A 115343-nucleotide genomic window follows, 5' to 3' on the forward strand; every position below is an offset into this window, starting at 1 on the left:
CATGATCACGACTTCTTCGCGGTCACGAACTATGGTCACAAAAGGCAGAAATCGACAGTCCCGCGCCTCAATGGTTTGAGGAGCGAATTGAAAAGGCTTTCCTGATTTGACATCCGCCAGCCAGACGACCGTATCTTTTAATCCGCCTCCCCCTGCCACTTCGAATTCCTTCAGGATGCGCCAGCCGGTGCCAGTGGAGATCCGGCCGCAATACACTGGATCGGGAAACGTGATCAGATTGAATCCTTTGGGAATCGGCTTGCCGTCGGTGATCGACACCTTTCCGGTGATAGTTCCCCCGTCCCCGACCGGCATCTCCTCATAGGCAGACGCCAATGCGCCGGTACCGAAGACGATCAAACACCACGTAAGTACGACCAATGCGCTTCTCATTCCATCCTCCTTACAACACGTACGATAAATATCCGAATAAAGACTATTTCGCCATGGTACCAAAAGCTTCCTCAAAGCAAAAGGGGGAAGCCTGACGGCTTCCCCCTTCCTGCTATCCACGACTCCGCATCCGCGGAGTTTGTCAGAAACTATTTTGCAGCAACTGGGATAACGTGCGCTGCTTCTTCCAACGACGCGCTCTTCATTCCGGCACCGGCTCCGGAGAGCGGCAACAACCGCTGATCGCCTGACGGCAATACACGGAGGTAGCCCCATTGCCCGGACTGAGAATACGGCAATCGCTGGTTGCTGTACACATAGTCGCCCGGCAACCGATAGGGTCCACCGGCCGACGACACAAAGGCATCCAGCACTTCCGAGCCGGAGAATTCGACCACGCTGATTTGATCGGCTCCGCGCATGAACGGCTCGATCGGCCATTCGTGCTTCTCAACGCTGAACATGCCGTTCTGCTCGTTATTGGCTCCGATCACGTGGATCCGCACGGGATCACCCGCATGCGTCTCGATGATGGGCGTCGCCGGATCTTCAGGCTTATCGGCCTTACAAGGCTGGAAGACTTTGCCCAGCGAGCATCCCTGCTCTTCACGATACTTGTAGGGTTCTGACCGATAATTGACGCCGGTCAAACCCGCCACGTTTTGTACATAGGGCATGAAGCTTGTGCCGATGATGTTGTCTTCGTCCTGGAAGAACAACGCCACGTCCCGATAGTTGGCCCGGGTTTCGTTCCCCGGCACCGACCGATCGATGATGACGTCGGCGGCCCATGCATTCTTATTGGTCAAATCGGCACCCGTTTTCGGATCCCGATACTTTGAACCCTTCGGACCGACAACAACCGCACCGAACAATCCATTCCGCGGGTTGGTCATGACGTTGCCCCAGTCCCACACCAGTGACGTGGTCTCGCCGTTGAACGGATCCGCATAATATGTGTAGGTCCGTTCGGCTCCCGGTGCGATCGTCTGGTCACCAGGGTTATTGCCGATGTTGGCGCCCATTGAATCCTTCGGATCGAACGCCAATCCGATGGCCGAGAAAGACGCCTTGCTCTCTTTCATTTTATTTTTCAGATTCACCTTCACGCAATCGCCGGTATTGACGCGCAGCGTGAGCGGCATGGGCTGTGATCCGCCTGAAACCTTGGCCACGTCCTCTTCCAGAGCGTAAACCTTGGCTTCCGGATTTGTGATCTGTATCTTGCGCTCGAAGTCCACTTCAATGGCTTCAGGCGCCTTCGAATTGAACGTCATGGCAGGATAATCCATCGCTACCACGTTGAAGCTCTTTACCGGAGCATCCGCCGGACAGACCGGCAAGGCCTTCGGAATCTCACCCTTGACGGAGAAACCAGCCGGCAGTTTCTTCAAATCCGACTGTTCCTTGTCGTAGACCCGAATGATGCCCCAGCCGCCTTCTGAAAATTTCGAAGACCGGCCATTGAAGTGGATGTAGTCTCCGGCTAAATGCCGAGGCCCCCCCGCTTCAGGCACCACGAGATCGTACCGCTCGGCGATTCCGATATGGATCGAGTTTTTCCGGTTGGCATCTGGCGCATACCGCTCGGACCAGAACGTATGACCGGCCAATGTCCAGGTCATGGTTTCATTCATCAGCGTGTGCAACAGACGGAATACCATCGTGTCCCCGGTATACGCTCTCAAGAGCGGCGTATACGGATCGCCGTGTATCTGGCTGTTGAAGGCCTGCGACACATCCGGATTGGTCGCCAACCGTTGGGCGATTGGTCCGGCCCTAAAATTCAGACCGCTGCCCGTGGTATGGGTTCCGCCGTTCAGGAACGGCATCGGGGTCATATACAACTTCTCCGGCATCATGAACGAGACAGTCTTGCCCGCCTCGAGCGCCACCTCAACCGGTTGACCGGGTGGATTTCCCGCCGTGACGATATTGACGGTGTGCGGCACGGTATCGTGCACCTGAACCATCAATTCACGGAAGCTGTTATTGACTCCATGCCCCACAGGCTCATTGGTATGAATGTCCGCGATCGGACCGCTCCACACGAGCTTCCCGGTCTTCGGATCGTGATACGTTGATCCGACTGGCTCGGCAATGAACGTACCGAATCCGCCGTGCGGCCATGTGGTGGCGCCAAATGCATGGTCATGCCAGAACACGGTTCCCACGTCGGCATCGACCCAGAACCGTTGACGAACGAACTCGACCGTCACGATATCGTTAGCCGGGTGATCGTTCTTCAACTTGTTGGCCAGGGTCAGCGTATTTCCGCTGATAGCCTTGATGCGGGATATTTCGTTGCCCTTCACGTTGTCGGCACCTACGAGAATCAGAGTGCCCACGTGATACTGCTTGGCGTTTTTCACCGTGAGGCTGGTCGCGCCCTTCTTGGCAGGGGCCGTCAACGCGGTGTTCATCGGGACCGGAAGTCCCTTCTTGTTCTTCTTGTCCAGCATCGTGAACGGCCGGACCGACTGCTCGTACGAGAAGCCGGTGATCACACCGTCGGATGCCTGGTTGTCGAACTGGAGGAAATGCCAGTGGGTGTTGATCTTGGATGACTGGAAGTTCGTGTAGTCATCGTCATCCCACTCGCTGGTCAGAGTCCAATCGACACAATCATAGATATTGCCGCGAACGACCAACGGATACTTGAGGTCGTCGTTGGCCCGGATTGCTGCTTCCTCCTCATGGAGAACATAGATCAGGCCGTTCGGGTCGACCACCGGGGGTTCCTTACCCTGGGCCTTGGCAATCTTGATCGGCAGCTTGATGAAATGGACGTTATAATTCTTCCGTCCTGCATTGACCGGGCAAAGACTCCAGTTTCCCTGTTCACCAGGCTTTGCCTGATCGACGCTCTCTTCACCGTTCTCGTCACGACGAATCATTTCCAGCCACGGCGCGCCGACGTGGTTTGGTGAGAACATCACCCGCTTCCCGAAGTGCGGAGTTAAGTGCGGCCACGCGACTTTTCCGGTCAGCGGTTCGAACATGATCGGGTGCCGCTTGCCCGGATGTGAAGACTTATACTTGGGATTGTCGATTGTGCTCTCAGGTTCACTCAATGCCACAGTGCCCTTCCAGGCCCAATCCAGCACAGTCGCGTCATAAGAGACAATCTGTCCCTTCTCATCGTCCTTGTGTCCTGGCTTACCCATAGTCGGAAGTTGCATCTCGACCCAATCCTTAATGCTGATCACGGCCGGATTGCTCTTCCAATTGCTCTTTCCCTTTTCCACGATCTTAAACTGCGTACCGAACCAGTCGACCGTCTGTCCAATCAATTTATCTGACGAGATCGGGGTCTTGATGCGGCCCTTGCGATCCGGTAATTCCCGCAGATCCGGCATCACATCGTTCCGCATATCACCCTGTTGCAGCGTGTTGTATACGCGCCAGTATCCCCACATTCCCGCCACGTAATGGTGCGCGACGTGACAGTGGAAGAGAAAGTCGCCGGCGAGTTGCTGACACAAACCGGATCCACATTCCGTTTCGAGATCGAGGGCTTCGGATGGACCGATGACTTCGACGTCGACACGGTCGGTTTTCGCGCGGATGACCGGATACTTGACCGGGCCGTTGGCGCTGGTGGCCCAAAGATTCATGTCATCGATTGCCCGTGGGCTCCGCGGCCACCGGATCGTGCCGCCATGTGGATGGTGACTGTGGAAAACTTCTGACCCGCCGTGGACGAGACGGAACTTGGCGGGATCGCCCATGTAAGAACGTGGAATGGTCGGGGACGGATCGCCGAAGGTATAGGAGCTGTAGCCCATCGACTCGTCTTCGAAACCGAAGTATTCGTGCTGCACGTGCATGTTATTGATGCCAAACGGTTCGCTACGATAATTGATCGCCCGACCGCCCGGCCGATATGCGTCCGTTAAAGGGTCGCGCTGAGGCAGGAAGTCACCCTTCTTATTGAGCGGACGGAACGCTTCGTCACCGACTTCATGGTAGATGAGCACAAACTCGCGGAAATCCGGACCAGTCCCGTTCTTAATGATCGTCTGCCAGCCGCTCGAGGCCGGAGCGGGATCACCGGCTCCCAGCGGTTCGAGATAGCTGGAACCGCGCGGTTCGACGACAAACGCTCCGAAAAGCCCCATAACGGTCAATTCGCGGTCGTTGGCAAACGTGTGAAACTGACGGACCCCTTCCTGAGTCGACGGATGAATGTACCACTCGAATTCACCCGCTTTATCCTTGGCGACAATGGTGTCTGGATTCGTCGTCGTAGCCGACGCTCCCGACGCGCTCACCACCATAGAGGACCCATGGATATGAAGGCTGACATCTTCTCCGCCTTCGAGCTTGTTACTGAGCTTGATCTTCACGCAGTCGCCCTGGTTCCCACGGATCACGAGGGGCTGAATCCACTGGGCCTGCACACCGGGCAGAACCGCGCCCGGATCGTGCCCCTCTTTGTCACGTCCATCCTTATTTTTCGTTTCTTCCTCGCGGACCTTGTCGAGATTCTCATCGAGGACGTACATGTAGCCGGGATAGAAGTCCAACCACTGATTGAGAGTGATTTCGACGTTGATCGCCGAGACGTTGTACTGCTTCACGGGGGCGGTGGCGGGACACTTGCCTCCGCCGTTCATGGCGACCGGCTCAACGCGGGGATCGGATACCAGCAACATGTCCTGTCCACCCGCTCCGTATTGATGCATCATAGAGGAGGTGTTGTACATGCCGGTGTTTACGCCCTGCACCTGCGGGTCATGAGCCATATGCTCCATGACGCGCTGATGATGCTGGTCCACCCTTGCCGCGCGGTCGGCGCGGCCTTCCATCGAATCCTCGACGATGGTTTGCCCCTTGAGCTGCTCCGCCCAAGCGGGGAGCTGCTGATTCAGCGCGACGTGGGACGATGGATCCTCGGCGGATGCGAGCGGAGCCCAGAGCAGGGCCGCAGCCGCTATTGCGCCGAGCATGGGGGTGTTACTCAAAACCCCTGATTTGTGACTCAACAACATGGACTGGCCTCCTTGGTGTTAATGACTACCTTTCGCTGAACTACTATGGAAGAATTCGATCAACTCCATTTCGACAATCTTCTTCGACAATCTTCGCGACAATCGTGACAGTATCGTTAGGAAATGCGAAAGATACTGAACTTGCTAACCTCTGTCAACCCCTGTGTTTTTTGGGAAAATTTCAAATCGGATCCGATATCTGTTCGCCATTTTCTCGAAATATCGCTGGGCCTTTTGCCCCATGCGCGAGTGATGACGACAATCGTAACGTTCTCTCGAACCGGCTGTTTATGAGATAATCCAACTATGCTCCTCAAGCGGTGGTTAGTCGGTGATCCCATCAAGACGGCGCAAGCCGCCGATGAACGACTCACGAAGACCCTAGCCCTCCCGGTTTTCTCATCGAATGCAATCTCCTCCGTAGCTTATGCAACCGAGGAAATTCTCCTCGTGCTGACACTCGCCGGTACCGCGGCGATTATCTGGTCTATCCCAGTCAGCCTCGCAATTCTGTTTCTAATTCTGGTCCTCACCATCTCGTATCGTCAGATCATCCATGAATATCCGGAGGGGGGCGGAGCCTATCTGGTAGCACGCACCAATCTTGGGGAAGTACCGGCTCTGGTCGCGGCTGCGGCACTCATGATCGATTATGTCCTCACCGTGGCGGTCAGTGTGGCGGCCGGGGTGGCGGCGCTGACGTCGGCGGTCCCCGATTTATTTCAGCACCGGGGAACCATGGGTCTCGTCGCGATCCTATTCATCGTGGTGATGAACTTGCGAGGTATGCGCGAGTCAGGAAAGTTTTTTGCTATTCCCACATATTTCGCGATCGGCATGTTGGGCGTCATGGTGGCGAGCGGTACAATTCTATCGCTATTAGCTCCGGACACTGACTCGGCGGCACGATCCCTCAGCGGGGCAGGCACGCACTTGGAGGGCCTGACGCTATTTCTCATCTTGCGCTCTTTCGCGGCTGGTTGCTCTGCCGTGACCGGCATGGAGGTCATTTCAAACGGAATCAAATCATTTCGGCATCCGGAATCTCGGAATGCCGCCGCTACCATGCTATGGATGTCCGCCATCCTTGCTTCGCTGTTCGCGGGAATCAGCTGGATGGCCTATCACTATGGCATTCTTCCAAAGGTAGACGAGACCGTCATGTCGCAATTGGCCCGCCTAACGTTTGGAACAGGCCTGACCTACTACATCGTCCAACTTGCCACGATGATGCTCCTGGTCCTGGCCGCCAATAGCGCGTTCGCGGGATTTCCACAATTGGCATCCATTCTGGCTCGGGACGGATTCATGCCTCATCAAATGGCCACCTTTGGTGACCGCCTTGTGTTTTCCAACGGCATCATCATCCTTGGCCTGTTCGCGGGCATGCTGCTCTTTCTCTTCGAAGGCGACACTCATGCCCTAATCCCCTTGTATGCCATCGGCGTGTTCGTCTCGTTTACCCTCTCTCAGGCCGGCATGGTCAAACGGTGGCTGGTCAAGAAGGGCCTGCGTTGGCGTTACAAATTGGCGGTGAACGGTGTCGGTGCGGTGACCACCGGCATCGCAACCGTCATCATCGCCAGCACGAAGTTTGTTCAAGGAGCTTGGATCGTATTTCTGTTGGTGGCGCTATTGATCTTCATGTTCAGAGGTATCCGATCCCACTACAAGGCCGTTTCCGAGCAGGTGTCCTTATCACGCGATAGCCGCCCTCCTCGTCCACGCCGAAACATCGTCATTATTCCCATCGGAGCCGTGAATCGGGCCGTGGTGCGGGCTGTCGATTACGCGCGGAGCCATGGAGGCGAGGTCAAGGCGGTCCTCATCGACGTCGACAAGGAAGAGACCGCGCTCGTCGAAATCAAATGGGCTCAATGGGGATGTGGCGTTCCGCTGATTGTGCTTCCCTCTCCCTATCGGTCGATCCTACGGGCGTTGTTGGGTTACATCGAAGAACAACGCCAGAAAGATCCCGAATGTTGGATTACCGTCGTGATCCCTGAAATCCTCCCCGCGCAATGGTGGCAAAACATCTTGCATAATCAACGTGCACTGATGCTCAAAGCCGCACTGTTATTCAAGGACCGGGTCGTCCTGACGGACGTTCCCTTCCATTTGACGAGGTGAACCGTGAACCAATCTCAAAACTCGGTCGGCCGGTCCCTTCGGCGGTTTCTTCCGTTCCTGGCCGGTCTGTCGGTAACGATCGGTCTGGCAGCACCGGTCTTTGCCTTCAAGATTTCCGAACCCCGGGAAGGTGCCGCGCTGAAATCCGGACAGACCGTCACCGCTCACGTAGATTTGGGCAACGACATCGGCATCGTGAAAGTCAGGTACTATTGGTATGGCGAACAGGATGACACTCTCGTGGAACAGGACGACGCGACCGCGACAGGATCAATTATCGCCCCGGTCGCTCTCGTCGGGAAATCCGATCACGACCCGGCATTCGGAGGCCCGCTCGCGGTACCGAAGGATGGGATCGGTCCGATGCGACTGCTGGCCGTGGCCGAAATATCCAGGGGACGGCTGGGGACGCGCTCCGTCTTCGACGAGATCGTCGTGAACGTGGAACCGCAAGGCGAGATGACCGCCATCGATTTCGAAACCGATAAACCCCTGCAGCTCGGGCGCTCGGGGCAATCCTCGGCGTTCGGGCACGTCGATTCGATGGGCAAGATTTTCGAGTTGCCGGTCGTTGCCGACTTTTCTGATGGAGTCACCAGGCGTATTAGCGCTCCATCGACCGGCACATCCTATCAATCGTCCAACGAGAATGTGCTGAAGATCGTTGGCGGAGGTATGCTTCAAATCGTCGGCAATGGGAAAACCACTCTTACGGTTTCAAATCGCGGCCGACAATCTCAGCTGGATGTTGATGTCAACGTGAATGAGGAACCGAACGAACCGCCGGTCGCCGATGCCGGCTCGAATAAGACGGTCAAGGCCGGCACAAAAGTAAAACTCAACGGTCTCAAGAGTCACGACGCCGAAGGTGAGGCGCTCTACTACGCATGGAGCCAGGTGCGTGGCAGTAAAGTGCCCCTGCTCGACGTCAACGGACCCGAAGCAACGTTTCAGGCCCCTCAGGTATCAGAGGCACGCATCTATCGGTTCAAACTCCGCGTTACCGATAAGAAGGGTGCGGACTCGATGCCGGCATTTGTCGAGGTGACCGTCGAACCCTAATTCACGATTGCAAACACAGTGGTGAATTTTCCCCAATTGATCGATCAGAGAACTTCTCCCGGTTAGCCTGAAATCTACACACTGTGCAGGTGGGACAGCCCATAATTTCTACGCGCCGCTCGGAGCGCCTTGACGTGTCGGCGAAACGCGGGACCAAACCTCGAAGCCATCACCTGTTCGCGGTGAGGGGCGATGCCACACTCCGCCTCGCCGATGGCATCTTCAAGTTGTCGGACCAGCCGTACCCCGGAGCCGGTAAGCCATTTCAGGCGGCGGCCAGCATACCGTAGATCTTCCAGGGAATACCGAACCGACTCGATCTCTTCCAGGCAACGGAAGCGCGCCCGAACCAAGTCGCTGGCAGTCAATCCGGCTTGTTTCCATCCCCTCCGTCCGCCATGGGTCATCGCCCACGACGAGAGCCGTTCAAACAGTATTGCTCCCATCGTGAAGGTGAACGCGGCGTGCAGAATGCCTCGAATCGGTCTGAGACTGCGACGCCAGGGCGAATAGAAGATCTGCTGATTCCGGTCTCCGCCGTACAGGACGTGTTTACGCAACAGCAGGTTGAGATGATGGTGGCTGTTTTCGTGAATCAGATCATCGATGAGATCGAGATTCCCGCGATGAAAACAATTGATGAACGAAAGACCCGGGCGGTGCCGATAGCTGAAACTCACGACTCCTCTGGCGTTGAGCGGAATGATGTGGGATGTCAGCAATTTCAGTAGACCATATCCTTCCGGCCAAGCCTTCTCAATCGTCTGCCACGCTCTCGTCACTCGGGCCCGCTGGTTCGGCGAGGTCGGCACAACCGACTGAGGCTCCCGGTTTTTTCCATACCGCAATGTCGAGCCCACCCGAGGAGTAGCTGAACGTCGACCGAGCTTCTGCTGTTTCCGCCTTGCCCAATGCCATTTGAGAATCGATCCCTCCATCGCGCAAAGGACATAACGCTTCGTTGCATGAAGAATGATTCCCTTGTGGTTGATCTCCAGCGATACTCGCGCCGATGGTCCAATGGATTTTCTCACTGCCGCCGGAGCGACAAATTCATCCCCGTCAATGCCGGTGGGAAAAATAAACGGCTCTTCGCCGCGTTCGAACTGTTGTTCGAGCGTCCCAACGAATTGATATGGCTTCTCCGATCGACCGCTCCAGGCAATGGCACGTTGCGGGTCAAGGAGGACCGCCTCTTGATTGAGTTCGCGCGCGAGCCGCATGCACAGCCATTCGAGTCTCGAGGCGAGTCCTGTTGCCTGTGCGCGTCCGTGCGGAAACAGCTCGTCAAGATAGCTGTTTTCGAAAAACTTCCCTTCACACTCGGCATAGCATTGCTCTGCGAATGACCGCCGGTCCCGTTCGCCGGTGAATTGCTGGAGCAAATCGATGAAGTACACAAGATCATTCATCGTCTCGATCCATCCCACCACCCTCCAGTGCGAATAGCACGTGTCGCTGAATCCCAACGCCACATACCGGAAGAGAGACGTCGGGACCTCATATCTCCGGGCATACCCGGAATAGCTCCTCTCAAGATCCCGGCAAAGATCCAGGAGAAGGGATTTCATCGATTGTTGGAACTCGTGACCAAGGCGAGTGACGAGCGAAGAGGCGCATAATTGGGTCATGCGGCGTCTTCCTGAACAGGTGTACCACTGTCTACAACCGTTAGGTGAGCTGCCAGCAAATCAGGAGGGTTTCTTCGGCATGTATCCGCGCGCATCCAGTCCGATTGCTTGAGCATGATCCTGAAAATGGCGAGCCAATGCGGCTCTGATCACCTGTTCGATCGGGGGCTTGGAACCGACCGAGACAGTAAAAGGGAGTTCATCCATCCACAGCACATGTCCTTCTTTATCGAGGAGATACAAGTGAAGCCTGCGGAGTTCCTCCGCTCGCCACCCCCAATCGCTCGGATGAGAGGGCAATTTCGTGACGCGTCCGAAGAGCACGGCATCGACCGCCATCTCGCGTGAGATATTTTGGGCGATCGTGGGGCGATTGGCTTCATCGTCCAGAGCCAGCACCGACTCTCGTACGTGCTTGGCACATGGGATCACTGTCAAGGTCGTATGATCTGAAATGACCTGGGTGAACCGCGAGGACATGTCAGCGTCACCGTCCACGGGAAGTATCGACAGGCGCCTCAACACTGGACCCGGGGCAATTGCCATTGATTCGTTCGATACCCATGTTCGCTCGAACGGCGCAAACCATACATGGCCTGTTCTCGTCGAATCGGCGCCAACAGCCGCCACCCACGCAGTGGCAAGACACCCGTACTGAGCCATACTCAACATCACGAAACAGGCATGCAACAGGACTTTCATAAGTTATCGATTCCGCTGGAATGGCAAACGCGACGCCACCCACCTCGCATACCCGACCGGGTTTGGAGTGTATTACGAAACCGGTCTGATGTTAAGGGGTACGTTACAGCGGTATAGGACTTCGGGATTCCTTCGAGAGGGTCGCTGGCGAAGTCTGACATTGCTAGGCAGAGAGCTTTTCGCACCGGGCGATGGGCCGGCCCGACGTTTCCATCCGCAAAAGGTGCCCTGCCCCCGCTCCCTGGATCATCCGGTGACGCTGGATGAGGGGATCGACAATGTTTCCACAGCTCACACATCGCCACCCCTTCATCCACATCGGAATACAGCTTTCCTGCATATCGATCAGATTGTCCGCAACCATCAGTCCTTCACATCTTGTGCAGTGCATACGGGATCCCCTCCTCTCCTCTAACCAAACGGAGACCGAGTGTTGAGCTATCTCGGTCGAATCAAACGGCCCAGCTGAAGAACCCTGAAGAGACCTAAGCAATGAAGATGCCAGCATTAACGCCCCACTTGCTTGCAGGATTTCCTAGCAAAATCGTACAGTGCCGACTCGGAGTTCTGTCAGAAAACAGACACTAGTGACCGTTTTGGTCTCATGGGACAAAAATGGTGTAGTCGTTTAGCTCCAGCTAAACCATCACGAATCGGCTAGTTACTCTTAGGCAATGCCAAATACTGGGTTATCGACCACAGAAATCTCGCATGTCCTCAAAGAAGTTGAGGATGCGGTCCTCCACGGGTGGATACAAAAATTCTCACAACCATCAACGCAAACGATCGTTCTCGACATTCGTCAGCCAGGCCGTACTTTGCGACTACTCCTTTGCTCAAAGACGGAACAGGCCAGGCTGCACTTGCTTTCCCGTCCTATATCGAATCCTCCGTCTCCCCCTTCCTTCTGTCAGTTTCTTCGCGCCCATATCCAGGGAGCGAGAATCGACCGGATTCAGCAAATAGCGCAAGACCGCATCGTCTGTCTTCGCCTATCTGCCAGGGAGGGATTGCGCACGCTGCTGTGTGAAATGACTGGACGCCGCAATGATATGTACGTCTTGGACGGTGCGGAGTGCATTCTGAGAGCTCTCAGTGGAGACAGAACTGTTCTCGGGCATGTATACGAGGCTCCGAAACTCGCCGAATCGACCATAAGGACACAGCGTGGCAGCAGATTCTCCGATCCTGATCCTGGCAGTCTTTCTCCATTTCCGATTTCAATGGCCATCGAACGCTACTACCAAGTCGAAAGCGATGCATGCGCGGTTGATGACGTAAAAGCCGCACGGGTGAAGGCGATAAAACAGAGCATCAAGAAGGAACGTCGGCGCATCGATGCCTGGGAGGGAGACCTTCTGAAAATGTCTGCCTATCAAGGCTATGCAAGATATGGCGAGCTCGTGAAGGCCAATCTCTCGTCTATTAGGAAGGGCATGGACCAGGTGACCCTCATTGACTATTTCGACCCCTCGATGCCGGAAATATCCATTCCTCTTGATGAGGCCATGTCGGCGCGGGGCAATATGGACGAGTACTTCAGGAAACATCGGAAATATGAGACTGCCGAACGGGAAATCCGGCCAAGAATCCAACGTGCACAACGCCTACTCGCCGACCTCCGCCGTGAACTCTCAGCGATTGAAGAGGGAACGTGGGCCGCCCCGTCATCCGATTTTGGTCGCCAGCCCAAACATGTCGCCAGTAGAACATTTAAGCAGAGGCGGGCCCAGTCGGAGCCGTTCCGGAGATTCATCTCAGCCGACGGACTGCCCATACTCGTCGGACGCAACGCCCGCGAAAACGATGATCTGACCTTCGGGCTGGCCAGAAGCGACGATCTCTGGCTGCACGCCCGAGGAATCCCTGGATCCCACGTCATAGTCCGGCTGGACAAGGGAAAGGATGTTCCGGCCGAAACACTGCAAGATGCCGCGACGCTGGCCCTGTGTTATAGCGACCTGAGGAAGAGCGGAAAAGGGGAGGTCATTTACACGAAACGGAAGTGGGTGAAGAAAGCGAAAGGCCAAGCCCCTGGTGCTGTGACGGTGACGCAGGAGCGGTCGCTGAATGTCAATTTGGATAAAGCCAGGCTTGAGGCATTGAAGTCACGAAACACTCAGATTCCGTGAATGCGTTCGGTGTGTTGCGACTTGCTCAAGACCCGGCTCGTCACGGATTGCCGATTTGTGATTCCGAGCGATAGTTGTTGAGTTTTAACCCACAGGCAGGCGCAACGATCCCGTCTCATAAGAAAAGGGCCTGCTATCATTTTTAAATAGCAGGCCCCAAACACCGCACTTACAACTCAATTACCAGCGATCGCGCTTTCCACCGCCTCCACTGCGGCCTCCGCCTCCGAATCCGCCACGACCTCCCCCGCCCCCACCGGAACGAGGCTCTTGAGGACGTGCTTCATTAACGGTTAACGTCCGGCCACCCATTTCAGATCCGTTCAGCGCGGTAATTGCCGTCTGGGCTTCAGAGTCCGAGGACATTTCCACGAAACCGAATCCTCGGGATTGCCCTGTGAACTTATCCGTAATGATCCGTGCCGACGCCACGCCGCCATGCGCCGCAAACAGATCGCTCAGTTGCTGTTCGGTCGCCGAATAGGGCAACCCACCGACGTAAATCTTCGAACCCATGTGGGGTTCCTCCTTATGAATGTTGACATTGTCTTGAACTCGAGTACGGGGAAGGAGCGGGCCGAAGACGCGAAGGGTGCGGCGGCTTAGGTCTGACTTCCGACGAAATTCCCGGGCAAGGCAACATCGATATTGCGAGTCTGCTTCTCTGGCACCGTTTCACCGCGAGACCCGTACGATGAAACGGTTCAACCCTAACATAGGGTCTAAGAGAATACAACTGACTACTCACCAATGCGTACGAGGGATCCCTGAACTTTGCAGTAGGCAAATGTCTTATAAAACCAGGCAATCATCGCCATCAGGAGTACGACGTTCAGCCCGCAAGCCCAGAGAAGATTGGTGACAGGGGCACCGGTTCCGCCCAGTACAGCCCTCATCCCTTCGAAGACATGGGCTGCCGGATTGAACCATGCCACCGTTTTCAGCCACTCCGGCAGAACTTCGAGCGGGTAGAAGACGCATGAGATCGGTTGAAACAGGAACACCATGCTCCAAGCCAGCACTTCGGCCTCCTGCCCGACCCGCATGATGAGCGAAGTGGTGAACACTCCTATCCCCCATCCCGTGACCACGAGATTCAGGACAAACGGAAGCAGCCACAACCCCATGACGAGCACATTGTAATCATAAAATAGCCATGCGCAAATCCCCATCACGAGCGAGACACACGTCACTTTGAAGACACTCATGGCGATTGTTGCAGAAAGGAATTCACCCGGAGTGAGAGGGCTGGCAAACAGGTTCATGAGATTTCTCGCCCACAACTCCTCCAGAAAAGAAATCGTAATACCCTGCTGCGCACGAAAGAGCATGTCCCATAAGATCAATGCCCCCAGAAAGAATGTGACAAATCCAGGTATTTGGGACTGATATTTAGCCAGATAAACGGTGATGAATCCCCAGATCACCAAATCGAGAAACGGCCAGTAAAAAATCTCCATGATTCTCGGCAAACTCCGGCGGTACAAATACAGATGACGGATGACCAACGCACCGACCCTATGCAGTTTCACGATGAGGCTCCGTGGTCGTGCCCATGTTCGCATCCTGAGCAGGCCTGATGTGCTCCGAGCAACTGCCCCATCAGCTGCCGCACCCCTGCATAGACATGCGATCCCATCCGTTGCCCGTCCGGAGCCAGACGGAGCGCCAATCCCCCCAGGATCCCAGGCATGACGGAGAGGCCGAAGCCGAATGCCATCCCGTAGCGAAGCCCATGACCCGCCATCCACATCAGCAACCACGCAATCGCTAACGGCAGAGTGAAGACCAGTGTACTGTTCATCACGACTCGCCAGCCGCAGCTCCCGCGCATCGCGCCCGTGGTGCTGATCGCAAGCCAGAAGGCGCCCCAGGCTGCGCTGAGAAGCAATCCCCCCTCCAACACTCCCAGCATGAATTCGAGCAATGGGCCTTGCATGGTTATCCCTATAGTTGTCGTGACTCTCTTGCCAGTGTCAGAAACACTTCCTCGAGGTCGGCTTGGCCAAAGCGCGCGACGATTTCCTGTGCGGTGCCCTCCGCCACGACTTTTCCACGCTGGAGAAACACAATACGGTCGGACATCTCCTCCATCTCGCGCATATTGTGGGACGTATAGAGGATGCTCAATCCTGCAGAACGCTGTTCCTCTTTGAGAAGAGCACGTATCTTGTGGGCAATATCGGGATCGAGGCTGGCCGTCGGCTCGTCCAGGAACAGCATCTTGGGACCGGTGAGAAACGCTTTGGCCAGCGTGAGTCGCGTCATCTGACCGGACGAGAGTTTCCTGGTGACCTTCCGCCTGAATTCGTCCATTTCCAATTTCTTAACCATGTCGTCGATCCGCCTATCCGCGTCCTGTACGCCGTACAAACGCGCGACGACTCGCAGATTTTCCTCCACGGTCAAGGCCATGGGCAACGAAATATAGGTCGACGAAAAATTGACTTGCTGGAGGATCTCTTCGCGGTGGCGTTCGAGATCCAGTCCGAACATGCGGATGGATCCAGACGTCGGCGTGATCACTCCCAGCAACATATGAATCGTCGTGGTTTTCCCCGCTCCGTTGGGACCGAGCAACCCGAGGATTTCACCGGGTTTGATCACGAACGAAATCCCATTGACGGCATGGAAATCGCCGAAGCGTTTGCAGAGATTGGAGACCTCGAGGACCGGGACTGGAGCCGTCACTGGTGCACTCACCTGGGTTAGAAGGACAGAAAATCCTTGATTTTGTCGGCTAAATGGCAACTCTCGCATTTTCGATCGATGACCTTGCCCGCATGTTCCGATCGACCATCATGGCAGCGAAAGCAATCGCTCAGAGCCCTGGTACGCAGATACGATCCGTCCGGGTGGTCGGGATACCAAGGCTTGGTATCGGCGGACACATGTCCGCGGGGGATGACGATCGGATAGCCTTTGATCGGCTGGTCATGGACGACTCCCGCATGACAGGTTGTACAGCCTTCGCCCTTTGCTCGGGTCCCGAACGCCTCCATGTGCTTGCGATGACTCATTACAAGACCGACATCCTTCACCGGTTGCGGAAGGTCTCGCGGGGACACTTCGGAGACTCGGAGGATAGCGCGGTGACAACCGATGCACATATCTGAATCGACCTTGGCCTGCAATTCATGCGGACTGGTTGGTGTGCCCAGCCAATAGATGGCTAAGTCTTTGGTCCCGGCCCAGGCCTTGTCGTGGAGCCACCCGCCAATTCCTGGCCGAACATGGCATGCCACACACGTCACGTCCTTGTGCGACGACTGTACCCAGCTTTCGTACGAAGGAGCGATCGTATGACAACTGGCGCAGAATTTCGGGTGATTGGTGAGGGGAACGGCGATGCTCCCCAACGCGACGGCGCCGGCGAGCAGGACCACCCCGATGGTCGTCCTAGACGTCCAGTTCATGCTCCGGACGTAAACGCCGAAGAGGATAGTGGTTCATAATCAGCGCGGCAACCCCCGAGACGTCGTTGAGATCGAATGCGGGAACGCCGAGATTCTGCGGTCTGTCGGACACGACGGCCAGCAACCCTTCCGCCGAAATTGGAATTTCTCCCACTTGTTCGCGCGCGATGACGATTTTGGGATAACCTTCGTGTTTCCAACCTTCCGCGACGATTAAATCGTACGAGCCGTCCAAAAACCGGTCGCGCACATCTTCGACCTTCATCTGGTCCGAGACATCCGCAAACATCGCCATGCTCCCCTTGGACAAGATGACGACGGCACTGGCACCCGCCTGTTTATGACGCCAACTGTCTTTCCCTTCGGTATCAAGATCGAACCCGTGCCCGGCATGTTTCACCGTCGCGACTTTGTACCCGGCTCGGACAAGTTCAGGAATAACACGTTCGATGAATGTCGTTTTGCCGCTGTTCGATTTCCCGACGAAGCATACGATCGGCACAGTCATGAGGCGCGAGTCCCTTTTAGCAACAAGACATCCGGTGAGGGCCTGAAGGATGGACCTCCGCGTGGGTCGTCCACGCATCACCGTTCAGCAATTGCACGTTCACCGTATCGCCGGGATTCAGACGTTCCACTTCTACCGGCACATCGATCAGGCAGTTGGCCTTGACCATTGATGTCAACATGCCCGAACCCTGATCGCCCGTCGTCCTCACCTTGAACGCACCGTCTTCTCTTGTCAGCACTCCGCGAAGAAAGTGTCGGCGATCCCTACGCTTGGAAAATTTCTCCTGGAAGACCGCTTGGACGATGGGCCGGCCATAGCTCGGCAGACCGCTCATCTTGAGCATAGCCGGACGGACGAGTTGTTCGAACGTCACCATCGAAGACACGGGATTGCCGGGAAGCCCAAACGCCAGCTTGCCCTGGATCTTTCCGAACGCCAGCGGCTGCCCCGGTTTGATGGCCAACTTCCAGAAGTTCATGTCCGCTCCCAGATCGCGGAAGACGCTCTTCGTAAAATCGTAATCACCCATCGAGACACCGCCGGACAGCACTACGATATCGGCCGACAACCCGTGGGAGATCTTTTCCTTCAATGCGGCAGGGGTATCCCGTGCAATGCCGAGCAACAGTGGAATACCGCCGGCGTCCTGCACGGCCGCGGCGATGCCATAGCTGTTCGAATTGATGATTTTCTCCTCGCTGAATCGCTCGTCCAAATCCGCCAGTTCGTCTCCCGTGGACAGGATCGCGACGCGCGGCCGCTGATATGCAAAGATAAACGACTTGGCTAAAATCGCCAGCATGCCCGCTTCACCAGGGCGGATCTTCGTGCCCCTTTCGATGATCCGTTCACCTTTCTTCACGTCTTCACCTTGCGGGCGGATATTGGAGCCTCTCGCTTCTGGTTTGAATACACGGACCGATTCCGCCGTATGCTCCGTGTCTTCCACCTTCAGTACGGTGTCGGCGCCTTTTGGAATTGGCGCACCCGTCATGATCCGTATCGCCTGCCCGGGGCCGACTGATTTCGTCGCCAGCTTTCCTGCCGGCACGTCTTCGATAACTGCCAACGTCACCGGCTTCTGAATGGAGTGCTCTTGTCTGATGTCGTCCCACCGCACGGCGAATCCGTCCATGGCACTGTTATCCCAGGGAGGATTGTCCCGCTCGACCACGATATCTTCGCCCAGCACGCGACCTAAAGCGTCGAGAATGGAAATTTTTTCGACCCCCAACATCGGCGTGGCATCGAGCACGATTTTCTGCGCGTCCTCGAGTCGCGTCAGTCCCTGGTTTACGTCATGCGCGTTCATGGCATTCCCATCAGTGATGGTGTCTCGGTGCGACATTTACGAGTGATCCGCTCTTCTTGCAGAACGTTTCAACTTTGTTGGCGATCTCGTGATAGGACTCGGCCGTCGGCGTATCCGAGTAGAACATGGCAAACGGCTCACCGGCATCGGATTGCGTCACGACATCGGGATCGAGCGGGATTCTCCCGAGGAACGGTACGCCCATATCGTGGGCGGAGGCTTCTCCACCGCCTTTTCGAAACACCTCGACATGCTTGTGACAATGGGGACATTCCAGACCGCTCATGTTCTCGACGATGCCAATGATCGGCACCTCGCTGTCCTTACAGAACGTGACTGATTTGCGCGAGTCCAGCAGCGCGACTTCCTGGGGCGTGGTCACGATCACCGCGCCGCTAACCTGGCCGAGCAGATCGATCGTGGTCACCGACTCATTGCCCGTGCCTGGCGGAAGATCGATCAACAGGAAATTCAAATCCTGCCATTCGACTCCTCCCAGCAACTGATTGATGAACTCATACTTGTAGGCATCCCGCCAAATGATAGGATCGTCGGGATTCTGAAGCAAAAAAGACATCGAGGCAATTTTCAGATTGTACGCCTGGAACGGGATGATCCCGCCGGACGTGCTGATCTTGAGCTTCTGCCCCTCCGCGCCCACCATCTTGGGAATGTTCGGCCCGTGAATGTCCATATCGCAGATGCCTACGTGCCACCCCTTGAGCGCAAGACTCACGGCGATGTTCGTGGTGCAGGTGCTCTTGCCCACGCCCCCCTTGTTGCTCATGATCAGCACTTTGTACTCGATCCGCTCCATCCGCTTCGCCACAAGCCAGCGACTGTGCCCTTCCTTGTCCTTCTGGCACGATTCATTTTCGTCGCAGATCGCGCAGGCCCACATATAGGTACAGGCGTCGCTGTCACCGGAGGTCGGAGTGTGAATGATATTCAATTCGCGAGGCATAGTGGTACTACCCTTTCTTCGCTGCCGCCGCCGATCGTGGCTCTAGCGACGTGGACTCCCGGTCGGTACACCCACATAATCGCCCCCGGATGACCCAGACATGGCCGGAGACATCGCTTTGGGTCCACCAGCCGCGGCAGCGGACGGCGCGACAGCCGTCACAGGCTCATCGGCCTTTTTCTTGTTGAAAAATCCTGCACTGACAATGCCGACTTCATAGAAGATATACATCGGCAACGCCATCAAACATTGGTTAAACGGGTCCGGGGTGGGAGTCAGGATGGCCGCCACAATGAAGGATCCCAACAACGCCCATTTACGATACCGTTTCAAAAACGGTGCGTCCACCCATCCCAACTTGGCCATCAGCGTGATGGCAAGCGGGACCTCGAAAATGAAACCGAATACCATCAAGAACCACAGCGCAAAACCGACATATTGCGCGATCGACAGTTGAGGAATGAATCCGGCATTTACGCCGTACGACACAAGAAAGTTCAAGGCAAACGGCAGGACGAAGAAAAATGAAAATCCGACTCCGGCATAAAATGCCAGGGCGCTGAGAATGACGAAAGGTCCGACGAAACGACGTTCCTGCGCGTGCAGTCCGGGCACCACGAATTGCCAGATTTCGATAAGGATGTAGGGAGTGGCGATCACGATCGCAAATAGACCCGCCACTTTGACGTTTTGCCACAGCGCCTCAGCAGGAGCCAGAAAGACGAACGGCACGGTTGGAAGGTCCGTGGGCACCCACGACAGAGACCCGGGCACGAACATATTCTGAAGCGGAATTCGAATCCACTTCACGAGCGTGTCGGCATAAAAAAACGTGCCGACGAAGACCAGGGCGGTGACAATCACCGTGCGGGTCAACCGGGCCTGGAGCTCGACGAGATGCTCCATGACCGGCATTTTTTTGTCTTCCAGTGGCTTAAAGATCGTATCCTGAAGCCACTGGTTGATTGAATTCAAACCGTCCGACATAGAAGAACGCTATCCGCGACGGGAACCACCACCGGCCCGGTCAACGCCGCATGCCAGTGAGATCCGCCTCCGTGACTATTTCGGATTGACCGCGACGAACAGATTGTTCCCCTGCCGGCTGAGGAGGAGAACCGCCAGCTCCTCCTTCTTAATTTTGGTGGCGGCCTTTTGATAGTCGTCCAGATTCTTTACCACTTCATGATTCACTTCCTGGATAATGTCGCCGCGCTGGATGCCGGCAGCCTCGGCGGCCCCACCCGGTTCGACACCGGAGACGACGACTCCGGCGGTCTTCGCCGGGATATTGAGCTGGCCCATCACCGCGCTGTCCAACGGCTGAACTTTGAGAGAGGCGAGCACATTATCTGGCGGCTTGATCGTCTCTCCCTGTTCCTTGGAAGGCGCTGCCTCTTTTTTGGCAAGCATTTCATCGGACGGGCGTTCGGCAACCTTGATATTGAGCGTCTGTTCTTTGCCGTCGCGCAAGATTTTGACCTGCGCGTCTTTACCGACGACGGTCCGGGCGACCAGATTTCGTAACTGGCTGACGTTCTGCACCTCTTTTCCGTTGAACGCGACGACGACATCACCGCGTTTCACACCAGCCGCGAAGGACGGACCGTTCTCATTCACATCGCTGATCAGCACGCCCTTGCGCTGCTCGGGCAATTTGAACGATTTGGCCAGAGCGGGCGTAATCTCCTGGATCGCCACCCCCATCCATCCCCGTACCACTTTGCCGGTCTTCTGCAGGCTGTCGACGATATCCAAGGCGATGCTGCTGGGAATCGCGAATCCAATTCCCTCCGAGCCGCCGGTGCGCGAAAAAATGGCTGTATTGATGCCGATCAAATCCCCGTTCATGTTGACCAGCGCTCCCCCCGAGTTACCGGGATTAATCGCAGCATCGGTCTGGATGAAATCTTCATAATCGGCGATCCCGACATTCCCTCGTCCGAGCGCACTGATAATGCCGAGGGTCACCGTCGAACTCAAACCAAAAGGACTTCCAATCGCCAAGACCAGATCACCGACCTGCAATTTGTCATATTCAGCCCACTTAACGGATGGAAGATCCTTGGCATCGATTTTCACGACCGCCAGGTCGGTTTTCGGGTCGGTACCCACAACCTTGGCGGAAAATTCTCTCCGGTCACTCAAGGTCACCGTAATTTGGGTCGCCCCTTCGACGACGTGGTTATTGGTCACGATGAACCCGTTCGCATCGAGAATGACTCCGGATCCTGCGCTTTGATCAGGGCGTCCATGTGGACCAGGCGGCATCGGAGGAGGAGTAGGCAATTCGCCGCCACCGGGAGGTTCGTCACCACCGCCCCCAGGAGGTCCACCGAACGGCCCCGGGGGAAGCGGCCTTCTGCCGCGCCCACCCTCTCCACCGCCGGTAACGGCAATATTGACCACCGCCGGCGTGACTTTTTTCACAATGTCCGAAAACCCCTGCGCCATGGCAGGCGGGACCCCCGCGGCGAGCGCGTCCGGCCAGACAGGAAGTAGGCTGAGTAGAAATATGATCGCAAGAAGACTCGTACAGACCTTGCTCCACTTCACCATGGCCAGATTCCTCCAGAATGTTAAAGACGATCTCAAGATGAATTCGTATTCTACACTATCCTTTTCGATGCCTTCAAAGACAAATAGACCCTCCGGCTTCGCACGGAGACGCAGCCTGCGACACATGACGCATTGGGAAACAGGGCCTAGGAACGGCTTCGCTGCGCCGCTGTGGCTTCCTCCAGTTCCGAGAGCCATGAATGCTGGAGTTTGGAAGCCAGCCGTTTCTCGGCCTGCTCGAAAGATACAACCCGCAGGGTGTTGGGCGCTCCTTCATAGGTCGGGGGCCAGATGCGCCGTTCGGGGTCTTGGGGCCGCAGGTAGACGACCGGATACCATTGATTGATATCGGGAGCGGTCGGCCGATCAAGGGTCGCCCATCCCCTGCCTTCCGCCTGCAGGAGTGTCTTGTTGTCTTTCAAATCCAAAAGAGCCAGTTCCAACAATGACCAGTTGTCACGCCGGTACCCCGGTTGAGCGTGTGTCGTCCAACCCAAAAATACCGTGACCGGATATTCCTGCTCGGTGCTGGACACGACCACGACCACAAGATACTCGAGTCGTCGTTGCCGCGCGAGATCGGTAAACTGCTGCCAATCGCCGTTCGGCTGCGGTCGAATGTGATCGGCCGGTACGATTTCCTTGATCATCACCGGAAGAGCGCGTTCGATGTCCTGTTTGAGATTTTCCCCCAGTCGGACCAACGCTTCATCTGGCAAGTTTGGCGCAGCCCCCGCCTCAGAAGTATCAGACACCAATACGAGCCCGGCCTGAATGGGCCGTGGTTCGACGTTCAATAGAGATTCGGCTCCGCTTGCCCGATCCGAAGAAACGTAGTCGCCTATTCGCGTTGGGGGGACGTCTGAGGCGCAGGAAACGAGTAGACTGAACCCGCCGAGAATGCCTATCGTTCGAAGCAAGTGGCGCATCACTCACCTCCCTGTTGAGGGCGCTGACGCACGAATCTCATTTTGATGTTGACACCCACAGATATACGTTCGCTCCCCCCATGTTGTGCTGTCAAGCCTGACCGCGGCCTCTTGTAATCCTTCAGTGGGTCCGTTACGGTACGACCTCGGATCGACCGCACGGCCCAGAGGTTTTGGGCCCAACCAAAGAAGGTGGCTTGAGATGGTGTCCAAGCACCAGTCGACGTTCAAGAGCCTTTCGGTCATCGTCCCCGCCCACAATGAAGCCGCGAGAATTGGGCCTTATCTTGATCGGATCACGAACTACCTCAACGCTCAAGGCCGTTGGTACGAATTGGTGGTCGTCGATGATGGAAGCCGCGATGCGACCGCATCGATCGTGCGGGGCTTTGCTGCGAACCGCCCGGAGGTCAAATTACTCCGCCTTGCCACAAGAAAAGGAAAGGGCGCGGCCGTTCGGCGGGGAATGCAAGCGGCGACCGGTTCGTTGAAACTCTTCACCGATGCAGACGGCGCCACCCCCATTGATGAACTGAGCCGGCTGGAACACGCGATCGAACAGGGAGCGGATCTCGCGATCGGCTCCCGCGCACTTGCCTCCCGCTCGCAGGAGTTTCGAGTTCAGGCTAAACTCTACCGGACCTGGCTAGGAGGACTCTTCAACTTCGCGGTACATCAATTGGGCATTGCCGGAATCAGCGACACCCAATGCGGATTCAAATTGTTCCGCCAGAAGGCGGCGGAGGATTTGTTTTCGGTCGCCACCATCAATGGCTATGGATTCGACCTCGAAGTGTTGTACATCGCCCAACGGCGCCCGTACCGGATTGCCGAAGTTCCCGTCAATTGGTGCGATCAACCAGGTTCAAAAGTGCGCGTGATACGGGACGGGGCGGCCATGCTTCGAGAACTGCTGCTCATCAAGCACAACTATGATACGGGACGATACGAGGCAGGCTTATCTTCGGCCGATTTTTCGCGGGCCCAATCGACAGAGCGTGAAGTGTCATTTAATAAGTAACCGGCATCCTTACCTCCGACAGCAGCGAATAGATCGAAACCTTCTCGTCTTCATACATTTTCTTCCATTCGGGCTCGCGTGCTAATGCCGCATCCAAAAGGGTGTCGCGTCGAACCACTGCCCAATCGACGGCATATTTGTCCAGCACCGCCAATCCGGCGGTCGTACCTGCCGTGAGCGCCATGTAATCTTCAAAGATCCTGCGCTTCCCCACATGCCAGGCCGGCATCCGCCCATCGATGAAAATCTTTTCGTTCGGCAACCACCAGAGCAGAAACCCGCCATACTGATAATCGTTATAGAGACGTTGTCCCAGGTTTGCGCGGTGCGATTGAATCCAATCGACGGCTTCAATTGGGTAAGACGTTCGATGAAAAAATTGCTTCGGATACCGGCCCGATTCGACTACATGCCGGAGATGGTCCGGACCCAACCATAGGATGAACAGACCCGTCACCATGGTAACGGCCGCGATAGACCACCTATCACGTTGACGGTCGGCGATCACGAACGATCGCAGCTGTTGAAGACCGGCGGTAACCAACTCGGCGCAGAGTGAAAGACTCAGGAGAAGAAAGAGTGGGATATTCCGCATGTGCCGCCACGACAACATGAGAAATATGCCTAAAAGGAACCAGCGGACTGGTTCAACGCGGCGATACCACAAGAGCATCCCGGCAGTGAGACCGCCCAGATACCATACGAAACTCCGGCCCGCGACTGAATCGATTGCCGGTGGTTGCCATTCCTGTAAGGTCGCCAACATGAATTGGTCCGAGAGCGAGGACAATATTTCTTCGTACAGACGCCACCCATAAGGATTGATGAAGGTGACGAGAATGGAGATCCCTAGAACGATAGACAGCCGTATCAGGCTTGCCTTCGAAGGAACCGCTTCGTCCAGACGAACCGCCAATTTTGAGTTTCGAGTGACGATCCACCGCATGAAGGATGATGCGCCCGCGTAGAGCCCCAGGAGAAAGATCCCGGCAAGAAATCCACCGTGGAGATTACTCCATAGGAGAAACAAGCATGGGATCCCCCAGTAGGTGGATGCCTCGGACCAAGTTGAAAGCATCCGAAGCAGCAATGCGAGGCCGAGGAGGGAAATCAATTGAGTTCTGGCTCCCAAGTACGGCAGCGCGGTCCAGAGAGATAAGACGCAGGCCATATAACGGCCGGCAGGCAGACTTGCTGTGAGATCGGCCGCTAGCATCCATGCACCGGCGGTGACGGCTCCGAACAGGATAATGACCCCGAGACCCCCGCTGTGGTCGTACACAATGCCTATCAGGATGTCCGACAGCCATGCGTGCTCCACCCAGGGCCAGTCGGGCATGGTGTGCGAATAAGGATCGACCGGCGGCGGGAGGAATCCGCGGCTCATGAGATCCAACCCGGTGCGCAGATGCCAGCCGAAATCCGGCTCGGTCAACGGTTGCAGAACGAAATTCAGCACGATCACGCCGAGGAGGAGCAGCAGAGGAGTCGCCCGCAAAGAACGATCGGACGCTCCTTCGATCGCGGGCCGCTTCATCCGACGCGATGAACCAGAGGCCGTGAGGCCAGCAGATTGCCCATGACTAACCAGTCGACATCAGTGCGTAGGAAACAGCGAACCGCGTCCGCCGGCGTACAGACAATCGGCTCGTTGACATTGAATGAAGTGTTGAGGAGGACAGGAACTCCTGTGCGCCGGTCGAATGCTTCGAGAAGCGCCCGATATCGCGGATTCGACTCATCCACTGTTTGGACTCTTGCAGTCCCGTCCACGTGGAGGACTGCTGGAATCGACCCTTTGGCGGCTGCCAGGACCGGCGCAGTGAACGCCATAAATGGCGATGGACACGGAAGATCGAAAAATTCGTGAACCCGTTCCTTCAGCACGGAGGGCGCGAACGGACGAAATGGTTCACGAAGTTTGACCTTGGCATTGATCAGTGCCCTCATGTCCTCTCGGCGAGGATCCGCGAGCAGGCTTCGGTTTCCCAAAGCTCTCGGTCCCCATTCCATCCGGCCCTGAAACCAGCAGACCAGCCGCCCATTGGCAAGTTCACCGGCCACCTTGTCGAAGAGCATGTCGTCCGGAAGGTGCTCAATACAAAGACCGGCTCCTTCCAATTCGCGGCGGCATACGGCATCATCGTACTCGGGTCCCCAGGCTGCTGACTTCATGGGCGTGCGGTCGGCGTCCGCTCCGCGCCGGCTGCTCAACCATAGCGCCGCCCCAAGTGCAGCCCCGGAATCTCCCGCCGCGGGTGGAACATACACCTCACGAAATCCGGCTTCCCGGAATATCCGTGAATTCGCGACGCAGTTGTACGCCACGCCACCGACAAGACAAAGCCTGTCGTCGCGAGTCGAGGCCTTCAGGTGGCGCGCGAGATGCAACAACGTATTTTCAATGACCAGTTGTGCACTGGCTGCCATGTCGCGATGGCGCTGAGTCACATCTTCACCCGGTAACCTCGCGGGACCGAACAGATCGACGAACTGTCGGACAAAAATACGTTCTCGTGCGAGATGAAAATCCAATAGTCCCGTGTTGAGCTGAAACGCTCCGTCGGGCAAGAGCTTGAGCACTTCAGATCCGAGTTGCCGGGCAAAGAGAGGCTCGCCGTAAGCGGCCAGGCCCATCACAATATATTCGTCCTGGTCGGGCTTGAATCCCAGATAGGCAGTGATCGCGGCATAGAATTGTCCGAGCGAATGCGGCAGTCGTACCCGTTTGAGTATGTCAATGCGACGTGGACCAGCCCGAGCCAGCGTGGTCGTATGAGCCTCGGATGCACCGTCGGCCACGAGCACCGCGGAAGAATCGAACGGGGCGGTGAGCACGGCGCTGGCCGCATGGCAAATATGATGATCGAGAAAGACGGGAGCCGGACTGTGCGTGCCGTCGATCCGATTCGACAGCGTCCGCCGCAGAAGTGCGAGTTCCTTCCACTCGACGGACCGCTCGGCGCTCCTCTTTCCCTTCACCAGAAACAGTTGGGGAGACCGCAGCATGGAGCCGACGGCGAGACCCACCCGTCGGCCGATCTGCCAGAATTTCCACGGCACCGCCACAGCATCGAGGTCGCAAAGTCGCACGCCTGCCTGTTGCAAACAATACCGGATTGCTCCTACCGGCAAGGCGGTGACATGCTTGGTCCGTGCGAACCGCTCTTCTTCCGCCGCGGCAATGATCCGGCCGTTGTCCACCAGAGCCGCCGCTGCGTCACGCATGTTCGACAAACCCAAGACGACCATCCGCGGTAGGATAGAGGAGCCGGAATGCTCTGACAAGTTGCTTTCAGCCAGTGATTCCGGTACGGTTGGTGACCTTCCATGCTGACAGGCCGGTGTATCGTTCGGGCTAGAATCAGGACATCCTCTCCCTTTATGAATGCCTGGCGTCTCACGCTCATTCTCGGCGGGTTTGTCTGGTACGGCTGTGCAAGCCAGGTCGAGCTGCCCAATCTCGGGCCTCGTCTCTCCCAGACGGCTTCACTCGAATTATCCAAGTCATTGACTGAAGCGACAGTCGAATATGCCGATAATTGCGGCCATCTCCAAATTTTTGATATCGGCACCCCTCTGGAGGATGCCCTGGTCGAAACGGCGAACCGAACTTTCAAAACGGTGGTTTTGCCGGGATCCAGCGCAAAGCCTGACGTCATGGTACATGTCAAACTGGTCCAAAATTCGTTCGTTCTTCGAATGGACGGTCTGTATGACAGGGCACCGACGGAACTGCAACTCGGGGGTCTCGTCTCCTATACCGACCAGGCCGGCAATCTGATCGGGGAGCAAGACATCCAGGTGATGTGGAAGGACCGGGTCCGCATCGAACCCATGCAAAAGAATTGCGATTATGTGCTGGCTCCCTTCGTTCGGAACGCCGCCCGGGAATTTGCCCTCAGGTTTTCCGAAGGAGCCAGAAGCAAGCTCGACTCGGGGCGCGCACCAATCGCCCCGGGGCAGCTCGAAACCGTCAAGCCCACCGCGGCAACAGCCGCGGCAACGGGAGCGGTCGCGGCGACAGGCCTGGCTGCGACATCCGCATCGGCAATTTCGTTCAAAGCGACCCTGTTGGATGAAAATAGCAATCTGATCCTCGAAGGGGGTGAGCGGATTCGCGTGCGCGTCGATGTCGTCAATACAGGAGATCAGGAATTACAGCGCGCGGCCGCGACCATCAGCGGCACCCCGTCGCTCACTGCCCAGTTTCCAGCCACGACTCTGTCCGTGGGCCGGCTACAGCCAGGACAATCCCGGTCGCTCGAATTTGCCGCGACGCTTCCCCAATCCGTGCAGCCTCAGAAAGGTGAGATTCATGTCACGGTCGCAGACCCGGCCGTCCCATCGCCACCTTCTCAACTCCTTAGTTTGACGATTCAACCGACAGGCATGAAAACCGACGACGTGGACCATGTGCCCGCCGCGGCGGACGGATTCAGACGGCCTCAGACCTATCTGTTGTCGATCGGAGTCGGTTCCTATCGCGACCAACAGCTGTCCACGAGAAAATACGGCGCGTCCGATGCTGAAATGGTGGCCACCTATTTTCAGTCTTTAGGGGGCATACCTGCCTCAAACGTTCGTCTGCTCCAGGACTGGAAAGCATTGCGACCCGATATCGATGAAGCTTTGTTGGATTGGTTGCCAGGCCGTGTGACCAAGGATTCAGTCGTCCTGATCTATTTCGCCGGATCCGCCGCGGTCGGCCCGTCTGGTGATGTGTTCTTGATTCCCTACGACGGCAGTCTGTCTACCACGTCGAGAGCCTACCCATTGAAAGACCTCGAAGCCGCACTGGGCCGATTGAAAGCAAAGCAGACGATTTTATTTTTCGATGGAACGGTATTTCGGTTTGGATCTGAAACGAAAGGGAAACCCGCGGCGCCCCTCTGGCATCCACCCGGCAGCGGGACGACAAAGGTCATTGCAATCAATGGATTGGGGCGTGCGCTCGAAGACGAAAAACACCGACATGGGTTGTTTACGTATTATCTGTTGCGCGCGCTGAGGGGAGACTCCGATACGAACAGGGATGCCGAAGTCACACTTGGAGAAACTATCGCCTATGTCAGTCAAAAAGTGCTGTGGGCCTCGAAGACACAGTATAGCCAAGAACAGCGCCCAATCACGACTCCGCCCATGAAACCCACCGATACTGCCGGTGCACTGATATTGTCCAGACTGGCGGCCATCAAATCGGTCGAAACGCCTTGAGCGAATCTCGAGCCTACTCGGGAAGACAAAAAAATGGGGCAGGGAACTGACTTCCCTGCCCCATCACTCTGACCCGAGCAGTCTCAATTAGTCTGCGCTCTTGCAGAAGCTCCGCTCGTAGTTGATGATCGTCCAGGCTTCTTCTTCGTTGATCGCGGCAGGAATCAAGGAGACCATTCCGGTGCCCGCGCTGCCGTTCTTAATCACCCAGAACAGCTCACCGTCTTTCCGCTTCTTGTGGAACTTGCAGTTTGTGAAATCCCGAGGACTGGGATTCAGGATCGCGCCCGCAGGACCGTCGCCCTTTCCTTCCTTCCCGTGACAGTTGAAGCAGGTACCTTTTCCTTCGAACAGAGCCTTGCCCTTGGCAATGCTTTCCGGAGTCGATGCCACGGGGTTCTTCAGTGCCTTGGCATCCGCAATCTGATCAGCCGGCACACGGGGCTTCGTCGGATCTTTTTCTTCGGCTCCCACCACGGTGGCTGACAACATCAGCACGGCTGCGCTGATTCCCAACAACATAGAAAACTTTCCCATCAGAAATCCTCCTTTGTATTATGACCCCACTGCATATTCAGTGGCTCGCGCCGCCAACATATCGACAAAAAGGCAAAAAACCGTGGGGACTATAGCAATGGCGCTCTGGGAATGTCAAGCAATTCGACTGTGATTACGCTGTCTTGCGCGACAATTCGCGTAAGACGGCTTACCGCTCTGAGCTCCCTCACCTCCTCCCCGCACGACTCATGAATCAAGGGTTGTGCCATCTATGCTCAGATCTATCTGTTCGATATTTCATTCGGTTGCAGGACAGGCCTCATAATAGTCTTGCGTGATCTCTTGCGCCAGAGACATGTTTGGACCTCAGATCACGCCTCCGCGCCCCAGTGTCTGCTTGCCAAGAAGAATGAATGGGAAAGGAAAGAATCTTACAAGATCGACTGATGGAATAGCCGGGAGAATCTTCGAGCTTATCGCTTGAGGACGATATCGCGGGCCACTTTTCCGCTCGGACCGAATGACCTTTGCGGTTTACCGTTGAGCTCGGCCTTGACCCCTCCCGCATTGCCAAGCGTCAATAGGAATTGCTCTTGGCCTTTCCACTTCGCCTTTTCGCCGGGACGGAGCAAGGCCTCCTGTGGATTTCCCCCGTCAACCTGGATGACGATCCAGCTTAGCTCGGTTGCTTCGAGATCGAGCACCAGCTGATCGGCTGTTTCAACCGCCGGGCCCTCCAATGACAGACCTCCGAGCGGGCCGTCACCGCCGATTGGGGGAGGAGTAGGAGGAACGGAGGGGTTGATTGCCGGAGGGGATGTTGGAATCGGAGCCTGGACACGAGCCGATGTAGTTTCTGGCTTGACTGGCAAAATCGGCGCGTGGGTGTCCGGTGCTTTGGGTTTGGTCGAGGCCACGGAGGCTTCCTGTTCCTGCCGTGGCGGAGCGTCCGGTTGGCTGTCCCGGTTGGCACTGACCGGTGCCGGGCGTTTACTAGACGGAGTTGGGGTGTCTGTGCCGGAGCGATGCACCAAGAGGGAAGTCTGTTCACGACTCAGCAGGAATATCAGCGTCAGAATGGCGATGCCGATGGCAATCGCGACCGCTTTGCGATTGGCCTGACGCTTGCGCTCCTCTTGGACCTGCCGAACCTTCAGCCGCTCTCGCTCGTCCTGCTTTTCATAGAAGGCGCCGGCGGACTGCGTAAACCGGTGAATGGCGTCCTCTTCATCCAGCCCCAGCGATCGGGCATAGGATCTGACGAATCCCCGTGCAAAGACTTGATCCGGGAGCTTTGCAAAATTACCCTCTTCGAGCGCCTTCACGAAGTCGGACCGGATTCTCGTCTTGGAGGCGACCTCTTCGATGGTCAATCCCTTGGTCTCTCGTACCTGTCTGAAAAATTCTCCGATCGATTCCATGATGTGCTCAGGGTTTCAACTTGGCGAGGATGTCCTTCGCGGCCGACCCGAATTCTCCATTTTTGTCCATGATGGTGACTTTCGTCAGTGTTTCTCTCGCGCGACGTTCAAACCCCAATTTGTAATAGACGCGTCCAAGTTCCAGATTGGACATGACCGGAGGAACATTGGGCGGATTGACGACGAGCGCGTCCTCGAACGCTTCCATAGCCCCCTGTAAGTCGCCTTCGTGCGCCAAGGCTCTACCGAGATGAAACCGGGCGAGATCGGGGGTGGAATACAACGGATTGCTGAGGGCGGTTCGAAACGACGCAATCGCTTCCTTCCATCGATCCTGGCTGATGAGCACCTGGCCTAGATAGGCATGCGCTTCTGAATAATGTTCGTCGATCTTGATCGCTTCCCGGAATTCTTGCTCAGCCTGAGCCATCTTTCCCTGGGACGCCAGAATATGGCCGAGCCCGTACCGGGCCTCTTTGTTATCGGGATTCAATTGTACCGCCCGTTGAAACGATACGTATGCTTTCTGCCGGTCGGTATCTAAACTGGCGAGTCCCTCCTGATAATACCCCTTCGATCTTTGTCGCGATTCCTCCGAGGTCGCACAACCCGCGACCGAACCGGCGAGAAGAACGAATCCCGCCGCCACCGCCGTCGCGGAACGCAACACGAGCCCTCTGGACTCACCTTTGCTCAACGAATGTCCTCAAAGTGCGTCAACTGCTTGAACGCTCTGAAACGGTCCTGGATCTCTTTGTAATCTAGAGTTCGTAAACGGTCAAGACTAAAGGCTTCTACGGTAAACGATGCCATCACGCTTCCGAAGATGATCGCTTGTTTGAACCCCTCAACGGTCCGATTTCCCGTGGCAGCCAAATACCCGAGAAATCCGCCGGCAAAGGTATCCCCAGCCCCCGTGGGATCTCGGACATCCTCAAGAGGAAAGGCCGGGGCGCCGAATATCTGTTTCTCGTTGAACATCAAGACGCCGTATTCGCCCCGCTTGATGATGAGATGCTTGGGACCTCTCGACAAAACTTTCTGCGCAACTTTGACAAGGTTCGACTCGCCTCCGAGCGCGCGCGCTTCCCCGTCGTTGATGATCAGAATATCGACCTTTTCGAGAACCTTCCACAGGGCTTCCTGCTTGCCGTTGATCCAAAAGTTCATGGTATCGCATGCGACCAGCGGAGGCCGTGGCAGCTTTTGCAGCACGTCGAGTTGCAGTTCCGGATCGATGTTTCCCAGGAATAGCACGTCGGGATTTCGATACGCATCGGGAATTTTCGGCCGAAAGGTTTCGAAGACGTTGAGTTTCGTGTCGAGGGTATGTGCCTCGTTGAGCTGGTGAGTATATTCCCCTTTCCACCTGAACGTGGCGCCAGGACGACGTTCAAGGCCTGTCAGGTTGATCTTGCGACCCTCGAGAAACGCAAGGTGCTGTGACGGAAAGTCCTCTCCGACCACCGCGATGAGATTGACCTGCGTGAAATAACTGGCCGAGGTTGAAAAATATGTAGCCGACCCGCCGAGAACTTCCTCCACTTCACCGAACGGCGTTTTCACCGTATCCAACGCGACAGAACCGACGACAAGCAAGGTACCCATGAGATCACCGTTTTCCTTTCGAGGGTGTTGGAAGAACCCGATTGGTCAGCAATGCGAGCTTCGTTCGAAGCTTCGGCGGAATCATATTGGGAGCCGTCACAATGGCGTGCGCCAACGCCTCCTGGCAGGCGCAATGCTCGACGGCACCGACGGAACCGATCGCAGCCGCCACGAGACGCTTGGCCAGCGAGACATTACGATGCAGGACGTTGAGAATCGCTTCTACGGTCACCGGCTCTTCCGATTCATGCCAGCAATCGAAATCCGTCACCAACGCGACCGTGGCATAGCAAAGCTCGGCCTCCCTGGCGAGCTTCGCCTCCGGAAGGTTCGTCATCCCAATGACACTGACACCCCATTGACGGTACAAGCGAGATTCGGCTTTGGTGGAAAACTGCGGCCCCTCGATGCACAAGTATGTCCCACCATGATGAACCGTGGCCTCATTCGTTCGGGCAGCCGCGGCAAGAGAGGCGCTCATCGAGGAACAGACCGGCTCTGCGAACGCCACGTGCGCCACCGCACCTCCTTCAAAAAAGGTCGAGGCACGGCGCTTCGTGCAATCAATAAACTGATCCGGCAAAACGACATCGCCCGGTGCAATGGATTCCTTCATGCTTCCAACCGCGCTGACAGAAATGACCCGCCGCACACCGAGAGATTTCAAGGCATAGATATTGGCTCGGTAGTTGATTTCGGACGGATTGAATCGGTGCCCTCTGCCGTGCCGTGAAAGAAATGCCACCCGTATGCCATTCAATTCTCCCAGCACCACGGCATCTGACGGACTTCCGAATGGGGTCTTGAGGCGTATCTCCTGCACCGCCTTCAGTCCGTCAATGGCATAGAGACCGCTCCCTCCGATGATACCGATCTGAGCCCGCGGCGCGCTGACTCGGGCCACTTTCATGCTCATGCTGCGTTCCACCTTTCTCAGCGGAATACTGCTTACACTGAATGGCTCAGTCCGGCGAGGAATCGATCGATTCGATCGGTCACGCGGGCCGCCGTGGTTTCCGGCAGTTCGTGGTCCTCGATCATCAACCATTCGACTTCGGGTTCCTGTCGGAACCATGTCAATTGCCGCTTGGCAAATCGCCGCGTGTCGCGCTTGAACTGTCTGACCATTTCGTCATAGTCGTACTCTCCAGCCAGATAAGCCGCCACCTGCCTGTAGCCCAAACCTTTCATGGCGGCGCAGTCGCGCCTGTAGCCCTGTGCCAATAGCTGTTGCGTCTCTTGGACAAACCCGCATTCCAATTGTCGGTCGATGCGGTCTTCTATCCTGCGGTAGAGGGCACTGCGGCTTCGATCGAGACCAACAATCAACGTGCAATAGGGCCGCTCCCCGAACGCGTGGGTACCGTGAAATTCCGACATGCGCCGGCCGGACAACTCATAGACTTCGATCGCGCGAAGCACCTTCGAGGTGTCCCGGGGATGGAGTTTCGATGCGTACACTGGGTCAATCTCCGCAAGTCTCGCAAAGAAAGCATCTCCCCCCTGTTCGTCGGCCTGTCGAAGCAGTTCCGACCGAAGGTACGGATCCGAGGGAGGAGCTTCGCATAATCCCTGCAGCAAGACCCGGACGTATAACCCGGTCCCGCCGACGAGAAGAGGAAGACGGCCTTGGCCGTGAAGGTCCCGAATGCACTCCGCCGCCATTCGCCGGAAAACGCCGGCATTGAACGATTCATCCGGATTCACAAGATCGATTAACCGATGGATGACTCCCTGCCGCTCATGCGGTAGAGGCTTATCTGTGCCGATATCCATCCGGCGATAGACCTGACGGGAATCGGCCGTAAGAATCTCACTGTCATAATGCTTGGCCACTTCGAGGGCAACGGAACTCTTTCCGACCGCCGTCGGGCCGAGAATCACGACCAGCGGCTTCCGCCACCGTTGTTCATCAGACAATCGATACATTGGATGCAACGCTGGTGCCGTCACGACCATCCGACCCGTCCGAATAATTTATCCAACTCATCGGTCGAAAGGCGGAAGGCTGTGCGTCGACCATGCGGACAGGTCATGATGAGACCTTCGTCGATCCAGTCGAGAACCAATTGGCGAATCTCCGCAAGCGCCATAGTTCTGCCGGCTCGTATCGCACTATGACATGCGAGGGACGCCAGCACAGACTGTATGCGATGCTCCAATGAGGGAGTTCGGTTCCACTGCGCCAGATCGTCCATCAGATCCTGGACAAACGAGACGGCATCGATCTTCCCCACACCGACCGGAACAGACATGATGGCCATAGAACCGCTGCCGAACGGCTCAATGATCAGCCCCAATGATGCAAGATCCTCAAGATGGTTCCCCAGCAGGGCGTACTGTGCCACTGGCAGTTCGACGGGGTTGGGGATCAGCAATGGTTGCGCCTGAAGATCATGGTCCTGCCACTTTCGCCAGAGTCGTTGGAACAGCACGCGTTCATGCGCGGTGTGTTGATCGATGACCTGAAGTTCCTGGCCGACGTGCGCCACCAGATATCGCTGCAACATCTGGCCAAGGGGGACCACGGAAATCGTCGACGAATACGCCCCCCCTGGCTCGTGTGCGAACTCAAGCTGTTCGTCGCTGGAGGACATCCGGTCATATGTCCTCGGCGTCGCATCTTGCGGGCCGGTTTGAGGCTGGTTTGGGTCATGGCGTTGGTCGCATGGTTTCGATGTGATCGAAGCCGTTGGCGTCACCTCTGCCGCAACGCCGGCGTGTTGGGTTCCCTTGATGCTCGTCCGTTCAGGGCCTGCGAGCGCGTGGCGCAAGGCATGACGAATCAACCGATGCACCATGTCGGGTTGCGAAAAACGGACTTCGCGCTTGGCAGGATGAACATTCACATCGACGCAATCCGGCTCGATCTCAAGAAAGAGCACATAGGTAGGATTCAAACCTTTGGCAAGGAAGGCGCCATACCCTTCAGTCACCGCGTGAAACACGGTGGCATTCCGCACCGGCCGACGATTCACAAACACATCTTGAGGAAGCTTGGAGGACTTGGCCCGGACAGGGTCCACCGCGACGCCTGACACGGCATACCCTGGAATCCGACCCCGTACGTCGAATGTCCGATCGAGAAACAGATGCCGATAGACCTGCAGAATTCTATCTCTGTCCGATGCCACGGACGGATAATTGAGGACTTCTTGGCCATTATGCAGCAGACGAAGGTGCACGGCTGGTCGAGCCAAACCGGCTTGTTGGACCACCTGATTGATGTGGGAGAACTCGGTCGGGACGGATCTGAGGAATTTTTTCCTGACGGGCTGATTGTAGAACAGGTCGGCCACCTCGATCATCGTGCCCTTGACGGCGGGAGCATCCCGCACAGCATCCACAATCCCTCCGGTCAGCGTCATGAACGATCCGGCACTTTCCTGCTCTGTTCCTGTCGTGATCCGCACCTTGGAAATTGACGCAATGCTGGGCAGGGCTTCGCCACGAAAACCCATGGTCTCCACCGACACCAAATCTCGGTCCGATCGAAGCTTGCTGGTGGCATGACGCGCGAAGGCCAGAGGAAGGTCGCGCCTCCCGATCCCCTCGCCGTCATCCGTGACACGGATGACGGACATCCCTCCATCCTTCACATCCACAGTGATGACGAGGCTCCCCGCGTCCAGACTGTTTTCGATCAACTCTTTGACAACGGCGGCCGGCCGCTCGATCACTTCACCCGCCGCGATGCGGCTGATGACGTCATCGGGCAGAACATGAATCGAGGCGGAAGACTCCGCGGCAGGCATGCGCTAGGCTCCATTGGAGGAGGGCACGGACCGGATAGGCTGTACCCGAAACGCGCACGGCCTCATCTGATTTCAGCCAATTTATTCTTGGCGAGCTTGGCCTCATCGGATGTGGGAAATTCTTCGATCACGCGCTTGAGATTTTTCTTGGATTTAGCGAGGTCGCCAGTTTCTCCAGCAGCCAGTCCCAGCTTGAACAGCGATGCGGGCACCTTCTCATTTCCGGGATATTCAGTCGACACGTATTCAAAAGCCTGCATGGCCCTCGTATAGTCCTTTTGCTGATAATACGACTCCCCGAGCCAATAATGGGCGTTCGGAGTGAGCGACGTGCCGGGAAAATCTTTGACGAACCGTTGAAATCCCGTTACGGCCAGATCATATTTTCCGTTCAGATAATCGTTATAGGCCAGGTTGAATGCCGAGGTCGGCGTGATCGACGGAATCCCGGGCACCAATGCCGTGCTATCCATGGATCCTGACGACTTTTGTGACTTTGCCGGTTTTGGAGACTCAGACGGAATCGGATCGAGCTTCGGAGCACTGGAGAAGAGCGAGGATTCCTCCACCTTAGCTAGACGACTCTCCAGTTTTTGCAGACGCCCAGCCAGATCGTCTATCTTCGGGCGCATGGCATCCCCGTCCTTGATACGTTCAACCGAATCCAATCGTCGCTGCAGGGCCTCCAGTCGTTTTTGATCCTGATCCTGCGATTTCGATATCGTCGCCAGCTGGTCCCGCACCTCGACAAAATCCGCGTGCTTGGCGCACCCCGCAAGAACAGCCATCCCCAAGGTTACGACGGCGCAACCGACCAGCGAGGCGAGTGTATGCTTCACGGTTATCGCAACTCCTTTAACTGAGACAATTTGTCGTACGCTTTTCCTGCCTCCGGACTTTTAGGATAGAGCGTGACGACCTGTTTAAATGCGGAGGACGCCCGCTTCTTGTCCTTAAGCGCGAGATAGGCATAGCCCTTTTTCAAAATAGCCGCCGGAACCTTCTCGCTTTGCGGGTAGTCCATTTCAACGCGGTCATACGCGTCGATCGCCTGTTTGTAGTCTTTCTTGCCGTAGTGCGATTCTCCCAGCCAGTAGCGTGCATTCGGAGCCAACTCTGAGTTGGGATATTGGCCCAAGAAGGCCGTGAATCCCCGCCGCGCGCCTTCCAGATCTCCGTCTCGGAACGATCCCAGGAGACGCTCGTATTCGGTCCGGTCCGGTCGCTCCTGGGAACGAGCAGGCGCCGACCTCGACGCCTCCTGCGTCTCACCAGCCACAGAGCTCTTTTCCGAGGGATCTTGAGCGTGGTGGGTCGTCTGCTCGGGGACCAGCGAGGCGGTCATGTTGTCCCTGTCTGCTGGAACCGACGACTCCTGAGTCGAAGAGGCGGAGGAGGATTGGCTCGTCCCGGGGGAACGATGCGCCGGCTTGGTTGGCTGCTGATCGTGACCATTTTGTTGATCATGACCGTTCTGCTGAGCGTGACCGTTCTGCCCATTATGCTGCGACTGACCGTTCTTGCTGGCAGCCACCGCCGCTTGCGCATCTCGTGAAACCTGATCGAAGGCCTTGTTCAAGGACTCGACCCGACGATCTTGTTCATCCAGCCTAGCGCTGACCTTCTGCATGGAAGAAACCATGCTGGCATTCATGTCATTGACCTGCTCGTCAAAATGGGTAGCCAATTTCTGTGCCACGGCCGCCACGCTTTTATTCACCTCGTTGAGGTGGCCAGTCAGAGTTTTGGTGGTCTCATTAATATGTGCCGATGACGAGCGGGTGTCGCTTTCGAGTTTTGCCGCCAAGGCTTTGCTGTTCTGCTCTTCTTGGCCGACCTTATCCGCAAGCGTCGTCAGCGATTCTTTGAATCCGGTCAGAGATTGGTTGAATTGGGTGAACCGATTGGACAGTTGCTCCGTCCGCACCTGGTTGTCTGCGAGGGATTTGCGCTGTTCTTCGAATCTGGCATCGACGCTTTTGACAACCGCGCTGTTGGTTTTCTGAACCGCCTCAAGAATCTCCTTTCGAAGCGTTTCCATTTGTCGGTTGATCTCGTCAAGACGCGTGTTGACATCTCCCCTCAACCGGTCCCTATCCTCTTTGTTTTTGATATCCTGGGCGTTCAGACTCTCCCGGACTTGCGTATACCGGTTCAAGTTGTCGGCGTCCAATTTGCCTGCCAACTGTTCCAGTTTCTTCGTCTGCTGTTCCAGGACGGCTGACCGCTGTTTGAGATCATCCTGTCTATTCTGGAGGTCCTGCGCCTGATGTTGTGCCCGCTCGAGCTGATCACGCAGCTGCGGCAGTTCCTGCTCGCGCAATGCCGTAAGTTCCTGGCTCTGTCTCGCGCGGGTCTGCAGCAATTCGTCATTCGACTGCTTGATCTTTTGCTGAAGACTTCTCTCGGTTTGCTTGAGATCCGCTTGTTGAGCAACGCATCCCGACATAACCAGCGCCCACATCGCCCAGCCCGCTACCAGCATTACCCGAAGATCCAGTCGATCATGCATGGTCCACCATCCCTCTTCGGAACCTGCTTGCAGTGACTGACAGAAGAAACGGCATTTTGCAATCAAATCCTTATTTGCCTGTCCTTACCACAAGATGGCCGCGACGGTTTTGCTGATAGCACGCTTCCGCGTGATCGGAACAAAAGGGGCGCTCCTTCCCATACGACACCACGGACAATCGGTTGGCGGCCACTCCCAATTCGACGAGATAATTCCGCACGGCCTTGGCTCTCTTTTCGCCGAGGACAAGATTGTAGGCGGAGGTGCCTCGCTCATCGCAATGACCCTCCACTTTGATTGCGGCGCCCGGGTTCGACTTGAGCCAGTCAGCATTGCGTCCGAGTGCCTGACGGCCCTCTTCGCTGATCGTCCAACTGTCATAACTAAAATAGACGTCACGCAGGCCGGCGGCCGTTGACGCAGCCTGCTCCGCGCGAATTTCGTCCATCTGTCGGGTCACATCGGAAGGATCCGCCTTGGCCAGCATCGTCCCGCTTCCGGCTGACCCTCCTCCTGTTTCGTTTCCTCCTCCTCCTTCGGTTCCCCCTCCTCCAGCCGCGACAACCCGCTCCTCCGACGGATTCTTGTCCAGACCTTTTAAGCCGCCTCCACCGGACTGCATGCTGGTGTCGGGGAAGGTGCCGATTCCGGAGTGACTTCCGGCTGGACCGGAATCTGCCGATCCCATGGATCCGGAGCTTCCGAGGGTGGCGCCATCACCCAGGCTACCGCCTCCGGTCTTGCCCTGAGCAGACTGCGTATCCCCTCCGGATTGGACGGCCTTCTTGGAACATCCTGGAATAGCCATAAGGCCAACCGTGACGGCGAGCGCCGCAAATAATGTCATCCGGCTCTTTCCCATTGTGCGATCTCCTCTGTGATAGTTAGTCATCGGTGTTTCATTCTGTGTAAATTTAGTTTCACTCGCGCCATTTATGATGCGGGAGACCAAGACGGGGCGCTGTTATGCGTGCCTTCAAACGTCAGCCGCTCTGGGTTTTTCCCGTCTGCATCAACCATGAAAATATGGCTCTTCCCGTCCACCAGCGAGCTGAAAACAAGGTGCCGTCCGTCCGGCGACCACGATGGGGAATCATCAACCCCGCTTCCGGTAGTCAGTTGCACGCGTTTTTGCCCGTCCGGTGTGATGACGCACAGCTTATATTCCTTGCGGGGAGTGCGGCAGACATAGGCGATCCAATTTCCCCGAGGAGACCAAGCCGGGGCAGCATTATAGTCTCCTTCGAAGGTCAGCCGCCTGACATTCGACCCGTCTGAACTCATTAAAAACAGTTGTGGCCCTCCTCCACGGTCCGACACAAAAGCAATTTCTCTACCAGTGGGGGACCATGTCGGAGAAAGATCTCCCGATGGGTTGACGGTCAGCCTCATAATGGCTTTCGTCCGCGTGTCCAGACGATACACCTCGGAATTCCCCTCATGGCTCGAGGCAAACGCCAAAAAGTTTCCGTCCGGAGACAGGGCTGGTGTGATGTTCAACCCTCCATAGGACACCAGAGTCCATCGTTTGCCTGTGGCCAGCTCGATCATGTCGATGTCCTGCGTATTCCGGTCTCGATAGGCGGTGAACACCAGGAATCGTCGATCCGGCGACCAACGGGGCATGAGGTTCAGGAACCCGTCAGCTGTGAGCTGGCGCGCGTCGTATCCGTCATAATCCATGACGAACAATTCTCGTGACGACCCTTGCGCGGACACATAAGCGATTTTTGTTCTGGCAATACCGGGCTCGCCCGTGTAGCGGAAGACGAGTTCATCTGCGAACCGGTGGGCCATTAGTCTGGCGACCGAGGGAGACCCGGCATACCGCTTTCCTCCAACGATTTCATCGCTTCCGCTGTCGTAAACGAATCCCTCCATATTGATATCGCCGTCTTTCTCGCCATCTTTTGTGCCGGCTTTTCCCCAGACGAGCACTGAGACCCCGTTCTCCGCGGCCTGCTTGAAGACGGCCTTGGATCCATTCGCCGTCCCATTGCCGATATCGCGTGCTTTGATGCCTATGCTCGGGAGATCGATCAGGTCGAACACGAGCGACCGTTTGACGTCCTTTTTCAAGACCTCTTCGAGACGCCCTCCGAGCCAATCGGGCCCACCGCCGTTCTGGATGCCGACCACGCCCAGCGAAATCTTCTGGAAATCGGGTCGCGTTGCCTCAAGAAAGACATCGGCAGCCCCGGATTCCAAAATTCCGGCCAGGCCGGCCAACAACGACAGCACACCGCCTATCGCCCCAGCAAATTTCAATCTCGTCATCCAACGGCCTCCCCAACGCGAAATACCATTTCGACATCCTGATACGATTCCGTCATCTCCGCCGGAAAGGGGGGGAACACCCGAGGTTTCAACACGGCACGCTGACCTGCCATATCGAAATAATCGTTTCCCGAAGACTGCTGGATTCCAACATCCTTCACCGTCCCGTTGCGAAAGAACCGGAACTTGACCACTACATGGTAGCTACTGCCGCTGACATCGATCGGCGGCGGCTCCCACTGACTTTTGATAATGCTCTCGATCCTTGCCCAATAGGGATTCGTGCCGGAAGACCCGGAGGTCTTGATCGTCGTCTGCGGTTTGGTCACCGCCTGCGGAGCGGGGATTGCCGCCTCTTGCTTCAACGCGGGTTTGGCCTGAACGTCCTTGGGCGTTTCGATTCTCGTAGCGGGTTGGAACTGCTTTATTTTCTTGAGCTCGTCTTCAAGTTCACGGTCGAGTTCATCGCTGAGCGAGGCTTGTTGCGGCGCTTTGACGGACGGTTCAGGCGCAACATCGGGAATGCGCACGAGATCAGGAACCTTCACTTTCGATGGTACGTAGGGTTGAGGCCTGGCAACGGACTTCTGAGGAGTAAAATCTCCGATCTTGGGAGCATCAGGAGGAAGCTGAAGATCCCGCAAGATATCCTTCGCAATGCTTTGTCTGGCCGGCGGCGCCACAGGGACAGGATTGGGTACCGGAGGCGCCACAGGTGCAGCCGGAACAGGTTTGGGCTCGTGTCTGACCGGTTCAGGTGGCACCTGTGCAACCGGGACCTGCGGAACAGGAGGAGCCTGAGGGGCCGGCAGCGGCTGAGGAGTCGGGGGAGCTTGAGGAACCGGCGGAGCGACGATCGTCTTGGATGGGGACTGCCGCACAGGCTCTTGTTGTTTTTGCGGTACCGGTTTGGCCTCAACCTGTTTGACCGGAGTGGGAAAACTGACCAGCGACACTTCGACGGACGCCAGGGGGCGTTCCCCCTTTTGTGGCAATCGGATCCCTGCAGCAATGAGAAGGACGACCAGATGCAGCAGCAGTGAAACGACGAGCGTCCGTTTGAGCTTCGAGAGAAACCGGTCCTGTCCGTCCTGTTCGAACCAGAATCCCGACTGGACCTGGGCCTGTGCCGCCATGGGTCGTACCTACTTCCGCGTTAACTTTTCTTCGCAGGCGTGCCCGGAACAGGCGGAGCGACGACCCGTTCCGCTCCCACCGGGTCGGTCACCATACCGATTTTCTCGATTCCGGCTTTCTTCACGCCGTCCATGACCTGCACGACTGTGCCGTACGGGACGTCGCGGTCGGCGCGTAGGTACAGCGACACGTCGGGGTTTTCATGTTTCAAGCGCTTCAGTTTTGTTTCGAGTTGCGCGACACCGATAGGATCTTTATCCAGGTACAGCCGCTGGTCTTTCTCGATCGTCAGGACCATGCGCATTTCCGGCTTGATGGTATTGGTCGCCGACGTGGGAAGTTTAATGTCCATCCCGCGGTACAACATCGGCGCCGTCACCATGAAAATTACGAGCAGAACGAGCACGACGTCGACGAGCGGAACCACATTGATCTCTGCCATGAACCGCCGCTGCCGGGACTCGAACATCATCGCTGCGCCCCTACGGGCACGGGCTTCGCTTTCGGCGTCACGACCGGAACCGCTCCCATCAGCTCGATCGACACCGTATCGAGGCGGAAGGCCGTTCGACGGATCCGCGTGAGAAAATAATTGTAGGCGATCACAGCCGGAATCGCGGCAAACAAGCCGGCGGCCGTGGCGATCAATGCCTCGGCAACCCCGGGAGCCACCGCGGCGATGCTGGCGGTTCCCTGTGAGCCGATCTCTTTAAAGGCATCGATGATGCCCATGACGGTTCCCAGGAGGCCGACGAACGGGGTGATGTTTCCGGTCGTGGCCAGGAACGGCAGATAGGCTTCCAACCTCGACAACTGGCTTTGCGAAAGATGGGCTGCGGTGCGCTCAACGATATGCCGGTCCATAGCCCCAGAACCGGAGCCGTCCTGGCCCTCATTGCGCATACTCGACAACCGGTCCATCACTCCCTCGAATACAATGGCCGAAGGACTCGCCTCGACGTGACGGACCTGATGATGCAACTCGTTCAAGTCATGCGCCTTCGCGAGCAAACCCATGAAGTGACGATCGCCACGGTCCGCGGCTTTGAACGCCCGCCATTTGGAAAAGATAATTGCCCAGGAGATCACGGAAAATACGAACAGCACGAGCAGCACGATTTTCGACACGCCGCCCAATGACCCGAATGCGCCCGTCAATCCTGATTGAAACATCGACCTATACCCTTTCCCGGCGCCATGAGGTGTGGCGCCAGAGTCCGGAATCCTGCAATGCCGGGATGAGTGACGGTGGCAACGAGAGAAAATTGACCCTCTGCTGCCGGTACGACCCAGGGGCTGGAGCAGCCGATCGTGACCGAGAGGATATCGCTCTTCGTGTGCTCCTCCCTTTCGAACCCTAGGTTGAAGGGTTCACCTGCCACGCACATGGTCAGACAGAAAAAATGGCGGGGCCGACGGGATTTGAACCCGCGACCTCCAGATTGACAATCTGGCGTCCTAAACCAGGCTGAACGACGGCCCCACGTGACAATACGTATAGCGGAAGATCTGGCTGACAAGACTATTTGTAGCGGTTTGATCCAATTCTAAATTGGTGTTTTAGCATATTGCCGAATCCCTGCCTGACCTCAACCCGCTTCTCAGTTGGTAGGCGGAACAGGGATCGAACCTGTGACCTCTGCCTTGTAAGGGCAGCGCTCTTCCAACTGAGCTATCCGCCCGATTTTCCTAGAAAGCTTGGCGGATGCTACCAAGTCCGACTGCCCTTGTCAACCGATTCTCGCACTCTTCTTGCAGATTCCTCGCGAAGTTCTTTCTCAAGCTCTTCGAATGGTCTTCCTCGCTATCCGACGAGGGAAATAGGTCTCATGAACATGCTTCAGGCGTTCGCGTTCGACATGCGTATAAATTTGTGTCGTGGCGATATTCGCATGGCCCAGGAGTGCCTGGACTGAACGCAGGTCCGCTCCTCCTTCCAACATGTGGGTCGCAAACGAATGGCGGAGCATGTGTGGAGAAATTGAACCAGCGAAACCAGCCCGTTTCGCCCGCAGCCGCAGCATTTTCCAGAACGCCTGCCGAGTCAAGGGCGTGCCGCGACGTGAGACGAAAAGAAATCGTGACGATCGTCTCTTAAGCAACGACGGTCGTACCTGCTCGGTATACTGTTGCAGCAGCAGTCTCGCCGGTTCTCCCATCGGCACAACCCGCTGTTTGTTCCCCTTGCCGGTAACACGAAGGTATCCGACATCCACATTGACATCCGACCATTCGACGGAAATGAGTTCCGATACACGGAGTCCGGTTGCATACAATACTTCCATCATCGCCCTATCACGGTGATCTTCGAGTTGCGCGCGTGGCGGCAAATCAAGAATAGCCCCCACATCAGGCTGCGAGAGCGTCTTCGGCAACCGTAGCCCCCGAAATCCAGCGGCCAGTTCCACAGATGGATTATGATCAACGAGGTGTTCGCCACGAAGGTACCGAAACCAGCCCCTGACGGCCGAGAGACACCGTGCGGATGACACCTGTGCGAGCCCGGTTGATTGCAGTGAAGCCAAAAACCCCCGGAGGAGATCGGGGGTCACACGACCGATTGACACCACCTCGTTTTGCTGTAGGTAGCCCTGCAGTTTTTTCAGATCACGCCGATAGGCTGCGATGGTATGGTGTGACAATCCACCTTCGATGCGAAGGTGCTGCATATACCGATCGATCAGCGGATCGAACTGCATTGCACCGATCATAGCCAATCGCCTGGTCGATGACAAACACAGAGACCGTCTCCAACCTTGACACCCCATGGGGATTCCGATACTAGTCACAATCTACGTGGTGATCGAGCATCTCTAAAACACATGACTGCCTCCACATATCCCCCATCGCTCGCGTTCGGACGGCGCAGTCTATCCCCCCTTGTCTGCCTGCTTTTGTGTCTCTCATCGGTTCCCGATGTTGTTCTCGCAGCGGCACCGCCTTCCCGCCAGCAAACCGACAAGAGCGCACCCGCCAGCCATCCGGCACTGATTCAAGCCAAACGCCTCATCGACAAAGGTCAATCGGAAGAAGCCATCACGGTGTTGCGCCGCTTTCTGGAGACCGCTCCGAAGCCCGACCTGCTCGACGACACCTACTTGCTTCTGAGTGCGGCATTGTACGAAGCACAGCAGTATGGAGAAGCGTTGAAATACCTCCACACGCTCCAGGCGGAATTTCCAAATTCCGAAGTGTCCGATCGAGGGAAGCTCCTGCTCGCACGCACCCACGCAGCGATGGGCAATCCCGACCTGGCATTTCCAATCTTGACCGGCATCCGGACACTCTCGACCGATGAGAATTCCAAGCGGGACGCGGTGCATATCAGCGGCGAACTCTACATACAGAAGAAAGAGTACACGCGGGCCATCCAAGCCTGGTTGGACGAAATTTCGCTCGCATCCGAAGAACAAGCGGGAGAAATTCGGACGCGCATCAATGAGCTGCTGCGTGCCTCGTACGATATAAAAATGCTGGAACGGGTGAGAGACGCCTATCCGCGAAGCTATCCTGGCGACGTGGCGTCTGTCCGTCTGATCGAACTTCACGCCGGCCGCGGAGAAGATCACTATGCCGCCAGACAAATCCAGCAATTTCTTTCGCGCTACCCCTCGCATCCGTATGCGGCAAAAGCCGAAGAAATTCTTTCTTCGTTACAGGTTCGACTGAAGTCCCATCAATTTCTCATTGCCGCTGTGCTTCCTCACGGAGGCAAACTCGGGCCGTTTGCCTCGGACGTGCTCACCGGAGTCCAACTCGCCGTTGAGACGAACGGCTCGCTTCCCGGCGCACCGTCGATCGGACTGCTCGTGAAAGATTTCGAGTTTGACCGCCCTTCCTCCCTCGAGGATCTGACGGACCTGCTGAGCAACGATCAACCCATCGCGGTCATTGGACCGCTGCTGTCGAAAAATCTTCCCGTGTTGGCCGAACTGACCGAGCGGTCGCACATTCCGCTTCTGACGCCGACGGCGACGCTGCCAAATGTCCGAAGGCTTGGGAATTCGGTCTTCAGCACCGCCCTGACGTTTCAGTTGCAGGCAAGGCGAATCGCAACCTATGCGACGGGAGAACAGGGATACCGTCGATTTTGCATTCTGTACCCGGATACAGCCTATGGGCGTGAAATGGCCAACTCTTTCGCCCACGAAATCCGCCTCCACGACGGGGAAATCATTGCCGCCGAGTCCTATAAAGAAGGCGAGAGCGACATCAGCCAACAGCTCAAGCGCATGAAAGCGGAGGACCTCAAGAAATATGGCCTGGCCGTACCGGTTGACCCGGCGAAGCTCGGGGGCAAGACCACGAAGATGGACAAGAAAATTCTCTACACCCCGGGGTTCGACGCGGTCTTCATTCCGGGACGCGCCGCGGACGTCGGCCTGATTGCCGCCCAATTGAACTTCCACGACATGCGGGTGCCGTTCTTGGGAAGCAACGGATGGAATGCCCCCGATTTCGCCCGTACAGCAGACCAGTCGATCGACGGGTCAGTGTTTGTCGACGGGTTTTTCGCTGAGAGTCCTAATCCGAACGTGCAGGATTTCGTTGAACGCTACAAGAAGCGGTTTCAGACAAGCCCGACGCTCTTTGCCATGCAAGGGTACGATGCCGCCCGATTCGTCATCGAAGCGATTAGGAAAGGCGCATCGTCCGGCGAAGCCGTCCGTGACTTTTTGGTTTCGCAGACCGATCTTCCGGCCGTGGGCGGACCGGCTGCATTCCTTCCCGACGGCACGCTGAACCGCCCCTTGTTCCTTATCCAGGTCAAGCGCGGACACTTTACGCAGCTGGATTGAGACGGAATGAGAAAATGGTGGACAATGGAGACGTCTCTCGCCCGGTCGCGAACAGACGCGGGATGCGACAAGGAATGATTCAATGAACAGTGTGAACCAGATTCTCCACACGATTTCCTATATGGCTCTCCCGCTGCTCTTCGCGATAATCCTGCACGAGTACGCCCATGGTTGGATGGCTGATAAATGCGGTGACGACACCGCAAAGCGAGCCGGCCGGCTGACCATCAATCCCCTGGCCCATATCGATCCATTTGGCACGATCCTGATGCCGTTGTTGTGCCTCATTCTTCCAGGGAGCTTTTTACTCGGTTGGGCCAAACCAGTGCCAATTGAGCCGCGCAACATGGCACGTCCCCGCCGCGATATGGCGCTGGTGGCGGCAGCGGGGCCGGGCATGAACCTGCTGCTGGCGATCAGCAGCGCCATCCTGCTCGCGACTATCTTTACAATCGACCCTTCTCTTTCCATCCGCGATGCCGCCGGCTCCTCTGCATTCGACTCTGGTTCATTGTCGGCGATGGTATTGCTGCCCGTCGCCGTGATGGCGTTCTATTCTGTCTTGATCAACGTCTTTCTCTGTCTGTTCAATCTGATTCCGATCCCACCTCTTGATGGAGGCCGTATCCTGGTCAGTCTGCTGCCTCCCCAACCGGCCATGGCCCTGGCACGTCTCGAACCATACGGCATGCTGATTCTCATCGGCTTATTGGTGTTCGACAAAGAACTGCGGGTCATCCACACGATATCGAGCACGATGGCCACGGGGTTATCCGGCACGATTCTCTCGACCGCACTTGGATTCGGCGGCGGAGGAACGCAATGACCACTCCGCGTAAACGCGTGCTGAGCGGGATGCAGCCCAGTGGTCTCATGCATCTGGGCAACTATCTCGGCGCGCTGGAGAACTGGAAAACACTGCAGGATCAGCACGACTGTTATTTCTTTGTCGCGGACTGGCATGCCTTGTCCACGAACTATGCCGATACCAGCCGGATCCGAGAATTCGTCCGCGAGCTGTTGATCGACTGGCTGGCCGCCGGTATCGACCCCGATCGTTCGACGGTCTTCGTCCAATCACGCATCCCTGAACACGCGATCCTGCATTTGTTGTTGTCGATGATGGTTCCCGTGTCCTGGCTGGAGCGCAATCCGACCTACAAGGAGAAACAGGAAGAGATCAAAGAAAAAGATCTGGGCACGTACGGCTTCCTGGGATATCCCGTGTTGCAGGCGGCAGACATCCTTCTCTATAAACCGGACTTTGTCCCGGTGGGGAAAGATCAACTGCCCCACCTCGAACTGACGCGTGAGCTTGCCAGGCGGTTTCACGACATCTACAAGACCGCCGTTTTCCCGGAACCGAAGGAACACCTGACGAAGTTTCCAAAAGTCCTCGGAACCGACGGCCGAAAGATGAGCAAGAGCTATGGCAACACGATCAATCTGTCCGACCCGGAGCCGGTCGTTCGTCAAAAACTCAAGACCATGGTCACCGATCCCGCACGCGTCAGACGCACAGACCCGGGCAACCCGGATATCTGTCCGGTCTATGACTTTCACAAGATCTTTTCGCCGCTTCCGGTCATCGATCAAGTCAATCGCGAATGCCGCACCGCTGCGATCGGCTGTATCGACTGCAAAAAACTCGTTGCCGACAAAATCGTCGAGACGTTGTCCCCAATTTGGGAGGCTCGTGCCGAACTGACCCAACACCCCACGCGTCTCGACGACATCGTCCAGGAAGGCAGTCGCAAAGCCGGGGTCGTGGCCAAGGCCACGTTGCGGGATGTCACTGACGCGATGAAAATCTGACTCGGACACGATCGTGTCGCCGCCGCAACGGGGAGTGCGGTCCTATCAGGCAGATGGCAGAGATCCGACGAACGCGCAACAACCGGGGCACAAGGGCTTGGCTTCTGCTGATCGCCGTCATGATGCCGGTCAGCATCACGGAACTGCGGGCCGCCGATCCTCCCTGTGATATCTATCCGCCGGACAAACAAGCCCGCTGCGCCACTATCTGGAGGAGCCTCAACCAAGAAGACGGCCCGTCCATCGCTCAATTCGGTCTGGATCAGCAGAAACGCCGGGACGAGGGAAAAATCACCGCGGAGCAGCATCTGTCAGAAAACATGCGGTTCATCAAGCAGTCGACTGAAAAGCGCCTCGAGCGCCTCAGACAACGCATGACGAAGGAATAGAACGTTCACAGCTCTTCCTGTTGGGACTTTTCCAGAACTCGGCCGGCCGAATCGAGCAAATCCCTTCCGACGATGATCGGCGCCTTGAAATGGATCGCCAGCGCGATAGAGTCCGAAGACCGGCTGTCGAATACTTTCGTATCGCCTTTCATGGTGACGGTCAGTGCACCGTAATACGTCCCGGCTTTCAACGTGATGATGGTTTGCGTCACGGTCCCCCCGTATGCGTCGAGTATGGTGTGCACGAGGTCGTGCGTCAGCGGGCGGGACAGCTTTTCTCCATTCAAGGCGCCCTGGATCGACAAGGCCACCGTCACATCGACGAAGATCAGAATCGTCTTGCCCTCAGCCTGTAACAGGACGACGGGACCTTGGTCGGAAATGCGGACCTTCACATCGGAAATGACGACCGATTGAGGTGGGACAACGGGAAGATCGGAGGCCAAGGCAACCGGTACGACGATCACAAACACGCAGAGGGCGAACAGAATGACTCTGATCATGGGCACCTCCTGTACAAAACTCACGCGCGAATGAATTGATTGTCGAACTTTTCCCTACCGATCTCGGTTTCCGGGCCATGGCCAGGAATGACGACGGTATCCTCCTGCAAGGTGTACAGGCGTTCGCGGATAGAACGTTCAATGGCGTCAAAGTCGCCGCCCCACAAATCCGTCCGTCCGATGCTCCCGCGGAATAACGTATCGCCTGATAGCAAGAGCTTGCCGCCGGGAATATGAAAACTCATCGACCCGGGCGTGTGGCCGGGCGTGTGAATGGCTACGGCCGCCAACCCTCCCACCTCGATCTTTTCCTCGTCCTTCAGCCACTGATCGGGAGATGGAACGGGAACGTACGGCACGTTGAACATGCGGCATTGGATCTCGAGCATATTCCACAACTCGCGGTCGTCCTGGTGGAGACACAGAGCGGCTCCCGTCGCAGTCTTGATGTCCCCCGATGCGAGAAAGTGATCAAAGTGGGCGTGAGTATGGAGAACCAATTTCACCGTGAGCCCGAGGTCGCGAATCTCACGGAGGATCGTCTCCGCGGCACCGCCCGGATCGACCACGATCGCCTGCTTACTGACGGGGTCTCCGAGAATTGAACAGTTGCACCCAAGCGGAGGAACAGAGAATGTCTTGCGGATCATAGCTGGCATGGTTCTCTCCATCTCAAAGCAGGATATCCCGTGCGTCGCAAGAGGGTCAAACCGAAGTTTCTTCATGGACAAGTACGGGCGAAGCATGGATAATCGCCGACCAGACGGAGGCGAGCGGTGAACAACGGTGATGCGAACCGATTTCTGTGTGCGGCACTGGGTGGATTTCTCATGGCTACCATGCTCACCGGCTGTAAACCGGAAGAGTCTCCTTTGAAAGGGGAAAACGAAACCCTGCGGAAGCAGGTCGCGAGACAGGAATCGCTCGTCAGCTCTCTGCAGGACGGCAACAAGGTCATGCAGCAGCAGATCGACTTGCTCAATCAAGAGATCCGGGATGCCAAGAAAGCCGCGGAAAGTGCGAAGGCGGAAGCCAAATCCGCGGGAGACCAGCTCGAAATCCAATTGGTCCAGGCGCGAAAGCTTACGGCTGACATCAAACGAACCGCGGTCGAACAGGCCGCCCAGAATATTCAGGTCGAAACCAAAGGCGCGCAGGCGGAAGACATGCCGCGGCCGTTGAGCACAGTCGCCAAAGTCGTTGAGGAATCGCTTGCAAAAAACGGTTATTCGGTCCGTGTCAGCGTCAAGACCGATCAGAAAGCGGTGTATGTGACAGAGCGCAAGATTTCAAATCCCGTGTCCTTGGAAGTCGCCGGGTTCCGCAATCAATACGTCGTTGCGCTTCTCGCCATGCCGACCAGCGTGACTCGCCTGAGCGTCAAAGCAGAATTCGAAAAACTCGCGCAAGGAGGACGCATTCTGAGTGTCAGCACCGAGGAGACGGCAGAGATCGAGCGGCGCCTGATCGGAGAGGTCAGCAAAGCGCTGTCGGCGCCCAGCAAGACGTGATGCCGTACGTGTTCCCGTGCGTCACCGCAGCGGCACTCCTGACCCTGACTCTTGCCGTTCATCCGAATAGCCAGGCAGCATCCAAGCCGGCAGCAGAGCTCTCCCGCCACCTTCATGCGGTCGCCGCCCTCGAACAATCTTCGCCGCTCATCACCGTGCCCGCCGGACCGTTCGTACTCGGAAGCAAACGCATCGACGATGATCCATACGGCCTCTGGACACAGTTCGATGACACTGAACTGCCGCAGCAGCGGATCTGGCTCGACACCTTTACGATCGATCGTGATGAAGTCAGCTTGGGCGAGTATCTGTCGTTCCTGCAGCAGCAGCGGCGGCATCCACCCGACGAACTGCAGAAGCTGATCTGGCATGTCATCACAGTGCATTCGGTCTCGGACCTGACCCTCAGCCGCTGGCCGGCCCTGTACGTCTCCTGGTATGAGGCGAAGGATTTCTGTCAGGCCAAAGGCAAGCGTCTGCCGACGGAAGCTGAGTGGGAGAAGGCGGCACGCGGGGCCGACGGAAATCTCTTTCCCTGGGGAGAGTCGGCGCCAGACAACCGGCGCGCGATGTTCGGCCAACACCATGTTCATGAAATTCCCATCCTGGCGCCGGTCGATGCGCTCGATGACGGACAGAGCCCATACGGGCTCCATCATATGGCCGGCAATGTCGCCGAATGGGTCCAGGATTGGTTCGGGCTCGATTATTACGCGTATATCCCCGAGCGGAATCCGGCCGGTCCACCGAGCGGACGATACAAGGGAGTACGCGGAGGATCCTGGAAAAGCAAAATCATCATGCTCCGTACGGCGACACGCGGCGGATCGGCCCCCGACCAACGGGCGGCCACAGTGGGGTTCCGTTGCGCCATGTCGGCAACGCCATAGCGCGCGGCAATGGGAATGCTCTGCCCGAAATCAACGGTCGCTTGGCCTCCCCAAATTGCCATGATAGCCTGTCCCCGATCACACAGATCTTGCCCACTCGGGCATTCCAAACATGCTTCGAAAAATGTTTATCAGCGGTTTAGCGGTGTTCGCAGGATTAGCCGGCTGTTCCGGCACACCTCATCATCGGACACAATCCGTCACGGATCAGTCACCGGATTGTTGCGAGTCCAGGAAACCCGCTCCGAGCCGCGATGCCATTGTGAAAAGCGCCGCATATCTCGTCGGCTCGCGCTCCGTCGAAGTCAACGGTCGCCATATCGAATACGACTGCGCCGGCGTCACTCGAGCCGTCTTCCTCGAGCACGGCATCGATTTGTATGAGACCCCGAGCTCGGGCACGCGTGCCAACGGCGTGCAGCTGATCTACGACCACATCCAACAACATGGCAGGCTGCATTCCGGTCCGGCCGCCCTGCCCGGCGACCTCGTCTTCTTCGACAACACCTGGGACTTCAATCGCGACGGCAGAACGAATGACCCGTTGACCCACGTCGGCATCGTGGAAAAGCAGGACCGTGACGGGACGATGACATTCATCAGTCGAGTGGCAGGATCGGTAGAGCGGTACCGGATGAATCTCGGACTTCCCCACATCCACCGCAATGCCAAAGGGAAGGTACTCAATGACTATATCCGTCGCAGAGGCTCCGCCGATCCACCCCAAACGGCCTACCTAACGGGTGAACTATTTGCGGGATTCGGCGCCCGAACAGGCCTGTAGCCGCGCCGACGCCGGTGGGGTTCATGTGCGCGCTGAGTCCATTACCTTCTACGCTCGTGACTTTGGGAACTCACGATCATCCGCGAAAGGATGTGCCCTGACCAACGGTGAACCGGCGGAAATTCGTTGGCCTGCTACACTAGTCGCATGAGTTCACGTGCCAGACCCAGGGGTGTGATTCCAATCGACCCGAAGCGCCGCTTCGTGGTGACCATTCGGGAAAGCCTGGTCGGGTTGCACGGTGCATTGATTGTCGCCGAGCAGGCCACGTATGAAGCCGTCAATGGCCCCGTTGGCTCAGTGGAAACATTGCTGGACCTGCTGCAATACAATCCTTGGTTCACATGGCTTCACCCCATCTCGGATCTCCTCGTCAGAATCGATCATCTTCTGGAGGACGACGCCTTCGAGATCGCGGAAGAAAATGTGGACCACCTGATGCGGGAGATCCAGGATCTGCTCCGTCCCTCTGTTGAAGGAGACGGCTTCGAGCGCGCCTATTACGAGGCATTACAACGTGCACCGGACGCGGTCCTAGCCCATTTTCGTGTCAGGCAGATGCTTCCGGAGGCTGCATAGCCCCCCTCTTCCAGAAGCCAGCAATTTCGTACCGGCATACATTTGGCCAGGGTATTTAGTTAGAATGGCACATGACCTTCGGTCGCATCATTGTGGTTGTACTTGTCAAAATTTTCTTCTGGCATGCTGCTGCGTTCGGCGAAAGCGGTACCATTGTTCTGCATGGCAGCCCGCCCACCGGGGTAGGCAATGGCATCGGCTTAGACCGCTCGCGTTCACACTCTGTCGATTTGTCCGAGAACGCACCTCGGCTCCACGTCGATCCTCATGGTCCGTCGGCTGTTACCCCCTTTGGAAGCCCTCTGCCTCCCAATAATCTCACGCCACCTCCGGTTCTTCCGTTCAATCCGAATCGCGCACTGATGCCGCAAAGCTCCCTCCCTGACGCGCAGCCTCCCGCGCCGCCCCCGCGAACATTCTATGGTTCAAGTCCGCCGCGTTTTGTCCGATAATTATCTTGAACACAAGAACGCGTCCCGTAATAGGAACCAATTCGTCTGCAACCTGGTACAATAGCCCTATGACTACTTCTTCACAGTCTCTCTCGACCCGCCCAAGCGACATGCAGCGACAAGCATTGCTGGATGTTCGCCGTGGCCTGCTCGGCCTGCATAAAGCCCTGATTATGGCTGAACAGGTCACCTACGAACGGATCAATGGTCGGGTTGCCTCTACAGGACAATTGCTCCAACTCGTCTTAAACGATCCTTGGTTCACCTGGCTGCATCCTTTGTCCCAGCTGGTTATTCGGGTCGACGAGTTGCTGGATGGTGAATCCGAACCGATGTCCGAAGAGGTCGAAGCGCTCTTGTCTGAGATCCGGGCGCTGATTCGCCCTTCCGAAGAGGGAGATGGTTTCGAACGAAGTTATTATGAGGCGTTGCAGCGCGCCCCTGACGTGATTTTTGCCCACGTGGAAGTCAAGAAGCTCCTCAAAAAAGCCGCAGCCTGACCTGCGCCGCTCGCTCCGATCCGGTACGGATTATCTGCCAAGCGTCAGGGAGCCACTCGACCATCGATCGTTTCCCCGTTTGCATCGTCGTAGTACTTTTCCCGAAAAATCGGACACAATCCTTTGGTTTGGATCCTAGCCGTCACGTCTTTGATCATGCCACTGCTACCGCAGAGATACACCTCCAGATTCTTCACATCAGCCAATTCCTCAACCAACTGCGTCACACGGCCCGTCCGGCCTGTCCATTCCGCTTCAGGACGGGACAGAGTCGGCACAAATATCCCTTCAGGATCTCGCCGAATGAGCGAGGCCAATTCATCCACGTAATAAAGATCCCGTTGAGTTCGCAGCCCCCAGTACAGTCTCATCGGCCTCGGCCGCTCGCGCTCCGCGTTCAGGAGGATCATTGACCGAATCGGCGCTATACCGGTGCCGGTGGCGATAAATAACAACTCCCTGTCGGTGTCATCGCGCAAATAGAAGTTCCCAGCCGGACCCGCAAATGTTACAGAATCACCCTCGTTCAGCCTGAACAAATAATTCGATCCCGGTCCTCCCTGAACCAGGTTCAATAGAAGCGAAACGTTTTTCGCATCCGCCGGTGAGGAGGCGATCGAGTACGGCCGCGTGACGGGCCGGCCGATTCGTGAATCCGGCACCTCGAACGATATGAACTGTCCGGCCTTGAATGATATCGTCTCCGGATCAGTCAGATGAAAATCGATCTGCCGCACGTCATGCGTCAGCTGTGCCACATGCGCAACCTTCGCTGCGAATCGTTGGACAGGACTCATCGTTGTCCTTCTTTCTGAAAAAATCCCATTACGTTATGTCCGCGCGGGAAAGCCATCCTCGAATGCACGGTCGCTTCGATCCGGTTCGATTGTATGATACCGCATCGACGATCCGTCATGTCGTGAGCGCCCTGACGTCCTTCAACCACACTTTATGATCCCCGCCAAGGGTCGGATTTGAAGCAGGGAGGCTCCGATAGTCGCTAGGACGTGACCTTCACGAAAGACAAGGTTGGAGGTCAGGATATCTTGTCGCGACTGATTTCTCGTACGGAACATCAGCCGGTGCTCGGCTGTCAGGAGATCGGGCCAGCAAATCAGGGGTGAGTACACCTCGTGCCACCTACACAGACCGTGTCGAGGCGTGGAGAAATCACAGACCGCTCATCGTCCCACGTCGGTTCGGCTTTACGATCTCGCCCTCAATGGCATGATGGAAAAATCCAATAATCGCACATATCGGCATCACAGCCGTTCTTCATCCAGTTCGATGAGGTCGACCCAGGTCGCCACGGGAGGAAGCGTTTCCATCTGCGCGCCGCGCTTCCTAGCCACGTCCCTCATGCGTCCCTGGTATCTTTCGCGCGCGCCATCGTCTTTGGGGCCGGAAGACAGCAACGCGTGAGACCACTGCGCGACGTCCTGAGCTGTACGTGTACGACCATGGGCGTGGACCCATTCGAGGATCTCATGATCCGTACCCCCGGCCAATATCCGTTGTTCGAGCGCTGTCGCATCCAGCTGAAGAAAATCGATCAGATATTTGTCAAATCCAACCGTGATGTAGTTGTAATCCTGGATCTTGCCGGCATGACGCAGCCGCACTTTATCGATAAACCGTCCGAGATGCGCAATGCCGCCGAGCAGAACTTTGGGGCTGCGGGGATACTTGCCTTGTGTCATCGTGAGTGCCTCCATTGGTGAACCAGCGGCGCGCCTCGTGAAACGACCCGCACAGACCATGGTCATAAATGATAACCGCCAATTAAGGATGCAGGACATGCAGTCCGAGGACATCTTCAAATGGGTCATAATCGCGATCGTTATGGAGTAACGTGTGTCCTTCCCGAAGACAAAACGTCGCGATGAGACAATCGATCGTTCTGCGAACAGTGCGTCCCGCAGCGCGAAGCCGCCGATAGTTCAACGCTGTTTCCAGAGCTAATTGAACCGTTCCCGTTTCAAAAATCTCCAACTTGAGCAATTCCTCTCGAACGGTACCAAATTGACCCTCTGTTGCAGCTCCTTGGAGTACTTCACAGAGGATAAGATCGGTCAGACCGAGGCGTTCAATGGTCAGGTTGGCTTCAAGCCAGTCAGCATGAGGAGTATGCGTGCCGCGCAGGTAATCGATCCATATCGTAGTATCGACAATGATCACGAAGCAGCCTTAATGCGGCCTTCGCGCATAACACCGAGATCCTCTTCCCAGGCAACCTTTCCGCGTAAACGGCGAATGCCTTCTTGCCCCTTGACCTTGATGAGCAACCGAAGCCCCTCTTCAACCACAGCTTTCTTAGTTGAGAGTCCCGTTGCCTTCATCGCCTGCTTCATGAGGCCGTTGTCAATTACAATGTTAGTACGCATGGTCATGGTCCCTCTCCGAAGTAGAATGTGTATAGCATGACAAATAATACACATAGGATTTCATGTAAGCAAGACGCGGGGAATGTCTTTCGTTACGTCTCCGTCGCGCGGAAACAAATCGGCGGGTGCCGCAGGCAATAGGAAGACCGGAAGCGAAGCTGTGCAACCTACCGCCCGAAATGGACGACGTCAGCGATTAAGGGGTTTGAACTTCCAGGGCAGCTAGAGTTTCCCCATGCACGCAACACTTATACTTTATAGGAAGCAATCAGAGTTTCGCGCAACGAAAACGCTCACCCCGCCCGGCCCGCTCAGTGAGCTACGAAGTCCCAGAAACGAACGTGCGGCCGGGTCAGGTGCGGCGTTTGGTTCGGCCCCGATAGCCTGTTCACCTGCCGACGGAATAATGGCTGGTCTGGAATTAAAGATCCGTCACACAACCCGTCAGGTCCATCAGAAGGCACCGGACCCGGATGTCCTTCCATGCATCACCGCTCGCGCGGGATGCATTCTTGCGCTGGTTCTCGCAGAAGTCTTTGACCTCCCTTGCGAAATGTCGTGCCTCCGCGCGGTGGAACTTCTCTAACTTCGACACGTCTCGGGCCTTGCTGTATTCCTCCCGCACCTTCGAATCGGGGTGAAGGTACTTGTAGGCACCGCAATCGAGGTGTTCGAGAAGGAAGATGTCTTTGATATCGCGGTGCAGGAGGTTGATTGCGGCGGCCAGGTGGTCGAAGAAGACCGTTTTCCAGGGTAGCGCGGGCTCCTTTGTATCTGGTGTTGATGTCAGCAGTCGAGCACCCATCGCAGCCCCGGCAAAAATGGCTTGGTCATACCGGTTCTGCAGGTTCAATCTGTTCATGAAGCCGACGGTATTGTCCAGCAACCGCACATCCATGCACGAAAGGAGCAGGACCTGCTTCCGAGGCGGCTCATCGAAAACGGACTTTTGAACAGGAGCCCGAGCCATTGAAAACCTCCTTCGCCGAACGCCCCGGTTCAACGGCGGGGCGAGAATGTGTCCAGCGCGCCGTAGGCGCCTAATGCCGTCACGCACCTGCGGCGCGCCCGCTCTGAAGTCTCACGGTCCGCTGCAACCTGCGTGTCATACGGCGCCTCGATCATCTGGAAGAACCCATTATTGTCGAAAACCTGTACCCACTACTCCGCCTCCAGGCGCCCTTTCATGTCAGTGTATGCCGTTTCGATTAGCTTCATGAGAGCCGTGGCATCGACGTCACGTTCGGGCCTGAGTTTCACATGGCGCATGAACTTGCCTGTGCCTTCCAACAGGCCCATCGGATCGGCAATCTCGGCGCCACGAAAGAACCCGACATTGACGTGAGCTTTGAAGGCATTGACGTGAGCTTTGAAGGCATTGACGTGAGCTTTGAAGGCATTGACGTAGGCGAATGCCGCATCACCTACACACGCCGTCGGATGACCATCATGCAATAACTCTCGAACATCGTCGCCGCAGTCGCGCATGACCTCAAACCAGCGCTGCGCGATCGCCCCCAATTTACCCGAATGCTCACGCATCCAGACTTCGATAGCGAGATCTCGCTTGACCGAACTCGGGAACCGCAGAAGCTGGCTCACGGCGATTTCATTTTGACGGTGGGCCACAAAGCTGAAATCCCGAGTCTCCCGCTCTCCAGCACCGAATAATGTCCCCGTTCAGCGGCCTCACACTCAGCCCATGACGGCGCGCGGACGCGCCACCATTGAGTCGGAGTGCCGGCACGCCCGCGCGCCAGCACTTTATCGGTCCCGGACCGCTTCAACGGATTGTTATACGCCATTTCGAGGGAACAACATGTCAAGCAATTGAGATTGGTTCAGTCGTGGGCAGAAACGACTCAGAGGTACATTTCTGTAGCCCTCTCGCTGCTTCCTCTCACCTTCAGTATTGCGTCGACCAGGGACTACCGACTTTGCGCCTGCCGAGATATCCGGCATAGGACAGTCTGGGGTGCTTCCGAAGAAGCGGAAATGGGCAATCGAAAGATCGTGGAGATTGTGCGCTACCAGGATGACACATGACCCGGGCATGCTCGAACAGGACAGACAAACCGACACGTGCGGTGGGGTCTTTTCGGCATGAGTCTGCTTGAGTTGGATGTATCGCGCGCGAGCATCTAGCGCGAGAACGATGTCGAAGCCTGAGTCATCGACTTCGGAGTTCAGAATCTGAAGGCAGCTTAAAGGATCCCGCGCCCACTGCGCACCCGCGATTGCACCGATCATCGCATGGCGTAGCACGTTCTCCACGTAGCTAGATCGTTCGGCGAGAGCTTGGATCTGAGTGGTTCTAGCGGGAGCGTGTGTCATGGCGTCTAACGCTCTGCTTCACCGGCACGAAACCGGCAAGCGCAGCGCCGCCGGATGAGCGTCCGGTGCAAGCGGTTGTTGGGCTGCTTTACGGCTGGGTAACCCCAAGATCCTTGCAGATCTTCCGAGCCAAGCGATCGTTGATTTCATATGGCGTGGAATGGCACTTCGCTTGTTCTGAGATGGGTTATGCCACTACGAAAACTCCCGCCCTCCCCACAAGTGCGCAGCCATGGTTTGAAAGATGCCGCAGTAGATCGCGGCGTTTCATACCGCGATCGTGAGCTCTTCGTGGCCATTGCCCGCAGCCTCCTTCGCGTCGGCGTGGTTCATCCCAAGGCTTCGCTGAGGGTGACTCTTAGGGATCGGACAAGCTCATCACGGGTGCGCTCCTGGCAATTGACGCCCGGCACCTCTTCGATCCAGCCGATCCACCACTGACCGTCCTGCTTAACTACAGCTGTAGAAGTCTGGTTCATGGTGAAACCTCCTGAACGCATCGTACCGCGCTCACGAATTTGATCATCAAGCAGCCGAACAATGATTGGGCGATCGGCAGAAGACCCGGAGCCACGATTTGGTGCCCTCATAACACGCCACCGATCCTGCCGGATAGTACACCGGAATCGTTTTTGTCTCAATCGGTCGCGACCGGATGCCATGTACCATGGCTCTTATGCGGATCGGCGTAATACCACATTGAGTAGGTTCATCCCATCAGTGGACTTCGAACACACGGTCTTCGGTTGAGCACATGTGTGTAAATCATCGTCGTTTTCACGGCGCGATGGCCCCAACAACTCCTGAACCGTTCGAACGTCAGAGCCGTTTTCAAGCAGGTGTGTAGCAAAGGAATGCCGGAATGTGTGGCACATGCCCGCTTTGGAAATAAGAACGGGGACAGGCGCCGGCGAGGCCGGAGCCAGTCCCCTCTTACTTCACTGACTGCTTAGCGGATTTTCCGGACGGGAGGTACTTGTCGATGCTGGCGGTCATCTTGTGGCCTTTGCAATTGCCCGGACTATGAGCGCGAGGATGAGCCCATCGCCTCCCACTCCTCTATTCCGATCAGCCTCCTCGGCTTCAACGCTCCGCTCGTATATGCCACACGCATTGCATCTTCGAGCCACGCCAAACGTTGAGCCGGCGTCGCAGCCAAGGTCGCGGTGAGGAGATTTTGATCATTGGCATTCCAATCCGTTGAATGCGCAACGTTCTGAGAATCGCCGTAGCTGCCGGCCATATCAGTGATCTTCCTTCCGCCGTCGAATAGCTTCCAGCTGCTCAATGTCGACCAGATCTTGTGGCCTACCGGCTCGCCGTTTCAAGGTGATCAAGTCGTCGATCGACGCAATCCTGATCTTCGTCCTGTTCAACAAGACTTCCTGAGACCGGGACCACAATCCCTCGAAGGGGACTTCAAGTTTCAACAGCAAGCCTATCACCCGCATTGGATTCGTCGAGTCAACGAGCGAGAATGCCCGCATGTGCTTCTCGCGAAGCCATAGCTCTCGGGCGGCGGGATCGGCAAACTGCTCGGGCATGACCGGTACTTGAGGGCGAAATCCTTTCCCCACTAGAACCTGTATCATTTTCATCGCTTCTTGAGGCGCCAGATCAACAGCTAAATCCACGTCGGCAGTCAATCTGGCATAGCCGTGCAGTACCGTGGCAAGACCGCCGACGACGACATAGCGTACTCCTGCCACATTGAGTAACTCGAATATGGGCTCGAAGACCGACACGGCGTCATTCTAAACAACTGCGACACAATTAGCAGCCGCTCTCTGCTTTGGCAGATATCCTATACAACCCGTTCTCATCAGATCCTGTGCAGGTGACGCGGCAAACCTGGCGGGTCCGCCAACATGCGTTACTCCCCGCCTCCCAATGGGGGGGACGGAACGCCCAGCACGCGACTTGTGCCGAAGCGCGGGTCCAGTACATGCTGAGCGGATGCAGTCGTGCTTCACGACGGCGAGGACTGCCCGCAGTTCCATCCCGCGCAATATCGGATGGCAGAGGCGAGGCATTGTACGGTCAAGCTGAGACACCCGGAGCGTGCGGCGTTTCATCCTCGCTGCTCCCCGTTCTTGATTCCAGCCCATCTCATGTCCTGGACGGCACGAATGGCGAGATGGCTTAACCGTTCTTTGACGAGTCGGAGACCCGATTCACCGAGGAGGATCTTCAAGCGGTCTTAGCAAGTTTCAGCAGAGTCGACTTGGAACATTCGAGGACTTGAATCGCCTGCTGACGCGTGACCGTCGGAAAGTTCTGGAGAAGCTCACCGAGCGACAAACCGGCTTCAAGATTGGTAATCAATGCTTCAACAGGCACTCGTGTTCCCTTGAATGCCGGGGCGCCATTGGCAATGCCCTCCCCCTACGAGACCGACTTTTTCGCCGATTTACCCGCCTGAAGATATCGGTCGATCCCGCCGGCCATTTTTCTTCCTTCAGCAATGGCCCACACGATCAGCGAGGCGCCGCGTTTGGTGTCGCCGCCGGCAAAGACGCCGTCGAGGTTGGTCATGAAATTCCCGTCAACGGAAACGGCACCGCGGGCATCATACTTGAGGCCAAGATCGTCGAGCAGTCCGTTCTTCACCGGGCCGGTGAATCCCATAGCCAGCAGGACGAGATCAGCGTCCAGTACAAATTCGCTGTTCCCGACCGGAGTGAACTTTCCCCCCTCGAACTTGACCCGTCCGGCATGGAGCTTAGTGATATGGCCGTTGTGGCCGGTGAACTTTGAGGTGGAAACGCTCCATTGCCGGTCACATCCTTCTTCATGCGCATGCGACGTCCGCAACTGCATCGGCCACAGTGGCCACGGAGTGGAATCCGCACGTTGAGGCGGCGGTTCCGGGAGCAGCTCGAATTGATGCGCTTCCACGCAACCCTGCCGATGAGCGGTACCCAGGCAATCCGAGCCCGTGTCGCCGCCGCCGATGATGATCACGCGTTTGCCTTTGGCCGTAATCGGTTCCTCGGTGACGGGAATGCCGGCAGTGCGCTTGTTCTGTTGCGTCAGGTATTCCATCGCCAGGTGCACGCCCTTCAATTCGCGGCCGGGAATCGGGAGTTCACGGGCCTGTTCTGCCCCCATGGTGAGTCCGACCGCATCGAAACGCGTACGAAGTTGCTCGCCCGTGATGTCTTCGCCCGCCGTCACGCCGGTCTTGAATTCCACGCCCTCGGCCTTCATCTGTTCGAGCCGGCGGTCGATCACCCACTTTTCCATTTTAAAATCCGGGATGCCGTACCGGAGCAAGCCCCCAATGCGGTCGGCCTTTTCAAAGACCGTGACATTGTGGCCGGCGCGAGCCAGCTGTTGCGCAGCCGCCAGACCCGCCGGGCCGGAGCCGATGATCGCCACGGTTTTTCCCGTCTTCGTCACGGGGAGAATCGGCGCAATCAGGCCTTCATTGAAGCCGCGGTCCACGATATTCCATTCGATCACCCGAATAGAGACCGGGTCCTCGTTGATGCCGAGCACGCAAGCCCCTTCACAGGGTGCAGGACACAGACGGCCGGTAAATTCCGGGAAATTGTTGGTGGTGTGCAGCGCCTTGAGCGCATCCTTCCACCGACCGCGGTAGACAAGATCGTTCCATTCAGGAATCAGGTTGACAACGGGGCAACCAGTGCTGCCCTGGCAAAAAGGCACCCCGCAATCCATGCAGCGCGCGCCCTGTATCTTGAGCTTGTCCTCCGGGATGGGCTCATACATTTCCTTCCAATCGAGCACGCGCAGCTCGACCGGTTTGCGCTTTGGCCCTTCGCGGGCATATTTCATGAATCCTTTGGGATCACCCATCTTCCTCTAGTCCTAAGCCCTGAGTCCTAAATGCTGAAAGCAAGAGTGCAAGAGCCGACTGACGGGTAGGCGAAGTCTTTTCATCTCAGCACTCAGTACTGTTCTAGTGCACCGCGCCGGCCTTGCGCTTCCGCTCCTCGAGCACCCGCTTGTAATCGACCGGCATGACCTTGACGAATGTGGACAGCGTGGCGTCGAACGTATCCAAAATCTGTTTGGCCTTTCGGCTGCCGGTATACATGAAGTGTTTCGTAATCAGATCGTGCAACAGCTGCTTGTCTTCCTTCGAGACGACCCGCTCGAGTTCCACCATGCCGGTATTGCAGCGGCTCTGGAACCTGCCAAGATCGTCCAGCACGAAGGCGACTCCACCCGACATCCCCGCGGCGAAATTCCGCCCGGTGCGTCCCAGCACAGCCACCACGCCGCCGGTCATATATTCGCAGCCGTGATCTCCGGTGCCTTCGACGACCGCACGCGCGCCGCTGTTGCGAACGGCAAACCGCTCGCCGGCCATACCGTAAAAGTAGGCTTCTCCCTGCGTGGCGCCGTAGAGCGATGTGTTGCCGATCAAAATCGTCTCTTCGGGAGTGAAGAGGACGTCTTTGGGCGGATAGACGATGATCTTACCCCCGGATAGCCCTTTGCCGATGTAATCGTTGGACTCGCCTTCAAGCGTGAGGGTGATGCCCTTGGCAAGAAAGGCGCCGAACGATTGTCCGGCCGATCCGCGGAACGTGATCGAGATCGTATCCTCAGGCAACCCGTCCAGTCCGTATTTCTTGGCAATCCGGCTGGACAACACCGTGCCGGTTGTCCGGTTCACATTCTTGATCGGAAGCTCCAGCTTGATCTTTTCGCCCTTTTCAATAGCCTGCTGGCACAAGTCCACGAGTCGATTGTCGAGAATCTCTGTCAACCCATGGTCCTGTTTCTGAACGCAATAGCGTGGTATGTCGGCTGACACGTCCGGCATGCGAAGCAGAGGAGTCAGATCCAATCCCTTGGCCTTCCAGTGATCGACCGCCTTGGTAATCTTCAACTTATCGACGCGCCCGACCATCTCGTTGACGGTCCGGAACCCGAGCTTGGCCATCAATTGCCGCGCTTCCTCCGCGACGAAGAATAAATAGTTCACGATGTGTTCCGGTTTGCCTGCGAACTTCTTGCGCAGCTCAGGATCCTGCGTCGCGATCCCCACCGGACAAGTATTCAGATGGCACTTGCGCATCATGATACAGCCTTCGACGATCAACGGAGCCGTAGCAAAGCCGTATTCTTCGGCGCCGAGGAGCGTTGCGATGACCACGTCACGGCCCGTTTTCATCTGGCCATCGGTCTCGACTCTGATGCGTCCCCTCAGGTCGTTCAGGACAAGCGTCTGATGGGTTTCGGCCAGCCCAAGCTCCCATGGAATCCCCGCATACTTGATCGAAGACAGCGGTGAAGCGCCGGTTCCACCCGAATCGCCGCTGATAAGGACCTTGTCTGCATGGGCCTTGGCCACACCAGCCGCCACAGTTCCCACGCCCACTTCCGCCACCAGCTTTACCGAGACCCCGGCGTCGGGGTTGGAATTTTTCAGGTCAAAGATCAGTTGCGCCAGATCTTCGATGGAATAAATATCGTGATGCGGCGGCGGGGAAATCAACTGGACTCCCGGCGTCGCATAGCGGAGGCGAGCGATGTTGTCATCGACTTTGTGCCCCGGCAGCTGCCCTCCTTCACCAGGCTTTGCACCCTGTGCCATCTTGATCTGGAGTTCGCGTGCGTTCACAAGATAGTGGGCCGTCACGCCGAATCGAGCGGACGCGACCTGCTTGATGTAGCTGTTCTTAGAGTCCCCGTTCGCGAGCGGAATGAACCGTTCGGGGTCTTCTCCCCCTTCGCCCGTATTGCTCTTCCCATTGAGGCGGTTCATGGCCACGGCCAATGTCTCGTGGGCTTCCTTGCTGATGGAGCCGAACGACATGGCGCCTGTGTTGAAACGCTTGACGATGTCCTTGGCCGATTCGACCTCCTCCAGAGGAACCGGTTGCGCCGCAAATTTGAAATCCAGTAGTCCGCGCAGATTCGAGCGGCGCTGGCTTTCATCGTTCACCAGCTGCGCGAATTCGGCATAGGATTTGGCATCATTCGCACGACTGGCATGCTGCAAGCGATAGATCGTCTCCGGATTCCAGTTGTGGTGCTCGCTTTGGATCCGATAGTGGATCTCTCCGCCGAAGTCGAGTTGGAGAATCGCCGCCGGTTCATACGCGACTCGATGCCGGCGCAGGGTCTCCTCGCCGATCTCGCGGATCCCCACCCCTTCGACGCGCGACGGCGTGCCGGTGAAATACCGATCCACCAGTTCATGGTTCAACCCGATGGCCTCGAAGATCTGCGCTCCGCAATACGACTGCACGGTGGAGATTCCCATCTTGCTGAAGATTTTCAGCAGGCCCTTGTTGATCGCCTTGATGAATTTGCCTTCGGCTGTCTGGGCATCCAGACCCTCGGGCAGGTAGCTGTCGCGTTCCATGTCTACCAGTGTTTCGAACAGCAGATAGGGATTGATCGTCCCCGCCCCGTATCCGATGAGGCAAGCAAACTGATGGACGTCGCGCGGCTCTCCCGTCTCAAGAATCAACCCGACTTCGGTCCGCGTGCACTCCCGCACGAGGTGATGATGCACCGCAGAAATACCGAGCAAGCTGGGAATCGGCGCCCACTGCTCGTCGACGCCGCGATCGCTGAGGATCAGGAACTTATACCCTTCTTTGATGGCCTGTGAGGCTTCTTTGCACATATCGTCGACGGCTGCGCCAAGTCCATCAGGCCCCTCGGCAACGCGGAAAAGCATGCGGAGCGTCTTGCTCTTGAAATGCGGGTCTGAGATGCCCCGGATCTTCTGCAGGTCGGCGTTCGTGAGGATCGGCTGCTGCACCTTGATGCGCCGGCACGACTCGGGGGATTCATCCATGAGATTGGGCTTCGGTCCGATATTCGTCACGAGTGACATGACGAGTTGCTCTCGGATCGGGTCGATAGGCGGATTCGTCACCTGTGCAAACAATTGTTTGAAATATTTATAGAGCAATTGCGGGCGGTCCGACAGCACGGCCAGCGGCGTGTCGGTTCCCATCGACGAGATGGCCTCTTCTCCCGTCACGATCATCGGCGTGATGACCATCTTGAGTTCTTCGACCGTGTACCCGAATGCCTGTTGGCGCTGCCGGATCGTCGGATGATCGGGCTGCGGCACGTTGAGCGGCTCCGGGAGCTCGTCGAGCGAGACACCATACTGTGTGACCCAGCTGCGATACGGTTTGCGGCCGACGATGTCTGCCTTGATTTCTTCGTCGTCGATGATGCGGCCCTGCGCCGTATCCACCAGAAACATCCGGCCCGGCATGAGTCGGCCTTTCATCCGAATATTCTTGGGTTCTGAAGGTAACACGCCGGCCTCCGATGCGAGCACGACGACGCCGTCTGTCGTCACCTGATACCGGCACGGACGGAGACCATTCCGGTCCAGCGTGGCTCCGATCATTTTCCCATCGGTGAAACATACCGCAGCCGGTCCGTCCCACGGCTCCATCATCGCAGCATGGTATTGATAGAATCCTCGCCGATCCAAATCCATCTGGGCATTTGCGACCCAGGGCTCCGGAATCAGCATCATCATGGCATGCGGGAGCGACCGCCCTCCGAGCAGCAGAAACTCCAACGCATTGTCGAGGCAGGCCGAATCACTCTGCTGCTCGTAGACGATCGGGAACACCTTTCCCATATCCTTCCCGAACACCTCCGAATGCAGCCGCCCCTGACGGGCCTTCATCCAATTGACGTTGCCCTTCAGCGTATTGATTTCCCCGTTGTGACAGATATGACGGTAGGGGTGCGCCAGCGGCCAAGTCGGAAACGTGTTGGTGCTGAACCGCGAGTGGACGAGCGCCAAGGCGCTCACCATGCTGACGTCTTTGAGATCCTGGTAATACGCCGCCATCTGATGCGGAAGCAGGAGGCCCTTGTAGACGATCGTGTTCGCCGAGAGACTGGGAATGTAGCAATGTTCGCGGCCCTGAATCGCAGATTCGCGAATCGCTTTTTCAACCAGCTTGCGGATGACGTACAGCTTGCGTTCGAACTGCGCTTCATTCAAGACATCGCGGGCAATGAATACCTGCCGCATGAACGGTTCGGTCTTGCGCGCTTGTACGCCGATCGTGTCGCTCTTGACCGGCACATCGCGCCACCCGAGCAATCTCGCCCCTTCCTCCTTCACAACCTGTGCGATCAATGTTTCGCACTGCTTCCGGGAATCGGAATTCGGGGGAAGAAAGAGCTGGCCCACCCCATACTCGCCCGCTCCAGGAAGTTTGACGCCGGCATCCCCGGCAGCGCGCTTCAAAAACTCATGTGGAACCTGCAGCAAAATTCCAGCCCCATCGCCCGTACAGGGGTCACAACCTTGCGCCCCGCGATGCGTGAGGTTTTCCAACACTTGTAAACCCTGGCGGACGATGTCGTGAGACTTTTGTCCCTTGATATTGACGACAAATCCGACCCCGCACGAATCTTTCTCGTGTTGTGGGTCGTAAAGCCCTTGCTTCGGCGGAAGCCCCGGGATATTCATCATACGTATCTCGTGAGAAAGGCAGGTCTTTCCTGCTGGACAGAGGCCCGATCGAGAGGACCGGGAAACGCGGAACCAGTTCTCTTGCGGCGATATCCGTTTACGATTCGCGATTCACATTAATAGATGGCCGATTCCTCTGTCAAGCAGACTGGAGACCCGTCTGAACGCTCTTTCGTCGCCCCGATTCCCTTGACTTTGTTTCCTTTTCTGCCCTACCATCCGCCGCATGTCCCAAGGTCCTGTGATTGCGACAATTCACAGCATAGCCGATGTCTGGGACGCGTATCGCCTCGAGCTCGACGGCATTGATGATCGCGTCCGCAAGAACCTCGATTCCAGCGTCACCCTCGTCAACACCGTTGCCGCTCATATTCTCAACAGCGGCGGCAAGCGGATCCGCCCCCTGCTTTTGATGCTGAGTGCCCGCCTCTGCGGGTATACCGGATGGGAGCACCATCAGCTTGGCAGTCTGATCGAATTCATCCACACGGCTACCCTGCTTCATGACGATGTCGTCGATGACGCTGATATTAGAAGAGGCCGGCGAAGCGCCAGAAAAGTTTGGGGAAATCAGATCAGTATCCTGGTCGGCGACTACCTGTATTCCAAAGCGATGTGTCAGGTGGTCGAGTTCCGCAGCCAGGGCATCAATGAAGTATTGGCCGAAGCGTGCAAGAAAATGGCGGAGGGAGAAGTCCTCCAGCTCTATTACAACGGCAACCCCGCCATGCCGGAGATCGATTACATCAAGATCGTCGAACACAAAACGGCGGGACTGATCGCAGCCTCGTGCCGCATGGGCGCCATACTCGCCAACGCATCCGAGGCCCAGCAAGATGCCCTCTTCCGATTCGGTCAGAATCTCGGTATCGCCTTCCAGGTCGCCGATGACACGCTGGACTATACCGCCAACGGCACGAATCTCGGGAAAACGCTCGGTCAGGATCTGCGCCAGGGAAAGGCGACGCTTCCATTGCTGCATCTCCTGCATCATTGCTCGGAAACCGATCGCCAGATGATCAAGGATCGAATGGAGACCAGAACTCTGACCGAACAGGATCTGGCCAGATTGATTCATCTGATGGAAGATTACGGATCCATCGCCTATGCGCTCAACCGAGCATCGACCTATGTCGCTGCGGCGAAACGGGATCTTTCGTTGTTCGAAGACAGCACGGCCAAACGAGCCCTCTCGGTGGCCGCGGATTACATGGTCACCCGCGACCGGTAACCGGTCCCCTCGCGGTCCCACGAAGTATCGTGGTGGGACGGGCAACGCGCAGGAGGAACGGCCCAACCCCTCGGACCGTCGTCCATTCATTTATCGACATCCTCATTGTAAGGAGAAGGATCACGTATGGCACAGATCATCCCGTTTCGCGGTACGCTTTACGATCCGGCCACGGTCGGCTCGGTCCGTGATGTCGTCGCTCCCCCATACGACATCATCGATGCCGCCGGCCAGAAGGCATTGCACGACCGCCATCCCCACAACATCATCCGTTTGGAACTGGGCATCGATCAACCGGGAGACGGACCGGCTCAGAACCGTTACACCCGTGCCGCCGAGACATTGCGCGCGTGGTTGAAGAACGGGGCGTTGAAACGGGACCAGCAGCCGGCTTTGTACTACCACACCATCGAATACAGGCCGCCGTCGACGAAGCCCGGCACGCCGAAGAAGGTCCTTCGCGGATTTCTGGTGACCACGAAGCTGGAATCTCTCGACTCCGGACACATCTACCCTCACGAAAACACCCGCGCCGCAGCCAAGACTGACCGGCTGAACCTCTTGGAAGCCTGCAAATCGAACTTCAGTCCGATCTGGCTGCTGTATTCCGATCCGCAGAATCATATCCTCGGATTGCTCGAAACAGCGGTGAAGGGAACGGCCGCGCGCATCGACTTTACGGACGATCAGGATTGCCGTCAGCGGCTCTGGGCCGTGACCGACGAACGGACCGTGAGCCAGATCGTCGAAACCATGAGGAGCAAACCCCTCTTCATTGCAGACGGACACCACCGGTATGAAACAGCCCTGAACTATCAACGGGGGCGCCGGCAACAGGATGGGCCATCGGACGATCTAAAACCCTATGACGGCGTGCTCATGCTGCTGGCCCCGCTCGAAGATCCCGGACTGACCGTCCTTCCCACCCATCGCGTGACGACGACACGGCTGCCTCCATCCCAGCAGATGCTCGCCAGGCTTGCCGACCAATTCGACATCAAGGACTACCCGTTTACTCCGGCTACCCGGACGGCGACGCGAAGTCGGTTCATTTCCGATTTACGCACGGGTGGACAACACGCTCCGACATTCGGACTCGCGGTGCGGGGCGAAGACCGGTACAGGATCCTCACGCTCAAGGCCCCACACCGGCCAAATCCACAGGCGTCTCCCCGCGCCAGGCTGGACGTGTCATTGCTGCAACAACTCATCGTGCCGGCGCTCTGTCCCACACAGCAAGAACAGGAAGCGATCGTCTATACCAAGGATGACGACGAAGCACTCGATTGGGCGGAACACGGAACGGGGACGGCGGCGTTGTTGCTCAACGCGACCAAAGTCAGCGAGGTGCAGGCCGTGGCGACAGCCGGCGAGCGGATGCCTCACAAATCGACATATTTTTATCCGAAACCACTGACAGGCCTCGTCATCAACGTCATGGAGTGATCGTTCTGCGGAATTCGGGCGGCCGGACGGCACGGAAAGGACACACGCATGAAGGCGAAAATCCTCATCGTCGACGACGATCCCGACATTGCCATGATGCTGGAGGACCGCCTGCAATCCTGTGACTACGGTACCGTGACCGCGCGTGACGGCGTTCAGGCCTTGGAACTAGTAGAGCAGGAAGCGCCGCATCTTATGCTGCTCGACCTCGATATGCCGCGGATGACCGGGCTCGAAGTCCTCAAACGCCTGCCGAAAGTCAGACCCGCCGAAGATCTACCGGTCATCGTGATGACGGCGCACGGTTCGATCGAAGCCGCCGTCGAAGCCATGAAGGACGGCGCCCATGACTTTCTGACCAAGCCGCTGGACAAAGATCATCTCCTGCTGGTCATCGGCAAGGCGCTGGAACGGGATTCATTGAAACGGCAGGTCGCCTGCCTGCGCTCAGAAGTCGACAGCCGTTACACGTCGATCATCGGCAACAGTCCCAATTTTCGCCTCGTCATGGAAGCGGCGCAGCGTGCCGCCAAGTCGGACGTGGGAGTCCTGCTCCTCGGAGAGAGTGGAACCGGCAAGGAGCTGTTTGCGCGTTCGATTCACCAGTGGAGCCCTCGCCATGCGCATCCGCTCGTCGTCATTAATTGTGTCGCCCTGACGGAAACCCTTTTAGAGAACGAACTGTTCGGGCACGAGCGTGGAGCGTTCACCGGCGCGGACCGGCTGCAAAAAGGCAAGCTGGAAATGGCGGACGGCGGCACCGTCTTTCTCGATGAGATCGGCGACATGTCCCTCCCGTTGCAAGCCAAGCTGCTGCGCGTGCTCCAAGACAGAGAATTTCATCGTGTGGGCGGCACGCGGCTGGTTTCGGTCGATATCCGGGTCATCGCCGCCACCAATAAAGACCTGAAACAGGCCGTGAAAGCCGGCCAATTCCGTGAGGACCTGTTCTTCCGGTTGAACGTCATCAACCTCACGCTGCCGCCACTCAGAGACCGCCAGGAGGATATCCAATCCCTGGCTCGGTTTTTCTTGAACCGGCATGCCAAAGAAGCGAAGCGTCCGGGCATGATGTTCAGCCACGAGGCGATGGATGCGATGTTGTGCCATACGTGGCCGGGCAACATCCGCGAACTCGACAACGTCATCGCCCGCGCGGTGATCCTGAGTCAATCCGAAATCATCGAACCCGTCATGCTGTCGCTCGACAACACGAGCAGCGACTCACGGCACGAGCCTCTCACCTATATTTCCCTTCCGTATCACCGGTCCATGGAAGAGCACAGTCGGCATATTATCGGTCAGGCGCTCAAACATGCTTCGGGCAACCAGACCAAAGCCGCCGAACGGCTCCAGCTCCAACGCACATACCTGGCGCGCCTGATCAGACAGCAGAAAATGAGACAGGAAGAGGTCTAACCCTACTGGTGGGATGCCGCGAGGGCGCGGGCAGACAGGTGAATCAATCCGTTGGCGACATCATGCTCCGCCTGGGCATAGCGCTCCGGCGTACCGATGTCGGACCAGTACCCCGCATGATCGTACCCCATGACCGCATCGCCTCGTTGAACAGCCGCGACATAGGCATCGATGATAGAGGAGGGTTTGCCCTTGGGAACCTCTCGCAGAAGACGGGGATGCACGATGTGGACGCCGGCAAACATGCGGGGTTGCGTATCCAACGGTTCGGGCCGCCCGCGTCCCGTGATACGGACCACACGCCGTCCGTCGTCAACCTCCACCATGCCCCAGGTCGCCGCATCGGGATCGGGCCGCAATACCATCGTCGCCGCGGCTCGCCGGTCACGGTGGAAGGCGCAGAGCGCGTCCAGATCGATCTCCACCAACGTGTCGCCATTCATCACCAGCACCGGCTCTCCTGAAAAGTTCTGCTCCACTTGCTTGATCGCGCCGCCGGTCCCAAGAATGACCGGCTCATGCGAATAGAGCAGCCGCAACCCGAATTTCGAGCCGTTGCCGAGCGCCTGCTCGATCATCGGACTGAGATAATGGAGATTGATCACCACGTCATGGAATCCGTGCCGCTTGAGGAGCAGGAGATTCCAGACGATCAGCGGTGTTCCGCCTACCGGAAGAAGGGGTTTCGGGATCGTATTCGTCAGCGGTCTCAGGCGAGTCCCCAATCCCGCGGCGAGGATCATGGCTTTCACAACATCAGTGTTGACGGCCTACGACGAAACTGTGCCTACCGGCAGTTTCCGAACGTCGACCCTCTCCTCCCAGTCGATTCACCGCAGCTCCGGCACGTACGCGCTCATGAGCGTGCGTAACGCACCGAGTTCCGGATACTTCAATAAATTACGTTTGACGTATCCGAGCGTTCTCGGAATGTCGGCGAGAAATTTTGGATTCCCCTTGATCCGGTCGATGTAGACGAATCGACCGGCCGCTTTTAAGTTTCGCTGGATGCTGGTGAAATCGAAGACTCGGCGAAAGGTGTCCCGATTCGCCCGGGTCCGTTGCCATTCATCCATGTGGTCGAGATAGTAGGCGAGCAACCGGTCGATAAGCGCTTCATCGAGTGCAATATAGGCGTCTCGGAGCAAAGACGCAAGATCATAACTGGCGGGACCCATCAACGCATCCTGAAAATCGATGATCCCCAGCCGGTCGCCGCCGACCATGAGGTTCCTCGAATGGTAGTCCCGATGAACGAAGACGCGGGGCTCTCCCGCCAACAGTTCCGATATCTTTTGAAATTCGTCGCGCAACGCGCGGCGGTCGTCGGGCCCTACCGGTTGACCATGCCGGGCTTCGATTCCGTATTCCACAAAATGATCGAACTCCCACATGAGGAGCGGCACGTCGAAATGTCGGTGAAATGCAAGGATCCCGGGATGGGCAGGCGCACTGGCCTTGAGCTGAATCCGCACGAGCCCGTCGATCGCTTGACGGTATCGCAACTCCAATTCGTCCGGTCGCGACGCCCGGCAGGCTTCGAACAGCGTGAGGTCTCCCAAATCCTCCAGATACAGCAGACCGGCCGCCTGGTCATAGTGGTACAGCGCGGGAACGGCCACGCCGGCGTTGAGAAGGTGACGATGGATATTCAGGAACGGAAGCTCGTTCACGGCGTGGGAGCCGCTCACCGCTTCTTCGGATTGCTTGAACGCTTCCGGCTCGGCCAACTGCATGAGAATCACCGACCGAGCGGGCGAGGCGTCCAGCTCGATACGGAAATACCGGCGATTGGACGCATCTCCGGCGAGCGGGATCAAATTCCTGAAGGTGGCGTTGAACGGAAGCTTCGAACCGACGGCGTCTGACACGTGCGCCGGATCGGGCCGCGCGAGCGCCGGAGTCGGCGCAACCGGATCAGTCGTGGCCATACGCGGCGCATTATACTGAGCGGTCATGGGCTTGTCACGAAAGCATCCGACATCATCGCGTGGTGATCTGACTCCAACCGACTGCGCCGATCGCTGCGCCGAATGTATCTGCGATCCAGTCGACCACGCTGACCTCGCGCAACGGCACGAAGCTCTGATGAATTTCATCCGTGATGCCGTATGCCGAAGCCGCAACGATCGCCAACGTGACTGCGCGACTGGCGGCCGCGGGTCCAGCGGCCCACCGCAATGCCCGATAGGCAAGCACCGCGAGGATGGCATATTCGACGAAGTGCAACACTTTGTCGCTGAGTTGCTTGAACATGAAGTCCGGCAGCTGCTCTTCCGGATGCGATTGAGACGACAGATAGAAAATCACGCCGGCATAGACGATCAGCGGCGCCCAGTAGCGCCACACGTGATGTAGAGAAGTCGCGTTCGTCGTAAAACCGGCGGTCTCCATATTTCTCCTTCGTTGCAAGCTCCCTACCCCTATGACATACTCTTTTTCGGTTCGCAAATGACTTTCCACTCTTGAGCATGAAGACCGCCTACGTCTGCTTCTTCTGGCACATGCATCAGCCGTATTACACCGATCCCGTCTCGGGTTCGGCCAGTATGCCCTGGGTGCGCCTGCACGCCACGAAAGCCTACTTTGATATGGCGCACCGGCTCGAGCAATTCCCTTTGGTCAAGGCCACCTTCAACTTCACCCCATCCCTGTTGCTTCAGCTTCAGGAAATCGGAGAAGGAATCGTCCGCGATCTCTTCCTGGAGCACACCGAAAAACCCGCCGCTGAGCTGCGGGCCGGAGAAAAAGCGTTCCTGTTGAAACATTTCTTTTCGGCGAACTGGCAGACGATGGTCCATCCGTTTCCCCGCTATCGCGAATTGTTGGAAAAACGCGGGGCTGATGGATCTGTCCTGAGTCTGGAGCGCGGCGCCCGCCTGTTCACCGCACAGGACTTTCTCGATCTGCAGGTCTGGTTCAATCTCGCATGGTTCGGCTACGGATCGGTCCACCGTTATCCAAGGCTCGCATACTTTCGCGCCAAGAACCGGGGATTTTCCGAAGACGACAAGCGCGAACTGCTCCAGTGGCAACGCACGGTGGTCCGCGACATCGTTCCCATGTACCGGCGCCTACTCGACCGTGGTCAGGTCGAATTGACCACGACACCGTTTTATCATCCGATTCTTCCGTTGGTGATCGATACGGACGTGACGCGGAGGGCGCGGCCCGATTTGCCGTTGCCGGTTCGATTCCGGGCTCCGGAGGATGCCCAGGGACAACTCAAGCAAGCCGTCGAATTTCACACGACCACATTTGGACAACCACCGACCGGGCTGTGGCCTTCGGAAGGCTCGGTGTGTCCGGAACTGATCTCCATGCTGCCTCCGCTCGGCCTCCGATGGCTGGCGACCGACGAAGGCAACCTCGCCCGCTCTCTTCATGCGGACCATCGTCCGTGGCACAAAGAGTCAAATTTGTACCACGCGTATCGCGTTGGAGTATCGGGACAGGAAATGTCGATGATCTTCCGCGACCGGGAGATCTCAGATGCCTTCGGATTTATCTATCACAAGACGAGCCCTGATGCCGCGGCCGACGACGTGTTGCGCCGCATCGATCGAATCGTACGCGACGTGCCGCAGGAGCACGTGTTGATTCCGATCGTGTTGGACGGAGAAAATCCCTGGGAGCATTATCATGAAGGCGGTGAGCAACTTTTGGGACGCCTCTATCAGGCGTTCAGCGATCGCGCACCCGATCACGAGGGAACGGCGCGGATCGTGGCAGCCACGATGTCGGAGGCATTGGCCGCCATGCCGCCCTCGGACAGATTGAGCCACCTGCACTCAGGATCCTGGATCAACCAGGATTTTAAGATCTGGATCGGACATCAGGAGGACAATCGAGGCTGGGACCTGCTTGGCATGACGAGAACGCGCCTGCTCGAAGTGTCACCGACGTTGCCGGCGGAACGTGCGAAGGCCGCATGGAACGAACTGTACGCTGCCGAAGGAAGCGATTGGTTTTGGTGGTACGGTGACGACTTCGATACCGCCTACAAGGAGGAGTTCGATCGCCTGTTCAGAACCCACCTTCGAAACGTCTGGACTCTGGCCGGACTCATGCCTCCGGATGTGCTCAGCGAACCCATCTGCGGCGCACGGGTGTTTCAAGACATTGATCTGGTCACTCATCCGGTTTCGTTTCTGAATCCAACCATCGACGGGACGGTGACCGACTTTTTCGAATGGCGGGGGGCGGGATTCATCAATCCTCATCCGCCACTCGGCGCCATGTGGAAAGCCGATGGACTATTTACCGCGATTTATTTCGGATGGAACCTGGACTCTCTGTTCCTACGTCTTGATCCGGACGTTCAGTCATCCGCCCGCCGTGACGGTCTGACCATTGAACTGCATCTCCAAAGTCCGGGGGACCAGTACCGCATCGCGATTCCCATGCATCCATCTCCTCCCCAATCGTACGTTCTCTCCAGAAGATCCCCTAGCGGCTCATGGGAAGACCAGGGTACGTTCACCTACATCAGTCACCATGCGGTCCTGGAATTGGCTATCCCTCTGGGCAATCTGAAACTCGCCCAAGGGGAGGAAGTCCGAATGAGCATCGTCGCGCTTGAACAAGGACTCGAACTTGCCCGCTACCCTCACCATCAACCTGCCGTCCTGACTGTTCCGGGACCGGAATTCGAAGCGACCGTCTGGCGCGTGTAAATGCCTCTAGGGTCTATGCCGAATGCGCTGTTTGAGTTGTGAAAATGGCCCTCCTCTGACAGACTGGGCAAGAAACGTCGTAATCCCTTTCGTTCAACCAAGACGGAGCCTGTATGCCGGATCTTAGACGAGATCCAGTCGTAGGCCGGTGGGTCATCATCTCGACTGAACGAAGCGGACGCCCTCAAGACTTTGTGCAGGTGCAACCGGCCAAATCGATCTCGACCGCACTCTGCCCCTTCTGTCCCGGCCAGGAACGGCTCACACCGAAGGAAATCATGGCATACCGGCCTCATCCCGCCGACCCCAACGCGCCGACTTGGACCGTACGCGTGATCCCGAACAAATACCCGGCTCTGCAGGTGGAGGGAGAGCTGGGGCGGGAAGGCATCGGACTCTACGACCGAATGAACGGCGTTGGGGCACATGAAGTCATCATCGAATCTCCAGGCCACAAGGATGGTCTCGCGGAGATCCCGGTCAAGAAAATCGAGGACGTTCTCTGGGCCTACCGCGATCGGATCATCGACCTGAAAAACGACCGGCGATTTCGCTATATCCTGATCTTCAAGAATCATGGAGCCGCCGCCGGCTCGACGCTCGAACACAGCCATTCGCAACTCATCGCACTCCCTGTCGTACCGACGAGCGTCATGGAGGAGATCCACGGATGCCGCACCTATTTCCAGCAGAAGGAACGTTGTATCTACTGCGACATGATCCGGCAGGACCTGTCAGAAGGCAGGCGGATCATCGCGGAGAACTCCGAATTCGTATGTATGACGCCGTTTGCGCCGCGCTTCCCCTTCGAAATGTGGATCATACCCAAACGGCACGACAGTGCGTTTGAGAATGGCCAGCGGCCTCAACTCGAGTTTTTGGCATCGATCCTTTCCGAATCGCTGCGGCGCATGGACAAAGTCTTGTCCAAACCGGCCTTCAATTTCGTACTCCACAATTCGCCTCTGAACGGGCACGCCAACGAGTTTTATCACTGGCACCTCGAAATCATGCCGAAGCTGACTCAGGTAGCCGGATTCGAATGGGGAACGGGTTTCTACATCAACCCGGTTTCTCCGGAGGAATGCGCCAAGTTCCTTCGTGGCGTGACGCTCTGAACCGGCGCGCGACTTGCCCGTCGACACGGGACGCGCGTATCATGCCGCATGCACATCCAGCTCAGTCACCCTCCCAGAACCGTGGACATCAAGGGCCCGAAGCGGGCGAAAGACCTTCTGCGTGAGCTCAACCTCGTGGTGGAAGCCCATCTCGTGATACGCGGAGACGAATTGGTCACCGAAGACGAGATGCTCTACGATCAGGATCACATTGAAATCCGGCCGGTCATCTCGGGCGGCTGAAGTCCTACCGAGGCCCGTGCTTCAACCCGCCATGATCCCTGATTGCAATAGCGACGGGACCGTCCGTACAATCTCTTCATGAATTGCACCAAGTGTAAGATGAAGGCCGCGATCAAGCTTCCGCGTCACCATGCCGCGTTCTGCAAATCTTGCTTCACACACTTTACCCATGATCAGGTGGTCAAGGCGGTCAAGTCACAGCAGATGTTTCGGAAAGAAGACCGCATTCTGGTCGCGGTGTCGGGAGGGAAAGACAGTCTGGCGCTCTGGGACATTCTGCTGAAGTTGGGATACAGATCCGATGCGCTCTACGTGAATCTCGGGATCGCCGGATATTCGCATCGCTCTCTGGACAAGGTCCGCTCGTATGCGGACAAGACGGCTGCAGGATACGGGGCCACCCTTCATATCCATACAGTCGAACAGGAAGAGGGAGCCGGCATCCGCGAACTGTCCATGCTGGTTCATCGTCCGACCTGCTCGACCTGCGGCACGATCAAACGTTACCAGTTCAATCGCGCCGCGATCGAGAAACAGTACGATGTGATGGCTACGGGACACAATCTCGACGACGAAGCCGCCCGGCTGCTGGGCAATGTGCTGCATTGGCAGGAGGAATATCTCGAGAAGCAGGGGCCGACCCTGCCGGCCTCTCTGGATGGGTTCGCCAAAAAAGTGAAGCCGCTCTATCGCCTCACCGAACGGGAACTGGCCGCCTACGCCATCCTGCACGGGATCGACTATATTGTCGACGAATGCCCGATGGCGCAGGGTGCACGAACCTTGCTGTATAAGGAGGTATTGAACAGGCTGGAAACCGAATCCCCCGGCACAAAACAGAATTTCTATTGGGGGTTTCTCGAGAAACAGAAAGTCAAACCCTCCGTGCGCTCGACCATGGCCGAACGCGATCAGGCCTGCCTCCATCCTTGCTCGACATGCGGCCAACCCACCACGGCCGATGTGTGCTCCTACTGTAAACTCATGGCGAAGGCCAAGACGCATTCGATGTCCTGACAAACGCACGGCTCGGATCGGCCGGTTCATCCAAACGTCTCCGGGGCCGTTGCCATCGAGCGCGACCAATTGTTCCTATTGATCCACACCGGACATTCCGGGATCTTCGGGTCGACCGACTGGCTTCCACCCGCCGTTCTCACTTGCAAACTCCGGTGCCGTCTTCGTAAGCTGGCCTCCCGGCAGTTGATTGTTCCTGTACACGGGTTATCTTGCGTCTATGGCCACGGCTCCTCGCGACTACTACCAGGTTCTCGGCGTCTCCCGCACCGCATCGGCAGACGAAATCAAGAAGGCCTATCGGCGCCTTGCACGCCAGGTCCATCCTGACCTTCACAGCGGCTCTAAGAAAGCGGAGATGGAAAAGAAGTTCAAAGAACTGAACGAGGCGCATGAAGTGTTGTCCGATCCCGACAAGCGGAAGAAGTACGACCAGTACGGAGCCCAATGGGAACAGGCGGAAGCTTTCGAAAAGGCCCGTCAACAGGCGGGAACCCGGGGATTCGGCGGCCAGGAGACCAGCGGCTCGTTCGGCGGGGAATCCTTTTCGGACATGTTCGAAAATCTGTTCGGAGGAAGAAGCCGCGGTGGGACACGGGGGTTTGCCGTCACCGGCGAGGACCTTGAAACGGAAGCACAATTGACGCTCAAGGAAATCCTAACCGGCGTGACCAAGCGGATCAACATGCGGGAGCCTCAGACCTGCACGATTTGCCAAGGAAGCGGAGTCTTCCGGGGACATGCTTGTCCAACCTGCCAGGGAACCGGATTTACCACTGAATTGAAAACGATCGAAGTCAAAATTCCGGCTGGAGTCCAGGAAGGCACGCGGGTCCGCGTCGCAGGGAAGGGTCAACCAGGCATGAACGGCGGCAAGCGAGGCGACCTCTACTTGCATATCACGATCGAATCGGACCCGATCTTCCGCCGCCAGGGAAGCGACATCCACGTGGCTCTGCCCGTATACCCATGGGAAGCCGCGCTCGGTGCGGACGTCATGGCGCCGACCTTGACCGAGCCGGTCAAGGTCAAGGTTCCACCGGGAAGCCGTGCAGAAGGCAAACTGCGCCTCAAAGGGAAGGGGCTGCCCTCGGCCACCGGCAACGGTGATTTATTCCTCACACTGCAGATCGTCATGCCACCCTCTGTCACCGAAGACGCCCAATCGCTCTATGAGCGCCTCGGGCGCTTGAAACATCCGGATCCTCGCGCTGACTTGCTGACGCAGGCTCGTCTTCGGTAGCCATGACGCTCACCGAATACGGCGTGCTCGCCTTCAGTTCACTGTTCGTCATCGTTGATCCCATCGCCACAGTGCCGGCCTTCCTGGCCATGACAGCGAGAGAGTCGACTACTCAACGGATTCGCACGGCACGCGTGGCCTGTCTGGTCGCCATGAGCATTCTGGCCGGCTTCGCACTGGTCGGGCAGTATCTCTTCTCACTGCTGGGAATTTCGCTCGCAGCCCTGCAAGTGGCCGGCGCGCTCGTTCTCCTGCTCGTGTCGCTCGATATGCTGAGAGCACAGCGCTCCGCAGTCCAAGAAACGCCGGCTGAAACCGCCGAAGGGGCCGTCAAAGACGATATTGCCGTGACGCCGCTGGCCGTTCCGATGCTCGCCGGCCCCGCCGCGATTTCCACCGTCATCCTGCTCGAGGCGCAAGCCGCATCCTGGGCCTATCGCGGCGTCCTGCTCGCTTGCGTTGGACTGGTGGCTCTGGCAAGCTACATCATCCTGGCGCTGGGCGCATCCGGCGCCAGATGGATCAGCCCTCTGGCGGAAAAGATCATCACGCGCCTGATGGGACTGCTCCTCGCCGCCTTGGCCATTCAGTTCCTCTTTAACGGACTGAAAGGCGAAGGCGGTTTGTTTGTGCGATAATCTTAGAAGATTTTTGAGTCACCCGATTTATAACCGAAGGAGGACAACATGACGGCGAAGAATCATAGTGTGGTCGCGACGGGAGTGGCCTCGGCGTTTGTGCTGATGCTCGGCATCTCCGGCGCATGGGCCAATGAGCCCGGTTACGGCAGGGGTCACGGAGGCGGCCAGCATGGATCCATGGGAGGCCACGGCATGGGCATGATGCACAGCAGCACCGGCCACCTGATCCGCCATCTGCTCAAGCATGAAAAGGACATCGGCCTGACGCCTGATCAGGTGACGAAATTAAAGGACATCCAACTCAACCTCGACAAGACCCGAATCAAGAATGAAGCCGACATCCAGGTGGCAGAGCGTGAGTTGAGGTCCCTGACTGACGACGAGAAATCCGATTTGGGCGCCATCGAAAGCAAACTGAAACAGAGCGAGGATTTGCAAGTCTCATTACGCATGACGTCCATCAAGACGCGCCGCGACGTGATGGCGCTTTTAACGCCGGAACAGAAGACCAAGCAGCAAGCTGAACACGATAAGGTGATGCAACAGCATAAGGAAGGGAACAAGGGATACGGCAATCCTCACGGCGGCAGCTCGGCCAATCCGCACGGCGGAGCGATGGGTGGCAATCCACATAAAGGAACCGAAGCGGTCAAGTAAGAGCCAACGCCTAATGTTGGTCAGGGTTTTGACTGGAAGGGAGGCATCATGATGCGATATGGAATCACCCTCATCGTGACACTCGCCCTGGTCGTAACGTCCGCTGTATCCGCCTGGAGCAAAAGCAAGGATGCGAAAGTGGCCGAGATGATCAAAGACGCGACGGTGACCATCGACCAAGCGATCAAGACAGGGTTGGAAAAGGTTCCAGGCACCGTCGTCGAGGCCGAGATCGAAAAGAAACATGGCAAGACAGTTTGGGAAGTCGAAATTCTTGGCGCAGACGGCAAGATGAGCGAAGTGCACATCGACGCGGCGACCGGCGCCGTGATCGATGTCGAAACGAAAAAGGGCGGGAAGAAAGGGAAGTAGGAGTCACATGCCGAAGGAGTTGAAGCTGAAGAGCCACGATCTGTTGGTGGGGCCCGGACGGGCCCCGGCGCGCGCGATGTTGAAAGCCGTGGGATTCACGGACGAAGACCTGAGCCGCCCAATCATCGGCGTGGCCAACACCTGGATCGAAGTGATGCCCTGCAATTTTCACCTTCGTCGCCTGTCCGAGCGGGTGAAGGCTGGCATCCGGGCGGCGGGGGGAACCCCGATTGAATACAACACCATCGCAGTGTCAGATGGAATTTCCATGGGCACGGAAGGAATGAAGGCCTCATTAATCAGCCGGGAGGTCATTGCCGACTCGATCGAGCTCGTGGCGCGCGGCCATCTGTTCGACGGTGTCGTGGCATTGTCCGGCTGCGACAAGACCATTCCTGGTACAGTCATGGCATTGGCCAGGCTGAACATACCGTCACTCATGCTCTATGGCGGCTCGATCATGCCCGGCCAATTCCAAGGGCACGACGTGACGATTCAGGATGTCTTCGAAGCGGTCGGCAAACATGCCTCCGGCAACATGACGAGCGAAGAGCTGAAGGATCTGGAAGATCACGCCTGTCCCGGTCCTGGCGCATGCGGCGGTCAGTTCACGGCCAATACGATGGCGATCGCCTTCGAGTTCCTCGGCATTTCCCCGATGGGTCGGAATGGCGTCCCCGCCATGGACCAGCAGAAGGACGACGTGGCGTTCGAATGCGGCAAGATGGTCATGGAACTGCTGAAGCAGGACTTGCGACCGCGGCGCATTATCACTCGTAAGTCGCTCGAGAATGCCATCGCTGCCGTCGCCACGACGGGCGGTTCCACCAACGCAGTCCTGCATCTGATCGCCATCGCACGCGAGTCAGGCATCAGGCTCGGCATCGACGATTTCGACAAGATCAACCGCAAGGTCCCGCTGCTGGCCGATTTGAAGCCGGGCGGTCGTTTCGCCGCAGCCGATCTTTACGCCGCGGGAGGCACGAGACTCGTTGCCAAACGACTGCTCGATGCCGGTCTCCTGCACGGCGACCAGCCTACGGTGACGGGACGGACAATTGGCGAGGAAACAGCAGGGGCGCAAGAAACTGCCGGGCAGCAAGTTCTGAGGCCGTTGGCCAATCCCATCAAGAAGACCGGCGGCCTGGTCATTCTCAAAGGAAACCTGGCGCCGGAAGGCAGTGTCGTCAAGGTTGCCGGGCACTCGATGCTGAATTTTCGCGGTCCGGCGAAAGTCTACGACCGCGAGGAGGATGCATTCGTGGCCGTCCAATCCGGACAAATCAAAGCCGGAGACGTCGTGGTGATCCGTTACGAAGGGCCTTCAGGGGGACCTGGTATGCGCGAGATGCTGGGGGTGACTGCGGCCATCGTCGGTGCGGGACTCGGCGATTCCGTCGCTCTGTTGACCGACGGAAGATTTTCAGGGGCGACACGCGGCCTGATGGCTGGCCATGTGGCTCCCGAAGCCGTCCGAAGGGGCCCCATCGCCGCGGTCAAAAACGGCGATATCATCGTATTCGACATTCCGCGACGCCAACTCAACGTCGAACTGTCCCAGAAAGAGATCAAGGCCCGCTTGAAACGTGTCAAGCAGCCGGTCCCGCGATATACATCGGGGGTGATGGCCAAGTATTCCCGGCACGTCTCGTCGGCTTCAGAGGGAGCGGTCACGAGTTGATTGGTTTCTGTGTAGAGGGAGGAAGCTGCGCGAGCGCGTTTCTTTAGCGCCCTTCTTCTGAGAGGTTTCTGAACTCCAGTCTCATGTCCTCCAGCGCTTCGCGAGCGGCAAGCGCGATGACCCGATAACCCTCGGCGATCGGGTGACCGTCGGAATCTTCTCTATATAGAACCTTTTCCTGCCGTATCGCTTCAGTCATTCTTGGAGAGACATCGATGCACACGAGTTTCAATACCGTGCAGTGGTCCGATAAATCTGCCTTGACGGACTGCTCCATTTCAAAGAGCTCGGCAAAACCTTTGTTCAGTCTTGTCCGTAGAGACGGATTCGCCGCGGCATAGACGTTTTCCTTGGTCGGGATGAGCAGCATGCCCACGTCCGTGCCCGTACGTCGCAGCGCAGCCAACTCACTCATGACATCTTTTGTAATCCTCAATCCGTCTTGGACACAGGCATTGCGAAGATCCAAAGCGACGCCACGATAGGCAAATGTCAGAACCGTGCTGTGGCCGCCTCCATAATACACGGCGGCAACTTCCGGATGCATCTCGGCCCAAGCCATATCGGCCGTCTTATACAGCGCATCGACGGAGGGGATGGATGGCAGAAGACCGCGAGTCATGAGAATCTGGATGACCAGCGAGTGGCGTGCCAGTCCCTGCCACAATCTCGCCTGATTTCCAAGGCCGGCTTGCCATTCGTGGGCGCGGTCCACCCTCTCCCTGCCGTTGGCCGTTTCAAGCCGTGCGTGCAGATCTGACAATGATACGGCATAGTCACGATCGGTCCGACGATATTCGGGGTACGAGCCTGATCCGTACACGTGATTGCAGCTATCGAAAATGTCGTTTCCGAGATAGAACCCGACCAGAATCGCTCTCGGATTCAGTTCGAGTGCGTCCTCGGCTAACCGCTCGTATTGCAGCGGTCCCCATCCTCCAAGCGACATCGAGTACACCGTAAGACCGGTAAGCTGCTCCAATCCGGCAGGCCAGGTTTCATCCTGTGGAACGTTCACTCCCCAGGTTTGTGAATCCCCTATGGCCACTACATCAGCGGCGTTCGCACCCTGGCGGTTACGAAATCCTCTTTCGTCGTGACCAGGGGCCCCCGATGAAAGGCGAACGAGTAGCCGTGGATCTGAAACCATCCCCGCCAGAGAGGCATGGGCAACGTCTTTTTCACGACTATAGAGGGAATACCCCGCAGGAGGACTGAGAAATGTTCGGGCGATCATTTCGGAAACAACGGCTCCTGCCGATGTGCCGATGATCACCAGCAGGACATTGAGCGCGAGTATGCTTTGGCCTCTTCCTATCATTTCACCTGATCATGACATGTCCCCGAGCGTAACCCGGTCTCCTATGACCATAGCGTGACGTATCCGAATTCGCGCTGTGAAAAGTGAAAATCTGCAACGGAGAGGTGAGGTATAGGAGCCGGGCACGTGGCTGCTCAGACCTCTGATAAGGGCGCAGACTGTCCAAGACATTTCATGATGATGACTATGATCGAGGGCGGCTCCCAGCAATTCGTTCCAAATAAGAATTGTCTCAGTAATAGGCGATCGTCCGCTCCCGGCTCACGACGGTTTCACTCAGATCGATCGATCCGTTTTTGTTCACCCACCGGCGGACTGTCTCCGTAATCCAATTCCCCTCGCGATCCAATTCAAACCGCACCACGGACTTTTTGAGATACGATTGCTTGAAGAACTCGCTGTGTTGTTTGACGCGCGTTCCTGATGGATCGTATTGGTACAGATCTTTGCGGATCAGCGTGCCCTCGGGACTATAAAAACGGCTTTCCTCCAGTCGTCCTCTCGTGTTATGGCGATGCGTGGCCTCGAGTACCAAGCGATTCTGGTAATAGCGCGCTGCATACACGACGTGCCCCTGCGAGTCGTAGAGACTCCGCTCTCCTGCCCCCGAGCCGGACACCTCCAGTTCCTCGGTCATCGCTCCACGATCATCATAGACTCTGAATTCCGCCTGTGCGAATTCTCCGGCTTCCGTTGTCGCCACCCACGCTGTCTGACGCCCTCGATCGTCATAGGCATACCGGTAGAGCTTTCGATACCCGGGAGTTCCATCCGAGTGGGTCGTACGCTCCTCGATCAAACGTCCCGCATCATCATGCGAGAATGCATAGCGCGCTGTTGCTCCTTCCCTCCCCGACTGCAGCTCCATGGCGGTGAGCCGGCCATTCCGATCGAAGTAATGCGTAGTCCGCAATTGCTGATGTGTGGTCATCACGCTCTTGACCGGTCCGATGAGCTCGAACCGATCAAGGTCGGTTTCGGCAAAGCAGCAAACTGCTGACCAGACGAAGCAGAAACTCATCAGGGTAAGAAACCCGTGCAGGCGAACCATTGGAATGCCATACTGATGGATCATCAGGAGATGTGAACCAATCGCATGACTACCGGTCCTTCATTCGCCCGCGCATCTCATACATCATCTCCTCCAGGTCCGCTTCCGCTTTCGCGCGGTCGTTGATCAATCGGTCCAGATTGTACGGACGAGGTGGACCGAGTTCTTTGACGTCTTGCTTCTGAAGAATGTCGCCTTGACCATTTGGAGACTGATCCGGTTTCGCTGTGGGGCCGGTCGGCGGCCGTGGTATAGCTCGCGTGGAGATTGGCGGCTCACCCGAAGCGTGTGTGTGAGCCGGGGAAGCTGGCCCAACTTTGACCGACGGGGAATCGACCCCCTGTTGCTGCATCCAGCTGGCCGCCACGCTGGATTTGAGTGAAAAGCTGATGCTCGCGATTGGAAGTCCGTCCGGCGCGATACGGGCGATCGCGGTATTCACTCCGACCATGTGCCCTTCGCTGTCTAGCAGCGGTCCGCCACTGTTCCCTCGATTGAGCCCCGTCTCGGTTTGGAAAACGTTCTTGCCTTTGACTCCATTGAAATTATCGACCTCCGCGCTGATCACTCCGGTGGTCAATGTCCATAGCCCGCCCTGCTCCGGATGACCAATGGCCACCACACGATCGCCGATCCGCGATTGTTCTGATTCGCTCAATTGCACAACGGGCAGCGGTTGCATGACGCCGTCGAGTTTGAGCAGCGCCAGATCGAGCGGCTGGGAGAAGGAGACGACACGTGCGCGTACCATGCGAGAGAGATCCGTGTTGTGGTCACCGGTCACCCGTGCTGGCTTGAGAAATACGGACAGCCGCGGGAAAGGCTTCGTTGTCTGCTCGTCGATCACAACATGCGCATTCGTCAGCACGTAGCCGTCGGCGCGGATGATCGTTCCGGTCCCGGCGCTCCCCCTTCGCCCTCCGTCCGGATAGCCCATGACCATGACCACAGCCGGCGAGTCCTGCTCATAAATTTCTCTCGGTGAGAGTTCTTTGGCAAATACGTCACTGGGAAAGGAACCTACGAGCAGGAGAGCGATCGCCCACGAGAGTCCAAGCTTCACATGCTCCTCCTTCAGTGCGACGATCGTGTTGTGAGGTCGCCTATTATACGTTGGAAGGCGAAAGGGAGCTAGGCGACACATTCCCCTTCGCTATTCCGAACTTGCGAGGCGCGTTCGGCGAAGGTCAGGCCGAATAGCCATTTGTCATCTATCCACGAGTTCTTCAGGCGATTGCTTCACGAGGCCCCAGTGCGCGAGCGATTGTTAACGCGTGAGAGCCATGAGCACCAGAGCAGGACAGCCGAGCTTCCATTCCCAAGACGGCTTCCTCTGCACCATAGCGGGCGAGATCGGCGGCTCTCTAATACCCTCGACTCGCAAGCCCGCTCCTTCCGCCGCCTCAACGAGACTTTTAACCTCGTGAATGTGCCCGTGAATGCGAGCCGCCCCAAGGCGAGTGTCCACTTCGATATCTGCGCCGGTCAGACGCTGCATATCTGGATGTACTCCGCTCACCACGGCCCTGCCGTCTCGTCTCAGTGCGGAGGCCACCTGATCGAAGAACTGACTTGGGGAGGCCACATGATCGAGCACGAGTCCGGACATCACACGGTCGAAGCTGTTGGGCTGAAACGGGAGATCCGTCACAGACGATTGGACCCACCAAATATCCTCCCGGTGGCACACGTCCTGCTGTGCCCGAGCCATCATGCATCGAGACAGATCGATGGCCGCAATGCGATACCTATGCGAGTTGAGCTGTCGAAGATACCTACCTGTGCCGCATCCGAGATCGAGAATTCGGCAGCCTGGAAACGGTTTCAACTGCTCCATCAAAAACGGTTCATCGAGCCAGGTCGACGGATCCTCATCATCATACGACGAGGCCCACAGGTCATATCCGGTCTTGATTCCTCCATCGTCAAGAGTTTCCGCCATGCCGCCCCTTTCGTACGACAGTGACTCGCCCATCATATCATTCAGAACCATATGGCCGCCGCACCTCAAACTTTAGACATCGTCTCATACCCGTATTTCCCTCTCCTGGAACCGGATGGGATGCCACTCTTCCGACAACGAATACAATGACAATCAAACTGGCGTCGCGACATGCGGTGCTCGGCAGATGCGCGCCAGCAATCCCATCCTTGTGCGCATTGCAAGGAAGGTGGTTAACGGCGAATTAGTGACGTGAATTGAGTTCTGACCTTAGTGTCTTGTCAGGTCGTCGATGCGCATGTATCTGCCACTTTTGGATCAACTCCCCGTACAGCATTTCGCAGGATCGGACCATTTCGTCGATGTGAAACTCGCGCGGGAACTCGCCTGGTTGCGGACGGTCCGGCAGTGAGCTAATCAGTTGATCCACCGTATTGATCAGCTCCTTCGACAAACCGTCCACATCACCCACCCTCGCGACTCTTGCCTGCTGATATCCCTTCAGGGCGTCTACTGTCCCCCCGACATCGCTCGCGACAATTGGAAGTCCCGATGCCCGTGCTTCTAAAATTACGCGAGGCAGACCTTCCCAATGCGACGTCAACAAGAACACATCCATCGCTCGCATCACGTCAGGAATATCGCGCCGCCAGCCTGCCAGATGAATACGGTTCTCAAGCCCCGCTTCACGGATACGCGATTCGACGGCCGACCGCAGTTCGCCGTCCCCGATCAGCACGAACCGCGTCGTCGGCATCGCGGCGCAGACTGCGCGAGCCACCGTCACAAAGTCCTCCGGCGCTTTTTGTGGCTTCAGGCAGGCGACAGATCCCACCAACCATTCGTTCGGCTGCATGCCCCACTCCCGGCGAATGCGTTCTCGCGCCCCTCGACCGACATCTTGACGAAACGGTTGCGGATCAATCCCCGGCCTGATGAGAGAGATGTTTTCCCCAAACAGTTTCCATTCCCTTCCCTTTCTCACATCGGATTCGGAGACTGCGATCCAATGGGTCGTGATCCACCCGGTGAATCGCTCGAGCCGGACCAAGGCCCATTGAAGCCACCGAGACTGAGCGGGCGTGACTCCGTAGCCGTGCACAGTATGGACAATCACAGGTACTCCGGCTATCCAAGCCGCCCAGCGGCCGAGGATACCCGCCTTGGAGCTATGCGTATGGACGATGGTGGGACGACAGTGGCGAAAGAATCTGACGAGGGCGATCAGTGCAGCCGCATCGCGGACCGGATTGATCGCTCGGGCCAGCGCCGGAATCATGGCGACCTGCACCCGGCTGATCTGACGGGCTTCTTCCGTCAGAAGACCTCCGGGTCCAGTCACCAATATTGGTGTGAACCACGTAGGGTCGAGATGTGAGACCGTGTGCAAAGCGACTTCTTGCGCGCCGCCGAGTTCCAATTGTGTGATGACATGGCAGACCGTATCCACACTTATGAGTCCTCAGGCTGAAGCCGGTTGCACGAGTTGGGCGCGCAAATGCTCGGCGAGTTGTTTGCCCTGGCCGATCGCATCCTCCATGGAGGTGTGTTCCCACTTGCCGTATCGGCCTATCGAATGGACCCCTCGTCGTTCCAATTCCGCCAGAATGGCCGGGATAGCCTTTGCCCGATGGCGGTCAAAATAGACATAGGCATACTGCAAGTCCTTGACGTCGGCGACAATCAGTTCGTCGTCCGGCCTCAGGATGCCGGCGTGCTCCATGCCCGATCGGGCTTCGTCGACGAGCTGCTCTACAGATCGCCGCTCATCGGGACGATGCGAGATCTCGACATACACCGAACTGCATCCTTCTCTCCCGAGGGAAGGAGAAAAATTCATGGGGAATCCGACGCGATAGAAGGGATACGCCGACTCCGGAAAGTAGATCCAATGTTTGTCTGATATGCCCGTCCGCGACACGGCGAGGTTGACGTTATAGACGGATACCCAACGGAGTTTTTCTGCGGCCTGCTTCAAGTGCTCAGGAAAATCCGTGCAGCGTCGCACGAGTTCCGGCACAGGAATCGTCGAAACCAAAGACTCATAGTGTTCAGATCTCGTCGTGCCCTGTTCCCGGTCGCGAAAGAGGGCCCGGCGGCGCCTCGTATCCACCTCCAGCAACTCCACTCCGTTCTTCAGCCAATCGATCCCCGGCAGGAAGGATTCCGGCAACACTTTGATACCCTGCTCAGCTGGATAGAGGAACGATGGGTTGTAACCGAATGCCCTGTCCTTAATACCCAACGCCCCGTTGACGACATCCTTTAGTTCCGGCTTCGGAACCAGCCAGGACACCCAGTCGGAGGTCAGCTCGTCCAGCGAGACACGCCACAGCTTCTCGTTGAACGGCATCATGAAATGTTTGGCCATTCCATCACCGAGATTGTCGAGGATCCATTCCTTGAATGATCGGTCTTTGGGTGGGGCATGAGAGGCTGCTTGGGTCAAGGTCGCAATGAATCCCATCAGACATTCCCGCACCACTTCGGGAGGGAGCCCGTGTGTATTGACCTGAAAGGGATATTCCGTCAGCGTGCGATGTGAATAGATGAACGATTGCCTCGCATGCCGCTGAAGCTTGCCGGCGAGCAATCGTTCGACCAACGCTTTGATCTCGGCCTGGCGGAAATGCAGGAGGTGCCCCGTATAGTCGAAGGTAAACCCGTTCGTCTGATAAGACCGGCACAACCCGCCGACTTCGGATTCGCGCTCATAGAGCCGATACGGCATTCCCGAAAGATGATAGGCAGTGCTGAGGCCGGCTAACCCGGCTCCGACAATGATGATCATGCAGCCTTTGTCTCCTCTTCGCCCGTTGCGAGCAGGACTTGGGACGAGGGCCTTCGAACGTCCACGCTCTTCAGAAGCATGGCCGCGACCAGCAGGAGTGCCACGGTCCCAATGCACAGCCCCCAGGCCATCGCTTCGCTGACGTGGAGCATGATCAGCCCGATGGCTCCGAGCGCAGTCGTTGCACCGTAACTGAGCAACACGACTTGAGGCACGGACAGGCCCCAATGCCTCAACCGAATGGCGATATGGTCAGGGCTTCCCCAAAAAATCGGGAGCCCGCGCTGGTGCCGGATATACATGACGAACAGAGTGTCGAAGATCGGAACTCCCAGGATGAAGACCGGTGTTAGAAGCGCAAGCGGATGTTCGCCGGGATATTTCTCGATCATGGTCATCGCGCCAAGCAGAAGCCCAATGAACATCGCGCCCGTATCGCCCATGTAGATTTTCGCCGGTTGCCAGTTATACCGGAGAAATCCCAGCAGGCTTCCAATCAGCGCGGCGAGCATGAACGCGATGGTTTGATCTCCCTGCTGGATCGCCACGACCAGCAAACACCCCGCGCTCAACGCGCCGATGCCCGCGGACAGACCATCCATGATATCCAGAAGGTTGAAGGCGTTGATCAGTCCGACCATCCAGAATACGGTGAGGGCGAGATCGAGCCATTCAGGAAACGCGGCGATTTCGATCTTGATTCCGCTCTTGATCAGAACGAATACGGCAAGCAGCTGGCCGATCAATTTGGTGCCGGGAGTCAGCACTCCGAAGTCGTCGATAAGGCCGAGCATTACCACAATGGTGCCGCCCAGAATGATTCCAAGGACGTCATGGCGAAACTCGAAGGTGAAGGCGAGACTCATGAGGAAGGCCAGATAGATGGCAAGCCCGCCGAAATAGGGAACCGGATCGCGCTGATGTTTCAACCGTCCGTCCGGAGCATCCACGATTCCATATTTCAGTGCCGCCCTCCTGGCGATCGGCACACCATAGGTAGACAACAAGACAGCCAGTACGAACGTCAGGAGATAGAGATGCATGTGTGCTTACACTTTCTCCTGCACCGCGCTTCGGTTGGTGGTTGTGATGCCCCGGCCAGACATGACGCATACACCTCTTCGTGCTGCCGGACCACAGACTCGATGCCGTATCGTTCACGAACATCCCTTTGTCCGGAACATGCCATCCGCGCTGCACGCTCTGGATCTTCGAGAAGAGAGTGGATCGCGTCCGCAAGCATTGCCACATTGCCTGGCTCAACGAGAAGACCGGTCTTCCCATTCGTAATGAATTCCGGGATGCCTCCCACCGCCGTCGCGATGACGGGTCTTCCGGCCGCCATGGCTTCCAGCAGTGCAATACCGAATCCTTCATACAAGGAGGGTAAGACGAAAATGTCCAACAGCGGCAACAGCTGCGGAATGTCCCGGCGTGGACCGGTAAATATGACCCGCGATGCGATGTTCAGCTGACGGCTCAAGCTGCGGAGTCCCTCTTCGGCAGGTCCCTCTCCAATCAGGACGACCTGGAAAGAATGAGCAACCGGGTGGTGCCCCAACGCTGCGACCGCCCGTAGCAGGATGCTCAACCCTTTTTTCGGTTCGACCAACCGGCACACGGTGCCAATCACGGGTGCGCCGTTCGTCACTCCCAACTCGCCTCTGGACACTTCCCCTTTCGAGAGGAACTGTGTCGCCTCGACTCCGAAAGGGATGACCTCGAACTGGCCGCCTCGTCCACCGATCTTAGACATCACCGAACGTTGCACGGCGTGTGAACAGCAGACAATCTTTGCGCTCCAAGCCAGGGTCATCCGGTCCACAAGACGATGCAGCCAATGCTCGGAAACGATCTCGTCGTGATACGACGAGACGACCGGTTGACGACGGGTCAGCCTGCACAGCACGCGAGCGGAGACGTTGGCCCAAAACAGAAACGATTGCACAAGGTCGGGACGCTCTTGGCGGATCATGGCCCACAGACGCCAGAGGACCCTGGGATCATATTTCCCCAGGCCGTTCAATGACATCACACGAATGCCTCGCGCATGCAGTTCCCTTCCGACAGGTCCAAGAGGTTTTAACGAACACACCACCACGTCGTACCTGCGCTGGTCCAATCGAGAGGCCAGCTCCAAAACATGCGACTCCGTTCCTCCGATCCCGCAACCGACGATGAGCAGAACAATCTTGTATGGCATTAGCGTCGACCAGCCACCTCTGCCGCGCGGGCCGTCGCAAAGTCGGCCTCGCCAGATGGCTCTCCACGAGGAACCGGGGGTCTATGGCCGTCACCTTCAGGTTTCCAGGCGCGAATGATCGACTCGAACCAATCCAGGTAGGACGAAATCTGCAGGGACACGTCAAACCGTCGCGAGGCCGTCTCCACCGCCCGATCTATGCAATGCGTGCGGAGATCGTCGTCCGCCAGTAGACGTAGAATATGCGCGGCCATGCCTTCGGCGTCGCCCCGGGGCACCAGAAAGCCCGTCTCGCCATATTCCACTTGCTCCGGAATGCCGCCGACAGCCGTCGCAATCACTGGCAGCCCGCAGGCGAGGGCCTCAAGCACGGAATGGGGAAACGTGTCGGCCTTCGCTGCGTGCACATACGCATCAGCGGCCTGATAGTACTGTGCGAGTTTCCGTTTGTCCCGTATGTAAGGGACGAATCGTATCGTGACGTTTCCAATCCGTTCCGCTTCTGCTTCTTCTCCCAGAGCAAGAAACCACAGTTCCCGTCCTTTCGTCTGCGCAGCCACCCGCTCCATCACGTTTCGGAGCATCCCATAGTCTTTCCACATGTTGTTTCTGATGCCGTGTGCGACGAATAGGAGCACCTGGATCCGCCGAGGTATTCCCAGGTCGTCACGAACGGCGGCTTTGTCGACAGAAGGACAAAAAATCGATCGGTCGACGCCGTTCGGAATGACCTTGGAATCGATCACAGCGGGAGAAAGGATAGAATCCTGAACCTTCTGCATCAGCCAGCGGGACGGCGTGGCCACATACACGCGGCTCTTCGCGTAGATCGCCCGCTTTCGTGTCCAATTGAAGGCGGTCGCATCATGTCGGACAGCCGGATAGATGCGCAGGTCCGGGCAATCACCGCATCCGGTTTGCCAGCGATCACACTCAAACGAGTGGGCGCAATGCCCGCTCAACATCCAGGCATCGTGCAGAGTCAACACGACAGGACGTCTCTTCGACCAGTCCGATAACACGGACAGATCGAAATACCCTCCGCTCCGCAACCATGCGCCGTGCAGGTTATGGCAATGGATGAGATCAGGACCGCCTGGTACGACGTTCAACGCGTCATCTGTGCCGGGAAAATCGAAATCCTCTTTTCCGCGCCAGTACTCCCACATCCGGAACGGTTGGCCCAAGCCCAATCCGATGGAACGATGAAGCCGGCGACCGCCTCCACCGCTTACCGTAAGACGCTCGATCCCTCCGGACAAGGACAAGCAGAAACGGCTCCAGGCACTTCGATACTGATCGTGGAACAATGGAACTACGTGGGAATCTTGAGAAATCTTCCGGCCGACCGCCATCCAGGAGGCGTGTCCCGCACGCCGATACCCTTGCATAAGCTGCCAGACCACGGCCTCGGCTCCCCCAGCCTCATCGGCTGTATTGACCTGCAATATTCGCATGGTCCTAGGATACCTCTCAGAGCGCAAAGGCGGTAATGATTTCCCAATCTTTTCCTGTCCATACAGCAACTTTGGCGGGATAAAATAATCCCGTTTTGTGAAATAGCTGACGGCTCCATTCAGGCAGGCGAACCATCGAGTGCGTGCGCAAGAGTTTCCAGAGGAAACTCCGCATTGCACCTTCCCACCATTGACAAGGCCACTGTCCATATCGGCAAAGGACCCTCTCAGCTTCCGCCATATACTGTTCCTTCAGGCGAACGGACCGTTGGTCGCCGTGAACCCGGAATCCTCCCAGCACCGCGTCCACACCATAGAGTTCCGCATGTTCAAAAAAGCGCGCCCAGAGGTCAAAATCCCCTGCAGCCTTGAAACATGGGTCGAGACGTCCACCAGCCCGTTCCCATAATGACCGCCTCCAAAACGTGGATTCCTGCTGGATCCACCGCTTTCCATACGATCCACTGACCGGAAAGTTGCTTCCTTTTAGGAACGCTCGGCTGCTGAAGCCTCCGGTGAAGTCCACATGCACACTCTGGCCTCTTTCGTTCCATCTCTGTGGATGGACCGTGGTGATCCATTCGACTTGTGGAAAAGATCTGAAGATATCCGCGACGACGGAAAACGTCCAAGGCGTATACTTATCGTCACTGTTCAACCAGCCCATGATATCGCCGCTCGTGCGGACGAATCCCTTGTTGATGGCATCGTACTGACCATCGTCTCGTCCGGTGTGCCAATACGTGAGACGGCTTTCGTACTTTCTGATTGTGTCAACGCTTCCGTCGGAAGATCCGCCGTCCATGACGACGTATTCTAGATTGGGATACTGCTGTACGAGAACAGATTGAATGGCGTCTTCGAGAAATTGTCCCTGGTTGAAGGACGGAGTCACGATGGACAAGGAGGGATATTCCGACCACATAGTCATCGTGGAAGCACACGTCCGGAAAGACTCGCCCGTATTCGGCGATCCTGATCCGCGCGCTGCTCAGGAGTCGCATACTCATGCCGCTGGCGCAATGGTCCTGTTTCCTTCACGAATGCGATGTCGATCTGAGAAAGAGCATTGTCGAGAGGTCGGTACTGCATTCCCCCCAGGTCATACATGACGAATCCCCGACGTTTCATATATGTCGTGACATCCAGCACTTCTGGGCCGGACTCGAAGAATTTGAACAACGACACCTCGCATAAAATATATTCAGTTTCCTCCAAAGTCCGTGCCGCCCCCTCCAGTACATCGAGTTCCGCTCCCTGGACGTCTATCTTGAGAAGAAACGGCCCCCTGGCACGAGTCTGTTGGACCAATCCGTCGATCGTTACGGCGGGAACGGTTCTAGGCACTCCATTGACTCCGGTGCCTTGTTCGGTCTCCCGTAGCACCGAAGATCCGACGAGATCCGGGTGCACATTGATCACAATGTCACCGGCATGCGATGTGGCTGCTGCGCAAATGTATCGGCTACGAGGATGTCGCCGTTCGATCTCTTGAAGGAGCCTTCGGTATTCAACGAGCGGTTCGACCATCACATAGCTCGCTGCAGGAAAGACCCGCGAGCATGTCTCGACGAAGTCTCCGCAGGCCGCTCCCACATCGATGACAGTGCCAGGGGACAATGCACTCTCTGCTTGCGCCAATAGCCGTGACAACCGCGTCCGCTCACAGACCTGATCCCTTCCGGGGCCGACCCGATGAAGGCCGAATCCGATTGAGTGACAGACACTCCTCAGATAATCGCTCGTCGTGCGTCTGAAGCCGGACACATTCAAACCCCTTCCTCGAACCAACTGTTGACCTTTGTTGCAAAGATATCCTGCGACCAGTTTCTGACGATCATTCGCGGCAGCTGGTATTTGTCCACACCGGCCGTCACAATCCCAGGATAATTCGAGCAGGCCAATTCGAACCCGGCTGAGCGGACAAGGCTGACGGTATCGCTCGAATAATCCGTCTTGCACCCGAATGGGTAGGCAAAACTCTTGGGAGCCTCTCCCAAAATCTTTTCCAGGTCGTCGCGGCTGTCGAAGATCTCTTTCCGTTGTTCCTGCAACGAAAGGGTAGCCAGCGCGGCATGCGACACGGTGTGCGCACCCACGCGGACAACATATCCCGATGCCAAGTCTTTGATCTCACGCGCAGTCAGTCTCCGGTGTCCACGATACCGAGTGTTCGACCTGCCGCTCCATTCTCGGATTGTTCGCATCGCGGCGCTCCGCTGCGAGGGCGATGCCTGTTTCAGCATCACGCAGAGATCCCTATACAGGGCATGACGGGGGGTCGGCGCATCCGGGTTCAGGACATCCCAGTTCCGATAGCGGGCAAACTCCGCCTCACGATACTGAGCGGCACTATTCAACTCGCGCCGACAGTCGACGGACCCTACCCGGAGATTGAATGCTGAAGGCAGTGTGGACGGACGTAAAAAGATGCTTTCGAGCTCATCCCACCAAAATGGCTGGTCATCGAATGCCAGACCCGCAACGAAAACCGTCGCCGGCACATTGAATCGCTCCAGTAGCGGCATGGCCTCTGTAAGGTTGTCGGCGTACCCATCGTCGAAGGTCACAGCAATGGTTCGGTCCGGGATATCTCGTCTCGCAAGGCGAGCGCAGACGAGCTCATCCAGACTCATGACGGAGTATCGTTTCACCAGGTGCGCGAGATGATCGGAGAAATGTTTTGGAGTGACCGACAACAGCTGTGGATCGGTTTCCACTTCACTTGTCCGGTGATAGAGAAGGATGAGCGCTTTCGATCGGAAGCGATTCCTGAAGCGAAGCGCTATTTGTCGAATTGCTCCCAGGCTCATGACGTTCGCAACGTCTCGGGAGACCCTCTGAGCGTTCCCATCATCCTGCGTGTCATCGCACGGGATGCTTTCACGAGGCGCTTTGCACACACCACGAATGTGCAGATCCACTGGTCCAGATACCATACTGCAGCGACCAAGGAATGTCGAAATACTGTCAATTCCGACAAGACATGAGGCCGCCCGCCCAAGGACAATTTGTAGGGAGAAGCTCCCCAAAGCAGATGATAGCGTACGACGCCGCTCCGGATGAGGTGCCGGATCGTCAGCCAGAGCGCGAGCTTTCCGAGGCGCAGCCTGTTATACTCTTCGTGATGACCAATGAGGATGAAATAGGCTTGGTCGCGATGAAGATATGAAATCGTGCCGGCCACGAGATGGTCGTGACGGTACAACCCCACAAAGAGGCCACATTCTCTCGCCAGCTTCCAACGCCGTTCAATCAGCCCCTCGTTCCATAAGTGCGTGACGCCTTTATGCTCAATTCTGATTCGATTTAAATCCACCAGGTCGGCAAACATCTGCCGCGAGATATCGCTGCCCGTGACTGTGAGCACTGTAAATCCTGAGCCCCATTCCTTCTCGACGCGCCTGAGGTAATACGGTAATTGTGTCCGAGCGTTGTGGCCCAGGGACGCCAGGTATTCGTCTTCCGTCCCGGGCAGATCGACGATGATGTCCTCGTTAACGGCACGACGGGAGCATCGATACCATGACGTGGGCCACCGTTCGAGATCCTCTGACCCCATACATGTGATGATCGCCAACGCGGCGCATTTCTCCCGCATTATCTGCTGCAGCTCGTCCTCCGTAAATCGACAGGGACCGAATAGGTGAAGTGTCTTGAACCACCATCGCCCACTCTGTCGGGTATAGAAGCACGCCGCCGTCACATTCGCCTCTTCATCAAGACGAACGTACACACGAGTGGCAGGAGGAACCGCATACTGCGTGCAAAAGCCCAATGACCCGAGCCATCCCTCTGCCGCACGCTCCAAGGCCAACCGGGCTCGATGAGGAAGGCCGTCTATGACGGTATCCACAAGAGCCGCGTGTCCGAACTGCGCCCATTCGAAGTCCGCCCGCAGCGATTTATCTTCCTGAATCACTTCACAGTCATGGGCGATCATCTGTGCGCTGCCTCGGTTATCCCAGAGCCATGTTTCTTTGCGATGAAGTGCGGCCACAGGTCGACGCACAGAGTCAGCAGAGTCGCTCGTTGCAGGAACCGAGGCAGAGGACGTTGCCCCGAGGCAATACGAACTTGCTCGAATCCGACCTCTCGCAGCTGCCGAAGTGTTCGCCACGGAGTACTGATGTAACAGTCAAACGGGAGATCTTCCACGCCCGCGCTGTACCACCGCCGTGACAGCACGCCCTGACGAAACCAGGACAACCACTTTCCGTTTTTCAAATGGGACGGTATCAACAAATATGGGAGCCAATTGTGAGAGGACAACAGCGCTGTGCCTCCCGGCTTTAATACCCGGAAGATCTCTCTCATTGCTGTCAACCGCCGTGACTCAGGCAAAATGCAATCAATGCCGTTGAAGGAAAACAAGACGTGATCGAATGATGAATCCGGAAACGCGATCGCACAGGCATCCATGATTCGATAATCCATATCAGGGTGCGCCGACCTGGCTTCTTCGATCATTCGCTCCACGACATCGGTTCCGATCACCTCATACCCTAACCGTTTGAGTGACACGGTCGTCCGACCGTATCCACAACCCAGATCCAGCACTCTGGACCCAGAGAGAAAGCAACGGCTGATGAGATCAGCTTCATATCGAAGATCGTACGAGCGGTACCAGACGGATTGTGCGACCCTGTCCGAGCCAAAGGCCTTATTGCTTTTCTGTTGATGACAGGCCTGGTCCGGGTTGTCCTGCACGACCACCGAGCTGCCTTCCATACGATCAGTTCCTTCGCTTTGCGTAGATATGCCGGAAATAACTGGATTGGCTGTTCAATGTCAGTGGAGGGCGCGCTCCGCTGTACGTATCCAAATTGAAATCGCTGACCACCGAGTCGAATCCCAATTCATCCAGGAGCCCGAGAATCTTATGGAGCGTTCGGGGCAGACCGGGGAGATGATGGTATTCGATAGCCATCTCATTCACGCTTCGGAGGCGATCTCCACTGTCCGCCAAGGCTTCCCATTCAGCCCCTTCGATGTTCATTTTGAGGAAATCCACCGGCTCATGCAGATAGTCGCGCAATTTCACGCAGGGTACGGCATGTGCCGACCATCCGGCCGGTGCTCCGCCGGTAGTCAAATGTGCGAGACAACTTCCGTACTTGCCATCCGAATAGAATGTCAGCGAGCCCTCACGCCCGCCAACGGCCGCCTGCACGATCTGCACATCGGACAGGTCGTTTGTGGCCACATTGTCCTCCAGGTACTTCACAATCGCAGGATCCGGTTCAAATCCTATGATGCGCGCCTGCGGATACAGATGCTTGAAATACAGAATGGACATCCCCACATTGCTGCCGCAATCAAGGATGAGAGGATCCGGCTGACGAGAATCAAAGCGATAGATACCTCTGACAAAGATATCGTGATAAAGCACGTAGAAGTTCGGTCCGTCATTGATTCGAACACGAAACTCGAGACAAGACAGTTCTTCGCCTGCCCGGGCGGCCTCGGCCCGTCTCCGCACCTTTCCCAGAGACCAGGCGGAGCGCATGGAGATGACCAGATCCGCCATCTCGCGGGCAGGTCTGCGAATGGCGGCAGGGATGACCGTCTTGACGGAATATCTCACCACTGCCTCACAAATACTTCTCCACAATCCCGACAAACTCTTGCATTCGATGGTAGTACGTGTGTTCGCGCAACGTGCGATCCTGGCCGGCACGGGCGACAGTCTCACGCTCCCCATCCTGCCCAAGATAACGCCGCACAAGTTCCACGCATTCCTCGTCTCGTCGATAGGCGAGGACTTCTCTCCCCGGCGCGAACATGTCGCAGAGGTTCGGCTTCCAGTCCGTGAGCAGACAGGTTCCGACACCGGTGGCCTCATACAGCCGCATGTTGTTGGCATAGGGTGCGACGTCCCCATGATGATTGATCGTCAATTTGGAGGAACTGAGAATATCGTACATCTGTCGTCCCCATGCCTGACCCATATAGTGCGCCCGGATCGGAGACACTTTCGGTAATCCGCCGACAGTTGGAGACCAGATTCTTAATTGAGGGAAATGCCCGCACAGCAGCCTTAATAAATTCACTCTGCTGTTGTGGACGGCGAAAAGACTTCCGATGAAGCTGATGTCCCACTTCTTCTCGCGAAGGCTCAACGCCGATAGGACACGCGGCTCAAAGGCGAGGCGCCAGAGATGCGCACAAAGCCCCCGTCGCTGGAAATCCTCCACGGTAGCAGGAAAAGATGACACCATCAGGTCGTAGGCGCCGAGGTCTTCCTCAGTCGGCAACGGGATAGCCGCGTGTTGGCCGACGATGAGCCGGACATACGGTTTGGCTTCCTTCATAAAGCGGCCGGAGATTGAATCCACAGCCTGGTTCAATAGCACATCGGGCTTATAGTGTTTGACCTGTGCCATGAGTAACTCATACTGCACATTCCACGAGCGACCGATCTTTGTCGATCCGGAACCTACGTATTGACGCAAATAGCGGACAGGCGATCCAACAGTCATCGACTTTGCAATCCTCATGAACGATTCGGCTGTCCGCTTGAGCCGGCCGTGTTCATTCATTGCAGAACCGTGACGGAAAGCCCAGGCTAGCTGCAAGGTTTCATTGTTCGCGTAGATGTCATGAGCTTCGTGCCCAAGGACGCGAAGATTGCTCGAATAGAAGTCGGCTACACCATACAGACTTCCCGCTCGAACCCTGATCTGCTCTTCATAGCTCCGTTCGTCCAGCCCCGCATGCTCCTGATAGAGCCAATCAAGGAAGTCGGGGTAGTCGGTGTTCACAATCAGGATCTTCATCGCCCCGCCTTTTCGATGAGGGCCGCCACTTGTTCGATCACCACCTGACTCGAAAATCTCGACGCGGCGTTTCTCATGGCCTCGATCCCCATGGCAGTTCGGTAGGACTTGTCCAGAAGGCGGTCTCCAGCCCGCACCAATGCCTCGACGTCCAAATATGGGACCAACAAGCCGCTGCGACCATTAACGATGATCTCTGCATTGCCACCGACGTCGAACGCGGCCATGGGAACTCCACATGCGTGGGCTTCAAGTAGGGCCATGCTAAAGTTCTCGATCAAGGTCGGAGAGAGACCGAATGAGCATGCCTTGACGATCGCCAGGTTGTCGCGATAACTGATCTGTCCCGGCATGTGGACTTTGGCATTGTGCGGGCGCGAGTTGAGTTCGAATGCCATTGCCTGACTGATCGGACCGGATAAATAGAATCCAATATCGCCGGACGTCAGGGCCGCCAGTCTTCTGATGATCTCGCAGACGTACTGCGATCCCTTGTAGACACTTCCTGCGGATGGGATATAGACGAGTACCGCTTCTGGCCGCAGCCCGAGTGTTTCCCGAATATCGTGCATGGTGATGGATGACAGCATGCCCGTATCAATCATGTTGGGAACCACCGATACGGGGCCGGAGAATTCGTACGTCCTTCTGAACATTTCGTGCATGTAATGCGATGGACAGATCACGGCATCGATTTTCCGCAGCGCTCTATTTTCTGCAGCTATCGTCAGTTTCACATCGAGTTGCGAGTGACGTCCCCAAAGGGGATTCTCCAGAAATCTTGCCGGGTTGTGGTGCGATACCAAGATCGTTCGGCACCCCGGAGGTTTCCGTATACAAAGTCCGGGACACCCGTGGTCGGGTAGAATCAGGACATCCGGGCGAAACTTCCCGATGATACGGTTGAGCTTGATGGAGGACCAGGCGAAGATGACGACCTCCGCAAAGTGATAGGCGATTGTCGAGGGATCTTTACATCGAAAGTAAAGTCCGATGAGCCGCTCGAAGAAGCGAGAGACGAGCGGAGGCACTCCCTTCCGAACGATGTTCGGCGCTCCCGAAGCACCGGGACGGTCTCCAAACGTGAAGACCCGCACATCGAATCCTTTTGCCTCCAAGGCACGGGCCAGATTGTACTGCGCATGGGAGACGCCGCCGGAACTCTCCGGTGGAAAGGAACTGGAGACGATGGCAATGCGCTCAGGCATGCTGCCTCCGCCGGATTCCGCATTTGAGCAATAGTTTAGCGAGCTCCTTCCAACTGAGGCCCGTATCTCCGCGAAGAGGCGATCGCAAAAATTCACCAGCGGTCCGCCAACCTAGATGGGTCGCGGCAGCACAGACGGCCGCCCACCGCTGACCCAGTACCTGAGAGAGGGCATCCGTTTGATAGAGCCGCGCCCTGTCGTTCGCAGCTTTGAGCTTGATGAACCATGCTCGAGTTGCCTTCAGGAATGCCGGTGTGGGTCTAAATTGCCAGGTGCTCAGCGCCTGGTGGAGATCCAGCTCCTCGTCCGAGGGCATGACGCCAAGACGTTCCAACTGCGCCTGACGGACACGTCTGGCGGACGTCAGCTTATCCACCTCGCATCGCCGGACGATCTGATCGGGATGGATCCGATACTGCAGGAGGACCTGTCCAACGTTGGCCAAGGCCGTGCATCGAGACGCCCGCACCCACAGATCGTAGTCTTCGGCGTGCAGACAAGCCGAATCATAAGATAGTGCCATTTTCGAAAGGACACTCCGACGCATGACCACTGTCGGATGGGCCAGCACCGACTCGAAGAGGAGCCAGCCGCATATCGATGGATGGTGGGTGGGAAAACGCACTGCGTGACGGACAAGTCCCTCGATCGTCTCGATCCATGCCCCGCAGATTCCCACCTGCGGGTTCGCATTGAGAAAAGCGACCTGGATCGACAGTCGTTCCGGATGGCTGATGTCGTCCTGATCCATCCGTGCAACATATTCACCGCGTGCGAGCGACAGGCCACGGTTCAGCGTATTGATCAATCCGCAATTGGGCTGTTCGTAGCCACGAACCCGTTTGTCCTTTCGTTGATGTCTCTCGATAATTGCGCCGGAGTCATCGGTAGATCCGTCGTTAATGACGATCAATTCCAGATCGCCGAGCGTTTGCGTCAGGATGCTGCGAATCGCTTCATCCAAATATCGCCCCCCGTTGTAGACGGGCATCAGCACCGTGACTTGGGGTGCGGCCATGGTTAGGCGACCTCTTGCGTCGAGCCGGAACCGCTCTCCAAGCGGCCGGCGCTGCACAAGTGGTTGGGCATCCCCATCTGACGGAAAATATCTGAAAATCGATTGGCGTATGTGTGATCGCGAAGCGTCCGAAGGTATCCGGCGTGAGCAATGGCGCTCCGTTCTTCCTCATGTTTGAGAAAGTATTTGACCTTGGCAATCAGGTCGTCGATATGGAGGAAGGTCACGATCTCCTTCCCATCGACGTAGTATTGGTCAAGATTGTCGGCCTTCCCCGTCAATAGAAAACCGCCGCAGCCGGGAACCTCGAAATTACGTCCCTTGATCTGCTCGGAATAGGTCTCGGTGGCCGAGGATTGTATCTCCGCATGTGCCCGAGCAGTGGCTGCAATCCGCACGTCATTGCGCCAGGGCTTTGTCAATGACTTTACGGATCGGCCGAACGGAAGCGCGTCCAGCGCACGTGATACCTGATGACGGAATGAGGCCTTGGGCAGCGCGGGTGCTGACACAGTTGTGCCGTCCCCTGAAACCGAAGCATTGGCCAAATTGAGATTGATCCGGCTCTGATTGAATATGTTGATCATGATTTCCTGATCCACACGGCCGGATTCCCAACCATTTCCCCAGACCTGAACATTGATTCCTGCCTTGCGCAGAGCCTCAATGATGCGCGGGCGGTTGCCATGCGGTTGTCCAACGAACGTTACGTCATATTTGAGCGGCAAGTCCGACCTTCGATACAGAAAGTGATTGCATCCCCATTGACTCTTGATGACGTGATGCATGCCCAGCGCGGCATATTTTGGCACGGCGCCGGCCGCAGTCGTGACGATCCACGTAAAATGAGGCGCCCAATGGCGAGAAAATGTGTCAAACCGCCAATGATCATCACAGAACCAGTTGAACGTTGCAGTGTGCTTGCCGGCTTCTCGCAGCACAGCGGGATCAAACTCCTCTTTAAAAAGAACGGTCATCATGAGATCCGGCCGTTCCGACCGAACCATGTCGAGCAATCGGCGGTTCATCGAGTCGCGCCCTTGCTTCTGCAACACGGTCATATAGTCGAAATACACTACGTCGTGACCCATGTGAGTGAGAGAGTCATAAAAGTTGTAATGCTCGAAGCCGAAGCCCTGCTCCGGGCGGCCATAGTCGTATTTCATTGCGGCGTAGAGAATACGCATATCGTCGCGCGGCAACGGCTGTACTAGACCGATTGATACAACAGGGTCATGCCGGGCAGCCCTGTATGAGATGCGATGGTTCGATATATCCTTGGGGCGGAGCTCAATGCACTCACGATGGCCTGATAGGGACCGACATTGTATCCGGAGTCCGCAGATTGGAAGAATGTGTCATGAAGAAGCACGTTCGCCTGAGGCAGACAGGCCATCACCCCAGTCAATTCACGCAGGACTGATTCGTAGTGATGATCTCCGTCGATGAAAACCAATGCTCGCTCCGTGGGAGCAATCCATCCAGCGATCTCCCTGCACATGTTCAGACCGTCGCCCTGATACAGACGCACTCCGGTTAACTCTTTGACCAGCATTCCCCGCTGGAATCCGGGATGCTCCTGATGGGCAATATCGTCCGGCAGATCGATTGAATGAATTGCGACATCCAACCCAAAATGATTCGCCGTTTCATAGAATACCCGCGCGGATTTCCCCAGATGTGTTCCCCACTCAATAATGTGCCCCGGCTTGAAGCGACAGACGCTCGCCACCATCAGCATCAATTCGTTGAGTGGGAATGGATGCACTCCGACTGCGGGAACCAGAGTGTCGACGATGAATTGTGATATCCCCCAATTGTCCACCTCGAACTCGATGCACTGAGGATTCACGGAGGGATCTTTGGGACATTCCCTGTGGACATCCGATTTGAAAAACAGCTTCGACAGGCTATGCATGGAGCGCCACCTTCTTGAAAAGGCTCTCATACTGATCGGTGATTGCATTCCAGGTAAAGCGGGCAGCCCAATTGCGCCGGCCTGCTTTGCCCAGGTGTTTGAGATGGGACATATTGGAGACCAAGCTAGACCACTGCGCTCCGAATACTTTGGCATCCACAATGGTATATCCCCGTTCGTCACGAGACGCCGGGCAGATGACCCCTGCCCCCGTCCATTCGGCAATCTCGGGGGAGTTTCCCACTGGCACAGACAAAAACGGCGTACCGGCGGCGGCGGACTCAAACAGCACAAGCGGCGAATACTCCACCCGTGAAGCAAAGAGAAACAGGTCCGCCTCTATGTATGCCTGGATCAGATCCGGGCGCGGAAGATCGGTCAATACAACCCGCTTTCCCGCATGCTGCTTATGAATTCTTCGGATGAGATCAGTGAGAACGTCCTGAAAGGCCGGGGGTTGGCTTTTATCCAACACGGCATATCGACCGGCACGAATCCCCGCCTTGTTGAGAAGGCCATGACACATATGGGTCACGGCTGCCCACAGACCATCGCGTTCATAGACTTCGCCTAACGCGCGGACATATTCATAGACCTTGAGTTGAACAACAGGCGCGCCGGAAACACTTCTCACATGGCCGATACTCGAGCCGGCATTCAGAACGAGCGTGGCGGGGCGACCGGAGAATTCTGCCTCCAAGAACGCCTCGGCTATTTCATAATGCCCTTTCATGGAGGCGGGGCTGCCGACCGTCAGAAACAGCAAGCTGTGTTCGTCGATGCCATGGCGTCGACGAAACGATCGATCTGGCAGGACATTGAACTCCGTCTCACTGGCGCCGTTCGGGATGATGGACCACTTCGAACATCCATGCTGCTTGGCAAACGCGATGTCGCGATAGTCGGAGGCATAGAAAATAAGATGATCGAATTGCCGAAGCACTCGAGGCAAATCTTCGAAATACTTGGCGTAGTCGGGTTCATACAAACAGGAGAATCCGCAGGGGATGAATGCTTTCTTGCCGCGGACATCCTGCAGCACGGGCCACAAGGCGTCGAAAGTCCATTGCTGAGCGGCTTTGATCACCACAATGTCAAAGGAACCGGTCGTGACGAACTGCCGATATTCGTTCAATTCGCCTTGCATCCCTTTGACGAGGTTGCCTGACACGGTGAATTCCTCGATCCGTACGCCGCGGAGTTCTGTGAATTGACGGGCAGGGAGCGCCGTCGTCGCCACGGTTACCTCGTGACCGCGTGCCGCTAAGCGCTCAGCAAGCTGTCGTATCACTTCCTGAACACCACCGACGCTGGGCGCGTAAAACTCGCAACAAAAGAGAATCTTCATCTCGTCCCTGTTTTCTTTTCCATCCACTGGTGCTTGTTTTCGACAAACCACTGCCAGGTACGACGGATCCCTACATCAAAAGGTACACGGAGCGTCCATCCTGTCGCCGAACGCAGCTTGGCACTGTCCAACACATTGGCCTCCACATCGAATTTCCGCGAAGGCAACGTGTTGACATGGAATGGAATACCTAGCGAACGTGCATATGGCTCCAGCGCGTCGAGAATATCCCTGTTGTTTCGGCCTACACCGCTCCCGATATTGTAGGTTTCCCCTGGGGTGCCCGTTTCCAATGCGGCGACAATGCCGCACGCAACATCCTCCACATGAATGTAGTCGCGGATCGTTCCGTGTGTTCCATACAGCGTGATGACATCTCGGCTGAGGATGGAGGCAATGGCGGCGGCAATGAATCCCTGTCCGAGAAACGGCTGTTGATGCTCACCGTAGGCATTCGCCGGGCGAACGCTGACGACGGGAAGGCCCTTGAGGCGGTGGAACATCCCCGCATACTTCTCAATCGCCAACTTGGTCACACCATACGGCGAAATGGGATCGGTGGAGTGATCCTCTGCGAGCGGAAGCTGACGTGCCGGACCGTACACGGTTCCACCGGAAGAGATCACGACGAGTTTTTGAATGGCATAGTTGCTGGCCACCTCAAACAGGCTGACTGCGGCCGGTAGGTTTCCAAGTATGTCTCTAATGGGATCATCGATGCTGGTGCTGGGAACACTCGCATACGACAGGTTCACCACGGCATCCATGCCGATGAGGACCTTTCGCAATGTCTCCTTACGGCTGTAATCTCCAACCACGTAGCGAACATCTTTCGATAAATGCCGCGGCGCAGGTCGGGGATCTAGGACCGTCACCTGTCTCCCCTGAGACAGCAGCGCATCGGCCACATACACGCCAATGAAACCTCCTCCTCCGATGAGACACGTATGCTGCATGTCAGTCGACTCCAGCAACGTTCATTGCCATCCGGCTCCCAAACGATCGAGAACAGACGTGATGCGACCAATCGAGCGATCCAACCGCCTTCCGCGTATAAACCGTCGATAGTGCGGCTTGATCTCCTCGAGCCGGGAGTCCGCTCTTTCTTGAACCAATGGCGAATACCCGTGATACGAGACCGAGAGTGCGTTCACCATGTCAGCCATCACACGTGAGATTGCGCTCCATCTGACATGTGTATTGACCCTCGAATACTCCGCGTGATTGAGAGATGCCAAGTCGGTGATTGCCGATTGCTTGTCCTCCTCCTTCAGCAACCACCGAATGTTTTCAATGCTGAGATCAATCACCCGATTGCGAAACGGATGCACACCGCCACGTGACATACTGGTCGGAATCTCACGGTAGACGTGGAGAACCTCCGGAATATTGGCAACTTGCCATTTTCTTGAAATGCGTGACCACAGTTCATAGTCTTCCGGCGGTTGCCGGCCGCGATCGATCGAATACATGCCGACGTCTTCAACCGCGCGCCTTCGAATCATGACGGAGCTGTGGACGAAAGGATTGTCGAACATCAGTTCGAACTGAAGAAGACTGTTTTCAGACGGGTGGGCGTGTCGCCTTTCGGTTCGTTCGGTCCCCGTGACAATATCGGCCCATGTCCCCACCAGACCGCACTGAGGGTGGGCAACCATGTAACTCAACTGCCGTTCCAGTCGATTCGGTAATGACACGTCGTCTTGGTCCTGCCGAGCCAGATATTCTCCCCTGGCCAACTCGATACCCCGATTCAGCGTCGCGGCAAGGCCCCGATTCTCCTGTTTGTAGAATCGTATCCGCGGGTCCCGTATCTGTTCCATGATGCAGGCAGACGCGTCGGCAGACCCGTCGTCGATGACGATCAGTTCAAAATGCTTATGTGTCTGCGCCAGCAGACTCTTCACGCTTTCACATAAGTACTTCGCTCCGTTATAGACCGGCAGTATGATGCTAATGACAGGATGCATGTCTTATCGGGTCCGCTCTTATGCCGCCTGACACAGGGCAATCACGCCGTTCTTGGTGATGCCTGGTAGATTGGACGAATCCCGGCTCGAATACAGCGCAAGTTCAGTGACGGTGAACCCGGCATCGGAAAGCAATCGCCGTAGTGTCGCTGGCGAAAAATAGTAATAGTGTTCGGGATGTACGATCTCTTCGCCCCTCAGGGCCCTGAGCAGTGCCCCCGTGTAGTAGGCATTGGGCACCGTCACGCACAGCTTTGTCGCACCATCGTTGCGACAGAGCCGCCGCAGATTGCCCAACGCTCGAGCTGGATTGCCCAAATGTTCGAGTATCTCGGGGAAAAGAATGAGATCAAAGGCCCGCTCCGCCATTCCGTGCGGGAGTTCCGTCTGAACATCCGCAGCCGCGTTGTCCCGGTCTCCGGTCAGGTGGCGGTAGCGATCGAGAGCCGGTTGATCGTTGTCGATGCCATAGAGCCAGGTTGCGGCGTTCTTCAGTTTCAGATGTAGCAATTCGCCGGATTGCAGGCGTTCCTCTGAAAACGGAGAATCGAGAAATCCGAAGTGAAGGACCCGCTTCCCTCTCGAGATAGATTCCAAATACTCCTCTCGAATAACGGAGTGGCACGATACCTGTTGAAACTGCTGAACGAAAGATGAAGAGACATCCGGCAAATTCCGAGTAATCTGCATCAACATCGGCAACGTCTTGATGTAGTCACAGATAGCGCCGGTATGATTCGGCAGCTTGTCACACAGTTGGAGAACGAGCGGCATCGTATTCGTCCATTCGCGTGCGACCAGGCGTTTCTCCGGGGACTCCACTCCAGACGGTTCCAGTCCGGCCAACGCGTGTAGGCAGTCGCCAATCGCGGACCCTTTGTTCGCCAATGCCCTCCATAGTTTCAGCACGATGGGGATCGCGATGACGGCCTGGACCATGGATCTGTATGCCATCGCGTCCTTCTTCGTTCAGGAAAACTGCCAGCTACACTTCGGGGCCACGGGCCCCACAGACGAAGGTGGTAGTTGTTTGAGTCCCGCCATGTTGACAACATCGAAGACCAGGCAATCGTGCCGGTGGAAGAAATCCTCCTTTCCATTTCCAAACCAGAGTGAAAGGCGATAGGTACCGTTCAGCAATTTGGGCGTGTCCATGGAGATGCGGATTCTCCCGTTACCGGCAGAAGGCAATTGCGGAGGGGCGATGCCCTCGATGATCGGATTGGTTCCACATATGGGGTTGCCGAGATAGTCACTGATGACAAATCCCAGACAGGGCATCTCCAAATTGGTCGGGCACTGATATTCGGCCTCGATTTCGATGGCTTCACCTTTTTGTCTGACACTCGCCTTGGTCAACAGCTCGTTGCTGAAGGACACCTCGCTGCCGCTATTGCCCAAGTACAGACTGATCGCATCGCGTACGCTGTTGGTCGTGATACTCACTCCCCGATCGAGATAGAGTCCTCTCGTACAGAGTCGCTCGACCGCAGCCATATTGTGGCTCACGAATATGACCGTCCGACCGTTTTGCGCGACTTGTCCCATCCGGCCCAAGCATTTCTTCTGAAATGCAGAGTCGCCAACAGCCAGCACTTCGTCAACGAATAGAATGTCCGTCTCGAGATGAGCGGCGACGGCAAATGCCAGCCTCATGTACATGCCGCTCGAGTAGCGCTTCACCGGCGTGTCAAGGAAGCGCTCAGTCTCTGCAAAGTCCACGATCTCGTCAAACTTTCGGTCGATCTCGCTCTTTCTCATGCCAAGAAATGCGCCGTTTAAATAGATGTTTTCACGACCGGTGAGGTCACCATGAAATCCCGTTCCAACCTCCAGCAACGAGCCCACTCGACCAGATATGCTGGCAACCCCAGCGGTCGGCCTGGTAATGCGAGATAACACTTTCAGCAATGTGCTCTTCCCTGCCCCATTACGTCCGACAACACCTAGCACTTCTCCTTTCGGCACCTCGAAAGATACGTTCTTCAACGCCCAAATTGAATTCTCTGCTTCTTGCGCAGGATGGACATCGTGACGAACCTGTCGAAAGGCCGACCGTAAAACGTCAGCAAAGACCTGACGAAGATTTCCTCGGCCCATTCGCTCGTCAATTCGGTACCGCTTGCAGAGATTATCCGCCCGTATGGCCACGTTCCCCATGACATCAAACCCTATCTGCCACCGTTTGTTCGGCGTACTTGAACACATAGAGTCCGGATACCAACGAGACCCAGGCTGTCAGTACGCCAAGCGCGACGAATTCGTGAGAGAAGGCCCCTCCTTTGAATAACACTCCTCGGAAACCCTCGACGACGCCCATCATGGGGTTGAGGGCAAACACCAGTCTCCATTCTTCGGGAACGAGAGTGATGGGGTAGACAATCGGCGTGGCAAACATCCACATCTGAATGAAAAACGGATGGACATGCCCGATATCCTTGCAAAAGGCATTGAGAGCGGCGATCCACAAACCCACTCCCAATCCCGTTGCAAGTGTGACGGCTAGCAGGCACGGCAAAAACCACACGGCGGTCGGCATGATGTGGTAATGCCACATCATGCCAAACAGGACGATGCACCCAATCGCGAAATCCAATGCAGCCGTCACCGTTGCCGCCAGCGGTGCAAGGAGGCGAGGAAAGTACACTTTCGTCACCAGACTCTCATTCGCCACCAGGCTCGAACCTGCGCCTGAGACGACGCGAGCCAGCAGCTGCCAGGGTAACAGTCCCGCGAAGACGAAGATGGGATAAGGAACTCCCTCTGAAGGCAATTGCGTCAACCAGCCGAAGATGCCGGTGAATACAACCATGGACAACACCGGTTTCAGCACCGCCCATCCGACTCCCAGCGTCGTACGGGCATAGGCAACCTTGAGATCTCGCCAGATCAAGAAGAAAAGGAGCTCGCGATAGGCCCATAAGTCCTCAAGCCGCAACGGCGCCCACCCCTGCACAGATTGGATCCGAACCGTTTGGTCGTGAGAAAATGGTGATGTCACGCCATCACACCTTCAGTTCGGAGCCGCGCAAACAGCTGGTCGAAGCGCTGCTGCCACGTATGGTCCTTCAAGACACGCTTTTGACCTGCCACCCGGACTTTGTAAGCAGCCTGCTCGTTGCGTGAATAGAATTGAAGCTTCTCGATAAATTCATCGGGATCCGACCACGTAACAATTTCTTCACCGAGGCGGAAATACTCCTTATGATCGGGAGCTTCCTGGACAAGATACAATCCGCCTGCCATGGGCACCTCGAAATCCCGAAGCCGGCATTGTAGATTGTGGGAGTGGCACACACTCTTGCCACTATGCCATCCAGTGTCGGAAAAACCCAGATTTACATGACTTTGGTTCAGAATTGATGGCAGCGACGCTTCGTCGCACGGGCCGCGCAAGTCTGCCCCTTCAAGCTCTTGAAACGATACTCGTCTTGCGTACTTTCTCCGAAGCGGCCCCAAGAGACTCTCACAGCCTTCGGCCTTCCAACGCGCGAGCGCATAGAACCGGAGGTCATGCAGGATCTTGTGCGCATCCCATGAAAACCGGTATGGGCTGGGGTTTACGGATTTCCATCCATTCCCGAACACAACGGGCCTTATACCTCGCTTCACACATTCGGCCAGCAACGCTCGCCGGAAGGGGTTGAAACTGCCAATGAAGGACACATTGCATTGTCCTTGTCCATTGCCGTGAGGTTGGCGGAAGTAAAACTGGGGATTGGCCGCCATCGGCAGCCATTCAATATTCGGATTGTACGGCCGAAGGTGTTCCGAGTTGGTTAACTGCGCCACGGCAACCACATCGAAAAATCCCGCCGTCTTGATCACGCGATACCATTGAAAAGCCATGTCTACATGGTAATTGACCATCGGAACGTTCAAGTCCCGAAGTTGTCTAGCCGTATCGAGCAAGAGAAAATCGTCGTACACGATAAAAAACATCAAATCGAGCTTTCCCAGCGTCTTTAACTCTTTCGCGTATTGAATCAAGCTGAGGTTGAGTTCGTCGCGTTGCTGTCTCCAACGTTTTGAGCCGAGTTCTCCCATACCTCCGGGATACGTGAAGACATGCAACTCTTCACAGTAATGTCGGCGGAGGGTATCCAATAGATTGATCTCCATCCAGCGATCTGGAGGCAGTACGGCGAGAGCCTTCATCGGCAATGATCCAGTAGGTGAAACGTGGTCTAGAAATCGCGTCGCTGGAAGATCACGCAGGCACCCGTGAGTAGGATGCCGGCATAGAGAAGACCGTACGCTGTCGCGACGGCTTGAAATCCAAAGTCGACCACTATGCCGCTGGCCGCCTGCCCCTTGATGTTCATAATTTGCAAATTTGGACACACGTAATACAGCGCGTTCATGATGATCTCTGTCGCTTGATTCTCGCTCTTGCCGGCAATTTCCTTCAAATCGCTGGTCAAGTGACCCACAAGATAAAGACCAAGAGTCATGGTGGCGCTCAGCACGGTCGAACTGAATGTAGAGAAGAAAAGCGCAATAGCCATAACAAGCAATGACTCGACCACAATGAGTTCGACCGCCTGAAACAAAGCTCCATGAACTCTGTGCCCACTGAGCCACACCGTGGCGATGAACATCGCAAACATCATGGCTATGTTGGTACTGACGATCAGCCCCAGACCAGCATATTTGCCAATGATGAATTGCACGCGAGTGATCGGCCTCGCCAAAATCGTATAGATGGTTCTTCGATCGATTTCTCTGGTTACCAGGCCGGTACCGATAAAGATGGCAATGATGATCGCCACCAGGTTGATGGCCGCCAACCCGAAGTCATTGACGATTCGAGCCTGCTCGCCAATCGTGAGTGTCCCGAGCAACACTGATATCCCGATCAGCAAGAAGGCAAAGACGACGAGGTTATAGAGGATCTTGTCTCGCACTGTCTCTTTGAACGTATTTTCAGCGACCACCATTAACTCGTGCATGTCACACCCTGCAATTCGTCTGTTCGAGAAAGATGTCCTCGAGGGAGCTTTTGTGAGGCACTACGGAGATCAATTTCCCGCCTGCCTGACGCACTGCAGACAGCACATCGTCCAAACGATCCTGCTGGTTTAGCATGAGCATGCACCGATTGCCTCTCTGAAGAATTCGAACCGCAGCCTTCTTGATGACTGGTTCGCTGTCACCCACTACTCCGTCGCATATCACTTCGACCGAGCCCCCCACGTGGCCGTTGACCAAATCGTGAATGCGACCCGAGGCCTTCATTCGGCCGTTGACGAGAATGCCTACCCTGTCGCAGATCATCTCCACGTCCGAGACGATGTGAGAGCTGAAGAATACCGTCTTCCCTTGATCGCGCAGGCTCAAAATCAGATCACGTACTTCTTTACGGCCAATTGGGTCGAGCCCCGACATTGGCTCGTCCAGAATCACCAATTCAGGGTCGTGAATCAGTGCCTGAGCGAGTCCGATGCGTTGCAGCATGCCCTTGGAGAACTTCCGCAACGGCTTATGTCGAGATTCGAACAAATCGACGCGTTTCAACAATTCTGGAATACGTTTCAAGGCCTCTGCCCGAGGTAATCTGGCGAGCCTGCCATAAAAGCATAGAAATTCCTCTGCGGTCAGATACTCGTAGAAGTACGGCGACTCAGGAAGATAACCAAGCCGGGTATGGACATCGACGTCACTGACCGGGCCACCCAGCAGCTCGACTCGACCTCCTGTTGCTTTGAGCAACCCGAGCAAGACTTTCATCGTGGTCGTCTTGCCTGCCCCATTGTGGCCGAGGAAACCGAAGATCTCCCCTTGCCGCACGGAAAACGAGACATCCGAGAGGACCGTGATCGGTCTCTGCCACGGCCATGTCGGCTGGTAGGTCTTGGTCAACTGTTGTACGACGATCGCGTCCATGATGAGCGCTCAACGCGGTTTCGAATGACTGCCAATGAGACCACGTCTATGAAATGCATGCGGATAGAGACTTTCTGCGATCATAACAATTTCATCGATGGCTTCAAGTTTTCTGGATTTCATCGCAGGGGCCTAGGCTATGGTTGCGCACGACCAATCAGTTCGGCGTGAACTGTCCTCGCCGTCGAGTTGTGATCCGCATACGCTCCTTGACTGCGCTGCTCTTCACTTTTCCAGTCAAACCATCAAAACTGTAGCGTCCTCCGAACGGATCGGTCGGAATAGCCGTCAACAGTCCGACCCCAACCAGGTCATTCAGATTCGCCGGCCCGTGTTGATAGCGGGACCGATACCTGCCGATTGCCTCTTGGATGGTAGCGATATCCCGCTCGACTATGGTTTCTTTCAGCCGGATCTCGAGAGCCTTGCGCACGTTGTCATCTGTGGCACTTTCATATGCTTCCTGCAACAGCTCGATTCCCATTTCAGGGGTTTTGGCATTGACGTACAACTTCGCCGCGAGCCTGGCGGTATAATCCGGAGCCCCTGGAAGACGCGAGGCGAGAGCCATAGCATCAGCGGCTCGCTTGTCATCTCCTATTTCGAAGTAATAATTGATTCCGAGAATGAAAGGGAGCCTCCACTCCTGAGGATTGTGTCGCATGCCCTTTTCCAATAGTCGGTTGCTTTCCTCGGGCATGAGCACGAGGGAACAGAGCGCATGCGCGCCGGTTTCATACACTCGCACGAATGTCGGATCGATCGTCGTGATGATATCGAAGGCACGGTATAACCACTGTCCTTGTTCGTCTGACAGCTTCCGCTCTCCCATTACCTGAATCGTTTGCAGCCAGAGGAGATCTGCCAGGACCTCTCTGTAGCCCAAGGATGCCGTCCGGAGATATTCTCCGCTCGGCAGATACATCATGGTGCTGAGTTTCGGCACGGCACGGTTCCGATCCTGCAGGAACAATTCCGCAGGCCAAAGAAGGATGAGCAGCAGCGCTCCCACTACCCAAAGCCGCCATTGACGGTTCGCGACCATCATGGGTGAACACCTAATGTGATGGCTCTTCCCAAAGGATAGAGGTCGACGTCGAGGTACTGCCGCTCAAGAGCACTCAGGGTCCGCTTTTCGTA

General features: G+C 56.7%; 105 protein-coding genes, 2 tRNA genes and 3 pseudogenes (2 of these 110 running past the window's edge). 27 read left to right on the plus strand and 83 right to left on the minus strand.

What is annotated here, in order from left to right:
- Window positions 1-393: the 5' end (the start) of a carboxypeptidase-like regulatory domain-containing protein gene (locus tag W02_RS07350; RefSeq protein WP_173046272.1), read on the minus strand. It extends 522 nt beyond the left edge of the window; 393 of the gene's 915 nt are visible here — the first part of the coding sequence; the start codon lies at window positions 391-393; its stop codon lies off the left edge, out of view.
- A gap of 149 nt (window positions 394-542) precedes the next feature.
- Window positions 543-5387, minus strand: a complete 4845-nt coding sequence (locus tag W02_RS07355) for a multicopper oxidase domain-containing protein (RefSeq protein WP_173046280.1) — start codon at window positions 5385-5387, stop codon at window positions 543-545.
- 306 nt (window positions 5388-5693) lie between these two features.
- Between W02_RS07355 and W02_RS07360 the strand changes: the two genes are divergently transcribed.
- On the plus strand, window positions 5694-7517 hold the full coding sequence (locus tag W02_RS07360) for an APC family permease (RefSeq protein WP_173046282.1): 1824 nt from the start codon (window positions 5694-5696) through the stop codon (window positions 7515-7517).
- Between the two features lie 3 nt (window positions 7518-7520).
- Window positions 7521-8579 carry a PKD domain-containing protein gene (locus W02_RS07365; protein WP_173046284.1) on the plus strand — a complete coding sequence of 353 codons (1059 nt, stop codon included), beginning with the start codon at window positions 7521-7523 and terminating at the stop codon, window positions 8577-8579.
- 74 nt (window positions 8580-8653) lie between these two features.
- Here the strand turns inward: W02_RS07365 and W02_RS07370 are convergent, their stop codons facing one another.
- Window positions 8654-10210 carry an HEXXH motif-containing putative peptide modification protein gene (locus tag W02_RS07370; RefSeq protein WP_173046286.1) on the minus strand — a complete coding sequence of 519 codons (1557 nt, stop codon included), beginning with the start codon at window positions 10208-10210 and terminating at the stop codon, window positions 8654-8656.
- 60 nt (window positions 10211-10270) lie between these two features.
- Window positions 10271-10912: a hypothetical protein gene (locus W02_RS07375; protein ID WP_173046288.1), complete on the minus strand. Its 642-nt coding sequence runs from the start codon at window positions 10910-10912 to the stop codon at window positions 10271-10273.
- Between the two features lie 674 nt (window positions 10913-11586).
- On the opposite strand from W02_RS07375, the pseudogene W02_RS22060 reads away from it, so the two are divergent.
- Window positions 11587-11994, plus strand: a pseudogene (locus W02_RS22060) (NFACT family protein); the annotation flags it as partial.
- 141 nt (window positions 11995-12135) lie between these two features.
- Window positions 12136-13044, plus strand: coding sequence for an NFACT RNA binding domain-containing protein (locus W02_RS21520; protein WP_232068675.1), 909 nt, complete (start codon window positions 12136-12138; stop codon window positions 13042-13044).
- 180 nt (window positions 13045-13224) lie between these two features.
- Here the strand turns inward: W02_RS21520 and W02_RS07385 are convergent, their stop codons facing one another.
- The 11 genes from W02_RS07385 to W02_RS07435 form a co-directional block, all read right to left on the minus strand.
- On the minus strand, window positions 13225-13560 hold the full coding sequence (locus tag W02_RS07385) for an RNA-binding protein (protein ID WP_173046292.1): 336 nt from the start codon (window positions 13558-13560) through the stop codon (window positions 13225-13227).
- A gap of 224 nt (window positions 13561-13784) precedes the next feature.
- The gene (locus tag W02_RS07390; protein WP_232068676.1) at window positions 13785-14576 is read right to left on the minus strand and encodes an ABC transporter permease; all 792 of its coding nucleotides are present in this window, start codon (window positions 14574-14576) and stop codon (window positions 13785-13787) included.
- Window positions 14573-14983 (minus strand): hypothetical protein, encoded by a 411-nt coding sequence (locus W02_RS07395; RefSeq protein ID WP_173046296.1) that lies wholly within the window; start codon window positions 14981-14983, stop codon window positions 14573-14575. The genes W02_RS07390 and W02_RS07395 overlap by 4 nt, the downstream gene beginning before the upstream one ends.
- An 8-nt stretch (window positions 14984-14991) precedes the next feature.
- Window positions 14992-15735: an ABC transporter ATP-binding protein gene (locus tag W02_RS07400; protein WP_232068677.1), complete on the minus strand. Its 744-nt coding sequence runs from the start codon at window positions 15733-15735 to the stop codon at window positions 14992-14994.
- A gap of 17 nt (window positions 15736-15752) precedes the next feature.
- Window positions 15753-16460, minus strand: a complete 708-nt coding sequence (locus tag W02_RS07405; protein ID WP_173046300.1) for a NapC/NirT family cytochrome c — start codon at window positions 16458-16460, stop codon at window positions 15753-15755.
- Entirely contained in the window at window positions 16444-16968 is a 525-nt protein-coding gene (gene mobB, locus W02_RS07410; protein ID WP_173046302.1) for a molybdopterin-guanine dinucleotide biosynthesis protein B, read from the minus strand. The genes W02_RS07405 and mobB overlap by 17 nt, the downstream gene beginning before the upstream one ends.
- A gap of 16 nt (window positions 16969-16984) precedes the next feature.
- Window positions 16985-18319: a gephyrin-like molybdotransferase Glp gene (gene glp / locus W02_RS07415; protein WP_232068678.1), complete on the minus strand. Its 1335-nt coding sequence runs from the start codon at window positions 18317-18319 to the stop codon at window positions 16985-16987.
- Window positions 18294-19247, minus strand: coding sequence for an Mrp/NBP35 family ATP-binding protein (locus W02_RS07420; RefSeq protein ID WP_173046303.1), 954 nt, complete (start codon window positions 19245-19247; stop codon window positions 18294-18296). Before W02_RS07420 ends, glp begins: the two co-directional genes overlap by 26 nt.
- Window positions 19248-19289: 42 nt before the next feature.
- Entirely contained in the window at window positions 19290-20234 is a 945-nt protein-coding gene (gene tatC, locus W02_RS07425) for a twin-arginine translocase subunit TatC (protein ID WP_173046304.1), read from the minus strand.
- Window positions 20235-20309: 75 nt separating this feature from the next.
- Window positions 20310-21806: a Do family serine endopeptidase gene (locus W02_RS07430; RefSeq protein ID WP_173046305.1), complete on the minus strand. Its 1497-nt coding sequence runs from the start codon at window positions 21804-21806 to the stop codon at window positions 20310-20312.
- A gap of 146 nt (window positions 21807-21952) precedes the next feature.
- Complete coding sequence (locus tag W02_RS07435) at window positions 21953-22735, minus strand: hypothetical protein (protein WP_173046307.1); 783 nt, start codon at window positions 22733-22735, stop codon at window positions 21953-21955.
- A 202-nt stretch (window positions 22736-22937) separates the two neighbouring features.
- On the opposite strand from W02_RS07435, the gene W02_RS07440 reads away from it, so the two are divergent.
- A complete protein-coding gene (locus W02_RS07440; RefSeq protein WP_173046309.1) occupies window positions 22938-23756 on the plus strand; it encodes a dolichyl-phosphate beta-glucosyltransferase in 819 nt (272 codons plus the stop codon).
- Here W02_RS07440 and W02_RS07445 read toward each other — a convergent pair.
- On the minus strand, window positions 23746-25293 hold the full coding sequence (locus tag W02_RS07445; protein ID WP_173046311.1) for a hypothetical protein: 1548 nt from the start codon (window positions 25291-25293) through the stop codon (window positions 23746-23748). The genes W02_RS07440 and W02_RS07445 overlap by 11 nt on opposite strands.
- Complete coding sequence (locus W02_RS07450) at window positions 25290-27008, minus strand: carbamoyltransferase C-terminal domain-containing protein (RefSeq protein WP_255458586.1); 1719 nt, start codon at window positions 27006-27008, stop codon at window positions 25290-25292. Before W02_RS07450 ends, W02_RS07445 begins: the two co-directional genes overlap by 4 nt.
- A gap of 132 nt (window positions 27009-27140) precedes the next feature.
- Here W02_RS07450 and W02_RS07455 point away from each other — a divergent pair, with 132 nt between their 5' ends.
- Window positions 27141-28973, plus strand: coding sequence for a hypothetical protein (locus W02_RS07455; RefSeq protein WP_173046315.1), 1833 nt, complete (start codon window positions 27141-27143; stop codon window positions 28971-28973).
- 87 nt (window positions 28974-29060) lie between these two features.
- Here the strand turns inward: W02_RS07455 and W02_RS07460 are convergent, their stop codons facing one another.
- The 17 genes from W02_RS07460 to xerD form a co-directional block, all read right to left on the minus strand.
- Window positions 29061-29510 (minus strand): c-type cytochrome, encoded by a 450-nt coding sequence (locus tag W02_RS07460; RefSeq protein ID WP_173046317.1) that lies wholly within the window; start codon window positions 29508-29510, stop codon window positions 29061-29063.
- Between the two features lie 434 nt (window positions 29511-29944).
- Window positions 29945-30892 carry a helix-turn-helix domain-containing protein gene (locus W02_RS07465; RefSeq protein ID WP_173046319.1) on the minus strand — a complete coding sequence of 316 codons (948 nt, stop codon included), beginning with the start codon at window positions 30890-30892 and terminating at the stop codon, window positions 29945-29947.
- 7 nt (window positions 30893-30899) lie between these two features.
- Window positions 30900-31589, minus strand: coding sequence for a tol-pal system YbgF family protein (locus W02_RS07470; RefSeq protein ID WP_173046321.1), 690 nt, complete (start codon window positions 31587-31589; stop codon window positions 30900-30902).
- On the minus strand, window positions 31586-32500 hold the full coding sequence (locus W02_RS07475; protein WP_173046323.1) for a PfkB family carbohydrate kinase: 915 nt from the start codon (window positions 32498-32500) through the stop codon (window positions 31586-31588). Before W02_RS07475 ends, W02_RS07470 begins: the two co-directional genes overlap by 4 nt.
- 4 nt (window positions 32501-32504) lie before the next feature.
- Window positions 32505-33410: an S-methyl-5'-thioadenosine phosphorylase gene (gene mtnP, locus W02_RS07480; protein WP_173051399.1), complete on the minus strand. Its 906-nt coding sequence runs from the start codon at window positions 33408-33410 to the stop codon at window positions 32505-32507.
- A gap of 38 nt (window positions 33411-33448) precedes the next feature.
- Window positions 33449-34453, minus strand: a complete 1005-nt coding sequence (gene miaA, locus W02_RS07485) for a tRNA (adenosine(37)-N6)-dimethylallyltransferase MiaA (RefSeq protein ID WP_173046325.1) — start codon at window positions 34451-34453, stop codon at window positions 33449-33451.
- Complete coding sequence (gene mutL, locus W02_RS07490) at window positions 34450-36255, minus strand: DNA mismatch repair endonuclease MutL (protein WP_173046327.1); 1806 nt, start codon at window positions 36253-36255, stop codon at window positions 34450-34452. Before mutL ends, miaA begins: the two co-directional genes overlap by 4 nt.
- A 62-nt stretch (window positions 36256-36317) precedes the next feature.
- Window positions 36318-37094: a tol-pal system protein YbgF gene (ybgF, locus tag W02_RS07495; RefSeq protein ID WP_173046329.1), complete on the minus strand. Its 777-nt coding sequence runs from the start codon at window positions 37092-37094 to the stop codon at window positions 36318-36320.
- A 2-nt stretch (window positions 37095-37096) separates the two neighbouring features.
- On the minus strand, window positions 37097-38767 hold the full coding sequence (gene ybgF, locus W02_RS07500) for a tol-pal system protein YbgF (RefSeq protein ID WP_173046332.1): 1671 nt from the start codon (window positions 38765-38767) through the stop codon (window positions 37097-37099).
- A gap of 70 nt (window positions 38768-38837) precedes the next feature.
- Window positions 38838-39629: a peptidoglycan-associated lipoprotein Pal gene (gene pal, locus W02_RS07505; RefSeq protein WP_173046334.1), complete on the minus strand. Its 792-nt coding sequence runs from the start codon at window positions 39627-39629 to the stop codon at window positions 38838-38840.
- A gap of 71 nt (window positions 39630-39700) precedes the next feature.
- Window positions 39701-41044, minus strand: coding sequence for a Tol-Pal system beta propeller repeat protein TolB (gene tolB, locus W02_RS07510; protein ID WP_173046336.1), 1344 nt, complete (start codon window positions 41042-41044; stop codon window positions 39701-39703).
- The gene (locus W02_RS07515) at window positions 41041-42180 is read right to left on the minus strand and encodes a TonB family protein (protein ID WP_173046338.1); all 1140 of its coding nucleotides are present in this window, start codon (window positions 42178-42180) and stop codon (window positions 41041-41043) included. Before W02_RS07515 ends, tolB begins: the two co-directional genes overlap by 4 nt.
- A 20-nt stretch (window positions 42181-42200) precedes the next feature.
- The gene (locus W02_RS07520; protein WP_173046340.1) at window positions 42201-42653 is read right to left on the minus strand and encodes a biopolymer transporter ExbD; all 453 of its coding nucleotides are present in this window, start codon (window positions 42651-42653) and stop codon (window positions 42201-42203) included.
- Window positions 42650-43354 carry a MotA/TolQ/ExbB proton channel family protein gene (locus W02_RS07525; RefSeq protein WP_173046342.1) on the minus strand — a complete coding sequence of 235 codons (705 nt, stop codon included), beginning with the start codon at window positions 43352-43354 and terminating at the stop codon, window positions 42650-42652. Before W02_RS07525 ends, W02_RS07520 begins: the two co-directional genes overlap by 4 nt.
- 231 nt (window positions 43355-43585) lie before the next feature.
- Window positions 43586-43664, minus strand: a tRNA-Asp gene (locus W02_RS07530).
- A 123-nt stretch (window positions 43665-43787) separates the two neighbouring features.
- Window positions 43788-43863 (minus strand) — tRNA-Val (locus W02_RS07535).
- Between the two features lie 96 nt (window positions 43864-43959).
- Window positions 43960-44892: a site-specific tyrosine recombinase XerD gene (gene xerD / locus W02_RS07540; RefSeq protein ID WP_197742170.1), complete on the minus strand. Its 933-nt coding sequence runs from the start codon at window positions 44890-44892 to the stop codon at window positions 43960-43962.
- A gap of 111 nt (window positions 44893-45003) precedes the next feature.
- On the opposite strand from xerD, the gene W02_RS07545 reads away from it, so the two are divergent.
- From W02_RS07545 to W02_RS07560, 4 genes are all read left to right on the plus strand, one after another.
- A complete protein-coding gene (locus W02_RS07545) occupies window positions 45004-46980 on the plus strand; it encodes a penicillin-binding protein activator (RefSeq protein ID WP_173046346.1) in 1977 nt (658 codons plus the stop codon).
- 82 nt (window positions 46981-47062) lie between these two features.
- Entirely contained in the window at window positions 47063-47806 is a 744-nt protein-coding gene (locus W02_RS07550; protein ID WP_173046348.1) for a site-2 protease family protein, read from the plus strand.
- Window positions 47803-48795, plus strand: a complete 993-nt coding sequence (gene trpS, locus W02_RS07555) for a tryptophan--tRNA ligase (RefSeq protein WP_173046350.1) — start codon at window positions 47803-47805, stop codon at window positions 48793-48795. Before W02_RS07550 ends, trpS begins: the two co-directional genes overlap by 4 nt.
- Window positions 48796-48848: 53 nt before the next feature.
- Window positions 48849-49184 (plus strand): hypothetical protein, encoded by a 336-nt coding sequence (locus tag W02_RS07560; protein ID WP_173046352.1) that lies wholly within the window; start codon window positions 48849-48851, stop codon window positions 49182-49184.
- Window positions 49185-49189: 5 nt separating this feature from the next.
- On the opposite strand, the gene W02_RS07565 is transcribed toward W02_RS07560, so the two are convergent.
- Both W02_RS07565 and W02_RS07570 read right to left on the minus strand, forming a co-directional pair.
- A complete protein-coding gene (locus W02_RS07565; protein ID WP_173046354.1) occupies window positions 49190-49687 on the minus strand; it encodes a bifunctional nuclease family protein in 498 nt (165 codons plus the stop codon).
- A gap of 20 nt (window positions 49688-49707) precedes the next feature.
- Window positions 49708-50358 carry an MBL fold metallo-hydrolase gene (locus W02_RS07570; protein WP_173046356.1) on the minus strand — a complete coding sequence of 217 codons (651 nt, stop codon included), beginning with the start codon at window positions 50356-50358 and terminating at the stop codon, window positions 49708-49710.
- Window positions 50359-50463: 105 nt separating this feature from the next.
- Here W02_RS07570 and W02_RS07575 point away from each other — a divergent pair, with 105 nt between their 5' ends.
- The 5 genes from W02_RS07575 (at window position 50464) to W02_RS07595 (ending at window position 54403) form a co-directional block, all read left to right on the plus strand.
- Window positions 50464-51198, plus strand: coding sequence for a hypothetical protein (locus W02_RS07575; protein ID WP_173046357.1), 735 nt, complete (start codon window positions 50464-50466; stop codon window positions 51196-51198).
- Window positions 51198-52088 carry an SUMF1/EgtB/PvdO family nonheme iron enzyme gene (locus tag W02_RS07580; RefSeq protein WP_173046367.1) on the plus strand — a complete coding sequence of 297 codons (891 nt, stop codon included), beginning with the start codon at window positions 51198-51200 and terminating at the stop codon, window positions 52086-52088. Before W02_RS07575 ends, W02_RS07580 begins: the two co-directional genes overlap by 1 nt.
- Window positions 52089-52200: 112 nt before the next feature.
- Window positions 52201-52872 (plus strand): CHAP domain-containing protein, encoded by a 672-nt coding sequence (locus W02_RS07585; protein ID WP_173046369.1) that lies wholly within the window; start codon window positions 52201-52203, stop codon window positions 52870-52872.
- 174 nt (window positions 52873-53046) lie between these two features.
- Window positions 53047-53451 (plus strand): hypothetical protein, encoded by a 405-nt coding sequence (locus W02_RS07590; protein WP_232068681.1) that lies wholly within the window; start codon window positions 53047-53049, stop codon window positions 53449-53451.
- Window positions 53452-54013: 562 nt separating this feature from the next.
- Window positions 54014-54403 carry a hypothetical protein gene (locus W02_RS07595; RefSeq protein ID WP_232068682.1) on the plus strand — a complete coding sequence of 130 codons (390 nt, stop codon included), beginning with the start codon at window positions 54014-54016 and terminating at the stop codon, window positions 54401-54403.
- Window positions 54404-54447: 44 nt separating this feature from the next.
- Here W02_RS07595 and W02_RS07600 read toward each other — a convergent pair whose 3' ends face one another.
- The 13 genes and pseudogenes from W02_RS07600 to gltB form a co-directional block, all read right to left on the minus strand.
- Window positions 54448-55200, minus strand: a complete 753-nt coding sequence (locus W02_RS07600; protein ID WP_173046375.1) for an FAD-binding oxidoreductase — start codon at window positions 55198-55200, stop codon at window positions 54448-54450.
- 465 nt (window positions 55201-55665) lie between these two features.
- The gene (locus W02_RS07605) at window positions 55666-56103 is read right to left on the minus strand and encodes a DUF5069 domain-containing protein (protein WP_173046377.1); all 438 of its coding nucleotides are present in this window, start codon (window positions 56101-56103) and stop codon (window positions 55666-55668) included.
- Window positions 56104-56185: 82 nt separating this feature from the next.
- Window positions 56186-56581 (minus strand): PIN domain nuclease, encoded by a 396-nt coding sequence (locus W02_RS07610; RefSeq protein WP_173046379.1) that lies wholly within the window; start codon window positions 56579-56581, stop codon window positions 56186-56188.
- A complete protein-coding gene (locus W02_RS07615; RefSeq protein WP_173051400.1) occupies window positions 56578-56787 on the minus strand; it encodes a type II toxin-antitoxin system VapB family antitoxin in 210 nt (69 codons plus the stop codon). The genes W02_RS07610 and W02_RS07615 overlap by 4 nt, the downstream gene beginning before the upstream one ends.
- Window positions 56788-57208: 421 nt before the next feature.
- Window positions 57209-57757: a hypothetical protein gene (locus W02_RS07620; protein WP_173046381.1), complete on the minus strand. Its 549-nt coding sequence runs from the start codon at window positions 57755-57757 to the stop codon at window positions 57209-57211.
- Between the two features lie 191 nt (window positions 57758-57948).
- A complete protein-coding gene (locus W02_RS07625; RefSeq protein WP_197742172.1) occupies window positions 57949-58389 on the minus strand; it encodes a DUF1801 domain-containing protein in 441 nt (146 codons plus the stop codon).
- Between the two features lie 999 nt (window positions 58390-59388).
- Window positions 59389-59600: pseudogene (locus W02_RS07630) on the minus strand (type II toxin-antitoxin system HicB family antitoxin).
- A 230-nt stretch (window positions 59601-59830) separates the two neighbouring features.
- A pseudogene (locus W02_RS07635) lies at window positions 59831-60011 on the minus strand (tyrosine-type recombinase/integrase); the annotation flags it as partial.
- A 131-nt stretch (window positions 60012-60142) separates the two neighbouring features.
- On the minus strand, window positions 60143-60364 hold the full coding sequence (locus tag W02_RS07640) for a hypothetical protein (RefSeq protein WP_173046383.1): 222 nt from the start codon (window positions 60362-60364) through the stop codon (window positions 60143-60145).
- A gap of 1 nt (window position 60365) precedes the next feature.
- Entirely contained in the window at window positions 60366-60866 is a 501-nt protein-coding gene (locus tag W02_RS07645; protein ID WP_173046385.1) for a hypothetical protein, read from the minus strand.
- Between the two features lie 445 nt (window positions 60867-61311).
- Complete coding sequence (locus W02_RS07650; protein ID WP_173051402.1) at window positions 61312-61497, minus strand: DUF433 domain-containing protein; 186 nt, start codon at window positions 61495-61497, stop codon at window positions 61312-61314.
- A gap of 9 nt (window positions 61498-61506) precedes the next feature.
- Complete coding sequence (locus tag W02_RS07655) at window positions 61507-62943, minus strand: glutamate synthase subunit beta (protein ID WP_173046387.1); 1437 nt, start codon at window positions 62941-62943, stop codon at window positions 61507-61509.
- Window positions 62944-63046: 103 nt separating this feature from the next.
- A complete protein-coding gene (gltB, locus tag W02_RS07660; protein WP_173051403.1) occupies window positions 63047-67564 on the minus strand; it encodes a glutamate synthase large subunit in 4518 nt (1505 codons plus the stop codon).
- 244 nt (window positions 67565-67808) lie between these two features.
- On the opposite strand from gltB, the gene W02_RS07665 reads away from it, so the two are divergent.
- From W02_RS07665 to W02_RS07675, 3 genes are all read left to right on the plus strand, one after another.
- Window positions 67809-68798, plus strand: a complete 990-nt coding sequence (locus tag W02_RS07665) for a polyprenyl synthetase family protein (RefSeq protein WP_173046389.1) — start codon at window positions 67809-67811, stop codon at window positions 68796-68798.
- A gap of 126 nt (window positions 68799-68924) precedes the next feature.
- On the plus strand, window positions 68925-70244 hold the full coding sequence (locus tag W02_RS07670) for a DUF1015 domain-containing protein (RefSeq protein ID WP_173046391.1): 1320 nt from the start codon (window positions 68925-68927) through the stop codon (window positions 70242-70244).
- 48 nt (window positions 70245-70292) lie between these two features.
- Window positions 70293-71663, plus strand: a complete 1371-nt coding sequence (locus W02_RS07675; protein WP_173046393.1) for a sigma-54 dependent transcriptional regulator — start codon at window positions 70293-70295, stop codon at window positions 71661-71663.
- Window positions 71664-71665: 2 nt separating this feature from the next.
- On the opposite strand, the gene W02_RS07680 is transcribed toward W02_RS07675, so the two are convergent.
- The 3 genes from W02_RS07680 to W02_RS07690 all read right to left on the minus strand — a co-directional run bounded on the left by W02_RS07680 (window position 71666) and on the right by W02_RS07690 (window position 74057).
- Complete coding sequence (locus W02_RS07680) at window positions 71666-72406, minus strand: NDP-sugar synthase (protein WP_232068721.1); 741 nt, start codon at window positions 72404-72406, stop codon at window positions 71666-71668.
- Window positions 72407-72493: 87 nt separating this feature from the next.
- Window positions 72494-73594: an aminoglycoside phosphotransferase family protein gene (locus tag W02_RS07685; protein WP_173046397.1), complete on the minus strand. Its 1101-nt coding sequence runs from the start codon at window positions 73592-73594 to the stop codon at window positions 72494-72496.
- 52 nt (window positions 73595-73646) lie between these two features.
- The gene (locus W02_RS07690; protein WP_173046399.1) at window positions 73647-74057 is read right to left on the minus strand and encodes a VanZ family protein; all 411 of its coding nucleotides are present in this window, start codon (window positions 74055-74057) and stop codon (window positions 73647-73649) included.
- A 77-nt stretch (window positions 74058-74134) separates the two neighbouring features.
- Between W02_RS07690 and W02_RS07695 the strand changes: the two genes are divergently transcribed.
- From W02_RS07695 to ilvD, 9 genes are all read left to right on the plus strand, one after another.
- Entirely contained in the window at window positions 74135-76339 is a 2205-nt protein-coding gene (locus W02_RS07695; RefSeq protein WP_232068722.1) for a glycoside hydrolase family 57 protein, read from the plus strand.
- A 113-nt stretch (window positions 76340-76452) separates the two neighbouring features.
- Window positions 76453-77457, plus strand: a complete 1005-nt coding sequence (galT, locus tag W02_RS07700) for a galactose-1-phosphate uridylyltransferase (protein ID WP_173046403.1) — start codon at window positions 76453-76455, stop codon at window positions 77455-77457.
- A gap of 48 nt (window positions 77458-77505) precedes the next feature.
- Window positions 77506-77700, plus strand: a complete 195-nt coding sequence (locus tag W02_RS07705; RefSeq protein ID WP_173046405.1) for a thiamine biosynthesis protein ThiS — start codon at window positions 77506-77508, stop codon at window positions 77698-77700.
- Window positions 77701-77778: 78 nt separating this feature from the next.
- The gene (locus tag W02_RS07710; RefSeq protein WP_173046407.1) at window positions 77779-78717 is read left to right on the plus strand and encodes an ATP-binding protein; all 939 of its coding nucleotides are present in this window, start codon (window positions 77779-77781) and stop codon (window positions 78715-78717) included.
- Window positions 78718-78937: 220 nt separating this feature from the next.
- Window positions 78938-79960, plus strand: coding sequence for a DnaJ C-terminal domain-containing protein (locus W02_RS07715; protein WP_173046409.1), 1023 nt, complete (start codon window positions 78938-78940; stop codon window positions 79958-79960).
- A gap of 2 nt (window positions 79961-79962) precedes the next feature.
- Window positions 79963-80598, plus strand: coding sequence for a MarC family protein (locus W02_RS07720; protein ID WP_173046411.1), 636 nt, complete (start codon window positions 79963-79965; stop codon window positions 80596-80598).
- Window positions 80599-80646: 48 nt separating this feature from the next.
- A complete protein-coding gene (locus tag W02_RS07725; RefSeq protein WP_173046413.1) occupies window positions 80647-81258 on the plus strand; it encodes a Spy/CpxP family protein refolding chaperone in 612 nt (203 codons plus the stop codon).
- 48 nt (window positions 81259-81306) lie between these two features.
- Window positions 81307-81630, plus strand: a complete 324-nt coding sequence (locus W02_RS07730) for a PepSY domain-containing protein (protein WP_173046415.1) — start codon at window positions 81307-81309, stop codon at window positions 81628-81630.
- Window positions 81631-81637: 7 nt separating this feature from the next.
- The gene (gene ilvD / locus W02_RS07735) at window positions 81638-83311 is read left to right on the plus strand and encodes a dihydroxy-acid dehydratase (protein ID WP_173046417.1); all 1674 of its coding nucleotides are present in this window, start codon (window positions 81638-81640) and stop codon (window positions 83309-83311) included.
- 43 nt (window positions 83312-83354) lie between these two features.
- Here ilvD and W02_RS07740 read toward each other — a convergent pair whose 3' ends face one another.
- From W02_RS07740 to W02_RS07890, 31 genes are all read right to left on the minus strand, one after another.
- Window positions 83355-84632, minus strand: coding sequence for an SGNH/GDSL hydrolase family protein (locus tag W02_RS07740; protein WP_173046419.1), 1278 nt, complete (start codon window positions 84630-84632; stop codon window positions 83355-83357).
- 232 nt (window positions 84633-84864) lie between these two features.
- On the minus strand, window positions 84865-85707 hold the full coding sequence (locus tag W02_RS07745; RefSeq protein ID WP_173046421.1) for a hypothetical protein: 843 nt from the start codon (window positions 85705-85707) through the stop codon (window positions 84865-84867).
- 25 nt (window positions 85708-85732) lie between these two features.
- Window positions 85733-86746, minus strand: a complete 1014-nt coding sequence (locus W02_RS07750; RefSeq protein ID WP_173046423.1) for a S1C family serine protease — start codon at window positions 86744-86746, stop codon at window positions 85733-85735.
- 204 nt (window positions 86747-86950) lie between these two features.
- Window positions 86951-87625 (minus strand): class I SAM-dependent methyltransferase, encoded by a 675-nt coding sequence (locus W02_RS07755; RefSeq protein WP_173046425.1) that lies wholly within the window; start codon window positions 87623-87625, stop codon window positions 86951-86953.
- Window positions 87626-87869: 244 nt separating this feature from the next.
- Window positions 87870-89075: a glycosyltransferase gene (locus W02_RS07760; RefSeq protein ID WP_173046427.1), complete on the minus strand. Its 1206-nt coding sequence runs from the start codon at window positions 89073-89075 to the stop codon at window positions 87870-87872.
- Between the two features lie 12 nt (window positions 89076-89087).
- On the minus strand, window positions 89088-90416 hold the full coding sequence (locus tag W02_RS07765; protein ID WP_173046429.1) for an NAD(P)/FAD-dependent oxidoreductase: 1329 nt from the start codon (window positions 90414-90416) through the stop codon (window positions 89088-89090).
- The gene (locus W02_RS07770) at window positions 90413-91459 is read right to left on the minus strand and encodes a glycosyltransferase family 4 protein (protein WP_173046431.1); all 1047 of its coding nucleotides are present in this window, start codon (window positions 91457-91459) and stop codon (window positions 90413-90415) included. Before W02_RS07770 ends, W02_RS07765 begins: the two co-directional genes overlap by 4 nt.
- Window positions 91441-92619 carry a glycosyltransferase gene (locus W02_RS07775; RefSeq protein ID WP_173046433.1) on the minus strand — a complete coding sequence of 393 codons (1179 nt, stop codon included), beginning with the start codon at window positions 92617-92619 and terminating at the stop codon, window positions 91441-91443. The genes W02_RS07770 and W02_RS07775 overlap by 19 nt, the downstream gene beginning before the upstream one ends.
- Window positions 92619-94076 carry a glycosyltransferase gene (locus tag W02_RS07780; RefSeq protein ID WP_173046435.1) on the minus strand — a complete coding sequence of 486 codons (1458 nt, stop codon included), beginning with the start codon at window positions 94074-94076 and terminating at the stop codon, window positions 92619-92621. Before W02_RS07780 ends, W02_RS07775 begins: the two co-directional genes overlap by 1 nt.
- Window positions 94077-94092: 16 nt before the next feature.
- Window positions 94093-95007, minus strand: coding sequence for a glycosyltransferase family 2 protein (locus tag W02_RS07785; RefSeq protein WP_173046437.1), 915 nt, complete (start codon window positions 95005-95007; stop codon window positions 94093-94095).
- Window positions 95004-95843 carry an FkbM family methyltransferase gene (locus W02_RS07790; RefSeq protein WP_173046439.1) on the minus strand — a complete coding sequence of 280 codons (840 nt, stop codon included), beginning with the start codon at window positions 95841-95843 and terminating at the stop codon, window positions 95004-95006. The genes W02_RS07785 and W02_RS07790 overlap by 4 nt, the downstream gene beginning before the upstream one ends.
- 2 nt (window positions 95844-95845) lie before the next feature.
- Window positions 95846-96889: a polysaccharide deacetylase family protein gene (locus W02_RS07795; protein ID WP_173046441.1), complete on the minus strand. Its 1044-nt coding sequence runs from the start codon at window positions 96887-96889 to the stop codon at window positions 95846-95848.
- Window positions 96886-98019, minus strand: coding sequence for a GNAT family N-acetyltransferase (locus W02_RS07800; RefSeq protein WP_173046443.1), 1134 nt, complete (start codon window positions 98017-98019; stop codon window positions 96886-96888). Before W02_RS07800 ends, W02_RS07795 begins: the two co-directional genes overlap by 4 nt.
- Entirely contained in the window at window positions 98016-98807 is a 792-nt protein-coding gene (locus W02_RS07805) for a class I SAM-dependent methyltransferase (RefSeq protein WP_173046445.1), read from the minus strand. The genes W02_RS07800 and W02_RS07805 overlap by 4 nt, the downstream gene beginning before the upstream one ends.
- Window positions 98808-98811: 4 nt before the next feature.
- Window positions 98812-99663, minus strand: a complete 852-nt coding sequence (locus W02_RS07810; RefSeq protein ID WP_173046447.1) for an FkbM family methyltransferase — start codon at window positions 99661-99663, stop codon at window positions 98812-98814.
- Window positions 99664-99670: 7 nt separating this feature from the next.
- The gene (locus W02_RS07815) at window positions 99671-100855 is read right to left on the minus strand and encodes a glycosyltransferase (protein WP_173046449.1); all 1185 of its coding nucleotides are present in this window, start codon (window positions 100853-100855) and stop codon (window positions 99671-99673) included.
- Window positions 100852-102063, minus strand: coding sequence for a glycosyltransferase family 4 protein (locus W02_RS07820; protein ID WP_173046451.1), 1212 nt, complete (start codon window positions 102061-102063; stop codon window positions 100852-100854). The genes W02_RS07815 and W02_RS07820 overlap by 4 nt, the downstream gene beginning before the upstream one ends.
- Window positions 102056-103081: a glycosyltransferase gene (locus W02_RS07825; protein WP_173046453.1), complete on the minus strand. Its 1026-nt coding sequence runs from the start codon at window positions 103079-103081 to the stop codon at window positions 102056-102058. The genes W02_RS07820 and W02_RS07825 overlap by 8 nt, the downstream gene beginning before the upstream one ends.
- Before the next feature lie 2 nt (window positions 103082-103083).
- A complete protein-coding gene (locus W02_RS07830; protein ID WP_173046455.1) occupies window positions 103084-104268 on the minus strand; it encodes a glycosyltransferase in 1185 nt (394 codons plus the stop codon).
- Between the two features lie 23 nt (window positions 104269-104291).
- Complete coding sequence (locus tag W02_RS07835) at window positions 104292-104999, minus strand: CmcI family methyltransferase (protein WP_173046457.1); 708 nt, start codon at window positions 104997-104999, stop codon at window positions 104292-104294.
- Complete coding sequence (locus W02_RS07840) at window positions 104992-106347, minus strand: glycosyltransferase family 4 protein (protein ID WP_173046459.1); 1356 nt, start codon at window positions 106345-106347, stop codon at window positions 104992-104994. The genes W02_RS07835 and W02_RS07840 overlap by 8 nt, the downstream gene beginning before the upstream one ends.
- Window positions 106344-107303, minus strand: a complete 960-nt coding sequence (locus tag W02_RS07845) for an NAD-dependent epimerase/dehydratase family protein (protein WP_173046461.1) — start codon at window positions 107301-107303, stop codon at window positions 106344-106346. Before W02_RS07845 ends, W02_RS07840 begins: the two co-directional genes overlap by 4 nt.
- A gap of 21 nt (window positions 107304-107324) precedes the next feature.
- Window positions 107325-108317, minus strand: a complete 993-nt coding sequence (locus W02_RS07850; protein ID WP_173046463.1) for a glycosyltransferase — start codon at window positions 108315-108317, stop codon at window positions 107325-107327.
- Between the two features lie 18 nt (window positions 108318-108335).
- On the minus strand, window positions 108336-109271 hold the full coding sequence (locus W02_RS07855) for a methyltransferase domain-containing protein (protein ID WP_173046465.1): 936 nt from the start codon (window positions 109269-109271) through the stop codon (window positions 108336-108338).
- Window positions 109272-109286: 15 nt separating this feature from the next.
- Complete coding sequence (locus W02_RS07860; protein WP_197742176.1) at window positions 109287-110525, minus strand: ABC transporter ATP-binding protein; 1239 nt, start codon at window positions 110523-110525, stop codon at window positions 109287-109289.
- The gene (locus W02_RS07865) at window positions 110482-111318 is read right to left on the minus strand and encodes an ABC transporter permease (RefSeq protein ID WP_173046467.1); all 837 of its coding nucleotides are present in this window, start codon (window positions 111316-111318) and stop codon (window positions 110482-110484) included. The genes W02_RS07860 and W02_RS07865 overlap by 44 nt, the downstream gene beginning before the upstream one ends.
- Window positions 111315-112475: a glycosyltransferase gene (locus tag W02_RS07870; RefSeq protein ID WP_173046469.1), complete on the minus strand. Its 1161-nt coding sequence runs from the start codon at window positions 112473-112475 to the stop codon at window positions 111315-111317. Before W02_RS07870 ends, W02_RS07865 begins: the two co-directional genes overlap by 4 nt.
- Window positions 112476-112504: 29 nt before the next feature.
- On the minus strand, window positions 112505-113269 hold the full coding sequence (locus W02_RS07875) for an ABC transporter permease (protein WP_173046471.1): 765 nt from the start codon (window positions 113267-113269) through the stop codon (window positions 112505-112507).
- A gap of 1 nt (window position 113270) precedes the next feature.
- Window positions 113271-114203, minus strand: a complete 933-nt coding sequence (locus W02_RS07880) for an ABC transporter ATP-binding protein (protein WP_173046473.1) — start codon at window positions 114201-114203, stop codon at window positions 113271-113273.
- A gap of 157 nt (window positions 114204-114360) precedes the next feature.
- Window positions 114361-115251, minus strand: coding sequence for a M48 family metallopeptidase (locus W02_RS07885; RefSeq protein WP_173046475.1), 891 nt, complete (start codon window positions 115249-115251; stop codon window positions 114361-114363).
- A protein-coding gene (locus tag W02_RS07890; RefSeq protein ID WP_173046477.1) for an O-antigen ligase family protein crosses the window boundary here: on the minus strand, window positions 115248-115343 show its 3' end. Its footprint extends 1920 nt past the window's final position; only the last 96 of its 2016 coding nucleotides appear in the window; the start codon falls outside the window, past its right edge; its stop codon occupies window positions 115248-115250. Before W02_RS07890 ends, W02_RS07885 begins: the two co-directional genes overlap by 4 nt.

The sequence above is a fragment of the Nitrospira sp. KM1 genome (assembly GCF_011405515.1).
In the GTDB taxonomy this organism is placed as follows: Bacteria; Nitrospirota; Nitrospiria; order Nitrospirales; family Nitrospiraceae; genus Nitrospira_C.

What these genes read in the sequence shown, in the direction of transcription:
- W02_RS07675 (WP_173046393.1), top strand. Translation starts at nt 70,293, where the DNA reads ATGAAGGCGAAAATCCTCATCGTCGACGACGATCCCGACATTGCCATG.
- ilvD (WP_173046417.1), top strand. Translation starts at nt 81,638, where the DNA reads ATGCCGAAGGAGTTGAAGCTGAAGAGCCACGATCTGTTGGTGGGGCCC.
- W02_RS07385 (WP_173046292.1), bottom strand. Translation starts at nt 13,560, where the DNA reads ATGGGTTCGAAGATTTACGTCGGTGGGTTGCCCTATTCGGCGACCGAA.
- W02_RS07670 (WP_173046391.1), top strand. Translation starts at nt 68,925, where the DNA reads ATGGCACAGATCATCCCGTTTCGCGGTACGCTTTACGATCCGGCCACG.
- W02_RS07830 (WP_173046455.1), bottom strand. Translation starts at nt 104,268, where the DNA reads ATGCGTATTCTCTACGCCGCAATGAAATACGACTATGGCCGCCCGGAG.
- tolB (WP_173046336.1), bottom strand. Translation starts at nt 41,044, where the DNA reads ATGACGAGATTGAAATTTGCTGGGGCGATAGGCGGTGTGCTGTCGTTG.
- mtnP (WP_173051399.1), bottom strand. Translation starts at nt 33,410, where the DNA reads ATGAAAGTGGCCCGAGTCAGCGCGCCGCGGGCTCAGATCGGTATCATC.
- W02_RS07605 (WP_173046377.1), bottom strand. Translation starts at nt 56,103, where the DNA reads ATGACACAAGGCAAGTATCCCCGCAGCCCCAAAGTTCTGCTCGGCGGC.
- W02_RS07855 (WP_173046465.1), bottom strand. Translation starts at nt 109,271, where the DNA reads ATGGCATACAGATCCATGGTCCAGGCCGTCATCGCGATCCCCATCGTG.
- W02_RS07740 (WP_173046419.1), bottom strand. Translation starts at nt 84,632, where the DNA reads ATGATAGGAAGAGGCCAAAGCATACTCGCGCTCAATGTCCTGCTGGTG.
- W02_RS07715 (WP_173046409.1), top strand. Translation starts at nt 78,938, where the DNA reads ATGGCCACGGCTCCTCGCGACTACTACCAGGTTCTCGGCGTCTCCCGC.
- W02_RS07355 (WP_173046280.1), bottom strand. Translation starts at nt 5,387, where the DNA reads ATGTTGTTGAGTCACAAATCAGGGGTTTTGAGTAACACCCCCATGCTC.
- W02_RS07755 (WP_173046425.1), bottom strand. Translation starts at nt 87,625, where the DNA reads ATGGCGGAAACTCTTGACGATGGAGGAATCAAGACCGGATATGACCTG.
- W02_RS07800 (WP_173046443.1), bottom strand. Translation starts at nt 98,019, where the DNA reads ATGATCGCCCATGACTGTGAAGTGATTCAGGAAGATAAATCGCTGCGG.
- W02_RS07725 (WP_173046413.1), top strand. Translation starts at nt 80,647, where the DNA reads ATGACGGCGAAGAATCATAGTGTGGTCGCGACGGGAGTGGCCTCGGCG.
- W02_RS07545 (WP_173046346.1), top strand. Translation starts at nt 45,004, where the DNA reads ATGACTGCCTCCACATATCCCCCATCGCTCGCGTTCGGACGGCGCAGT.
- mobB (WP_173046302.1), bottom strand. Translation starts at nt 16,968, where the DNA reads ATGACTGTGCCGATCGTATGCTTCGTCGGGAAATCGAACAGCGGCAAA.
- W02_RS07640 (WP_173046383.1), bottom strand. Translation starts at nt 60,364, where the DNA reads ATGGCCGGCAGCTACGGCGATTCTCAGAACGTTGCGCATTCAACGGAT.
- W02_RS07465 (WP_173046319.1), bottom strand. Translation starts at nt 30,892, where the DNA reads ATGGAATCGATCGGAGAATTTTTCAGACAGGTACGAGAGACCAAGGGA.
- W02_RS07620 (WP_173046381.1), bottom strand. Translation starts at nt 57,757, where the DNA reads ATGGCTCGGGCTCCTGTTCAAAAGTCCGTTTTCGATGAGCCGCCTCGG.
- W02_RS07870 (WP_173046469.1), bottom strand. Translation starts at nt 112,475, where the DNA reads ATGAAGGCTCTCGCCGTACTGCCTCCAGATCGCTGGATGGAGATCAAT.
- W02_RS07520 (WP_173046340.1), bottom strand. Translation starts at nt 42,653, where the DNA reads ATGATGTTCGAGTCCCGGCAGCGGCGGTTCATGGCAGAGATCAATGTG.
- W02_RS07710 (WP_173046407.1), top strand. Translation starts at nt 77,779, where the DNA reads ATGAATTGCACCAAGTGTAAGATGAAGGCCGCGATCAAGCTTCCGCGT.
- W02_RS07445 (WP_173046311.1), bottom strand. Translation starts at nt 25,293, where the DNA reads ATGAAGCGGCCCGCGATCGAAGGAGCGTCCGATCGTTCTTTGCGGGCG.
- W02_RS07720 (WP_173046411.1), top strand. Translation starts at nt 79,963, where the DNA reads ATGACGCTCACCGAATACGGCGTGCTCGCCTTCAGTTCACTGTTCGTC.
- W02_RS07860 (WP_197742176.1), bottom strand. Translation starts at nt 110,525, where the DNA reads ATGTGTTCAAGTACGCCGAACAAACGGTGGCAGATAGGGTTTGATGTC.
- W02_RS07775 (WP_173046433.1), bottom strand. Translation starts at nt 92,619, where the DNA reads ATGCCATACAAGATTGTTCTGCTCATCGTCGGTTGCGGGATCGGAGGA.
- W02_RS07615 (WP_173051400.1), bottom strand. Translation starts at nt 56,787, where the DNA reads ATGCGTACTAACATTGTAATTGACAACGGCCTCATGAAGCAGGCGATG.
- W02_RS07580 (WP_173046367.1), top strand. Translation starts at nt 51,198, where the DNA reads ATGCCGTACGTGTTCCCGTGCGTCACCGCAGCGGCACTCCTGACCCTG.
- W02_RS07885 (WP_173046475.1), bottom strand. Translation starts at nt 115,251, where the DNA reads ATGATGGTCGCGAACCGTCAATGGCGGCTTTGGGTAGTGGGAGCGCTG.
- xerD (WP_197742170.1), bottom strand. Translation starts at nt 44,892, where the DNA reads ATGATCGGTGCAATGCAGTTCGATCCGCTGATCGATCGGTATATGCAG.
- W02_RS07585 (WP_173046369.1), top strand. Translation starts at nt 52,201, where the DNA reads ATGCTTCGAAAAATGTTTATCAGCGGTTTAGCGGTGTTCGCAGGATTA.
- W02_RS07570 (WP_173046356.1), bottom strand. Translation starts at nt 50,358, where the DNA reads ATGGAGAGAACCATGCCAGCTATGATCCGCAAGACATTCTCTGTTCCT.
- W02_RS07705 (WP_173046405.1), top strand. Translation starts at nt 77,506, where the DNA reads ATGCACATCCAGCTCAGTCACCCTCCCAGAACCGTGGACATCAAGGGC.
- W02_RS07370 (WP_173046286.1), bottom strand. Translation starts at nt 10,210, where the DNA reads ATGACCCAATTATGCGCCTCTTCGCTCGTCACTCGCCTTGGTCACGAG.
- W02_RS07815 (WP_173046449.1), bottom strand. Translation starts at nt 100,855, where the DNA reads ATGAAGATCCTGATTGTGAACACCGACTACCCCGACTTCCTTGATTGG.
- W02_RS07820 (WP_173046451.1), bottom strand. Translation starts at nt 102,063, where the DNA reads ATGCCTGAGCGCATTGCCATCGTCTCCAGTTCCTTTCCACCGGAGAGT.
- galT (WP_173046403.1), top strand. Translation starts at nt 76,453, where the DNA reads ATGCCGGATCTTAGACGAGATCCAGTCGTAGGCCGGTGGGTCATCATC.
- W02_RS07685 (WP_173046397.1), bottom strand. Translation starts at nt 73,594, where the DNA reads ATGGCCACGACTGATCCGGTTGCGCCGACTCCGGCGCTCGCGCGGCCC.
- W02_RS07880 (WP_173046473.1), bottom strand. Translation starts at nt 114,203, where the DNA reads ATGGACGCGATCGTCGTACAACAGTTGACCAAGACCTACCAGCCGACA.
- ybgF (WP_173046332.1), bottom strand. Translation starts at nt 38,767, where the DNA reads ATGCATGATCGACTGGATCTTCGGGTAATGCTGGTAGCGGGCTGGGCG.
- W02_RS07375 (WP_173046288.1), bottom strand. Translation starts at nt 10,912, where the DNA reads ATGAAAGTCCTGTTGCATGCCTGTTTCGTGATGTTGAGTATGGCTCAG.
- W02_RS07745 (WP_173046421.1), bottom strand. Translation starts at nt 85,707, where the DNA reads ATGATCCATCAGTATGGCATTCCAATGGTTCGCCTGCACGGGTTTCTT.
- W02_RS07560 (WP_173046352.1), top strand. Translation starts at nt 48,849, where the DNA reads ATGGCAGAGATCCGACGAACGCGCAACAACCGGGGCACAAGGGCTTGG.
- W02_RS07550 (WP_173046348.1), top strand. Translation starts at nt 47,063, where the DNA reads ATGAACAGTGTGAACCAGATTCTCCACACGATTTCCTATATGGCTCTC.
- W02_RS07655 (WP_173046387.1), bottom strand. Translation starts at nt 62,943, where the DNA reads ATGGGTGATCCCAAAGGATTCATGAAATATGCCCGCGAAGGGCCAAAG.
- W02_RS07450 (WP_255458586.1), bottom strand. Translation starts at nt 27,008, where the DNA reads ATGGTCGTCTTGGGTTTGTCGAACATGCGTGACGCAGCGGCGGCTCTG.
- W02_RS07600 (WP_173046375.1), bottom strand. Translation starts at nt 55,200, where the DNA reads ATGAGTCCTGTCCAACGATTCGCAGCGAAGGTTGCGCATGTGGCACAG.
- W02_RS07455 (WP_173046315.1), top strand. Translation starts at nt 27,141, where the DNA reads ATGAATGCCTGGCGTCTCACGCTCATTCTCGGCGGGTTTGTCTGGTAC.
- W02_RS21520 (WP_232068675.1), top strand. Translation starts at nt 12,136, where the DNA reads ATGGCCATCGAACGCTACTACCAAGTCGAAAGCGATGCATGCGCGGTT.
- W02_RS07785 (WP_173046437.1), bottom strand. Translation starts at nt 95,007, where the DNA reads ATGACTATGTGGTCGGAATATCCCTCCTTGTCCATCGTGACTCCGTCC.
- W02_RS07850 (WP_173046463.1), bottom strand. Translation starts at nt 108,317, where the DNA reads ATGCATCCTGTCATTAGCATCATACTGCCGGTCTATAACGGAGCGAAG.
- W02_RS07780 (WP_173046435.1), bottom strand. Translation starts at nt 94,076, where the DNA reads ATGCGAATATTGCAGGTCAATACAGCCGATGAGGCTGGGGGAGCCGAG.
- pal (WP_173046334.1), bottom strand. Translation starts at nt 39,629, where the DNA reads ATGGGAAAGAGCCGGATGACATTATTTGCGGCGCTCGCCGTCACGGTT.
- W02_RS07730 (WP_173046415.1), top strand. Translation starts at nt 81,307, where the DNA reads ATGATGCGATATGGAATCACCCTCATCGTGACACTCGCCCTGGTCGTA.
- mutL (WP_173046327.1), bottom strand. Translation starts at nt 36,255, where the DNA reads ATGCCTGCCGCGGAGTCTTCCGCCTCGATTCATGTTCTGCCCGATGAC.
- W02_RS07525 (WP_173046342.1), bottom strand. Translation starts at nt 43,354, where the DNA reads ATGTTTCAATCAGGATTGACGGGCGCATTCGGGTCATTGGGCGGCGTG.
- W02_RS07845 (WP_173046461.1), bottom strand. Translation starts at nt 107,303, where the DNA reads ATGCAGCATACGTGTCTCATCGGAGGAGGAGGTTTCATTGGCGTGTAT.
- W02_RS07770 (WP_173046431.1), bottom strand. Translation starts at nt 91,459, where the DNA reads ATGCATCTCTATCTCCTGACGTTCGTACTGGCTGTCTTGTTGTCTACC.
- W02_RS07420 (WP_173046303.1), bottom strand. Translation starts at nt 19,247, where the DNA reads ATGCCTCGCGAATTGAATATCATTCACACTCCGACCTCCGGTGACAGC.
- glp (WP_232068678.1), bottom strand. Translation starts at nt 18,319, where the DNA reads ATGTCGCACCGAGACACCATCACTGATGGGAATGCCATGAACGCGCAT.
- W02_RS07825 (WP_173046453.1), bottom strand. Translation starts at nt 103,081, where the DNA reads ATGGCCGCACCCCAAGTCACGGTGCTGATGCCCGTCTACAACGGGGGG.
- W02_RS07690 (WP_173046399.1), bottom strand. Translation starts at nt 74,057, where the DNA reads ATGGAGACCGCCGGTTTTACGACGAACGCGACTTCTCTACATCACGTG.
- W02_RS07680 (WP_232068721.1), bottom strand. Translation starts at nt 72,406, where the DNA reads ATGATCCTCGCCGCGGGATTGGGGACTCGCCTGAGACCGCTGACGAAT.
- W02_RS07565 (WP_173046354.1), bottom strand. Translation starts at nt 49,687, where the DNA reads ATGATCAGAGTCATTCTGTTCGCCCTCTGCGTGTTTGTGATCGTCGTA.
- W02_RS07695 (WP_232068722.1), top strand. Translation starts at nt 74,135, where the DNA reads ATGAAGACCGCCTACGTCTGCTTCTTCTGGCACATGCATCAGCCGTAT.
- W02_RS07440 (WP_173046309.1), top strand. Translation starts at nt 22,938, where the DNA reads ATGGTGTCCAAGCACCAGTCGACGTTCAAGAGCCTTTCGGTCATCGTC.
- W02_RS07405 (WP_173046300.1), bottom strand. Translation starts at nt 16,460, where the DNA reads ATGAACTGGACGTCTAGGACGACCATCGGGGTGGTCCTGCTCGCCGGC.
- W02_RS07765 (WP_173046429.1), bottom strand. Translation starts at nt 90,416, where the DNA reads ATGATCATCATTGTCGGAGCCGGGTTAGCCGGCCTCAGCACTGCCTAT.
- W02_RS07435 (WP_173046307.1), bottom strand. Translation starts at nt 22,735, where the DNA reads ATGCGCCACTTGCTTCGAACGATAGGCATTCTCGGCGGGTTCAGTCTA.
- W02_RS07875 (WP_173046471.1), bottom strand. Translation starts at nt 113,269, where the DNA reads ATGCACGAGTTAATGGTGGTCGCTGAAAATACGTTCAAAGAGACAGTG.
- W02_RS07515 (WP_173046338.1), bottom strand. Translation starts at nt 42,180, where the DNA reads ATGGCGGCACAGGCCCAGGTCCAGTCGGGATTCTGGTTCGAACAGGAC.
- W02_RS07795 (WP_173046441.1), bottom strand. Translation starts at nt 96,889, where the DNA reads ATGAGCCTGGGAGCAATTCGACAAATAGCGCTTCGCTTCAGGAATCGC.
- W02_RS07360 (WP_173046282.1), top strand. Translation starts at nt 5,694, where the DNA reads ATGCTCCTCAAGCGGTGGTTAGTCGGTGATCCCATCAAGACGGCGCAA.
- trpS (WP_173046350.1), top strand. Translation starts at nt 47,803, where the DNA reads ATGACCACTCCGCGTAAACGCGTGCTGAGCGGGATGCAGCCCAGTGGT.
- W02_RS07475 (WP_173046323.1), bottom strand. Translation starts at nt 32,500, where the DNA reads ATGGGTACCTTGCTTGTCGTCGGTTCTGTCGCGTTGGATACGGTGAAA.
- tatC (WP_173046304.1), bottom strand. Translation starts at nt 20,234, where the DNA reads ATGTCGGACGGTTTGAATTCAATCAACCAGTGGCTTCAGGATACGATC.
- W02_RS07595 (WP_232068682.1), top strand. Translation starts at nt 54,014, where the DNA reads ATGCAGCGACAAGCATTGCTGGATGTTCGCCGTGGCCTGCTCGGCCTG.
- W02_RS07430 (WP_173046305.1), bottom strand. Translation starts at nt 21,806, where the DNA reads ATGGTGAAGTGGAGCAAGGTCTGTACGAGTCTTCTTGCGATCATATTT.
- W02_RS07835 (WP_173046457.1), bottom strand. Translation starts at nt 104,999, where the DNA reads ATGCATAGCCTGTCGAAGCTGTTTTTCAAATCGGATGTCCACAGGGAA.
- W02_RS07840 (WP_173046459.1), bottom strand. Translation starts at nt 106,347, where the DNA reads ATGAAGATTCTCTTTTGTTGCGAGTTTTACGCGCCCAGCGTCGGTGGT.
- W02_RS07395 (WP_173046296.1), bottom strand. Translation starts at nt 14,983, where the DNA reads ATGCAAGGCCCATTGCTCGAATTCATGCTGGGAGTGTTGGAGGGGGGA.
- W02_RS07805 (WP_173046445.1), bottom strand. Translation starts at nt 98,807, where the DNA reads ATGGAAGGCAGCTCGGTGGTCGTGCAGGACAACCCGGACCAGGCCTGT.
- W02_RS07460 (WP_173046317.1), bottom strand. Translation starts at nt 29,510, where the DNA reads ATGGGAAAGTTTTCTATGTTGTTGGGAATCAGCGCAGCCGTGCTGATG.
- gltB (WP_173051403.1), bottom strand. Translation starts at nt 67,564, where the DNA reads ATGAATATCCCGGGGCTTCCGCCGAAGCAAGGGCTTTACGACCCACAA.